93 protein-coding genes and 2 tRNA genes (1 of these 95 running past the window's edge) are annotated in these 115,343 nt (G+C 28.1%); 33 read left to right on the top strand and 62 right to left on the bottom strand.

Features of this window, described 5'->3' with window-relative positions; translation table 4 throughout:
* Positions 1–220: 220 nt before the first annotated feature.
* The 4 genes from CJJ23_RS00010 to CJJ23_RS00025 all read left to right on the top strand — a co-directional run bounded on the left by CJJ23_RS00010 (position 221) and on the right by CJJ23_RS00025 (position 5,872).
* Complete coding sequence (locus CJJ23_RS00010) at positions 221–670, top strand: hypothetical protein (protein WP_095334377.1); 450 nt, start codon at positions 221–223, stop codon at positions 668–670.
* A gap of 265 nt (positions 671–935) precedes the next feature.
* The gene (locus CJJ23_RS00015; protein WP_095334378.1) at positions 936–4,163 is read left to right on the top strand and encodes a proline-rich domain-containing protein; all 3,228 of its coding nucleotides are present in this window, start codon (positions 936–938) and stop codon (positions 4,161–4,163) included.
* A gap of 111 nt (positions 4,164–4,274) precedes the next feature.
* A complete protein-coding gene (locus CJJ23_RS00020) occupies positions 4,275–5,207 on the top strand; it encodes a type I phosphomannose isomerase catalytic subunit (RefSeq protein WP_095334379.1) in 933 nt (310 codons plus the stop codon).
* A gap of 143 nt (positions 5,208–5,350) precedes the next feature.
* Positions 5,351–5,872, top strand: coding sequence for a hypothetical protein (locus CJJ23_RS00025; RefSeq protein WP_095334380.1), 522 nt, complete (start codon positions 5,351–5,353; stop codon positions 5,870–5,872).
* Positions 5,873–6,107: 235 nt separating this feature from the next.
* Here CJJ23_RS00025 and CJJ23_RS00030 read toward each other — a convergent pair whose 3' ends face one another.
* The 9 genes from CJJ23_RS00030 to CJJ23_RS00070 form a co-directional block, all read right to left on the bottom strand.
* Positions 6,108–8,387: a hypothetical protein gene (locus CJJ23_RS00030; RefSeq protein ID WP_095334381.1), complete on the bottom strand. Its 2,280-nt coding sequence runs from the start codon at positions 8,385–8,387 to the stop codon at positions 6,108–6,110.
* 344 nt (positions 8,388–8,731) lie between these two features.
* Complete coding sequence (locus CJJ23_RS00035; RefSeq protein WP_095334382.1) at positions 8,732–10,873, bottom strand: hypothetical protein; 2,142 nt, start codon at positions 10,871–10,873, stop codon at positions 8,732–8,734.
* Between the two features lie 297 nt (positions 10,874–11,170).
* Positions 11,171–12,931 (bottom strand): GIY-YIG nuclease family protein, encoded by a 1,761-nt coding sequence (locus CJJ23_RS00040; protein WP_095334383.1) that lies wholly within the window; start codon positions 12,929–12,931, stop codon positions 11,171–11,173.
* A gap of 103 nt (positions 12,932–13,034) precedes the next feature.
* Positions 13,035–14,039 (bottom strand): 6-phosphofructokinase, encoded by a 1,005-nt coding sequence (pfkA, locus tag CJJ23_RS00045; protein ID WP_180737989.1) that lies wholly within the window; start codon positions 14,037–14,039, stop codon positions 13,035–13,037.
* Position 14,040: 1 nt separating this feature from the next.
* A complete protein-coding gene (ptsP, locus tag CJJ23_RS00050) occupies positions 14,041–15,759 on the bottom strand; it encodes a phosphoenolpyruvate--protein phosphotransferase (RefSeq protein WP_095334384.1) in 1,719 nt (572 codons plus the stop codon).
* Between the two features lie 114 nt (positions 15,760–15,873).
* A complete protein-coding gene (locus CJJ23_RS00055) occupies positions 15,874–16,137 on the bottom strand; it encodes an HPr family phosphocarrier protein (RefSeq protein ID WP_084232142.1) in 264 nt (87 codons plus the stop codon).
* Positions 16,138–16,219: 82 nt separating this feature from the next.
* The gene (locus CJJ23_RS00060) at positions 16,220–16,678 is read right to left on the bottom strand and encodes a hypothetical protein (protein ID WP_095334385.1); all 459 of its coding nucleotides are present in this window, start codon (positions 16,676–16,678) and stop codon (positions 16,220–16,222) included.
* A gap of 101 nt (positions 16,679–16,779) precedes the next feature.
* Complete coding sequence (locus CJJ23_RS00065; protein ID WP_095334386.1) at positions 16,780–17,445, bottom strand: uracil-DNA glycosylase; 666 nt, start codon at positions 17,443–17,445, stop codon at positions 16,780–16,782.
* Positions 17,426–17,779 (bottom strand): hypothetical protein, encoded by a 354-nt coding sequence (locus CJJ23_RS00070; protein WP_084232145.1) that lies wholly within the window; start codon positions 17,777–17,779, stop codon positions 17,426–17,428. The genes CJJ23_RS00065 and CJJ23_RS00070 overlap by 20 nt, the downstream gene beginning before the upstream one ends.
* 103 nt (positions 17,780–17,882) lie before the next feature.
* On the opposite strand from CJJ23_RS00070, the gene CJJ23_RS00075 reads away from it, so the two are divergent.
* Entirely contained in the window at positions 17,883–18,395 is a 513-nt protein-coding gene (locus CJJ23_RS00075; RefSeq protein ID WP_095334387.1) for a hypothetical protein, read from the top strand.
* A gap of 109 nt (positions 18,396–18,504) precedes the next feature.
* Here CJJ23_RS00075 and CJJ23_RS00080 read toward each other — a convergent pair whose 3' ends face one another.
* From CJJ23_RS00080 to CJJ23_RS00100, 5 genes are all read right to left on the bottom strand, one after another.
* Complete coding sequence (locus CJJ23_RS00080) at positions 18,505–18,813, bottom strand: thioredoxin family protein (RefSeq protein WP_095334388.1); 309 nt, start codon at positions 18,811–18,813, stop codon at positions 18,505–18,507.
* Positions 18,814–18,949: 136 nt separating this feature from the next.
* Positions 18,950–19,258, bottom strand: a complete 309-nt coding sequence (locus CJJ23_RS00085) for a thioredoxin family protein (protein ID WP_095334389.1) — start codon at positions 19,256–19,258, stop codon at positions 18,950–18,952.
* A gap of 18 nt (positions 19,259–19,276) precedes the next feature.
* The gene (gene proS / locus CJJ23_RS00090; RefSeq protein ID WP_095334390.1) at positions 19,277–20,746 is read right to left on the bottom strand and encodes a proline--tRNA ligase; all 1,470 of its coding nucleotides are present in this window, start codon (positions 20,744–20,746) and stop codon (positions 19,277–19,279) included.
* Positions 20,747–20,867: 121 nt separating this feature from the next.
* A tRNA-Gln gene (locus CJJ23_RS00095) sits at positions 20,868–20,942 on the bottom strand.
* Between the two features lie 3 nt (positions 20,943–20,945).
* A tRNA-Tyr gene (locus CJJ23_RS00100) sits at positions 20,946–21,029 on the bottom strand.
* 704 nt (positions 21,030–21,733) lie between these two features.
* Between CJJ23_RS00100 and CJJ23_RS00105 the strand changes: the two genes are divergently transcribed.
* From CJJ23_RS00105 to CJJ23_RS00135, 7 genes are all read left to right on the top strand, one after another.
* Entirely contained in the window at positions 21,734–22,714 is a 981-nt protein-coding gene (locus CJJ23_RS00105; RefSeq protein WP_095334391.1) for a hypothetical protein, read from the top strand.
* A 14-nt stretch (positions 22,715–22,728) separates the two neighbouring features.
* Positions 22,729–23,553, top strand: coding sequence for a hypothetical protein (locus CJJ23_RS00110; protein ID WP_143823590.1), 825 nt, complete (start codon positions 22,729–22,731; stop codon positions 23,551–23,553).
* Between the two features lie 71 nt (positions 23,554–23,624).
* Positions 23,625–24,470, top strand: coding sequence for a hypothetical protein (locus CJJ23_RS00115; protein ID WP_095334393.1), 846 nt, complete (start codon positions 23,625–23,627; stop codon positions 24,468–24,470).
* A 49-nt stretch (positions 24,471–24,519) separates the two neighbouring features.
* Positions 24,520–25,329 carry a hypothetical protein gene (locus CJJ23_RS00120; RefSeq protein WP_095334394.1) on the top strand — a complete coding sequence of 270 codons (810 nt, stop codon included), beginning with the start codon at positions 24,520–24,522 and terminating at the stop codon, positions 25,327–25,329.
* 212 nt (positions 25,330–25,541) lie between these two features.
* Positions 25,542–26,963: a hypothetical protein gene (locus CJJ23_RS00125; RefSeq protein ID WP_095334395.1), complete on the top strand. Its 1,422-nt coding sequence runs from the start codon at positions 25,542–25,544 to the stop codon at positions 26,961–26,963.
* Between the two features lie 15 nt (positions 26,964–26,978).
* Positions 26,979–28,208: a hypothetical protein gene (locus tag CJJ23_RS00130; RefSeq protein WP_095334396.1), complete on the top strand. Its 1,230-nt coding sequence runs from the start codon at positions 26,979–26,981 to the stop codon at positions 28,206–28,208.
* 176 nt (positions 28,209–28,384) lie between these two features.
* Complete coding sequence (locus tag CJJ23_RS00135; protein ID WP_095334397.1) at positions 28,385–30,610, top strand: MYPU_1760 family metalloprotease; 2,226 nt, start codon at positions 28,385–28,387, stop codon at positions 30,608–30,610.
* A gap of 40 nt (positions 30,611–30,650) precedes the next feature.
* Here the strand turns inward: CJJ23_RS00135 and CJJ23_RS00140 are convergent, their stop codons facing one another.
* The 4 genes from CJJ23_RS00140 to mnmG all read right to left on the bottom strand — a co-directional run bounded on the left by CJJ23_RS00140 (position 30,651) and on the right by mnmG (position 36,272).
* A complete protein-coding gene (locus CJJ23_RS00140; protein ID WP_095334398.1) occupies positions 30,651–32,894 on the bottom strand; it encodes an MAG1360 family OppF-related protein in 2,244 nt (747 codons plus the stop codon).
* A 9-nt stretch (positions 32,895–32,903) separates the two neighbouring features.
* Positions 32,904–33,908 (bottom strand): ECF transporter S component, encoded by a 1,005-nt coding sequence (locus tag CJJ23_RS00145; RefSeq protein WP_143823591.1) that lies wholly within the window; start codon positions 33,906–33,908, stop codon positions 32,904–32,906.
* Positions 33,909–34,003: 95 nt separating this feature from the next.
* Positions 34,004–34,447 carry a 23S rRNA (pseudouridine(1915)-N(3))-methyltransferase RlmH gene (locus tag CJJ23_RS00150; protein ID WP_095334400.1) on the bottom strand — a complete coding sequence of 148 codons (444 nt, stop codon included), beginning with the start codon at positions 34,445–34,447 and terminating at the stop codon, positions 34,004–34,006.
* Entirely contained in the window at positions 34,437–36,272 is a 1,836-nt protein-coding gene (mnmG, locus tag CJJ23_RS00155) for a tRNA uridine-5-carboxymethylaminomethyl(34) synthesis enzyme MnmG (protein ID WP_095334401.1), read from the bottom strand. Before mnmG ends, CJJ23_RS00150 begins: the two co-directional genes overlap by 11 nt.
* A 61-nt stretch (positions 36,273–36,333) precedes the next feature.
* Between mnmG and rbfA the strand changes: the two genes are divergently transcribed.
* From rbfA to CJJ23_RS00210, 11 genes are all read left to right on the top strand, one after another.
* Positions 36,334–36,666 (top strand): 30S ribosome-binding factor RbfA, encoded by a 333-nt coding sequence (rbfA, locus tag CJJ23_RS00160; protein WP_095334402.1) that lies wholly within the window; start codon positions 36,334–36,336, stop codon positions 36,664–36,666.
* 72 nt (positions 36,667–36,738) lie between these two features.
* Positions 36,739–36,942 (top strand): 50S ribosomal protein L31, encoded by a 204-nt coding sequence (gene rpmE / locus CJJ23_RS00165; RefSeq protein ID WP_084232161.1) that lies wholly within the window; start codon positions 36,739–36,741, stop codon positions 36,940–36,942.
* A 222-nt stretch (positions 36,943–37,164) separates the two neighbouring features.
* Positions 37,165–38,472: a hypothetical protein gene (locus CJJ23_RS00170; protein WP_095334403.1), complete on the top strand. Its 1,308-nt coding sequence runs from the start codon at positions 37,165–37,167 to the stop codon at positions 38,470–38,472.
* A gap of 11 nt (positions 38,473–38,483) precedes the next feature.
* Entirely contained in the window at positions 38,484–39,533 is a 1,050-nt protein-coding gene (hrcA, locus tag CJJ23_RS00175) for a heat-inducible transcriptional repressor HrcA (protein WP_095334404.1), read from the top strand.
* Positions 39,526–40,419, top strand: a complete 894-nt coding sequence (gene grpE, locus CJJ23_RS00180; RefSeq protein ID WP_180737990.1) for a nucleotide exchange factor GrpE — start codon at positions 39,526–39,528, stop codon at positions 40,417–40,419. The genes hrcA and grpE overlap by 8 nt, the downstream gene beginning before the upstream one ends.
* Before the next feature lie 144 nt (positions 40,420–40,563).
* Positions 40,564–42,363, top strand: a complete 1,800-nt coding sequence (gene dnaK, locus CJJ23_RS00185) for a molecular chaperone DnaK (RefSeq protein ID WP_095334406.1) — start codon at positions 40,564–40,566, stop codon at positions 42,361–42,363.
* 180 nt (positions 42,364–42,543) lie between these two features.
* Positions 42,544–43,131 (top strand): guanylate kinase, encoded by a 588-nt coding sequence (gmk, locus tag CJJ23_RS00190; protein ID WP_095334407.1) that lies wholly within the window; start codon positions 42,544–42,546, stop codon positions 43,129–43,131.
* Position 43,132: 1 nt separating this feature from the next.
* On the top strand, positions 43,133–43,864 hold the full coding sequence (locus tag CJJ23_RS00195; protein WP_095334408.1) for a PP2C family protein-serine/threonine phosphatase: 732 nt from the start codon (positions 43,133–43,135) through the stop codon (positions 43,862–43,864).
* Position 43,865: 1 nt separating this feature from the next.
* A complete protein-coding gene (locus tag CJJ23_RS00200) occupies positions 43,866–44,771 on the top strand; it encodes a serine/threonine-protein kinase (RefSeq protein ID WP_095334409.1) in 906 nt (301 codons plus the stop codon).
* Between the two features lie 154 nt (positions 44,772–44,925).
* Complete coding sequence (gene rsgA / locus CJJ23_RS00205) at positions 44,926–45,777, top strand: ribosome small subunit-dependent GTPase A (protein ID WP_095334410.1); 852 nt, start codon at positions 44,926–44,928, stop codon at positions 45,775–45,777.
* Between the two features lie 39 nt (positions 45,778–45,816).
* Positions 45,817–46,386, top strand: coding sequence for a hypothetical protein (locus tag CJJ23_RS00210; RefSeq protein ID WP_095334411.1), 570 nt, complete (start codon positions 45,817–45,819; stop codon positions 46,384–46,386).
* Positions 46,387–46,463: 77 nt separating this feature from the next.
* Here the strand turns inward: CJJ23_RS00210 and CJJ23_RS00215 are convergent, their stop codons facing one another.
* Complete coding sequence (locus CJJ23_RS00215; RefSeq protein WP_095334412.1) at positions 46,464–47,312, bottom strand: hypothetical protein; 849 nt, start codon at positions 47,310–47,312, stop codon at positions 46,464–46,466.
* Positions 47,313–47,488: 176 nt separating this feature from the next.
* Between CJJ23_RS00215 and CJJ23_RS00220 the strand changes: the two genes are divergently transcribed.
* Positions 47,489–48,856: an FAD-dependent oxidoreductase gene (locus CJJ23_RS00220; protein ID WP_095334413.1), complete on the top strand. Its 1,368-nt coding sequence runs from the start codon at positions 47,489–47,491 to the stop codon at positions 48,854–48,856.
* A gap of 113 nt (positions 48,857–48,969) precedes the next feature.
* Here the strand turns inward: CJJ23_RS00220 and rpmF are convergent, their stop codons facing one another.
* The 5 genes from rpmF to CJJ23_RS00245 all read right to left on the bottom strand — a co-directional run bounded on the left by rpmF (position 48,970) and on the right by CJJ23_RS00245 (position 53,107).
* Positions 48,970–49,155, bottom strand: a complete 186-nt coding sequence (rpmF, locus tag CJJ23_RS00225; protein ID WP_095334414.1) for a 50S ribosomal protein L32 — start codon at positions 49,153–49,155, stop codon at positions 48,970–48,972.
* Between the two features lie 407 nt (positions 49,156–49,562).
* A complete protein-coding gene (locus CJJ23_RS00230; RefSeq protein ID WP_095334415.1) occupies positions 49,563–50,429 on the bottom strand; it encodes a hypothetical protein in 867 nt (288 codons plus the stop codon).
* Between the two features lie 100 nt (positions 50,430–50,529).
* Complete coding sequence (locus tag CJJ23_RS00235; protein WP_095334416.1) at positions 50,530–51,321, bottom strand: hypothetical protein; 792 nt, start codon at positions 51,319–51,321, stop codon at positions 50,530–50,532.
* Positions 51,322–52,017: 696 nt separating this feature from the next.
* Positions 52,018–52,386 carry a hypothetical protein gene (locus CJJ23_RS00240; RefSeq protein ID WP_095334417.1) on the bottom strand — a complete coding sequence of 123 codons (369 nt, stop codon included), beginning with the start codon at positions 52,384–52,386 and terminating at the stop codon, positions 52,018–52,020.
* A 439-nt stretch (positions 52,387–52,825) separates the two neighbouring features.
* A complete protein-coding gene (locus CJJ23_RS00245; RefSeq protein WP_095334418.1) occupies positions 52,826–53,107 on the bottom strand; it encodes a hypothetical protein in 282 nt (93 codons plus the stop codon).
* A gap of 150 nt (positions 53,108–53,257) precedes the next feature.
* Here CJJ23_RS00245 and CJJ23_RS05005 point away from each other — a divergent pair, with 150 nt between their 5' ends.
* The gene (locus tag CJJ23_RS05005) at positions 53,258–53,533 is read left to right on the top strand and encodes a hypothetical protein (protein ID WP_095334419.1); all 276 of its coding nucleotides are present in this window, start codon (positions 53,258–53,260) and stop codon (positions 53,531–53,533) included.
* A gap of 257 nt (positions 53,534–53,790) precedes the next feature.
* Here CJJ23_RS05005 and CJJ23_RS00255 read toward each other — a convergent pair whose 3' ends face one another.
* The 5 genes from CJJ23_RS00255 to CJJ23_RS00275 all read right to left on the bottom strand — a co-directional run bounded on the left by CJJ23_RS00255 (position 53,791) and on the right by CJJ23_RS00275 (position 58,843).
* Positions 53,791–55,080, bottom strand: a complete 1,290-nt coding sequence (locus CJJ23_RS00255) for a hypothetical protein (RefSeq protein ID WP_095334420.1) — start codon at positions 55,078–55,080, stop codon at positions 53,791–53,793.
* Complete coding sequence (locus tag CJJ23_RS00260; protein ID WP_095334421.1) at positions 55,067–56,320, bottom strand: S8 family serine peptidase; 1,254 nt, start codon at positions 56,318–56,320, stop codon at positions 55,067–55,069. Before CJJ23_RS00260 ends, CJJ23_RS00255 begins: the two co-directional genes overlap by 14 nt.
* Positions 56,321–56,323: 3 nt before the next feature.
* Complete coding sequence (locus CJJ23_RS00265; RefSeq protein ID WP_143823593.1) at positions 56,324–56,746, bottom strand: hypothetical protein; 423 nt, start codon at positions 56,744–56,746, stop codon at positions 56,324–56,326.
* A complete protein-coding gene (locus CJJ23_RS00270) occupies positions 56,727–57,182 on the bottom strand; it encodes a hypothetical protein (RefSeq protein WP_143823594.1) in 456 nt (151 codons plus the stop codon). Before CJJ23_RS00270 ends, CJJ23_RS00265 begins: the two co-directional genes overlap by 20 nt.
* A 386-nt stretch (positions 57,183–57,568) precedes the next feature.
* A complete protein-coding gene (locus CJJ23_RS00275; RefSeq protein WP_095334424.1) occupies positions 57,569–58,843 on the bottom strand; it encodes a Y-family DNA polymerase in 1,275 nt (424 codons plus the stop codon).
* Positions 58,844–59,011: 168 nt separating this feature from the next.
* Here CJJ23_RS00275 and CJJ23_RS00280 point away from each other — a divergent pair, with 168 nt between their 5' ends.
* On the top strand, positions 59,012–59,443 hold the full coding sequence (locus tag CJJ23_RS00280; RefSeq protein ID WP_095334425.1) for a ferritin-like domain-containing protein: 432 nt from the start codon (positions 59,012–59,014) through the stop codon (positions 59,441–59,443).
* Positions 59,444–59,826: 383 nt separating this feature from the next.
* On the opposite strand, the gene CJJ23_RS00285 is transcribed toward CJJ23_RS00280, so the two are convergent.
* The 5 genes from CJJ23_RS00285 to CJJ23_RS00305 are packed head-to-tail and all read right to left on the bottom strand — an operon-like array spanning position 59,827 to position 64,725.
* Entirely contained in the window at positions 59,827–60,054 is a 228-nt protein-coding gene (locus tag CJJ23_RS00285) for a hypothetical protein (protein WP_084232181.1), read from the bottom strand.
* 1 nt (position 60,055) lies between these two features.
* Positions 60,056–60,883, bottom strand: a complete 828-nt coding sequence (locus CJJ23_RS00290; RefSeq protein ID WP_095334426.1) for a class II fructose-bisphosphate aldolase — start codon at positions 60,881–60,883, stop codon at positions 60,056–60,058.
* A gap of 1 nt (position 60,884) precedes the next feature.
* Positions 60,885–63,191 (bottom strand): glucose PTS transporter subunit IIA, encoded by a 2,307-nt coding sequence (locus tag CJJ23_RS00295; protein ID WP_095334427.1) that lies wholly within the window; start codon positions 63,189–63,191, stop codon positions 60,885–60,887.
* Positions 63,192–63,194: 3 nt separating this feature from the next.
* Positions 63,195–63,986 (bottom strand): glucosamine-6-phosphate deaminase, encoded by a 792-nt coding sequence (locus CJJ23_RS00300; RefSeq protein ID WP_318024398.1) that lies wholly within the window; start codon positions 63,984–63,986, stop codon positions 63,195–63,197.
* A 1-nt stretch (position 63,987) separates the two neighbouring features.
* A complete protein-coding gene (locus CJJ23_RS00305) occupies positions 63,988–64,725 on the bottom strand; it encodes a DeoR/GlpR family DNA-binding transcription regulator (protein ID WP_095334429.1) in 738 nt (245 codons plus the stop codon).
* 367 nt (positions 64,726–65,092) lie between these two features.
* On the opposite strand from CJJ23_RS00305, the gene CJJ23_RS00310 reads away from it, so the two are divergent.
* Positions 65,093–66,547, top strand: a complete 1,455-nt coding sequence (locus CJJ23_RS00310) for a DUF2179 domain-containing protein (protein ID WP_095334430.1) — start codon at positions 65,093–65,095, stop codon at positions 66,545–66,547.
* Positions 66,548–66,636: 89 nt separating this feature from the next.
* Here the strand turns inward: CJJ23_RS00310 and CJJ23_RS00315 are convergent, their stop codons facing one another.
* From CJJ23_RS00315 to CJJ23_RS00365, 11 genes are all read right to left on the bottom strand, one after another.
* On the bottom strand, positions 66,637–68,586 hold the full coding sequence (locus CJJ23_RS00315) for a ribonuclease J (protein ID WP_095334431.1): 1,950 nt from the start codon (positions 68,584–68,586) through the stop codon (positions 66,637–66,639).
* A 277-nt stretch (positions 68,587–68,863) separates the two neighbouring features.
* On the bottom strand, positions 68,864–70,207 hold the full coding sequence (locus CJJ23_RS00320; protein ID WP_095334432.1) for a hypothetical protein: 1,344 nt from the start codon (positions 70,205–70,207) through the stop codon (positions 68,864–68,866).
* Positions 70,194–72,317 (bottom strand): S8 family serine peptidase, encoded by a 2,124-nt coding sequence (locus tag CJJ23_RS00325; protein WP_095334433.1) that lies wholly within the window; start codon positions 72,315–72,317, stop codon positions 70,194–70,196. The genes CJJ23_RS00320 and CJJ23_RS00325 overlap by 14 nt, the downstream gene beginning before the upstream one ends.
* Before the next feature lie 341 nt (positions 72,318–72,658).
* The gene (locus CJJ23_RS00330; RefSeq protein WP_095334434.1) at positions 72,659–73,918 is read right to left on the bottom strand and encodes a hypothetical protein; all 1,260 of its coding nucleotides are present in this window, start codon (positions 73,916–73,918) and stop codon (positions 72,659–72,661) included.
* On the bottom strand, positions 73,905–74,159 hold the full coding sequence (locus CJJ23_RS00335; RefSeq protein ID WP_095334435.1) for a hypothetical protein: 255 nt from the start codon (positions 74,157–74,159) through the stop codon (positions 73,905–73,907). Before CJJ23_RS00335 ends, CJJ23_RS00330 begins: the two co-directional genes overlap by 14 nt.
* A 422-nt stretch (positions 74,160–74,581) precedes the next feature.
* Positions 74,582–75,517 carry an NAD(P)/FAD-dependent oxidoreductase gene (locus CJJ23_RS00340; protein ID WP_095334436.1) on the bottom strand — a complete coding sequence of 312 codons (936 nt, stop codon included), beginning with the start codon at positions 75,515–75,517 and terminating at the stop codon, positions 74,582–74,584.
* Positions 75,518–75,619: 102 nt separating this feature from the next.
* Positions 75,620–76,681, bottom strand: coding sequence for a prolipoprotein diacylglyceryl transferase (gene lgt / locus CJJ23_RS00345; protein ID WP_095334437.1), 1,062 nt, complete (start codon positions 76,679–76,681; stop codon positions 75,620–75,622).
* Positions 76,668–77,591 (bottom strand): HPr(Ser) kinase/phosphatase, encoded by a 924-nt coding sequence (hprK, locus tag CJJ23_RS00350; RefSeq protein WP_095334438.1) that lies wholly within the window; start codon positions 77,589–77,591, stop codon positions 76,668–76,670. The genes lgt and hprK overlap by 14 nt, the downstream gene beginning before the upstream one ends.
* Position 77,592: 1 nt before the next feature.
* Complete coding sequence (gene uvrA, locus CJJ23_RS00355; protein WP_095334439.1) at positions 77,593–80,418, bottom strand: excinuclease ABC subunit UvrA; 2,826 nt, start codon at positions 80,416–80,418, stop codon at positions 77,593–77,595.
* 163 nt (positions 80,419–80,581) lie between these two features.
* Positions 80,582–82,555, bottom strand: coding sequence for a sialidase family protein (locus CJJ23_RS00360; protein WP_095334440.1), 1,974 nt, complete (start codon positions 82,553–82,555; stop codon positions 80,582–80,584).
* Between the two features lie 513 nt (positions 82,556–83,068).
* Positions 83,069–85,327: a sialidase family protein gene (locus CJJ23_RS00365; RefSeq protein ID WP_095334441.1), complete on the bottom strand. Its 2,259-nt coding sequence runs from the start codon at positions 85,325–85,327 to the stop codon at positions 83,069–83,071.
* A 420-nt stretch (positions 85,328–85,747) separates the two neighbouring features.
* Here CJJ23_RS00365 and CJJ23_RS00370 point away from each other — a divergent pair, with 420 nt between their 5' ends.
* From CJJ23_RS00370 to CJJ23_RS00395, 6 genes are all read left to right on the top strand, one after another.
* Positions 85,748–88,690, top strand: a complete 2,943-nt coding sequence (locus CJJ23_RS00370; protein ID WP_095334442.1) for an AAA family ATPase — start codon at positions 85,748–85,750, stop codon at positions 88,688–88,690.
* A 394-nt stretch (positions 88,691–89,084) separates the two neighbouring features.
* Positions 89,085–91,088: a S8 family serine peptidase gene (locus tag CJJ23_RS00375; RefSeq protein WP_095334443.1), complete on the top strand. Its 2,004-nt coding sequence runs from the start codon at positions 89,085–89,087 to the stop codon at positions 91,086–91,088.
* Complete coding sequence (locus CJJ23_RS00380; protein WP_095334444.1) at positions 91,060–92,103, top strand: hypothetical protein; 1,044 nt, start codon at positions 91,060–91,062, stop codon at positions 92,101–92,103. Before CJJ23_RS00375 ends, CJJ23_RS00380 begins: the two co-directional genes overlap by 29 nt.
* Positions 92,104–92,269: 166 nt before the next feature.
* Positions 92,270–93,328: a hypothetical protein gene (locus CJJ23_RS00385; RefSeq protein WP_095334445.1), complete on the top strand. Its 1,059-nt coding sequence runs from the start codon at positions 92,270–92,272 to the stop codon at positions 93,326–93,328.
* A gap of 183 nt (positions 93,329–93,511) precedes the next feature.
* Positions 93,512–94,228 (top strand): cysteine hydrolase, encoded by a 717-nt coding sequence (locus CJJ23_RS00390; RefSeq protein WP_200807533.1) that lies wholly within the window; start codon positions 93,512–93,514, stop codon positions 94,226–94,228.
* A 119-nt stretch (positions 94,229–94,347) separates the two neighbouring features.
* A complete protein-coding gene (locus CJJ23_RS00395) occupies positions 94,348–95,679 on the top strand; it encodes a hypothetical protein (protein ID WP_095334446.1) in 1,332 nt (443 codons plus the stop codon).
* Between the two features lie 76 nt (positions 95,680–95,755).
* Here CJJ23_RS00395 and CJJ23_RS00400 read toward each other — a convergent pair whose 3' ends face one another.
* The 17 genes from CJJ23_RS00400 to CJJ23_RS00475 all read right to left on the bottom strand — a co-directional run.
* Complete coding sequence (locus tag CJJ23_RS00400; RefSeq protein WP_143823595.1) at positions 95,756–96,253, bottom strand: hypothetical protein; 498 nt, start codon at positions 96,251–96,253, stop codon at positions 95,756–95,758.
* Positions 96,254–96,507: 254 nt separating this feature from the next.
* Entirely contained in the window at positions 96,508–98,415 is a 1,908-nt protein-coding gene (locus CJJ23_RS00405; RefSeq protein WP_095334448.1) for a class I tRNA ligase family protein, read from the bottom strand.
* Between the two features lie 14 nt (positions 98,416–98,429).
* Positions 98,430–99,935: an MATE family efflux transporter gene (locus tag CJJ23_RS00410; RefSeq protein WP_095334449.1), complete on the bottom strand. Its 1,506-nt coding sequence runs from the start codon at positions 99,933–99,935 to the stop codon at positions 98,430–98,432.
* Between the two features lie 42 nt (positions 99,936–99,977).
* On the bottom strand, positions 99,978–100,631 hold the full coding sequence (locus tag CJJ23_RS00415; RefSeq protein WP_095334450.1) for a hypothetical protein: 654 nt from the start codon (positions 100,629–100,631) through the stop codon (positions 99,978–99,980).
* A 273-nt stretch (positions 100,632–100,904) separates the two neighbouring features.
* On the bottom strand, positions 100,905–101,525 hold the full coding sequence (locus CJJ23_RS00420) for an MATE family efflux transporter (protein WP_095334451.1): 621 nt from the start codon (positions 101,523–101,525) through the stop codon (positions 100,905–100,907).
* 83 nt (positions 101,526–101,608) lie between these two features.
* A complete protein-coding gene (locus CJJ23_RS00425; RefSeq protein ID WP_095334452.1) occupies positions 101,609–102,472 on the bottom strand; it encodes an HAD family hydrolase in 864 nt (287 codons plus the stop codon).
* Positions 102,472–103,317, bottom strand: coding sequence for an HAD family hydrolase (locus tag CJJ23_RS00430; protein WP_095334453.1), 846 nt, complete (start codon positions 103,315–103,317; stop codon positions 102,472–102,474). The genes CJJ23_RS00425 and CJJ23_RS00430 overlap by 1 nt, the downstream gene beginning before the upstream one ends.
* Before the next feature lie 136 nt (positions 103,318–103,453).
* Positions 103,454–104,191, bottom strand: a complete 738-nt coding sequence (locus tag CJJ23_RS00435; RefSeq protein WP_095334454.1) for a hypothetical protein — start codon at positions 104,189–104,191, stop codon at positions 103,454–103,456.
* A gap of 2 nt (positions 104,192–104,193) precedes the next feature.
* Positions 104,194–105,345, bottom strand: coding sequence for an MPN160 family protein (locus CJJ23_RS00440; protein ID WP_095334455.1), 1,152 nt, complete (start codon positions 105,343–105,345; stop codon positions 104,194–104,196).
* A gap of 10 nt (positions 105,346–105,355) precedes the next feature.
* Entirely contained in the window at positions 105,356–106,342 is a 987-nt protein-coding gene (locus CJJ23_RS00445) for an energy-coupling factor transporter transmembrane component T family protein (protein ID WP_095334456.1), read from the bottom strand.
* Positions 106,342–107,514 carry an ATP-binding cassette domain-containing protein gene (locus CJJ23_RS00450; RefSeq protein ID WP_095334457.1) on the bottom strand — a complete coding sequence of 391 codons (1,173 nt, stop codon included), beginning with the start codon at positions 107,512–107,514 and terminating at the stop codon, positions 106,342–106,344. Before CJJ23_RS00450 ends, CJJ23_RS00445 begins: the two co-directional genes overlap by 1 nt.
* Positions 107,496–108,362 (bottom strand): ATP-binding cassette domain-containing protein, encoded by an 867-nt coding sequence (locus CJJ23_RS00455; RefSeq protein WP_180737991.1) that lies wholly within the window; start codon positions 108,360–108,362, stop codon positions 107,496–107,498. The genes CJJ23_RS00450 and CJJ23_RS00455 overlap by 19 nt, the downstream gene beginning before the upstream one ends.
* 271 nt (positions 108,363–108,633) lie before the next feature.
* Positions 108,634–109,695 (bottom strand): hypothetical protein, encoded by a 1,062-nt coding sequence (locus CJJ23_RS00460; RefSeq protein WP_095334459.1) that lies wholly within the window; start codon positions 109,693–109,695, stop codon positions 108,634–108,636.
* Positions 109,696–109,748: 53 nt separating this feature from the next.
* Entirely contained in the window at positions 109,749–109,925 is a 177-nt protein-coding gene (locus CJJ23_RS05010) for a hypothetical protein (protein ID WP_180737992.1), read from the bottom strand.
* The gene (locus tag CJJ23_RS00465) at positions 109,912–112,062 is read right to left on the bottom strand and encodes a S8 family serine peptidase (protein ID WP_095334460.1); all 2,151 of its coding nucleotides are present in this window, start codon (positions 112,060–112,062) and stop codon (positions 109,912–109,914) included. Before CJJ23_RS00465 ends, CJJ23_RS05010 begins: the two co-directional genes overlap by 14 nt.
* A 249-nt stretch (positions 112,063–112,311) precedes the next feature.
* The gene (locus CJJ23_RS00470; RefSeq protein WP_095334461.1) at positions 112,312–113,649 is read right to left on the bottom strand and encodes a hypothetical protein; all 1,338 of its coding nucleotides are present in this window, start codon (positions 113,647–113,649) and stop codon (positions 112,312–112,314) included.
* Between the two features lie 401 nt (positions 113,650–114,050).
* Positions 114,051–115,343, bottom strand: the 3' portion of a protein-coding gene (locus CJJ23_RS00475) for a hypothetical protein (RefSeq protein WP_095334462.1). 18 nt of this gene lie beyond the right edge of the window; only the last 1,293 of its 1,311 coding nucleotides appear in the window; the start codon falls outside the window, past its right edge; its stop codon occupies positions 114,051–114,053.

A 115,343-nucleotide genomic window follows, 5' to 3' on the forward strand; every position in this document is an offset into this window, starting at 1 on the left:
TTATTAGTTTAGATCTAAATAATAAATATTCTTTCATTGTGCTGCCTTTCGAACTGCACTTTTGCTATTACCCCAGTAAAGTGTTCATAATTCATACTTTTTTCAACAAAAAACGGGTACCAAAACCTGCAAAAAATTGTGCAAAAAATAAATTTGTTAATCAGTTACTGTTTGAATATATAATTAAATAGGAAAATATTTATTAATCAGAAAGGTTTCTATGAAGAAAAACGAAACTTATAAAGACTCAAAATCAGCAAGTAAAGCTATTGATGCAACTTTTGCAAATCACGAAAATATCACAATTGATTGTGAAGATAAAGAAAAAGATTTAAGAGTTTGCATGGTCTATTCAGACCAACCTAAACAAACTACAACTAAAACTCCAATTAAGAAAATGACAATTAATGATTTAGCTCTGCTTGTTATTCAGTTTCAAACAAAACAAGATGAATTTAACAAAAAGGTTGAAGCATTCATGGATAGGCAAGTTGAATTCAACAAAAAACAAGAAGAAGCAAATGCAAAACAAGATGAATTCAACAAAAAACAAGAAGAAGCAAATGCAAAACAAGAGAAATTTAATGAGTGGGTTTATGATGCTGTCACAGGACTTAAAAAAGATGTCAAGAGAATTGATGGTGTTTTAGAAAAAAATAACCTTAAATAATTTTCAAAGTAAATTTTTAATTATTCAGTTCAATTTTTACCTATCACTACTTAAAAAAGTGATAGGTTTTTAATAAAACTTTTTTTATATGTTTTATTTCATTAGCCAAAACTAGTTATGTTTTCTGCCAACCAATATTTTTTTTAAAAATAGCATATTATTTGCAAAATAGTTCAAAAAAGCCACTTTTTTGCCAAAACAAAAAAAAAAAAAAACGGGCGTACAATTTAAATAGAAGAGAAAATCTCTATTTAAGGATTTGTTTATGAAACGAAGAAAATTAATAACTATTATGTCGCTACCTGTAGCAACTTTTGCTACTTTTGCTGCGATTGCTTGCAGTCAACAACCTACTCCAAATAATATCAATGCACAAGCAATTATCGATAGTTTACCTAAAGAAATTAAGTCAAATAGTTCTAATCAAGAACTATCTCAATTAAAAGATAAACTACAAAATTTAACCAAAGATGTACAAGAATCTTTTTTGAATTTATTAGACGAATCTAATAAAACAACTTTTGAAAAAGCGCTAAAAGATGGATATAGAATTTCCAAAGTTACGCTTGTCGCTGCCGATACTTCAAAATCATCCTTATCAGTTTATTTAAGTATTAGTAAAGAACAAGATGTCAAAACTGCGACAATTAAAATTGTCGATTTAAAACAAACGCCACTTGCTAAAAAGGGAACAAACCCTAATCCTAATCCTCCAAAACAAGATAAACCAGGTGATCAAAAACCACCCGAAACTAAAAGAGATGAGCCTCCAAAACAAGATAAACCAGGTGATCAAAAACCACCAGAAACTAAAAGAGATGAGCCTCCAAAACAAGATAAACCAGGTGATCAAAAACCTCCTGAGACTAAAATAGATAATCCTCCAAGTAATTTTCATCCACCCACAACTTCAAAACCAAATAAACCATATGTACAAGTTTATGAAACAGATCTAAAAAAATTTCAAGGCTACCAAATCAAAACCACGCTTCATAAAGATCAGCCAACTTCACATGAATATATTTATAGTATTTCAGGTAGTAGAAAAACTGAGACTAGAAGCAATGAATGAACTGTTCAAAATGATAGTATTAAAGGTCGAATTAATGAAGAAGATGATTTTCAAAAAGCAATTCCTAATTTAGATGCTCCTGAATGAAATCCTAATCAAAATAAATATACTCAAGCTGTTAAACAAAGAGATGAACTAATTAAAAAAGGCTTTGAAATTAATCCCGATTCCCACTTTGAACAAAGTTATAATTTTTGATACAATCAAAAATTAATTACTTGAAGATCATTAAGCGTAATTGCGGCACTTAAACCACCTAAAAACATGAATTTAGATAAAATTGCTAGTGCACCACAATTACTTAAACCAACAGAAGAAGTTAAAAATTCTGCAGTAGAAATGAATAGCAGTGAATTTAAATTAAATTTAAACTCACTAAAATATCTAGTTACTCATAATGAGATGGGGCAAAATCCTAAGATGTTTGCTTGAAAGTTATTAACTTTAAGTGATGACATTAGAATGAATCAAAAATCAGTTTTATCAGATCATATTTATTTAAACAATGTTAGTGAAGTTGAAAAAACTTATAAATTATTTGAAAAGGTAGATTCAGATATTAGTGACATTATGTTCTATGCAGAAAATATCGATAATAAAACAGGTACTATGACTTTGTATGTTACATATAAAAAAGGCAGTGAAAATAAATCCTTCAAAATTGACTTAAATAAATCTAATGTTGATCTTAAAAATGATTATGACTATATTAAACATATTAATGACCGAACTGTTTCACTTAGTTGATCATATGGAGGTTACTTAAGTGAAAATGATGATTGAGAAGATGATAAAAATGATACATGAAAAAACGTTAAAAGTAATTTTGATAGAAATATTGAAAGTTATAAAAGATTTAAAAATAACAGCGCACTACAAAAAAGATATTTTTCTTCATATTTTGGTCAAAACGAAACAAGTGGAATCAAATTTAACCAAACTATTAAAACTGGTGGAACGGCCTGAGTAGTAGATAAAATTGTTGATGATACCTTACCAGAAGGTCAACATGCTTTTATAATCGCAACTAATAAACACGTATTAGATATTGGAATGCTTTCAGGTACAACTACATCAAGATACATTATGGGTTATGTATTTGAAAACGATAAGTTATCAGCAGAAGTCAAGTTATCAACCTGAGTCAGATATTTTAATTGATACGAGGATAAATACTCTAATTTAAATGAGTCAAATTATGAGGAATTACTTAAAGAATTTCCTGACAGATTAAAATTAGCAAAAGAGCGTCTCGAAGAAAACAAAAAAGTGGCTCAAAAAAATAAAAGAATATTTAATAAACAAAATAGTTGACTAAGAAACTCTGGTTTTTCATCATTTACATGAAATCGTTATGAAACTGATGATTATTCAAAAACAGATCCTATTTCTTCAAGAGCACTTTCAAATATAACTGATGAACAGTGAAAACAAAGCCCAACTTATCAAAGACAAAACATGGAGGTAGTTGGCTTTCAAAAACCAATGTTTCTGGATAATAACTATACACAACTTAACGCTACAGATCAAACTCCTTCATGATTAACTGATACTAGAAAAAACTTTATTAATAGCATCATTTATATGCCTCAATACACAGCGGGACATATCTATCGTTCAAGCGATGAACAAGGTTCAGTTCTGTTAGGTGGAGGTATGAAAAGAGAAGAAGTTCAATTCACTTATACTTACCAACTTGCAGGTCCTGATTTAGTTTTACTTAAAATGGTTTTTAAAGATTCTGATCTGAAAGTAGCATGACCTGCGTTATACAATACTTTACAAAAGTCTGAAGAAGAACAAAAAGCCTGATTTAATACTTTAGATTTAGATCCTCGAACTGATGATCGCACTAATTCATATATTGCTGGCTATCCTGGTTTACAAGGAGAAAACGGTAGAATTTTATCATACCGTTCATCAGATGTAACAGCCACATCTTCACTTAGAAAATCATTCGTAGTTTCAGGTGTTTCAAATGTTGTTGCCCAAAGCTTCTTTAGAGATTGAGATCAAGAAACATGAGATAAATATTATGCACCTTATGATGTAGGTGGTAGATATAATGAACTAAATTCAGTTGTCTATCCAACAAGTAAACATATATCTAATCCAGAAAATGGACTATACACAACGACTGCAAAAACTGCAACTGAAAGTTTATATTCAGGTGAAAAAGTTAATGCAGGAAATTCAGGATCAATGGTAGTTGATGCTAATTTTAAAAACTACGCAATTGTCTTTTCTTATCTACCAGAATTACAAGGAGGAGATCGTACATCAGCTCATCATTTTGTTCAGCACGATCCTTATGCACGTTCTAATGTCTTAGAAAATGAAAGACCAAATGTCAGATTAGAATTAATTGAAATGCTTAAAAAGAAAAATATTAAAACTCTTAATTTAAATCCAAAAAATTAAAAATATTTGACTTACTCAACACTAAAAAGTGTTGAGTTTTTATTAAATCAATGCTTAATAATTAATCAAATATTTTTGCTAAATATTTAGGATAAAATTTAAAATCTAAACATGTTTAAATATTTAATTTTAAAGCCTTATCTTGACTATAAAATTTGAGGCGGAAATCATCTAGCAAATTGATTTAATTCGGAAAAGAAAAATATAGGAGAAGCACTCATAATTTCTGCTCTTGAAAATAAAGAAAGTGTGATTATTAATTTAGGACAAGAAGTCTTACTTTCGGAATTTTACAGAGCAAATAAAAAGTTCTTTGGTAACTATTATGGCGACCTGTACCCACTTTTAGGAAAAATAATAGATGCAAATGATGACTTAAGTATTCAGGTGCATCCTGATGATGAATACGCTGAAAAGAATTTTTATAAGTTAGGAAAAACAGAGTGCTGATATGTTTTAGAAGCACCTGAAAATGCACAAATAATTTATGGATCAAAAGTAGAAGATATAGCAATTTTTAAAGAACATGTTTTACAAAATAATTGAGACCAAATTTTAAATTATGAAACAGTAAAAAAGGGAGATCTAATTAATGTTCCTTACGGGACAATTCATGCTATTACCAAGGGCATAACAGTTTTTGAAATACAGCAAAATTCAGACTTAACCTTTAGACTTTATGACTATGATAGATTGGATATAAATAATGAAAAAAGAGAACTTCATTTAGAACATAGTTTTAATGTTTTAAATCTAAAAAATAAAATAGAAATAATTAATAAGAAAGAAGGTATTTTATTTGAAAGTGAATTTTTCAATATTGAAAAATTAATTGTTGATGAAGAAATTTTCATTAAAAAAGAGAATGCTTATTGAACACAAATAACAGTTATAAAAGGTTATTTAAATATTGATTATTATACTCTTACTAAAGGTTACTCATTAATTTTGAAACATAAAATAGGTTTAAAACTAAAAGGACAAGCAGAAATATTATTAACTTATATTAATAAAAATACTTTAAAAAAAATAAACCAATTATAAACATTTGTTTTGCTTAAATCTTAACTTAAAATGTGAAACAAAACCTGCAAAAAAACCAAAGTAGACAATTATTAAATTATCCTTATATAATTTATTATGTAGATTTGTGTTCATTCTACAAAAATACAATCTCAAGGAATTAAATGAAAGCGAACAATATTTACAAAGACTGAAATTCTCTTTCTAAAAAAATATCTCCAATATTAAAAGAATACTCCGATTTAGAATTGGATGTTGTTTCCGATGAAAATGGTGGATTAATATGTACAATTAAAGCATATAAATTAAAAACTAAAGGCGGTGGCACAATGACTGTTGAACAACTAGCAAAAATAGTGTTAGATGGTTTTGCAAGAATAGAATCTGTTATTGGTGTAATGCAGGCAGATATTAATCAACTAAAAAATGATGTTGGAAGAATTGATAAAACCACGCAGGTTCTTCAAAAAGATATGGTTGAAGTTAAATCAGATGTTGCAAGAATTGATGGAAATGTCAACGAACTTCAAAAAGATATGGTTGAAGTTAAATCAGATATTGCAAGAATTGATAAAACCGTCAATGAACTTCAAAAGGATGTAAAGAGAATTGATAAAACCGTCAATGAACTTCAAAATGATGTAAAGAGAATTGATTCTGTTTTAGAAAAAAACAATATCAAATAATTAATCCTTATAATAAAGAATTTTTAAACTAAGTTAATTCAAATAAAAATTAAATAGTATTTTTATAAAATTATTAGAACATGAATGTGTTGTTCTATTCCTAATTTATAAATGCAGCTTATATCGCTGCATTTTTGTTTCACCTAAAATAATTATCATATATTTTATTTAGTTAATGATGTGTGAGGTCAAATAAATAAAAATGAACCCGTTAAGGTTCATTTGTTTTAGTTTGTTAGGATCAATATCTAATATCTGGTCCATCTTCTTGTCATCTATCAACAATGATATATAGATTTTGTCCCATATGAGCATATGCAGAATTTTTACGACCACTCTTATAGGTGAAGTATGGATTTAATCTTAAAATTTCGTGTGATCCTTCAGTTTTGTAATAACGAACATTTTTGATATGCATGTTTTTAATAATTGAAATTGGGTTTCAACTTGTAGGCTCTGGTTTAGGATCAAAGTTTTTTGAAGTAGGTCTAAAGATATCTTCAACTCTTCCTTCATGAGGTGTATTGATTGTAAATAAGAATGAAATATAGTCTCATGGTTTATCACGTTGAAGTTTGCTTCAATCAGCACCTTCATTAGCTGTTCTTCTTTTTAAAACCATACGCTGGTTAACTTTGAAAATAAATTCTTTTAGAATTTCAAAGTCAATATAGTTAAATAAAGGTTCAATATTTCTAGAGTATCAATGTTTTGTTGGAGTAACTTTTACTTTTAAACGAAAGACTTTATTATCACGACCATAGCGCAGAACTATGTCAAAAGTATTAGTTGTATTCCCACCTGATTCTGAAAATTCTAGCGCTGAACCAGTGATTGCAACTGACTGAATTAGTCTGACAACTTTTCATTGTTCATTAGTTAAATTAGCATTTGCAAAGAAATCACCTAACATGTTCATGTTGTTTTGTAAATTACGATCTCTAGAGAACTTAGTCATAAATTCATAAACATTTATCTTATTTGAAGCTGCTCTAGCTGAACGATAGTAATTTCCAGCTGCATCTTGTTCACCTTCAATTCCAGGTTGTCTTACTTCATAACGACTTGATAAATCAAACATTACATCATCTAGATCATCAAGTTTATTATCTTGTGTAATGAATGTAAAGTTGTATTTAACATCTTTATTATTGTAATTTAAGGTAAATGATACTGAAAGGGATTGTGAAACGACTTTTCTGTTTCATTTTCATTCAACATTTTTGACCTTAGTTTTTGCAATCAAGTATCCATAGTGGCTAAATGAAGGAGTTGCTCCTTCTCTTTTATCAAAATCTAGTGAATGCTCATCAAATAAATTAACTAGTGAATCACTTGGATGAAGTTTTGAGAATCATTCAAAATATTGTTTAGCAGTTTTACCTGATTTCAATCTAATAATTTTAGCTTTAGCTAAATTATCTAAATTAACTGAAAGCGCTTGAACTATCTGATGATTACCATTTGGTAAGTAAACAAAATCAAGTGGATGATTTTCATAAATGCTTTTTCTAGTGTTAGGATCAGGTTCTGGTGGTAAAGGAATTGCTCCAGCTGGAGTATTATCAACTGGTTTAATATATGAAATTGAAATTCCCATACTTTTTCCTTCTTCAGGTTTCTTAGAATCTTTTACTACAGGTTTAGGTGTTGTAACTTGAGGTTCAACTTTTGTTTTAGTTGTTTCTTCTTTAGAATTTACCTGTGTTTCAACTTGTGGCTTAGAGATTGTTTCTCTTTTTACCACTTTTTTAGGTTGATCAACATATCCACTAACAACTAGTTCTAGCTTAAATTGTTTAAAATCAACTGCGTATAAAAGTCTTAAAACAATTTCTACTGAACCTTTTTTCTCAATTAAATAGAAATTCTTTGCAATAGGTGAATTTAAAATTTTGGTTTTTAGTAATGTTTTAACTTGTTCTTTTTGAGCAGTTGTTAAAGTTGTGTTAGCTAATAATCATTCAAGTTGGTAACTAAATGATTTAGCTTTGTTTTGCTTAATAAATTCTTGAGTAGTTAGTTTATAGTCTTTTAACTCAATTGTTTTTTCGTTTCCAAAAATATCAAGTAGACCCTTTTCAATCTTTTTTCACTCTTCAGTGGCTTTCTTGGTTTCTTCGGTTCAATCTTCTTCAGAATGATCACCACTTTCTAAATGATGGTGGATTTTTTTGGTTTCTGAAGAATCTTCTGATTCTTGTTTTTGCTCATTAACTGAGACATGAATCGCTTGTGCAATAGGTGTAACATTAGTTTCAACGTTGTTAACTTCTACATGTTCTACAGAAGTTTTTTGAACTTCTGTAGATGCTTTTTCAACTTCATTAACTTTTACTGTTGGTTCTTTTATAACATCAGTAACTACTACAGGGGTTGTAGTGCTACTTAGTTTATTAGCATTTTCAGATTTAGTTTTTTCAACTACACTTGTACTACATGCAACTGCAGTTGCAGTTGCACCTATACCAGTTAGGACTGCAAATGATAAGAATAATTTTTTTGTTTTTTTCATATATATCTCCTAATAAATTTGAAAGTAAGCCTTAAATATAAAACTTACGAATTTTCTGCCCACATTATAAAACTATTGCAAAAAATACTGGATTTTTAATTTGTATTTATTTTATTTGGAAATTCCAATAAAAAAACACTTAAAAAAGTATTTTAAAGCCAATAAGTAGGTTTACTATCTCTTTTGGAACCAAAATCTAACTTTTTGGAAAAGTGATATCTAGTTCTGATTAGTGCTTTCTTCTACCAGTTGCAGAAAAAAATAGTTATTAGAAAATTTTATAGCGTATTGTCTTGATTAGAAAATAAAAATGAACCGTTAAAGGTTCATTTCATTTTGGTTTATTAATATCAGTTTTGAATATCAGGTCCTTCTTCTTGTCACCTATCAACAATGATGTAAAGACTTTGACCCATGTGAGCGTATCTAGAAGTTTTAATTCCATTTTTCTTAGTAAAATAAGGATTCATTCTCAAAATTTGATGTGAACCTTGAGTTTCATAGTAACGCATATTTTTAATATGCATATTCTTAATAATTGAAATTGGGTTTCAACTTGTAGGCACTGGTTTAGGATCAAAATTCTTTGATGTTGGTCTAAAAATATCTTCAATTCTTCCATCGTGTGGAGTATTGATAGTGAACATATGTGACATGTAACTTCAGTCTGTATCTCTTCTGAATTTATCTCAGTCAGTAAGTGTATCAGAGATTTTTCTTTTTAACACCATACGTTCATTTACTTTAGTAATAAATTCTTTTAGAATTTCAAAATCTACATAGTTAAATAAAGGTTCCACATTATGAGAATATCAATGTTTAGCAGCAGCGATTTTAACTTTTAAGCGAAAGACTTTATGATCTTTTCCATAGCGAAGCACAATATCAAAAGTGTCAGTTGTGTTACCATCGTTTTCTGTAAATTCTAGTGCTGAACCTGTAATAGGAACTGATTGAATTAATCTGACAATTTTTCACTGTTCAGCAGTTAAATTAGCATTAGCTAAAAAATCACCTAGCATTGTCATGTTAGTTTGTAAGCCTCTACTTCTAGAGAATTTAGTCATGAATTCATAGACATTTTTTCTGCTTGAAACTGCTCTAGATGAACGATATAAATTGCCTGAACTATCTGTTTCACCATCAATTCCTGGTTGTCTTACTTCGTAAGTTTTTGATAAATCAAACTTGATATTTTGTAAATCATCAAGTTTGTTACTTGCAGTTACAAAGTTAAATTTGAATTTATGATCTGAATCATTATAGAACAATGTAAATTCTACTGAAAGTGGATTTGAAACAGTTTGGTGATTTCAAATTCACTTAATATTTTTTACTTTAGTTTTAGCAATCATGTATCCATAATCACTGAATGAAGGACTACCACCTCTATTAGCAAAATCTTGTGAATGTTCATCAAATAAATTAACTAGTGAATCACTAGGGTTTAGTTTTGAAAATAGTTCATAATATTCTCTAACACTTTTATTGTTTTTTAAGCGAATAGTTGTTGCTTTTGCCAATTTATCTAGTCTAGTTGCTAATGAAGCAACTAGTTTTTGGTTACCATTAGGTAAATAAGCAAATCAAAGTGGATGTTTTACATAAATACTTGAAGGTTTTTTAACTTCTGGCTGTGGTTTATCAGGCAAAGGGATCGCCATAAATGGAGTGTCATCAACTGGTTTACCAATTGAAACAGTAATCATGCGATCATCTTTTTTTGTAGAATTATCTAAAGTTTGTGCTTGTGTGGAAACAACTTTATTTTCTAGTTGAACTTCTACTTTAGGCTCAACCTTTTTGTTTGGGTTTAAAAATCCATTAATTGTAAAATCTAGTTTAAAGCCTTTAACCTCAAAAGAAAATAGCAATCTTAAAGTTGCCTGTGTAGGCTTATTTTCTACTAAATGAAGATTTTTCATAACAGGCATGTTAAAAATTCTTCTGCTTAATAATTCCTGAACCTTATCTTTTTGTTCTTTAGTTAAAGTTGTTCCTTCTAGCAAGCGAGTTAGTTGTACTTTAAAAGTTTGCTTATTAGTTTCTTCAATAAAGTCTTTAGCACTTTGCTTAAAATCTTTTAATTCAATAGTTTTATTGCTACCAAAAACTTCTATTAAACCTTTTTCGATTGCCTGAAATTCAGCTGTTGCTTGGTTAGATTCTTCAGTTCAATCATCTTCAGAATCAGCACCATCAGGATCAGCATGATGCACTACCTTAGTTTTGGTTGTTGTACTTGTTGATTCTTTTTGCTGATTAATTGAAACTTGATCAACCACTTCAACTGGTTTAGTTGTTTTAACTTCAACAGGTGTTTGAACAACATCACCTGTTATAACTGGTGTATTGTTTAAATTGTTATTAAGTTCTGTTTTCACTTCTTTATTAATAATACTTGTGCTGCAAGCAACAGCAGCTACAGTTGCACTTAAACCTGCTAAAACTGCAAATGATATTAATAATTTTTTTGTTTTTTTCATATATCTCCTATTAGATGAAAATAAGTTTAAATAAACTTACAAATTTTCTGCCCATATTATAAAACTATTGTAAAAAATACTGTATTTCTAAATAATTTAAAAGTTTGTAAATCTAATTTTTTTTGATTATAAAAATTGTTAGCAAATACCTTTTTGCTAACAAATATTAATAATTTTATCTTAAAGTTAATCTGAAATTTAAGTGATTAAAAATTGTTTTCTAAATCTTATAAAGTAATTTAAATGCTAAAATTAAACGACATAAATCTTGTAACTGATTTTAGAAATTGGGATTGATTAATTTTTATCTATTTGTGATTCTTCCTTTAATTTTTCAAGTTCTTTTTGCCCTAACTTATTTTTAATTTCTTGTGCTATTTTTAAAGGAACAAATTTACTCAATTCCTCCAAAGATGCATTGAAAATATTGTTGTAATTTGAAAAATGTTCAAGCAATAAAAGTTCTCTTTTTTCTCCTACACCAGGAATTTTTTTAAGGTCTCCTTCAAGTGAAAAATTACCCTTTCTTTTACGGTAAGATTCTTTTGCAAAGCGATCGACTTCTTCTTGCATTTCTGATAAAAAATTAAATAAATTTCTGTCTTCTATTTTTATTTTACTTTCATTTAAATCGATTAAATATTTTGTCTTATGTCTTTCATCTTTTGTAAGTGCAATGACATTAATATTTATTTCTAATTCATTTAACGTATTTTTAACTTCGTGCAGTTGTGGATATGAACCATCAACAATTATTAAATCAGGTCACATCTTTATTCTTTTTTCTAGATTAGAAAAATATTTTGTAATAGCTTGTTTCATGTAATCAACATCAGCTAATCTTTCATCATTTGCTGCTAAATTTATTTTACGATATTCATCTTTTTTCTTTTCACCATTAACATAAGAGATAATTGCAGATACAGGATTAATATTTGAAATATGAGAATTATCTATTAAAATAATTCTTTTAATTTCATCTAAATTTATTAACTTTTCAAGAGCAGATAAATTACGTTGATTTTTTTCTAATCTCAATTTAAATTCATTTGCTTTTTCTTTAATTGCTTGATTTGTATTCTCTATTGCATGATTCAAAATTAACCGATAAAGCCCTTTTTCTGGGAAGAATAGTTTGATTTTTTCATCAAAACTAAATTCATAATTTTTAAATTGTGGTTCTAAAATAATATTTGCAACTATTGCTTTTTTAGCATAAAACTGATTAACAAATTCAACTAATGAATTTTCAAAATCAGTTTTAATTTCGAATACTTCTAAACTTTTACTGATCAAAATTCCATAGCGATAAAATAAAAATGTTACATAAATTAAACCATTATCTTCTTTAGCACTTATGACATCTATATCAGCAATATTTTCTAATTGAACAACTTGTTTTTCATGCAATTTTTTTAAAAAAATTAAAGTGTCTCTTAGTTCTTTTGCAATTTCAAAATTTTGAATTTCAGCAGCTTGATGCATTTGATTTTCAATATTTTTAAGTAATTTTTTATCACCTAATTTTAATAAATTTTTAACTTGTAAAAATTTATCTTTTCAATATTCACTATTTGTATTAACAATAGGTAAACCATTTTCAAAAAATAATTCTCTCTCGATCATGCGTTTAATTATATTAGCTCCTGATCCAGTTGGAAACGGACCATAAAACAAACTATTATGTGATTTTTTGCTAACAATTCTTTCGTATCTTACTTCAATTTTATCCTTCTTTAAAATAATTTTTATGTAAGGATAGCGCTTGTCATCTATCAATAAAATATTGTAATAAGGCTTGTGCTGATTAATTAAATTTCGTTCTAAAAGTAAAGCCTCTTTTTCATTTTCAACTACAAAAACTTCAAAGTCTTCCACCTTTTCCATTAAGGCATTTGTCTTATAAGAATTGATTGAACCTTTGAGATATTGAACCATTCTATTTCTTAAATTTTTAGCTTTACCAACATATAAAACATGGTCATATTTATTCTTTCATAAATAGACTCCTGGTTTAGTTGTAACTGATTTAATTCTTTCTTCAAGTTGCAAATTCATTATCTTAATTTTACATTCAAAAATTTAAAAAATGAAAGTCTGTTTCATTTTTTAATGCTTTATATTTTCAAGAAAATAAAAAAATGGGATTGCCCATTTTCTCTTAATCTATAACTTGTGAATTTAATTCACTGTATTTAATTGTCCGTCTAGAAATTTCATCTTTACGTGTTCCTGGTTGTGCCAGTGCTTCTAAAATTGGAGTGTGAGTTGTAAATCCTTTAACAATTCCAACAGCAATTCCGCTATGACCATTATTTAGAAAATCAACTGCATTTGTTCCCATTCTTGTTGCATCAATTCTTTCACGTGCAGAAGGATGTCCACCTCTTTGCATGTGCGCAAGCACAACTGCTCTTGAAGAAATTTTTGTTTTTTCTTCAATTTTTTTAGCAATTGCATGAATGTCTTCAAAAATAAATTCACTAACCATCACAATAACAGCACGTTTTCTTTTACTTGTAAATAATTTTTCAACACGCTCAATAATTTGATCTTCAGTTAGTTTGAAATCATTTGTAACAATGATTTCAGCGCCTGTAGCAATTCCTGAATATAGAGCTAAATCACTAGCACCATGTCCCATGGTTTCAACTAGAATACAACGGCGATGTGAGCGAGCTGTATCACGAATTTTGTCCACTGCTTCAGTAATTGTATTTAAGGCTGTATCATAACCAATTGTGAAATCACTTGAAGCAATATCGTTATCAATTGTTCCTGGAAGTGCAACAGTTTTTACACCCATTTCATGTAAACGTTGAGCCCCTTTATATGAACCATCTCCACCAATAACTAGTAAAGCATCGATCCCTAATTTATCTAAATTATCCTTAGCAATTTTTCTGACATTTTCATCAGCAAATTCAGGATAACGTGCTGAAAAAATAAAAGTACCACCAACATTGATGTAGTCATTTAAATTAATTCCTAGTTCTTTTAAACTTTTAATATTGTTTTCAACTAGACCTTTATAACCGTAAAAAACTAGGTAGGGCTCAATTCCTAAAGCAAGTGCACGTAGTGCAGCTGCACGAACTGCGTTGTTCATCCCTGGAGCATCACCACCTGAAGTTAGGATGGCAATTTTTTTAATATTTTTATTCATTTTATCTTAATTCCTCTTCTAATAACTGTTTGACTTGTTCTTCATTTTCAAGTTCTAAAGCCTGAGTAGCAATTTTTTCTCACTTAGTTTTTTCTAATGTGCTTAGCAATTTACGTGCAGGTAAAATGCTACTTGCTGACATTGAAAATTCATCAAGTCCTAGTCCAAGTAGTAAAGGAATGGCATTTTGATCACCCGCCATTTCACCACACATTCCGACTCATTTACCATGTTTATGACCACCATCAATTGTCATTTTAATAAACTTTAAAATTGAAGGGTTTAAAGGTTGATATAAGTATGAAACGTGTTCGTTCATGCGGTCAGCAGCCATTGAATATTGAATTAAATCATTAGTTCCAATACTTAAAAAGTCTGCATATTTAGCAAACTTATCAGCTAAAATCGCTGCAGCAGGAGTTTCAATCATTAAACCAATTTCAATATCTTCTTTTTTACCAATAGTTACTTTTTCTTTAACTAATTCTTCATAAGTTTCCTCATAAAACTTCTTAGCTTCGATAAATTCAGGTAAGTTTGTGATCATCGGGAACATAATTCCCAGTTTTCCAAACTGTGCTGCTCTGATTAAGGCACGTAGTTGATCTTTAAAAACTTCTTTTTTCTCTAAAGTTAAGCGAATTGCTCTGTAACCTAAAAAGGGGTTTAATTCTTCAGGAAACTTAAAGTAATTTAAGGTCTTATCGCCACCGATATCTAAGGTACGAATAATCATCTTACGTTTTGGATCATTAAACTTTTTAATTGCTTCAGCATATTTTTGAAACTGAAAATCTTCAGTAGGTCAATTATTAGCGTCCATATATAAGAATTCACTTCTAAATAAACCAACTGCTTCAGCATCATTATTGATAACGCCTTCCATATCTTTTGGACTACCAATATTAGCTGCTAGTTCAACCACAAAATTATCTTTTGTGGTTGATGCTTTACCTTTATATTCTAAAATAGTATTTAAATATTCTAAATAAACTGCACGATCTTTAGCAAAGCGCTCTAGTTCTTCTTTATTAGGATTAACTATCACTTCACCACTTTGGCCGTTCAGTGCTAAAGTATCGCCATCTTTAGTATTTTCTAAAATATCTTTTAAACCAACAACTGCAGGGATATTTAAACTACGAGCCATGATGGCACTATGGCTCGTGCGCCCTCCGATATTAGTTGCAAAACCTAAAGTATGCTTTAGGTTTAAGCTCGCTGTTTGACTTGGTGTCAAGTCAAAAGCAACTAAAATACTATCTTCAGAAATTTGCGATAAATCGAAAATTTTGACATTTGCTAGTGAAGCTAGCAATTTATAACGTAGATCTTTTAAATCAGCAGCACGCTCGCGCATGTAAGCATCATCCATTGATTCAAACATGGTAATGTAATTATTGTAAGTTTTATCTAAAGCTTGCATTGCATTAAGTTGATTAGCTTTAATCTCATTTTCAATTAAAGCTTTAGTATCAGGATCTTTTAGGATCTCTAAATGTGCTAGAAAAATTTCTGCTTCTTCTAGGTTTTCAGCTGCTTTTAACTTAGTAATTAAATTTTCTAGATCATCTGCTACGAAAGTAAATGCACGATCTAGTTCTTGAAGTTCTGCTTCAGCAGATTTAAAATCATCTCTAATAGTGATTTTAACTTCTTCAAGGCGAAAAATTTTGGCTACAACAACACCTGCTGAAGCACCAATTCCTTGATATTTCATCTTGTCCTCCACATTAATTTGTGTTATGCTTTTATAATATAACAAAAACCACTATAAAATAAATAAAAACAAAGCACATTCCTGCTTTGTTTTTTTATCTTCATAATCCTGAAACTAAATCATTTTTTCAGAAAGCATTAAGTTTTTAATTCCGGCAATCGCTGCTTTAGCATCTTCACCTTCAGCAGTAATTTCAAATGAATCATTTTGCTTAATTCCTAATGACATTAAATTCATAATTGATTTTAAGTTTGATTCACGACCGTTTGCTTTAATCTTAATTTCTGATTTATATTTAGCAGCTTCTTTAGTTACTAAAGAAGCAGGTCTAGCATGTAGACCAATAGGATCGATAACGGTTGCGTTAAATTTTTCCATAACTACCATTATAATACAAAACTAGCCTTTAAAGAAATAAAAAGTCTTGCCATGTGAAAAAAATGGCAAAACTTTTCACATTCTAGCGAATTTTGGGCTTTTTGTCTTTAAAGCCTTTGAAATCTTTTTGCAGTTTTTTAAAGAAGTCATCTTTTTCAGGTCCTTGAGGAAGATTTGATAACTGATTAACTGAGTTCTTAAATTTATCCATGTAGCTTTGGTATTCATCATCTTTGATGTGCTTTTTATTTTGAGCTAGAAAATCTTCAAAATCAGTAAGCTGTTTTTCTAGTTTATTTTTAGCTTCTTGAATTTGCTCAGGTGTTAAATCACTACCTTTTGCTTCAAGTTCATTGATAGAATTATTTAATAAATCTTCTAAATCACTTGCGTAAACATTGTAGCGAGTGTTGACTTTATCTGCCAAAATAACTTGTTCAGAACTGCGCACATCTTGGCTACAAGCAACAAAAGTAATAACTGCTGCTGAGACTGTCGCAACTAGTGTTGTTGCAAAAATAAATTTTTTCTTCAATTTCATAACTACTTCCTTTTTCACTAGGCTAAATTTTAAAGTAATTGCATAAAAAGTTAACGTTTTAAATTATTTTTTCAAAATTTGCAAAAAATTATGAAAAAAGACTATTTTATCGACCAGTCAATTGGGGTTTTATTGAGTTTTTCTAGTTGCTGATTAATTAATAAGAACCACTCATAGTCAAAAAAACCACGCCTTGCACTAAGGGGCGAAGGATGAAAACCACTTAAAATATAGTGCTTATTTTGATCAAAATGCTGCTCATATTTTTTGGAATAATTGCCCCATAAAACGACAATTAAGTTGTCATAATTATCGTTTAAATATCTTAAAACTTTATCAGTTCAGCGTTCTCACCCGATATTAAAATGTGAACTACTTTTAGCTTCTTCGATTGTTAAAATTGTATTTAGAAGCAAAACTCCTTGCTTTGCTCAGGCACTTAAATTATGATGATTTAGCTCAATTTCTGGATAAGAAGTCTTGATTGACTTATAAATATTTCTCAAACTTGAAGGTATTTTTTCACTATTTGAACTAAAAGCAAGTCCATGAGCATCACGTTTTTTAGGGTAAGGTTCTTGCCCTAAAATGATCACTTTTAAGTTATCGCTGTCACAAAGTTCAAATGCAGAAAAAAGATCTTTTTCTGCGGGAACTAAAGATGATTGCTGATAAAGATTGTGGATTTTTTCATAAAAAAATAAAATCTCTTGATCTGTTTTTAAAAACTTATCAAGAGATTTTCAACTATTTGCTAGATTGTACATCTTTCTCTAGTTGTTTTTTGTAATAGCTGACAACACCTTTAACATCATCAGAATTAGTTCGATAAAACTGATCAATTTCTTCTTTTGAAACTGGAATGTTAAGTAAGTATTTTAAATTATTTGAAAGATTTTCGCTATTGATAGCTAGTTGTAAATCATCAAATCCTTTTAAAGTAGCATATTTAATTAATTCTAAAACAAAGGTTTTAGTAATTTTTTTCTTTGCTCACTCTCTTGAAACTGACTCATACATTGTTTTTAATAGTTTGATATCTTTTTCATTAACTAAAGCGATTGAGCCTTTTGAATAAAATTCATGTTCGACAAAATTCATATTACTCCTAAAATATTTAAATTATAATTATTTTTGCACAAAAACATTATAATTTAAAAAACTTCAATGTTGATATAAACAATTTATTTTTAAAAAGGAACTTATGAAAAAGAAAACAATCACTCTCTTTTTATTTGCAGGAGCAGCTGTTTTTACAGCAGGAGCAATAGCAGCAGGTGTTGCTATTTCCTCAAAAGAAAGAAATACTTTAGAGCATTTAGCAGAGGTACAATCAGAACAAGCAGTTTATTTGAATGAATATAATAACCCGATATTCACTCCTGCTTTTGTCGTAACTTTCACGCCATTTGTTAATGATAATAGTGCAAACTTTAATGCTGAACAATTAAAAACTGCTTCTAACTATAAAATCACACCTTTTCCTGATTCAACTTGAGCAAAATTAGTTGCTTTAAATGATGGTTACACAGCAGAAATTTCAAGCATAAAAGTTAATACAAATAACACAGTACAAGTTGTTGTAAGCCTTAAAAAAGATGGTGAAAAACGAGATGTACAAACCTTTGTAAAACAAGGTCTTCCTACTGTAGCTAATAAATCAGAAGGTGCTGGAGCAATCTGAAGAACCGACTTTAATAAAGCAGCAACTAGTTAGAATAAATTTCAAAAAATATAATTACGAGTTCATTCGAACTCGTTTTTTTATTCTTTAAAAGACATAAAAAAAGTTGCCAAAAGGCAACTATTTATATAGGTTCAGTTTATTAAAGATTTTGATCTAGAATTGATTTAAAAGTATCTTTACCAGTGTAACCTACGATGGTTTTAATAATTATACCATCTTTGTAAATAAATGAAGTTGGTGTTCCTTGAATACCCATTTCGATTGCATATTCACGGTCTTGATCAACATCAACGTGGTAAACAGTAACTTTGTCACCGTATTCTTCACCTAAAGCTCTTAGAACAGGTTTAAGCATTTTACATGGTCCACATCAAGTTGCGTGGAAGTTGACTACTTTAAGTCCTTTATCTAAGTCTTTAATATCTTTTTTAGTAACGTCAAATACCATAATTGACTCCTTTAATAAATTTGTTTATATTTTAATATTAGCACTTTTAAAAAGTTGTGATGCTTTTTCCTTAAAAATTACTAAAAAGTCTGCAAATTGAATGTTTTTTTGCAGTTTTTTCACTTTTTGCAAATTTCTAGATAAATTTATTTACTAAATCGAAGAACTCTCCGCGTCTTGTGTAACCGATAATTTTGTTTAAAATTTGTCCATCTTTTACTAAAAAAGTTAATGGCACATGGTCAATGCGTAAATCCTTACTTCAAGCAGTTTCTTTGTTGCTATCAATTTTATAAATACGTACATTACTTAAAACTGCAATTTCTTCCATGATTTTTTGTGTAAAAATACATGGTCCACAGTTATCTGAATAAAAGTATAAAAGTGAAACGCCTTCTTGAACTTGGCGTTCTACTTCTTCACGAGATAAGTTTTCATATATCATAATTAGTCTCTTTTCTTTTTAATAAGCTTTTGCAAAAACGACATGTCTTCGTGTTAAATTACCACACATTGAGCAAGGTTTTTTAATTTGATCTGCATCAAACATGTCTTCTTTATCATCAGAAACTAGAATTAATCTAGCTGTTGCTCCTGATGTTTCTTGAATTAATTCTTCTTTTTCATTACCACAGCAAAAAGGTGCAACTGCTCATTTATAAGCATTTGTTGCTGCAATAATTTCATCAAAATTAGTGCATTTTATGAGGTTATCATTTAGTCTTTTTCTGGCACTTTCATACAAGTTGTCATGAATATCTTTGATCAGATCTTTTAAAATATTTTTCAGTTCTGATTGCTTCACAACTTTCTTTTCTAGAGTATCTCTTCTGACTAAAGTAACTGAATTTTGTTCAAAATCACGAGGTCCAACTTCAATTCTAATAGGGATACCTTGGATTTCGCTTTCAGAAGCTTTATAACCTATAGAAGAATCTGAATAGTTAGTTCTTACTCTGTAAATATTGGTAATGCTTTTTTCAATATTTCGAATATAGTTATCTAAATTAATATCTAATTTAGGATTAAAACTGAGTAAATCAATTTGTGTAGGGGCAATGTAAGGTGGAATAATTAGTCCCCGATCATCTCCATGTGTCATGATTAAAGCACCAATAATTCTTGTTGACATTCCCCAAGAAGTTTGATAAGCGTATTCAATTTCATTAACTTCATTTTTGAATTTGATGTCAAAAGGTTTTGAAAAATTTTGTGCTAGGTAGTGGCTGGTTGCACTTTGTAAAGCTTTTCCATCTTTCATCATTGCTTCACAAGTGTAGGTTGAACAAGCACCTGCAAATTTTTCTCTAGGTGTTTTCTTGCCAATCATTACAGGAATTGCAAAATATTTTTTAAAGATTTTTTCTTGCAACTTATGCATCTTAGTAGTCATGCGGCGAGCATCAAGTGCTTGGCTATGAATTGTGTGACCTTCTTGCCATAAAAATTCAGTAGTTCTTAAAAAAGGATTAGTTGTTTTTTCTCAGCGAATAACATTTGCTCACTGATTAGCCATGATTGGATAGTCTTTATAAGAATGTGAATTATTGGCAAAATATTTACAAAATAAAACTTCACTAGTTGGTCTTGCATAAATATGCTCTGTTAATTTCTTATCACCAACTTGCGTAACTGTTGCTAATTCAGGAGCAAAGCCTAGGATATGATCACTTTCTAAATCCATCAATGATTTAGGAATGAACATTGGAAAATACATGTTAGGAATATTGAGTTTTTTTAGTTCTTTGTTAAAAATTTCTTGGAAGCGTTCTCAAATACCATAGGCATTAGGTTTAATGATAACAGTGCCACGAACTGGTCCATATTCAATTAATTTACCATTAACAACAACATCAGTATACCACCTTGCAAAATCTTCACTTTGTGGAGTGATCTTGTTTAAAACTCTTTTTGAATTTGTTTGTTGACTCATATTTCCCTTTTACTTGATTTTTTTAATAATTATACTAATAAAGTGGTTTTTTGATTGATAAAAAGGCCCCTAACTTAGTAAGAGCCTTAAACTATCATTTTTCAGTCGCTTTTTAGCGATTTGGCTGCCCCAGTTAGATTCGAACTAACGAATGCTGGTACCAAAAACCAGTGCCTTTCCACTTGGCGATGGGGCAAAATGGTGGAGGGGGAGGGATTCGAACCCCCGAACTCGAAAGAAATGGGTTACAGCCACCTGCATTTGGCCACTTTGCTACCCCTCCAGATTTTGCGACATTTTCACTTACTAATAAGTGCAAATGCTTATTAATTATATGCTATCAATTTGAAAATTTACGAATTTTTTGAAAAAATATTTTGCTGTTTTTTAGTTGTATTTTTGCTTAGTTGTTATTTAAGAATGACAGTGTTTTATCGGTTAAAACTGAAAAATTTTTGCAGACCTAAAAAATTTTTATATTTTTTTTACAAAATCATTATGATATAAGTGTAAAAGTGAAAATATAATAACTTTTGCAATTCAATTATGAAAGGATTTAATATGTATAAAAACAGTTTATTAGTATTAAAACCTTTAGTGAGTTTAAGACCCATTTCAGGTTTAAATACAAAAACAACAATCATTACTTATAAATTTTCAAATATTAATATTTTGATTCTGCGAATTAATAAGTAAGTATTTTTGTTCTTTTTTTAGAAACGGAAATGTAAAGAAATAATAATATTTTTTACTGTTTAGGCTAAATTAATAATCAATAAATACTTTTAAAGCAAAAGCTCTAAGGGTAATTTTATTCTATTCTTTAAAACTAGTTGATATGACAACACAATTTAAATAATACAAAAATTAACTAGATTCCTATCGATAAGAAGGACAAATTCAACACAGGTTTAAATGTGAAATTTGAAAAACCTGTAATTTAAATATTGCAAAATTTAGCAATAAATTTCGAATATAGGAGAAAACATGAAAAAATCTAAATTTAAAAAATTATTTACAGGATTGACCTTAGCATCCTCTTTTGTTGCTTTGGTTAGTACTGTGAGCACTGTCTCTATGTCAGTGTTTCAAAGAATACCCGAGGTTGAAAAACAACTTACTCTTTTAGAAAAAGATGACTCTCGTTTAGTTAGTCTTTATCAAGATATTGAAAAGGAAGGAGGTTTTGAAAAAAGTAGTTTTTCAAGAGAATTATTCAAAGATACAGACCTGACATCAAATCAAAAATCAAAAGCAAAAAACATTTTATCGCAGGTTTACAAGCTTACACAAACAGAAAACTGAAATTGAGAAGATGTATCTAACTTGTTGAAGGATAACGGGATTTCTTACCAAGATAATCAAAAAAAAGGACATTTAACATTAAATCATCCTGAAAAAGCTTCAATCCCTAGCAGACCTCCGAGTATATCACACTATCCAATTAGAGATAGATATGTATACCAGTCAGTTTGAAACATAGATTGAAAAAAATGATCAATTATGAAAAAAGTAATAGTCGATTTTGCAGAAAGCCTAAAATTCTTTATTGCTACCTCAGCTGTTAAGTCAGCTTTATCAGTAATTACAGCGGTTTTGGGATCACCATTTTTTGGGTTTGTATCATTCGCAACTGGCATAGCAAGTGTAACAACAGGGATAATTTTGCATAATAAAATAAATGACCTCCTAATAAAAATGGCAAGAATAGAGAATGGATCAAGAGAGCCAAAAAAATTAGCACGTCATTACTGAGAATATCGAAGCATCTTAAACGATGTATATCAAGAAACAGAATCTAATATGTATGCTGCGATTTCAGCTATGCCTTTTTCAATTTTTCACGCTAGTTCTATGGCAGGTTTTCAAACAAGAATTCAACTTCACTTAGGAGAAATACATAAATGGTTTGATTACGAAGCAGTTTTAGATTTTTCAAGCATTAGTGCTAGAGAAAACAAATGATAATCAATAGTGAGCTTTTGAGTATTCAATTACAAGCATCACAAAAGTTTTACATAATCTTTGTACCTATTTTAACTGGAGCAAGTTTTTTACTTTACATTTGATTCTGAACATTTTTTGTAAGAAGAAATCGAAAACTATTTTTAAAAAAAACTAATTTATCAATAGATTTCATTAACTATGCAAAGGATTCAACATATAGAAGACATGTTGCTCATTTTTCTTTGATGTTATTTGCTATAAATTTGCTTGAACTTGTTATTGCTTACGCTGTAACTTATTATGATCCTGATATCTTTAGTAATTCAACTATCTATGAAATTAGAAATTATTTAACCACTTTAGTAGTTCTCTTAGGATTAATTGCACTAGCAAATATGTTGCTTTTTACTTTAATCTCTGGAATTACAAGTTTTATACTTTATAAAAAAGAACCTATTTCTGGTCGTGAAATAACCTTTGATATTGAAAAGTTAAAGCAATTTTCACAATATAATGAAAACCCTATAAAAAATGCAGATGCAGCTTCTTCTTCAAATAGCATTTTCGGTTCTTGATTATTCTTTAGTTTCATAATTGAACTATTTTTCTGATGACCTGTAATTTATGTTGGTTTCAAAACCAAGAATTTCCATGAAAGAATTGGCGAAATACCAAAATGAAATGTCAGTGAAGAAAAAAAATTTGAATTAATTATTTACAACTTATCATTAATGGCAAATTACCTTTGGTATAGCCATATCTTTTTTACAAGCAAACATAAACTTGCACAAGTAAGAGGCTGATTAAATATTTATATTAGAGAAGCTGAGCGAAATGGTTTTATTTTTCCAACTAAATAATAAAAAAAACTGCTTATAAATTAAAATATAACTATTTAAAAATAATTATCTAATCTGATTAAAGGAAAATTATGCAAACAACTGAAGCATTGCAATTAGCGGTAAATCAAAGATTTTATTTACTATTTATACCTGTTTATATAGGTGTAAATATTTTGCTTTACTTATGATATTGAATCTTTTTTATTAAGCGAAATGAAAAGCTAATTCCTAATAAGACTGGTTTAACTATTAATTTTTTAAACTATGCAAAAGATGCAACTTATAAGCGACACCTATTATATTTTAGTTTAATGTCCATTGCTCTTAACATATATTTAGTTATTATTTCTATACTTGTTGTTTATAACGAGATAAGTTTTTTTACTGATGCTGTGGAAGCTCAAGTAGTAACAATTAAATATGATCTTTATATTAATGCTGCAATTCTTATTCCTATTTTGTTAACAGTCTCAATAATATCTATTGGAATAGCAGCACTTATAAACCACTTACTTTATAAAAAACAAAAGAAATCTGATGCAGTTACAAATTATGATTTTGAATCCTTAAAAAAGTTTTGCGATTACCATAAAGAAGGCTTGAATAGATGAGATAGTTTTGAAAACTTAAAAAATCCTTTTGATGCTTTTTATCTTGTATGTCTATTTATATGAATTTTTTGACTGCCTTCAATTTATGCACCAAGTAAAATAAAAAGAATTTTGGAGAAAATTAAAGATATTAAAAGTCAGCAAATTAGTGATGAAGAAAAGCGTAAATTAATTGCTTATAATTTGTCACTAGCAACAAATTATCTTTGATATGGATATATTTTTTATTTAAAAAGTTTCAAGATTAGTAAATTGAAAATATACTTAAGTATTCTTATTAGAGAAGCTGAACAAGAAGAGTTTATTTTAGAATCTATAAATTAAGAAAAAATACTTTTTACTTTTAAAAGTAAAAAGAGAAAGAGATTAACTTATGAATCAAAATCAATTATGAATAAATCAAATCCAAAGTTATTTTTATATTATTGCAATTGTTACCTTGGCAGGCTTGCAGTTTTTACTATATTTATGATTCTGATTTTTGTTTGTAAGAACAAATGAAAAAATCATTTTAACTAAAACAAATCTACCTCAATCATTCATAAATTTTTCTTATAAAAGAGTTTATGCACGCCATAATAATCATGTTTTACTTTGAACAATCGCGCTATTTATTTTAACAATTGTAATTGCTTTATTTTATGCACTAGCTGTCAGAGCATCTGATAATAGTGATGTTTTAAATATTTATTTTCAACACTTTGGTTTATTTTTACCTATGGGTATAGGAGTTACAATAGTATCAATTATTGTCTCTCTAGTTACAAGTAAAATTTTATTAATGCGCAAAAAAGCACCTGATGAAAATGCAACAATTGATCTGAATTTAATAACTAAATTTGCAGATATTAATCCTGATGAATATGAACCTTTTTCTAATAATCTCTACTTTGGAGCTAGAGTTTTTATCTTTCTTTGATGATTGCCTTCTTTTTATGCTTCAACCAAAATAAAAGATAGTATTAGTCTAGCTAAAATTATCAGTAATAAAGGTTATGACAATCAAACTAGAGATCAAAAGCTAATTCAGGAAATGTCTTATATAACTAATTACCTTTGATACAACTTTGTTTTCTTCACTAAAAATTTCAAAATTGAAGTTATTAAACAAACATTAGCAACAATTCTTGTTGAAGTCAATAAAGATAAAGTTTTAACTATAGAAGGTAAACCTAAAGAGTAAATAATTGATACAATAAATAAGCAACAATCACATACACCTTATCCGTTTTTGGATAAGGTGTATGTTTTTTTATTATTATTTTTTTAGATAATTACTATTTAACTAGATTAAAACTACTAAAAAGTCGTTTTTAACCGCTTTTTAGTAACTAAAGGTCACTCTTTTAAGTTATGATGATTAAAATCAATTATGTAAAAAAGAATATATAAATTATGAAATTAAAAACTAAACTAGGTCTATTTTCACTTGTTACAGTTGCTTCGGCAGCAACTGTAACATTAATAGCATGTTCACCAAGTACAGTTGTTACTAACCCACCAGTTGAACCAATTTTAACTCCACCTATGGGGGGGGGTTCAGATTTAGATCCTTCTAAAACTGACACACCTAAAGATAGCAAACAATCTGACACTAATACAGATAACTCTAACAACAATAACCAAACTGAGCAAGGTAATTCTGAAACAGAAACACCTTCTCAGGTACATAATGATAACTCTCAGAATCAAGATTCTGATTCTTCAACTAAAAATAGTGAAGAATCAGGTAATAATGATTCTCAAACAGATTCTAAACAATCCGATAGTTCACAAGAGCAAGAATCTTCTCAAAATAATAATGATAGTTCTCAAAATCATGAAACAGATACTTCAAATAAAGATAGCGAAGAATCAAATATAGATTCTAAACCATCTGATAGTTTGCAAGGTCAAGAAGCTATTCAGAATAATAATGACAATCAGCAAAATGGAGAGCAATCTACTTCAAAAAAAGATACTTCTTCTGAAAAGGAAATAAATGGTTCTCAGGAAGAAAAAACATCTCAAGAAAATGATAATCAAGAAACTAAAAATTCTGGTTCATCTGGCCCACAAGTAGAAAATGATGATCCAAATAAAAACCATCAACTAGATAATTCTAATGAAGATACTCCAACTCAAAAGGATGGTGGTGATTTTGATAATAACTCAAATAATGATCAAGATATTTCAAGTTCTGATACAGGTGAAACTGATGGTAATTCATCAGAAAATGAAAAAAGTGATTTAAGCGATCAAGAAGGTAATTCTGAAACAAATGATTCAAAGGGTGATCTTGCAGAAAATAGTGATGAATCAAATAAAGATAGCATAGATAATAAAAATGATGATAAAGGTGCAGAAGTAATTACACCTTCAGAATCTAAAGAGCCTGAAACGCTTCCTTTTAGAAGATTAAATAATGAATTTAGAGATGGTTTTTCCCTTAAGCATGTTGGATGAAAAGACAATAGAGTCAACGATTGGAATGATGGTGTTAGCATTACTTATAAAAATTGAAACTCAGGTATTCAGTACGCTGTTTGACCAAACAGTGGGCGAACAACTTCAATTAGTCCATATGATGGAGCAGATGACACAGGTTGAGCTCGATGGAGCAATAACAAGAGTGATTATTATTACCATTTCTTCAATAACAAAACAATTAAAGAGTTAAATGAATATTTATTTGAACACCTTAACTTTGCAGTTGAAATAATGGATCTTAAACAAATAATTTTTAATCATACTGACAAGCGAGAAACAACCTTTGACCGTAAAAAAGGAGTTCTTTATATAAACAATACAAACAATTTAGAAACCAATCTAAAGTAAGCAACCGAGAAAAGATTGCAAGAAACACTATCAATAATACAAGAAGTATTAATTGATGATATGCTGAATCTTTTTTCTATTAAACTAGGTAATTCTTCACATCCTTGAAAAGGAGAAAAGATCGATAATAAGGAAAGTATTTATATAGCCTATAATAATTACTCACACTATGATGAAGATAGTATCTCTAAACCGTTATCTTACGACAAGTTTGATAAAAAATTTGTTGACTCATTTTTAGAAATATTAAATCTTCAATTTAATGAGTTAAATAATTCATATAAAGGTGGAGACCCAAATTTACATGGTAGTTTGAGTTTCATAGGTAAAGATTTTAGTGCCAGCGAGTTATTTTTAATAGCTAACGGTGATCCTAGAAGCAAAGAAGTAAAAGATCTAGTAAAAGAATTTGGTTATAAAGAATATTTTATTGAAAGAGATGATGAAGTCTACAGATACGATATTAGAGATGTACGATGACATTTTTCACTTAAAAAACTATTAACTAAGTATTTTGCAAAAGTCTTTAGTACTCAAAATAAAAGTGAACCAAGTGAAAACATTAAAAAATTAATTATGGCTAATAGCCTTTATGGAGGAACCTTAGAAACTACTAATGGTGATGTTACTTTAGAAAATAAAGTAAAAGATTTATATAAACTATTTCTAGAAAAACTGAAACTTGACAATGAAATTAGTTACATGACTATTAAAAACAATGTTATAGAAAATTCAGAAAAATATGAATCAACTAAAACTATTAGTTATGATTTAGATTATGTAGGTTTTGGTGGTTACTTAAGTGTAGAAAAGGCTAAAACTTACAAAGGGTTAGTAATTAAAAAAGATGATAAATATGAACTAGCTAAGTTAAAATTAATCAATTTTAAAGATGATTACTCTGAAAACGATTTTCCTTTTAAAGCTAAACAGTCATTAGAAACTCAAGATTATTGAAATCCAAGTAATGCAATCAATAGTGAATTACTAGTTGCTTGGTTTGCTGAAGCATATGTCCATTTAGCAAACAGTAATGATGTAACTCTATATTTTTGAGATGATGCAAATATGGATCAATTGCTTCAGGATGATGAGTTAATCAATATAGTTAATAAATCAGATAAATTAATAGCAACCGATAAACGTTATTCACCAGATATTAGTAAATACAAAAATTATTCTATAGAAACTGTGGATTCAAAATTAAAAGTTGTTTTAAATAAAACTGATGTAGAGTTCAAGTAAAAATTAAAAAACATGCATTTTGCCCCTTTTTTGGCTACTTTTCATGTTTTTTACTTTCCTAAAACCACTAACTAAAATGCTACTGATTCAAAAAAGTACAAATTTTTTTATTTTTAACTGCTTTTTTATAATCAGTTTAAAATGCTTAGGACTTTAAAAAGGAACAATTAGTAGTTATGAAGATTAAAACTAAGATCAAATTATTTTCACTAGCTGGACTAGCAACTGTTGCTGGTGCAGCAACTTTAATAGCATGTTCAAATGGAGAATATACTCTAACTAAAGCAGATCCTGCTGTACCAGTTAAACCTTCAGATACTTCTACTCAGAACTCTCCTAATAATCCAGGAACTAATAATGGTTCAAATACTTCGGGAAATCCAACAAGTTCAGATACTAACGGTTCTGATACATCAGTTGGATCAGGTGCATCAAATAATAAATCAGGAACTGCTAGTGGTTCAAGTACAACTAAAGATACAGAAGGTTCTAAAAACCCTGCTACAGGCGAATCAGGTGACAATAAAACTAAAACAGAAGACACTAACAAGGATACAAAAGATAATCCTAATAATAATGTTAAAGAAAATCCTGGTTTAAGTAAAGTTATTCATGAACAAGGAACTGTTTCACCTTTAAAAACTTTAACTACGGAAAAGTTAAAAGGTGAAACATATGGTTATGCTCCGCATTATGAAGAATATCAACTATCTACTTCTAGTGAAAAACTAAAAAAATTAGTTTTTCAAGAAAGTAAATACGGAATCAAATATGTAGTCTTTCCAGTTAATGGTAAATACTATTTTGATGAGAAAACTATTTTAGACTTTAATGATTACTTGTTAAAACATTTAAATTACACTTCAGAAATTTTATATATCAGTGAATTAGTTTTTAATACACCTTTTACTAAGATGGAAGAAGCAAAAGGTTATTATACAACACCTGATAACCGTATTTATTTTGAAACTAATGATGAATTGTCTAGCGATAATAAATCATTAACAACAATTCAAAGAATTGAAAATATCTTTGGCACCTTGCAACATGAATATATCCATCATGTTGATAATGTTTATTTACGTTCCATTAAAGATGAAAAATCAGATCAAGTTTATAAGATTTATCAAAATCAAAGAAACTACGAAAATGATTTAGTAACGGCTAAAAGAACTGATTATCAACTTTATAATAAAGACTTTGTTAATGCATTTATTAAAAGCTTAAATTATGAATTTAATGAATTGAACAATTCATATAAAAACGAAAACTATAATAACCCTGAATTTAATTTTATTGGTAAATATTTCAGTGCAAGTGAATTATTTTTAATAGCTAATGGTAATCCTGAATCACCAGAAGTTGAAGCTCTAGTTAAAAAGTTCGGAAACAATAAATACGTTTTTAAAACTGAAAAAAGTAATTTAAATAGTGTTAAAGGTGCAAACAGAAATTCCAGTCAAGAATTTACTCTAACTGATATTCGCTACTACTATTCTTTATCTGAATTAATAGCTAGAGAATTTACTAAGATAGGAACAGCTTCAATTTTTACTCATGAAGTTGGAGATCAAAGTTTAAATATTTGAGGCAGACAATCATTTCAAGAAGAAAATCTTTACTACCCAAGCGTGTTTATGAGTGATTGAAGTAGAGCAGTTAAACTATTTTCAAACATTAATAAAAAATTAATCAGAAACGGTCGCCAAACAGTAACCAATCTTTCTGAAGGTTATGAATTTTTAGATCAATTTTCTTCATCCTTAATTATGGCTAATAGTGTTTATGGTGGTTCGCTAAAAACAACTAAAGGCGAAGCAATTTTAGAAAATAAAGTTAATGATTTATATAACGCTTATTTAAACGCTTTAGGTATTAATAATGAAATTAGCTTAATGTATATTAAAAATAATGCTACAGAATATGCTTCAGGAAAAAAAGAAAGATTTGAATCTGATACAGTTCGTTTTAGTGGTTTTTTAAGTTTAGAAAAAGCTAAAGCATATAAAGGTTTAGTAATTCAAAATGGAAGCAAATATGAAATTACTGACATTAAATTAATTAACTATAAAGATGATTATTCAGCAAGTGATTTTCCTTTTAAAGTTAAATCATCATTTACAAGTGATAATGATTTAAATCCAAATCAGACACTTAAAACTGAAACTTTAGTTTCATGATTTAGTGATGCATTTGTAAATTTAGCAAACAAGAATAATTCTAGTTTATACTTTTGAAATGATTTAAATAATGATGATTTATTACAAGAAAATGAATTAGTGAATGTAGTGAATAAATCAAATAAATTAGTTACATCACAAACTCCTTATTTAACTGCAGGAAGATGATATAACCTAGAAATACAAAATGGTGTTGTTAAAATTGTAACTAAATATAACTAGAATAAGACATATAAAAAAACTGCCTTTAAAAGCAGTTTTTTTATATGTCTACTAAAACAGTTTCTTCAATTATATCGGCGTTTTTTAAATCAACCATTTGAGTTTTTTCACCGTTACCATAGGTTAAATGAATAATTTCTTTAGGCACATAATTTATAACTTTTGTTGCATCAATTTTTGATCAGGTTATAAATTCATCTAGAGTTGAAAAAACTTTATGATTATCTTTAAAACTATGAAACGAAGGAATCTCTCCTGAATTAATAACTGTTTCACCAGTTTTAATTGAATCTTTTTTAACTGTTAAATTAGCAATTAAATATTTACTATAAGGGTGAATTGTATTTTTGATCACCTCTCGATAATCTCCAAATTCAATTGTTTTATTTTCATAATTAATAAATATATTATTAGCATGTTTTTTTAATAGTTCGCTAGTTTTATCTACTAGTATGAAACCAAAATTATTTTTTTGAATAAATTTTTTAATAAAATCAAAAATATGTTTTTGCTCTTCATGATTAAATTTTTGCGAATAATTTCTGGAAACAAATAAAAATGGTCTTGCATTTAATGATGTTTCTACAAAGGCAATTTTTTCTCTTTTTAAAGGTGATAGAGATTTAATTGTACTTAATAAATCTGAAATAGGAATTGCAAATTGTCCTGTTGCAGTAAGTACATTTTCAAGCAGCGCAAGTTGCTTAAAGTGCCGTAAATTCAGGGCTTTTGATTGAATTCTAAATAATTTTTTTCCGCTTGAAGCAATAGCAAAAAATTCATTAATTAGTAGTTCTAATTTTTTAACTTTGATTGCTTTTTCATTTGTTGTAAATCAATTATTTAATTCAGAATTTTTATATAAACAACTTTGAATATTTCTATTTGTTTTTGAAATTTCAGACTTATATTTTTTAACTAGAGTTAAGTATTTTTTACTTACATGATTTACATCTTCATAAACAAATTCTTTTTCTTTTAGGAATTCTTTTTTTCATTCAAAATCAATCATTTCACTAGTTAATTGATATTCAATTGTATTTAGATCTTTACCTATATAATTCTTTTCATATTTTTTAACTTTATGACTTTTGACTTCTTTTAATTTTCGCTTGAATTCTTTTTTTTCAAAATTCATGTTTCTGATATTTGACTTAGCAATTGAAACATATGATTTAATAATTTGAAAATCAAATTCTTCTTTAATTATTTTTTTAATTTTTTCAACTGTTACATCTTCTGGTTTTAAATTGAATAAATTATTATTTATAAATTCATAAATATATTCATAAACATTGACTTTTAAATCATTAAATTCATTTCCAGGAAGATGCATTAAATCACTCATTTCTGATTTTAAAAATAAGTAAAAATGCTTATGAATTAGCGCCAGTTTTAAATAAGTTATTTTTGATTCAGTTTGTCAAATTTTTCAATAAACTTTATAATTATTTTTAATCGTTTTTAAATATTTAATAAACTGTGTTTCAGAAATTTTTAGATTAAATAAAAAGTTTTTCTTTTCAAGTTGAAAGTTAGTTTTTAATCTGTTGATCTCTTCTAATTTTGCTATATATGAACGGTTGATTTTAGAAATCTTTTTTAACTCTTCTAACTTCTCTTTATAATTTTCGATTTTTTGTCCATCGACAACTAATAAGTCCTTATTAGAAATTGATTTTATTCTTGAATAAAATTGTCAATAGTTATTAATTGAATTTAAAATGTTTAGTAATAATTCAATTCTAATGTCATAAACTTTTTCAACAAACCCTTTAAAAAGTGCAGGATCAATTTTACGAGTAAAATCATGCTTAGAATTAAATTCAACTGATAAAGCAATTGCATCTGAAATATTTTTATTTAGATCATTAAAAACCATAATATATTTTTTTGCAAATAACTTGCGGTGATTTTTAGCTAGCTTTGTTAATGTTAAAAATCTAGATCAGCTTCATTTTGTTTTGCGTGCATTACTTAAAAAGTGATTAATGATTAATTCATCATCAGCTAGTTTATAAATTTCGCTATCTTCTAAAAAAGCAATTTCAGTTTTAGGTTTTTTAAGTAAATTGACAAAATTAAAATTTTCGTCAATAAAAAAACTACTCCCTTTAAATTTATTTAAAAGGTTTTTGTTTTTTAAAATTTCAAGATCTTCATCACCAACTAAAACATTAAACTCGCCACTTTTAGTTTCTAACCTAGAAATTTTTTTAATAGGTTTTTTATTATGACCAGAATCAAAATAAGTTAGATTTTCGATATAAATTTTTTTATTCATATTTCATAATTATAAATTAATTGATTTATTACGGTTAAGTAAATAGTTAATTACTTTTCAAGAGAAGTAGATAACAACCATATTAAATCATACCTTAATAGGAGCTGTAAAAATATGTTGTATCAGAGCCGGAACAAATTCAAGCCTTAAAACGTTAGAATCAGTATATGCTAGTAAATAAACCTGCACAGACTCTAAAATAACAGAAAATGAGATTATTGCACCTATGATTGAAAATTTCTCAAATTTCATTTTAAAGCGAGCGAATAAAATGAAAATGAAAATTGATACAAATCCTACACTTGTTAGAATAATTACATTAATTTGACTCTTTAAAAGTGACTTTTCAAATGTTGAAGGGTCGATCACTTCTAGAATAACCGTAATATTAATTGTTGCAGCTAGTCCGATAAAGAACCAAGTTGTGAATAAGTATATTCAACCTAGCATTTTTTCTGAATTAATTTTAGAATGAGCAACTTGCTTATCTAGCTTTTCAATTTGTGCTTTTCGCCATTTAATATTTCTATCAAGTTTAGTAATACGGTTAAGGTCGATCTCAATCGTTTTATTAAACTGCAATTCCTTTAATTCTTCTTTAATTGATTTAAGTCTACTTCGTTTATCAATTCAGTTTGTCAAGAATTTAAACAAAATTACTGAAACTAAACCTGGAACAAGTCCGTTGATTCCACTAACAAGTATGTAGCCTCAGTGGATATAAGATGGGATAAAGAGAATTGAGAGAATGTCAGCAATAATACCTATAAAAAATCCAATAATAGGTCCAAAGATAAAACCTGAGATTTTAATTGGCAAACCTGTAAAAGACAATTTATAGGAAGGGATTGAAGCGATCGGAATAATTGTGACCCCAATAATTGCTGCTGTAACTGATATAGATATCAAAATAGCCACAAAAGTAATTTTGCGGATTGATCAATATTTTTTGCTTGCTCTAAGATGAGCCTTCAAAAACTGCACGAATGGCATATGTAATATTTTTTCAAGCATTGTATAAATGATATATTTTTTCTAAGAAATAAAAAAGAAAAAAATTGTAAGTTATTTTGTTCCACATTTTTTTGCACAAAGCAACTTTTTCAAATTTACTTATGATATTTTGAATTATTTAGAATTGAAACCGCTCTATAAATTTGCTCAATTAAAACAATTCTAAATAACTGATGAGCGATTGTCATTTTGCTAAATGAGATAAAATTAATTCCGTTTTCTTTTAAAAGATTTTCATCCAAACCATTTGATGGACCAATGATAAAGGTGACATCTGCATAATTAATTTTTTTAGCAAATTGCTCACTTGTGAATTGTTCTCCACGAAATGTTAAATAAAAATTTCTGCTAGACTTATTTAATTTTGAAAGCAAAAAATTTGTATGTTTTTGCTTTTCAAAATCAATGTTTTCGTGGGGGGTTTCTTTTAGTTCAATTAAGTTAAAAGATACCTTCTTTTTTAATGAATTTTCAAAGTCGTTATAAAGCGTTTTTGAAGCAGAATTTAATGTTCCAAAAACAATTAAATTAACCTTCATGTTTTTGATTTACAACTGCATTTAAATAGAATAAAAGCATTTGAATATCAGCAGGATTTATGCCACTAATTCTTGAAGCTTGTCCAATATTTTCGGGCATGATTTTAATTAATTTTTGGCGTGCTTCTGTTGCTAAATTTGGAACGATTTGATAGTCAATATTTTTAGGAATTTTTAAGTTCTCTAAACGCTTCATTTTATCAGCAGCCAAGTTTTGTTTGTCGATGTAACCCTTTAATCTAATATTAATAATTAATTCATTTAAAAATTCAAAATCTGAAAAATCTTTACCATCAACATCTGGTCGAGAAAGTACTTGATAAAGGCTAACTCCATTTTCAATTTTGTATTTAATTGCACCTTCACTTTTTGATGAAATATAAACATTTTTAATGCGTTCAATTTCATTATTTATGGCTTCATATTTTGCTTCTACTTTTGCAATTTCTGCTTGACTTAAAAGCCCGGCTTTTTTTGCATATTTTAATAGTCTAATATCAACATTGTCATTTCTAAGAAGTAATCGATATTCGGCTCTGCTAGTTAACATTCGATAAGGCTCACTAGTTCCTTTTGTAATCAAATCATCGATTAAAACGCCGATATAACCATCGTTTCGGGAAATTACGATAGGTTCTTCATCTTTTAATTTTAAGGCTGCGTTAATGCCTGCAATCAATCCTTGAGCAGCTGCTTCTTCATAGCCACTTGTTCCATTTATTTGACCAGCAAAATATAAATTTTCTACTAATTTTGACTCTAAAGAATATTTAAGTTGTTGCACATCAATTGCATCATATTCAATCGCATAACCATAGACTTTTACGTTAGCATTTTTAAGCCCTGGAATTGTTCTAATTATTTTATCTTGAACCTCAATTGAAAAAGAAGTTGAAAGTCCATTTATGTACATAACATCTTGCTTAATTGTTTCAGGTTCAAAGAAAATTTGATGTCTTGATTTATCTTCAAATTTCATAATTTTATCTTCAATTGAAGGACAATATCTAGGACCAATTCCTTTAATTGTATCTGAATACATCGCACTCTCATGGATGTTCTCTTTGATGATTTTATGAGTCTCTTCATTGGTGTAAGTTAAGTAGCAAGAAATCTGTTCATTTAAGACATTTTTTGTTCTTGATGAAAAGCGTATATCTTGTAAATTTAAGACCTCTTTATCAACTTCATCAAAGTTAATACTATCGGTATAAATTCTTGCTGGTGTACCTGTTTTTAGGCGAATTAATTTAAAGCCTAATTGCTTTAAAGAATTTGATAAAGATGAAGATGTTCTTTCTTGATTTGGACCACTAGTTGTAATCTGTTTTCCACGGAAAATTTTACTATCTAAATATGTTCCGGTTGTTTGAATTACAACCTTAGTTTCAACATATCCATGTTTTTCAGATTCAACTCCTTTAATCTGATTATTTTCTACTTTATAAGATAAAACAAGATCTTCAATTACTGTAACATTTTCATGTTTTTCTAAATCAGCAGCAATTTCACTTGCATATGCTTCTTTATCAATTTGTGCACGAAGAGCTCTCACTGCAGGACCTTTTGATTCATTCAACATTTTTACCTGAATAGTATTGCGATCTGCATAATAACCTTGCACACCACCTAGAGCATCAATTTCTCTAGTTATAATTCCTTTAGCAGGTCCACCGATTGAAGGGTTACATGGCATGGCTGCTAATTTATTTTTATTTAAAGTAAATAATGCTACTTTAAAGCCGTTATTAGCTAGTGCTAGTGTTGCTTCAACACCAGCATGACCTCCACCAATTACGATTGCATCAAACATCTTTTTATTCATAGTTTATATTTTTACATGAAAAGCAAAATTTTTACTTAAAATTAAAGTAGATAGGAATAATATGAACAACATTAAAATTGCTAAAAAACAACAAGACTTACTTTTAAATATTTCAAGAATCATTAACGATGAAGTTTATAAACTAAAAGATTCATTTACAACAGTTAATGACGTGCGCTTAACACCTGACTTAATGCACGCTACTATTTACGTATCTTTTCTAGATTTTGAAAGCACAAATCTAGAAAGATTAAATAGTGCCAAAGGCTTTATCAGAAGTGAACTCGCAAAGATTTTACCTTGAAGAAAAATCCCTGCTTTACACTTTAAACTTGATGAAGTTGCTAAGAGTGCTGAACGCATTGATGAAATTTTAAATAATCTTAAAAAATAAAACTTATTTTGCTAAAATGTATAAACATTACTAGCAAAATATAAATTTCAAATTTATGTGAAAGGATTAAGTATGAAAAAAGATTTACACCCTACAGTTAATAAAGTAGAAACTACATGTTCAACATGTAACACAAAATATAACTTTTCATCATCTGCAAAAAACATTAAAGTAGATATTTGTGCATCTTGCCACCCTTTTTACACAGGTGACAAAAGCGTTGCAAAATCAACTGGACAAGTGGATAAATTTAATAAAAAATACGGTATTAAATAAACCGATTTTTTATTAAAAAGAGTTAGAAATCAAACTTGTAAAAAGGCTGGTCTTATTAAGTCCAGTTTTTTTATACTCAAAAGTTCAAATTTTGTATAGAATTTTTATGGATTTATAAGATTTTTTGATTTTCAAGACAGTATTTTTTTTTAGCATTGATAGCATTAAAGTGCTATTTTTATAATATAATTTAATAAAATATTTTAGAGAAAAGGATTTAAGATGAACAAAAAGAAAAAAGACATAATCAAAAGTTCACGTTACATTCAACACGATGATATAGAAGATTTCAAAAACTTCGATCGCTACACTCAAGAAAAATTCAATGAAAACGATTATGAAGATGCAGGTTATGGTAACACTGAAGAAGAGGATGTAGAAGAATTCTACTCTTCAAGTGAGCAATACCCTGCCTTTGATACAAATGAGTTTTACCCAATTGAGCAATATCGTCGTCCTACAGACTTTGATATTACACCTGAAAATGATTTTGAAGAAGATGAATATCAATCTAAAAATAAATTTGATATTTTAAGTTCAGATTTTAATAGTTTTGAACAATATAAGCAATACCCTGTGATTCCTGAAGATGAATTTGAAGCAGATAATAGTAATTACGATCTTCAATATCAAGATGAAGAGCTTAATAGTAACGAGCAATACAACTATTATTCTCAACCTCAAAATCCAGGGAATAATTTACTAAGTCTTTCAACTCAAAATTATTTACCAACAACTGAATTTATTTCAAATGCTCCTGAAATTATGCCACTTTATGGTCCGCAAACATTTAATGATCATTTACCTCAATATCAAAATTACAATGTACCTGAAATTTATGAAACTAGAATTTATGACTATGCTAATCAGTTGCATACAGGTTATGATTCATTCAACAGAGCACAACAACAGTTAGCGCAAAATAATTATCTAATGTTGCCTGAACCTCAAACAAATTATCCACAAAATAATTTACCTGCTTTACCTTCTCAAATTACACAACAAACACAAACTGGATTAGTTCCTGTTTATTCAAATCCTTATTATTACACTCAAGAACAAAATAATCCATATGCAACAAATAATTACACATTACCTGTTACTTATGATGTAAATCAATATCAAGGATATCAAAATACACAGTCACATAATTTAAGACAAATTAGTCCTGTTTTAGAAAATCAAATTGACCATACACATTTAGTTGATGTAACCAATTTACATAACTTCAATCCTATGACTCAAAGTTTTGTTTCACCATATCGCCAAGCTTATGATGCAAACGTAACAAATGATTTTCGTTTAAATGTTAATGAAGAATCATTAACATACAAAAGTAAAGAACGTATTAAAAATTTAAATTATTTACTTGAAAATAATTTAATTACTCAAGGTGAATACTTTAAAGCAAAAAATAAAGTTATTCAAAATGATCAAAATGAACAATTCAAAACAGGTGAATTAAATATTGATTTCTCAAGAGTTAAAAAAGGCTTTAATCATTCTAAAAATAATCGAAAACATAAATAGTTAGTTCTATTATGACAAGAGAATATTTAACTGATAAACAAACTAATATTTTAAAACTAGTCGTTGATTATTATGTAGAAACTGGAAATGCACTAGGTTCAAAAGCAATGATTGAAAAGTTTGATTTAAAAGTTTCTTCAGCAACAATTAGAAATATTATGTCTGAACTTGAAGAATTAAAAATGCTTGAAAAATCTCATATTTCAAGCGGCAGAATTCCTTCAAGATTAGGGCTAGAATATTACACAAAATATTTAGCAGTTTATGATAATCATGATTTAAAAATGCAACTTGAAAAATTGTTTTTACAACGTGATTTATCGATTGATCAGATCTTTGAATTAGCTGCGCAAACTATTAGCGATACAATTGGAGTAACGCTAATGACAAGTGAAATTAAGAGTCAAGAATTATTAAAATCATTACAATTAATTCCTCTTAGTTCACATGAAGCAACTGTTATTTTAGTAACCTCTTCAGGAAATGTTGCAAGCAAAAAAATTATTTTAGATGAAAAAGATCTGCTTATAAATTTAGATGATCTTAGAATAGCAGTTAAAATTTTTAACGACAGATTAGTCAATATTGAAATTCATAAATTGAAAGTAACTGCATACACATTAATGCCTATTTTGGCTAATAGTATTCATAATTATGAGCAAATTATGCAAGTCTTTATTAGAAAAGTTTTTGAAATTGATAGTGGTTTCAAAAACCAAATTTATGGTAAAAATAATTTATTGTTATCATCATCAATTAAAAGAGAAGACCTTGTTTCATTATTAGATTTAATTGAAAAGCAATCTATTTGAAATCATCTAGAAGGTCTTAATGAAGATGAAAATATTAAAATTGAAATCAGACCTGACCATACTTCTTTTATTTCAAAAAGAATTGAATTTGAAAAAGATAAACATAAAGAAGTAACTTTTGTTGGTGATGATAAAATGGATTTTGCAAAAACAAAATCAGCATTATTATTAATTGAAGAAATGATTAGATCATTGCATAATAGAAATATTCTTGAAAATAAAATTGAAAAGGAAAATGAAGATGAATAAAGAAAATAAAGATGAAAACATTTATCAAATTGGTGATGAATTAACACTTGATATTATGGCCTTTAATGGCAAGGAAAAAATTAAAAAGTGAGAACGTAAAAACATTAAAATTAAATTAGGTAATGACAATTACATCAAAGGTTTTGATGAACTATTAATTGGTCAAGAAATTAAAGATTATTATTCTTTAGATTTTAAATATGAAAATACAAGACTAAATGAAATGGAAGATATTCACTTTGAAGTTCATAATAAAATTGATCTTTTAAAAGATTTAAATGGTGATGATAAATCTTCTAAAAAAGATCTTAAGAAACTAAAAGAAAAAATTAAAGAAAAAGAAAAAGAAATTGAAGCACTTGAAAAATTAGTTGCTTCATATAAATCTGAAGAAGAAAAACATAAGTTTTTACTAACTACAAAAGAACTTGAATTTAAAGATAAAATTCATGAAGTAGAAAAAAAGATGACTTCAATTATTGACACAAAAGTTAGTGAACAAAAAAACTTTTATGAGCAAAAAGCAAGCGAAGAAAAAAAGTATGCAGCTCAAAAATTACTTGAAAGTATCCTTCCAATTATTAATAATATTGAATTAGCTTCACAGTGAGGTTTAAAGTCAGAAAACCAAGAAGTTAAAAATTATGTAAGTGGTTTTACAAGGCTTCTAGAGCAACTATATAATGCGTTACAAGATTCAAATATTTTCAAAATTGATCCAAATATTGGAGATACTTATAACCCTGAAAATCACGAGATTTTAGAGACAACTCAATCAAGTGAATTTAGTGATGAACAAATATTAGCAGTCAAGGCTCCCGGCTTTATGTTGCACGATCGTGTGATTATTCCGGCAAAAATAGTTATTGTAAAAAATAATCAATAGTCCCTAAATTTAGGGATTTTTTATTACTTTTAGAGACTAATACACATCCAAAAATATTTTAAAATTTTTTAGCACTCTCCTGCATTAAGTGCTAAAATAGAATTATTAAGATAATCAAAAACTATTATTTAACAAGGAGTTTATATGGCAAAAGAAATAATTTTAGGAATCGATTTAGGAACAACAAACAGTGTTGTTTCAATTATTGAAAACAAAGAATTTAAGGTTCTTGAAAACTTAAATGGAAAAAGAACAACACCATCAGTTGTTGCTTTTAAAAACGGTGAAATCATCGTTGGTGAAGTTGCTAAAAGACAATTAGAAACTAACCCTGAAGCTATTTCATCAATTAAAAGATTAATGGGTAGTTCAAAAACTGTTAAGGCAAACGGTAAAGACTATAAACCTGAAGAAATTTCAGCACTAATTTTAGGATACTTAAAAGAATATGCTGAAAAGAAAATTGGTCACAAAGTTAAAAAAGCTGTTATTACAGTACCTGCATATTTTGATAATGCACAACGTGAAGCAACTAAAATCGCAGGACAAATTGCTGGTTTAGAAGTTGCTCGTATTATTAATGAGCCTACTGCTGCTGCTTTAGCATTTGGAATTGATAAAACTGATAAAGAACAAAAAGTTCTAGTTTATGACTTAGGTGGAGGAACTTTTGACGTTTCAATTCTTGATTTAGAAAACGGTACTTTTGAAGTGCTTTCTACAGCAGGAGATAATCACCTAGGTGGAGATGATTGAGACTTAGTTGTTGTTGATTGATTAATCAAAAGAATTAAAGAAGAATACCAATTTGACGTAAATAACGATAAAATGGTGCTTGCTCGTTTAAAAGAAGCTGCTGAAAAAACAAAAATTGATTTATCAAGTCAAAATGTTGCTCAAATCAACTTACCTTTCTTAGCAATTGGACCAAATGGACCTATTAACGTTGATTTAGAACTAAAACGTAGTGAATTTGAAAAAATGACACAACATTTAGTAGATAGAACTAGAAAACCTATTGAAGATGCTTTAACTGAAGCAAAATTAAAACCATCAGATTTAGATGAAGTTTTACTAGTTGGTGGTTCAACACGTATCCCTGCAGTACAAACTATGGTAGAACATGTCTTAGGTAAAAAACCTAACCGCTCAATTAACCCTGATGAAGTTGTTGCTATTGGTGCAGCTATTCAAGGTGGAGTTCTTGCAGGTGAAATTGATGATGTTTTACTATTAGATGTTACACCTTTAACACTAGGAATTGAAACAATGGGTGGTGTGGCTACTCCTTTAATTCCTCGTAATACAACTATTCCAGTTACAAAGTCTCAAATCTTTTCAACTGCAGCAGATAATCAAACTGAAGTAACGATTAACATTGTTCAGGGTGAAAGATCAATGGCTTCTGATAATAAATCACTTGGGCAATTTAACTTATCAGGAATTGAACCAGCACCTCGTGGTTTACCTCAAATTGAAGTTTCTTTCTCAATTGATGTTAACGGAATTACAACTGTTAAAGCTAAAGACAAAAAGACAAATAAAGAAACTGAAATTGTTATTACAAATTCAACAAAACTAAGTGAAGAAGAAATTCAACGCATGGTTAAAGAAGCTGAAGAAAACCGTGAAGCTGATAAAAAACGTAAAGAACAAGTTGACATTACAGTTCGTAGCGAAAGTTTGATTGATCAACTAGAAAAATCAATTAAAGAACAAGGCGAAAATGTTGATCCAAAACTTAAAGAAGAAACAGAAAAACAAGTTCAAGAAATTCGTGACTTATTAAAAGAAGAAAAATATGAAGAACTTAAAACTAAGTTAGAACAAATTGAAAAAGCAGCTCATGAGTTCGCTCAGCAAACTGCACAAAACAATGCTAAAAAGCAATCGTCAGAATCTTCAAAAGATGACGATGCTGTTGAAGCAGAAGTTGTTTCTTAATCTATTTTAAAGACTGCTACAAAAACGCCCTTCGATAGGGTGTTTTGTTTATTTTTGAATAATTTTATGGAAAATTTCTGAAAAAATTTGCACAGAAAAACAATGAAATTTTCCTTTTTTAATTGTTTTTTATTGTCATTCAGAAATTTTTAAATTTGTTATAATATTAATTAAATATTTATGATAAAGAAAAAAATTGTAATCTTCGTTGGTCCAAGTGGCACTGGAAAGGGTACTGTCGAAGAGATTTTGTTTAGAGATAAGTCACTTAATTTAGAGTTTTCAATTTCTGCAACAACAAGGCAAAAACGTGTTGGCGAAATTGAAGGCAAACACTATTTCTTTATCGATAAAAAACAATTTGAAGAAGGTATTAAAAATCATCAGTTTCTAGAATATGATCACCATTTAGGTAATTATTATGGAACCTTATGAAGCGAGATCGATCGCATTCACCAAGCCAATAAAATACCTTTTTTAGAAATTGAAACTGAAGGTGTAAAATTTATAATGAATATGAGAGAAAAAAATCCTAAATGAGATTTTGACTATCTAAGTATATTCTTAAAACCACCTTCAATTGAAGAATTAAGACAACGGATTTTAAACCGTAAATCAGAAGATGAAGAAAGCATCAAAGTTAGATTAAAAAAAGCTGAAGACGAACTTACAGAAATTGATAAGTATCGTTTTACAGTTGTTAATGATGATGCCGAAAGAGCAGCGAAAGAGATTGCCGAAATAATTAAAAAAGAAGCGGAGAAGTAAGATGAATTTTTACAAACACACTGACGTTGGAGTTGTACGTGCAGAAAACCAGGATCGTGCAGACTATTTTGAAAAAGGTAATGTAGCACTTGCCATTTTATGTGATGGAATGGGTGGACATTACGGTGGATCAATTGCTAGTTCAATCACAATTGATGTTTTCAAAAATCACTTTGAAAACCAACCACCTAAAGAAAGCGAAAACCTTTACAACTGGTTTGAAAGAGGACTAAGAGCAGCTCGTGAAAGAATGATTATTGAAGCTGGAAATTCAGTTGAAAAAATCGACATGGGAACAACTGTAGTAGCTGCCTTATTTTTTATCAACAGTCGAAAAATCTTTATTTTTAATGTTGGAGATTCACGTGCTTATGTTTATAACGGACTATTGCACCAAGTTTCAATTGACCATAACTTAATGAATTACTACATTAGAAATGAAAAAATGAAACCTGAAGAAGCTGCTAAAATTTTATCAGCAACAGCTTTAACTTCAGCACTAGGTCCACAGAAAAAAACAAATTTAGAAGTTTTTGAAATTAATGAAGATAGCAAGGTCAAAGCCTTGATTTTAACAAGCGATGGTGTTCACGACTACATTCAAAAACCAATGTTTGAACAAGTTATTGCAAGCAATAGTTCACTTGAAGTTAAATCAAAAGAATTAATCAAAAAAGCAATTTTAGGAAAAAGTACAGACAACTTAACTGTCTTAATAGTAGAGGTAAAATAATATGAGCACAACAATGAAACAATTTAGTAAGTATAAGACAATTAAGAAAATTGGTGAAGGTGGAATGGCGACCGTTTATTTAGTTCAAGATCCTACTGATAATAAATACTATGCAATTAAAGAATTAAAAATGGAAAATTCTGAACCTGCTAGAAAAAATCGCTTTATTCAAGAAATGAAAATTTATTCAAGAGTTAGTTCACCATATGTAGCTCGTTTTGTTGGTGGTGTACAAAGCGGAGCACCTGTTCCTTGAATGATGATGGAGTATGTTGATGGTGTACCATTAAGAGACTTCATTACAAAACAAGGTGGATATCTTCATTATAATTTAGCTGCTAAAATGATTTCTGATTTAGCTAGAGGTTTTCATGAAATTCATGGAAACGGAATTATTCATAGAGATATTAAAAGCACAAACATCATGGTTCAAAACGGAACCAATAATGTTAAAATTGTCGACTTTGGAATTGCTCTAACTGAAGAAGCAGAACGTTTTACTAGTGAAGGAAAAATCATTGCTTCAGTTCACTATATTGCACCTGAATTATTATCAAAGCAACCACCTTCAGTTTCAAGTGATATTTACGCTTTAGGAATTTTATTCTACGAAATGCTAATTGGAAAAACTCCTTATACAGGAAGTGATATGCTGAAAATTGCTCAAGCACATCGTGATCAACCTCTACCTGATGTTAGAAAAATTCATCCAGAAATTCCTGATGCAATCAAAAATATTTTAGCAAGAGCAACAGCTAAAAAACCTGACCAACGCTATACTTCAATGAAAGATTTTATTACTAGTGTTGATAGTTTTATCAACTCACAAAATCCCGATGGACATCATAGTTCAGATGATAATAGAAATAAAAACTTTTTTGGAAGATTATTTAAATCCAAAAAATAGAGAATTTGAAAACCTAAAACAGGTTTTCTTTTTTTTAAATTTAAAATTCATTTTAATAATTTTGCAGTTAAAATATAAAGCAATAATATGATTAAAAACTGGTTAAAAAATAAATTCAAAAAAGTATCTAGAAACGCCTATTTTAGGGGTTTTTGTGCAAGGTAAGGTATACCAGATTTTAGCTGGTTATTATGACATAAAAAGTGGAGATAAAATTTATCGAGTGCGTGGTGCTGGTAAATTAAGACACAATAATTTAACTCCCTTAGTTGGTGATGAAGTAATTTTTGAAAATGAGTTTTTAATAAAAATACTTGAACGTAAAAATGAAATGATTAGACCTAAGGTCGCAAATATTGATCAAGTTATAATTGTTATGTCTCTAAAAGAACCAGATTTTTCATCTTTTTTATTGGACAAATTTTTGGCTAAAGTTTATCATCTAGATTCACAGATTACAATTTTATTAACTAAAAAAGATTTATATGATGGAAATAATTTTAAGGTTGATTTTTATTTAAAAAATCAAGATACATATTTGATAAGTATGCAAAATTTAGAAGAGTATAAAGGTATCTCAAATCTTTTTGATAATAAAGTAAATGTCTTAATGGGACAAACAGGTGTAGGTAAAACTACCTTCTTAAATTTAATTTCAGACAACGATTTTTTGACTCAAAAAATCTCCAAATCATTAGGTCGTGGAATTCATTCAACTCGTGTTGTTCGCATGATTGATTTTTTAAATGGACAACTAGTTGATGCTCCAGGTTTTAGTAGTTTTGAAATAGATTTTGATCCACTTGAACTAGCAAGAACTTTTAAATTTTATAAAAACTTTGAATATAAATGTAAATTCAGAACTTGTCAACATTATGAAGAAGATGAAAAAATTTGCTCGGTTAAACAAGAAATTAGTAAGCAAAATATTCCCTTATGAAGATATGAAAACTATGTAAAAATTCTTTTAGAAGTACGTGAAAGTAAAAATAAAAGAAATTTTTAGATTAAGCATTTTTTAATAATAATGGTTTAAAATATTTGCATGAAATTAAAGAAACTATTTTATTCACTTTTACCACTTAGTTTTGCTGCAGCTACATTTGCAGCTGTTTCTTGTTCTCAAGATGATCCTAGAACAGGCCTTCCCGAAGCACCAGTTAATGGTAAACCAAAAGATGATAAAGATGATTTCGATTCATATCATGGTGGTCATGTTCATAACTATAACCCTTCATATGAACTTGTTTCAAGTTCAAGAGTTTTATCTGACATTGAATTTATAAATAATTTAAGTGGTGATTCTTTAATTATTAAAAGTAGTCATAAAAACATTCAAGAACTTTATGATGAATTAACTTCTTATAAAGATAATACAATTGCAATTTTTGAATACTTGACTTTTTCAGATGTTAATTTTAAATCTAGTGTTTCTGTTACTTCAGTTGAATTAGTTAAAAATAAAATCAGCATTGAGTTTTCATTCAAAGATAAAACTTCTGATCACTATCCAGTTGAGAAAGTAACAAATAATTTTGAATTTGTTCATGTAGAAAAAGCACCAAGAGGAATTAATGAAAATCCTGATTTTATAAATGATTTAATTAAAAAATAAATTAATTAAAAAGAGACTTCAAGCAATTTTGAAAAGTCTCTTTTTTAATTATATTTTTGATTGATTAAACAATTGATTTATTTCTTGCTATATGGTTTGATTGTCATATTTTCTATTTTTGAATTTTCGTCAAAATTAAAAAATAAATATGGTGAAACCAGTTTATTAATCTTTAAATTATTTCTGAATTCTTTAGAATCTCCATTAATGACACCGACAGAATTTAAAAATGATGTTTCTGATTTTAATGATTCTAGGTCTTGATATTTATCGTATGAATTGACTATTCTAGTTTCAATATGTAGGTGTTGCCTTCAACCACCATTTTCTTTTTCTTTACCTAATTTAGCAATAACTGTACCTGCATTTATTTTCTTTTCTTTAAAGTTTTTAGGCAATCAAAATAGTTTATCTTCAATTTGTATTTCTTCATATTGATAACCGTTTATATTAAAAATTATTGATGGATCCAGATGAATTAAATGCATGATTAAAAACTCATCATCCTTCATAATTTTATTGACATAATCTTTTTTATAAAATTTAAATAGTTCTTCTTTTTCAATTTTCAAAGTAATAATTCCACCTGAACCCTGATTAGGTTTATAAGGAACAATCATCGATCAGTATAAGGAAATTATTTCACAATCAAAAGGTGCATAAATATCCAAGTCAGGATCAAAAAATAGGTCAACTCCTGCATGTGTAAAGACTGTATTTTGCACTTCTCCAAAGTAGAATTTTCGCTCTTCAGAATAACCTCCATGAGCAAAATCAATACCTCAAGTTTCAACAATTTTTTCAGGATATTTAGCTAAATCTTCTCTCTTAATTTGAGGCATTAAAAATTTAACTTTTTTACCATCTTGTTTTTCAGGGTCAATTAAATAAGGAGTTTCCTTTAAGTTATTTAGTAAATCAAACATAGCAAAATTATATAACTTATTTAAGAATAGTCTGATCCTAAATATGAAAAAAATTTTCAGTTTTTTTTCATATTTCACTTTATTAAAATAGCCTGCTTTGTTATTGTGGTAAAATATAGGTAACTATTAAAAATTATAAAATAATAGTTAAAAGTAAATATTACAATAGGAGTATTATGAAAATAGTTTTAGTCGGTGCAAACCACGCAGGAACTTCTTTTGCTAGAACCCTGAGACAGCTAGATCAAAAGGCTGAATTAAAAATTTTTGATAGAAACAATAACACAAGCTTTTTAGGTTGTGGAATTGCTTTATGAGTAGGTGGAGAGTTTAAAGAACCAGATGGTTTATTTTACTCATCACCTGACAAATTACAAGGTATTGGATGTGATGTTAACATCCTACATGATGTAATCAAAATTGATCACTCTAAAAAAGAAGTGACAGTTAAAAATCTAGAAACAGGTGAAGAATCTGTTGAAAAATACGACAAAATCGTTTTTGCAGCAGGAACTTGACCAATTCTTCCAAAATTTGAAGGAATTGATTTAGAAAATATCATCATCTCAAAAACCTTCCAACACGCTCAAGAAATTAAAAAACAAGCGGAAAACTCAACAGTTAAATCAGTAGCAGTTATTGGAGCTGGTTACATAGGGGTTGAACTTGCTGAAGCGTTTAACAAATATGGTAAAGAAGTACACTTAATTGACTTAGGTACACGTGTTATTAACCGTTACTTTGACAAAGAGTTTACAGACTTAATGGAAAAAGGTATGGCTGACCACGGTGTTAAATTACACCTAGGTGAAAAATTAGTTAAATTCACTTCAAAAGATGGTAAAAAAGTTTCAGCAGTTGTAACTGACAAAGGTAGTTACGATGTTGACTTAGTAATTATGTCAGTTGGATTTAAACCAAATACAGACATGTTAGACTTTGATAAAGTTCCTAATGGTGCTTTAAAAGTTGATGAGTTTCAACATGTTATGAAAAATGGAAAACCAGTTGAAGATTTCTACGCAATTGGTGATTCAGCAGCAACTTACCATACAGTTTTAAAAGACCACATGCACGTTGCTTTAGCAACTAACGCTGTTAAAACAGGTGTAGTAGCAGCGATGTCAGTTGCAGGTAGTCCACTTAAATTCCCTGGTGTAGCAGGTACAAATGCAATTTCAGTTTTTGGTTGCCACTATGCTTCAACAGGATTCACCTTAGAAAGTGCTAAATCTTTAGGGTTAAAAGCTAAAGAAACACCTTTCTTTGTTGATAATGACAGACCTGAATTTATGCAAGATTATGACAAAGTTGGAATTAAAGTTGTTTATGAAGAAGGAACATTAAGAGTTTTAGGTGCTCAAGTAGGTTCATGAGGTAAACATGTGCATACAGAGGTTGCTTACTTATTTGCTCTAGCAGCACAAAAAGAAATGACCTTATTAGACCTTGCTCTAATGGATTACTACTTCTTACCACACTTAAATAAACCATTTAATTTTGTGATTTCACCAATTCTAAGTGCTTTAGGACTTAATTACTAATTTTAATTAGTAAAACTAAACTTAAAAATGAGATTCTAAAATCTCATTTTTTCTTTGCTTTTTTTATAAAAGCAATAAAAAATTGCAACTTAAGGTTGCAATTTGATTATTAATTAGTTGTTTTTAACGTCAACTACTTGTCGACCTTTATATCAACCACATGATGTACATGCATGATGAGGAATGGTTTGTTTTGAACAATGTGAACAAGTTGTTGTAGTAACTGCAGTTAAACTGTCATGAGTTCTACGTTTGTTACGTCTTTGTTTTGACGTTTTACGCTTTGGTACTATAGCCATTATTGCCTCCTAGTATTAATTTTTTGTTTAAGCATTTTATAGACGATTGTTTTAAAATTGTACATTATTTTTTTAAAAATAATCTAAATATTTTTACTCCAACTAGAGTGAAAATAAGACAAGTTTTTGCAACAAAAAAGAGCCCCAAAAGGCTCTTTTTCTCTGCCGCTTTGATGACAGCCCAATCCAACACTTGAGAACATACTAGTTAGCCAGTCTTATAAAACTCTATCTCATATCTTATGTCTTTAGCAACTTCTATCACCACAATGGGGCGTACTGAGTGATAGCTTTAACACTAATGTGGTGGTTCAAAATTTGCATATAGTTAAGGATAAGTTTTTATATAAACTATGGGTTATAATTATACAGATTTTTTTAAAAATTTACTTTATTCATAAATTCAATTACAAGTTTGGAATTTGTAATTGTTCTTCTTTATTCAAAATTGAAGGGCATGAATGTTGAATTTCTCTAAATACATAACCTAAATAATCCTGAATTTTTTGCTTCTTATATGACTTTCTAAAAAAGACAAATTGATGTCAAATATAGTTCACTATATAAGATAACTCTGCATAAATTTTTTCTTTTTTAATTTCGTGATCATCATCTTGTATACAAATATCTTTAATAGTTCTATGAACTTTTTTCATTTTTCATTCTGCAAAAACTGCAGGAAACCATCAAAAAATTCAAAACGAATAATATAATGAATAAGCTATATAAGTAAACTTACCAGATGTAAAAAGATTTTCATAATGATAATCAAAATTTGCTAATTTTATAATTGAAGAAAAATCAATCTTTGCTTCAATTAATTTCTTATTTTTAGATCTTAAAAATAAGAAACTTGTAATTCATGATAATGAAATAAAAAAGAGTGTGACTGCAATTGCCATTGGAAAAAATAATCAAAGTGTTTGCCATAACATATTTTTTAGTTGAAAATCCATGTTTCTATTTTCTAAATTTAAAAACGATCCATGCTGACTAGTATCGATATAAATTATTCAAGCAAGTATTAAATAAAATGCAATTGCACTTGATTTTAATATGACATGTATCACATGTCTTTTGTAAACTGGTTTTAAATTGTAATTAATAAAAATACTTTCTAATTTTGTATATTTAATAATTTGTTTTTGATTTCTTAAATAAAAAACAAACCAAAATCATAAGTAAAGCAAAATATTTAAACCTACTAAAACTGAAAAAGAAATGATGTAAAAATCATTTCTTAATTCAGTTTCTAACATTTGTAGTGAATTCATCAACAATCCTAAATAAAAATTTTAGCTTACTACATTACTATTTGACAACAGTGAATTTTTTAATGAATAAATGTTTGTATATTATCCTTTAAAAATTAAATTAATTTCAGTGTGCAAGGTACATATCATAAATACCTCATTTTGAAATAGTATCAATGTATTTATCTAAAAAAGGTATGAACTTTTGATTCCTATCCATCACATCCCTCACTGCAAAATTAGCAGTTAATACTGAAAGGAGAGTTGTAGATTTAAAGCCTTCCAGCGTTTTTCTTATACCCTTAAGTGTATTGCGATACATGACAAAATATCGACGCATTTCACCAGTATTTCAGCGATTTTCTTCAATTTTACGAATTAATCACTTAAGAGTATCATGATCCCTGTTTAACCAAGGTACTGTAGCAAAAAAACTGGTCGATGATATCGATGTTGCTGTTAATGCACCTGCTAGGAAAAAATTTGCAACAGTTGACACCACTGCTGTTGCCGCTACCTGCCCTGCTTTGTTTGATAGAAAAGCCATATAGTCTCTTATAGCAAGATTTGCATCATTGAAACGTCTTCAGTCAAATTCATGGCCGCCACTGTTTGTGTTGTAATAGTCAAAAGGTTTATCAAATGATTCTTCATAAATTGAAGTTTGCATTAAACCTCTTTTAGATCTTTTTATAGGTATGTCATTATTGTTTGCTACAATAATTTTTTTTGATTTCAATAAATCAATAATCTGTTGAATATCTCACCCTTCTTTTTCAATAATCTTATCAACTTCGAATAACAAATCCAGCGTAAATTGTTCTTGTTCTTTTGTAAAAGAAAAATTGGGTTTGAATTCTTTTAAAAAATTATTTATTAATATTTTTTTAGAAATTATATTACTATCGGACAATGTTCGAACTGAAGCAACCTCCTCTTTTTTTGTATTTTTTTATCAGCTTCATTTGGTTGATAGTTTGATGCTGATATACTTAGTATTGCTGGAACTGTCATAAAAGAAGAAACGGCTACGACAGAAACAGAAAAAAGTATTTTGTTTTTTAATTTCATATTTCTACATAAATTTTGATATTGTTAATTGTTTTTGTAATAGTGAAAATTTATATTTAATCTATTCGAAAATTACGCAAACTGACAGCATTTTGAAATTAGTCTTTAACCAAAATTAATTTCTTCCAATATGAACTTTTTCCAAATTTCAAAAATTCAAATAATTTGTAAGATTTCTTTAAATATAGATTATGAATTCATTAATATAAACTAAAATACATAAAATGAATATTTCAAAAAGTGATAAATATCTAACTATAAAATTATTTAAAAATAGATTTAATAACTTTAAAAATAAAATATTTTGTTGCATAATTATAAGTAAACTATATTCTGCAACTTAATTATACTACTTTATTATTTTTTCCATTATTTATTTAAAAAAGAAATGATGTAAAAATCATTTCTTAATTCAGTTTCTAACATTTGTAAGGTTTTAATATTTTTTTAGATTTCCTACTTTAAGACTGAAACATTTATAAAAATTAAGTATAGTGAGATTAATTAAAAATGTGTGATGTATAAATTTATTTAGTAATTAAATTGAATAAAAAGAATTTGTCTCGATTTCAATAATTACTTTTAATTTTTTCTTTAGTAATATTAAATTTTTAGGTAGTTTAAAAAATAAAGTATGTTGTCTCCAACCATCAGCTATGTGCATTAGTTGTCCTTCATCTTTACTTTTATTTTCAAAAACAACATGATCTTGTGGAGTTACTGCATCATTAATTGGATGAGAAGCCTTTTTAAAGATAGTGAAAACAAGTTCGTTATCTTTTAATTTTAAATCATAAGAATTTTCAATGAAATTATTAAAAAGGTCGTTATTAGATTCATAACCATATGCAGACAAAAGAACTAATTTGTTATCTTTAAAATATTCATCATCATATGTTTCTAACATATTTTGCATTTCTGATTTTGGAAACTCTTTTTTATATCTTCTTCTATAAAACCTTGCAAATTCTTTTACAAAAGTATTGAATTCTCTTTTAGAGTGTAAAACAATTGATGCAAAGTTTTCTCATAACCTATTTCTAATTCAATTATTGTAATCATTTTCAACAGGGTATCTTGAAATATCCTGAGTAATATATGAAGCAACTTCTAATGCACGTTTACTAATGGATGTTTGTCGCTTTTTATCAAAGCTTCTTTTGATAACAGTGTAATTTTCATTTCTTAAATTAAATTGTTCTTTATTAAGTGAATAAAAAACTGAATATAGTTCTGAATTATCATCTACTTTCTTATCACTTACATCATAGGTAATAATAATTTTATTATTTGAAGGATGAATGTCAACTAGATTTTTAATAATAACTTTAGTATCAAAAAAGTATTTACTTTTTTTGACCTACTGCTGAATATTTATTTCCAAAATCAATTACTATTAAATTTTTATCAAAGTATTCACTATTAAATTGTTTGGTGATTTGTTTCATGAAATCATCAAACATTTTAGTTAATTTATTTTTTGAAAGACCAAGATCTGTTTGTGTTTTTTCATCAGTATCAAATTTATTTAGTAAACTATTTTTTCAATTATTTAAAAATTTGATTAAGTGTTTTTTAGATCTTAAAACAAGTGGTTTTAAATTTTTAACCTCTTGATCAACTAGCATTTTAGTGACTTGTTTATTAAAAGTTAAGTAACACAAGTTTTTTGAATTTAAATATACATTTGATAATTTGCTATCTAAATTTATTTTAATTTCCTGAATTGGTTTATCTTTTTATAATCCGTTTTTCAGAGTCTTCTTTTTTAATAATAGATGCTTGAATTGGAACATGCTTTTCAATCTTTTCAGGTTTTTTTTGTTTTAGTTTCTTGAACAATTGATGAGCAGCTAATTGCTACAGTTATTGATGCGACTGTTGTTAAAGACACAGTTGAAACAAGTAATCTTTTTTTATTAAATGACATATTTTATTACCACCTTAATATTTTAAAAATCCACATTCATGCTTTTCTTAAATTAGAAAGTGAATGAAAAAAGTTTTTCAGCAACCCAGATTTTATTTGACAAATAAAGGTTGTTAAATATTAATGAATAAACTAGCAAAATAATGTTCTTAGAATTATGTTTTGAAGTTTAAAAAATTGTTTACAGTAATTTTTACATCTAGTAATATTTTAAAAGTTTGTTATCATTCCCCGTGAACAACAAAATCTTATACCTATTGCAAAAAAAGCGAATAAATAAAAATTAAATATATAAAATTTAATGTAAATAAAAAAATTTATTTACATTATCATACACGCATTAACTAAAAAATAGATGGTTTTTATCGGTGGAAAAAACGATTAATTTAGTCAAGGTTCTTTATATTTGTCAACGACAAGTTGGACTTTTAAATCATCTTCGTTGAAATATAAACTTTTTTCAACTTTAAAAAATAAAGTGTGCTCTTGCCCCTTAGATTGATAAATTCTATTTGGCTCATCTTTATTTTTATTTTCAAAAATAGCAATATCTTCATTTCTAATATAGTCATATGAAATGCCTTCATTTCGGTGAACTGTAAATATAAATTTATTATCTTGCTTTTTTATGTCAAAAGAATCTTCAATATAATCACTAAATAATTTGGTTTCTTCTCCTCAATCAAATGCTGTAAATAAAATTAAATAATTTTTTTTAAAATATTCACTGTTGTATGTACTCAGCATATTTTCTTTTGTTTCTGAGGGAAAAATAATTTTGCTTTTTTTATTATAAAACTTTACAAAACTATCTAACAAATCACTAAGTTCTTTTTCTGATCTTAAAATTTTTAAAGAATAATTACTAAAATTTGAATCTCTAGTCCATGCATCCAAATTATTTTTTTGATGTTGCGATAGATCTTGAGTAAAATATGATGAAATTGGTAAAGCTCTTTCAGAAATTGTTGATTTTTTGTCAAGATCAAAACCTTGTTTTTTAACTTCGTATTTAATATCTTTTAAGTTTAAATCTTTTTTTCTAACAGAATAAATAACAGGTGTTTTATAATAATCTTGACTATTATATTTATTTGATGATGTATCATAAACTATATATATTTTGTCTTCCAAATTGTAAATATCTAAAATATTACTTACACCGTTTTCGTGTTTAAGCAAAGCATTTTTATTTTTAGCTATCGGAGTTATCTTATTACCAAAATCAATAATTATCAGATTATTAGCAAAATAACCATCATTAAATTTTTTGTTAATCTGTATAATATTTGAGTCAACAGTTTTTATTAATTTTGATTTTGAAGAGTTAAAATATTTTTTCGATTTATCATCTGTATCAAAAAATTTGAAAACAGATGTTTTTCAATTGATCAATAATTTATTTAACTCGCTTGCAGTATTTATAATAAGAGGTTCTAAATTATCAAAAGATTCATCATAAATTAACTCAATTATCGATTTATCAAAAATAGAATAATTAATATATTTATTTGATAAGTGTATCTCTTCCATTTCAGTTTCAAAATTAATTTGACTGACATCAAATTGTGATTTTTCTACAACCATCGATGAACAACTAACTGTAATACCTATTGATAATATTGCGAAACCAGAAGTGAATAAAATAATCTTTTTTTTACTGAATAACATATGTCACAGCTCCTTTAGTATTTTGTTTGCTTTTGTTATCTTTAAATTGGCTAACATGAATTCTATATTGCCCATCTTCTTTAATTTCTCTTCTAATAAACTCAATATTACTTGTAAATGTGACTGATGAGACTATTTCAACTCAAGAATTACTTTCTGTGTCAAGTTTTTCAATTCTAAGATCTATATCGGTTGGAATATACCAGTCGCTACCATATTTTTTCTTTAAATACTCAATAGAGTTTCACTCATTTTTGTATTTGTTACTATTAAGTGAAGAATGATCATTTTGATACTCGTTATATTTAGCAAGCCCATCGCTATACTCTTTTTGCTTTTTATTTCAAATAGAAATGGCTTTGTAATATTTTTGTTTTTCCTCTTCTGCTTTAGTAAACATATATCCACCAGTTCATGATATTGAAATACCAGACATATTAACTCACCGTTCATCTAATGTTGGTTTTGGCTCTGGCGCTTGAGGAATAGACGGTGCATATTCAGAATTCTTTAAATATCCTGCATCAAATAATCAAGCAGTAGAAACAGAAAGTTTTTGACCTGCTCTTAAGTAAGGTAAATGAATATATTGATTTTTTGAATAATCTGAAACAGTTAAAGTTTGAACATTGTTTGCTGCTTCTTGCATTAATTCATAATTTACTAATCCTGCCCCAACCTTTTCATTAAGACCATTTGATTGCTTTTCACTATAACCATCAATTTCCTTGGAACCAACAGTTAATATTGCCAAAACTGCTTCAGGGCGACCTATTAGATGATTATTATTTCTAAATAATGTAGATATAAGCCCTGTAACAAGCGGAGCAGAAAAACTTGTACCTCTTTCTTTATAGTTCAATTTCTTCTTAATATCTGAAGAAGAAAAAAATTCGTATTCTTCTCCAGGAGCAACAACAAGAGGTTTAGTAATTATATTTGATGTAGGTGATCTATATTCTGAAAATTTGCTAAGTTCCTTACCCGAAAGAGTGGTTGATCCTACAACTACTACATTTTGTGCTAATTTTGCAGAATTTAATGAAGAAATGTTTGTGTCTCGTGTATTCCCTGCACTTCATACACTTACTATTCCATATTTTCTTGCTAAAAAATCCAAATAATAAGATGCTTCATTATAACCATATATATTTATCTGTCCATTAATAGTTTCCATATATTGTTTATTACCTCAACTATTATTTATTATATTTACACCCGATCTGACTAATCAATCCATTCTTTACATTCATCATGTAAATGTCGGAAGGTTTAGTGAAGTAATATCTCCATTGCTATTTTTAGGAAGACTCACTGAGTAAATATCATCTACAAATCTATCAACTCCGTTTTCTCCTGCAACAACAGCAGCCACCATGTCAGCATGACTGTCTTCTATTTCATAGGTTTCATTATAGTTGTAGTAGTGGACATTTTTATTTTTAAATGCCTGATTATTTCTGCTTATAGTATATGCATCAAATATTCCGACTTTTATTTTCCTTGTCCCGTGTTTAAATAAGTTCGGTTGCAATTCTCTCGCCACTGTTTCTTTTTTTCTCTGCTCATCAAATCCTACAGTTTCAAACTGTTTTTCAATTAAAGAGTTGTTATACGGAACAGTGTATGTTAAATTAATAAATTCTTTACCCCCCACTTTCTTCAAGTGCTTCATCAATATTTTCATTAGAATTAACAACAATAGTTTTTTCAGAACTAGCTAGTTTTAGCAAATTATGTTCTAAATTTTTTCTGTTTTTAAGAATGAATGTTATGTAAGGCGATGTGTGACTATATCTTGCAACCTGCAGGTCAAGCAATTCGCTCTTAAGTGAATTTACAAAATCACCGTTTTGTTGGTCGTATTGCGTAATGATGTTCGTAATTTCTTTCGTCTTGTCATATTCGGAAAAATCAACATTATCGACAATTCTCACTAAAACTTCAACTGGCTTATTTACTCTCTCAGTTTCAAATTTTTCATCATAACCATTTCTAAAAATTTTAAATAAGATATCAAAATCATTGTTTTGATTATTCGGTTCATTTTTTTGTGATTGAACTGGTGAGATCGTTTGAACAGGTGCTATAGAAGCGTTCATTAGATTCAAAAATTTAAATAAGGCTTTTGCCACGAAAATTCCATTTCAATCATATGTTTAGTTTGATTAGTTTAATTTAGTTAATCAAATAGATCTGTGCATTAAACAGTCAAAGTAAACAATGATTATTAGTTTTGTATAAATTTGTGCTAAACTTATATTTAGCACGCATAAATATTAAACCTTATCCAAAAAAAACTTGAAATTTTAATTCTAATGTGAGAATTCCCATTTATTAAACTTAATAAATACTTTTAATAAATTTAATAACCTGAAAAAATAATATTTTGTGTAATTTTTTTTAATAAATAATGGTACCTACAAATGTCTATAGAATATTTTTTGCAACAACTTTAAGAATATATTTAAAAATATTTCTATATAAACTACTTTATAGATTCATTTTTATAAGAGAAGTCATCTTTTAAAAAACGTTGTCGCTTTTTATTTAATGTTTGATTTTCCATATATTCTTGTCCTGAAAAAACAGCTTTATTTTTAAAATTTTTATTAACAGATTGGACAATTTTTCTAACCTTATTTTCGACCCTAGTTTCTTCGTTATATTCTTCAAATAAAACGTTATTTTCACGTTGTTCAAACTTATTTACTAATTTTGAAAAGCTAACTCCTATACCTCTTTGTGTTTCTTCTTTTCATAATTTTTCAAATAGTTTTATTGCTTCTTTTAGTGCTAATTCTTTAGTAGTAATTGCATCTTTAAAAATATGTTGTTTTGAAGTTCATTTTTTTTCTTGCGAACGAAGAGAAACAGAAATTGAATAAGGGTAAAGTGCTCTAGCTTTTAAACGTTTTCAAGATCTATCGACCATCTTTGATAACTCCTGAACTAAATCTTCATAGCTGCTTAAGTCATAATCAAAAGTTTCGCTATTACCAATACCTTTTAAAAGATTTGCATCTTCATCAACAAAATTACTACTTAGTCCTTGACAGTTTTTAATTAAACCTTGAAAACGACCTTTAAAAATTGCTTCTAAAATATTATAATGAATTTTGAATGTACAAAAATCACCAATAGTTTTAACACCTAATTTTTTAAGTTTTTCACTGCTTGATTTTCCTATTCCAAAAAAATCATCGATTGGTAAAGGGTATAAAATATCTTTCATTTTACTTGGTTTAGTTACACTAATACCAAGTGGCTTATTTAATGGAGAAGACATTTTTGCATTTCACAAATTATGTGAAATACCAATTGAAACTGGAATATCAAATTCACTAAGAATTTGATTTTGAATTTGTAATGCAAGTTTTTTAGGAGTCATATCTTTTGAGATTAAACTAGTTACATTCATATAACATTCATCAATTGAATATATCTGAATTGGCACTGAGTATGTGAATGCTAAATACTCAAATATACCTGTGGAAAGTTTATTAAATAAAGCAAAATCTGGTGGCACTATAATGACATCAGGACACACATGTTTTGCTTGATAAACAGGCTTAGCAATTTTTACTCCACATGCCTTTGCTTCATAACTAGCAGCAGCAACAATTGCTCTTAAATTATTTGTTGCAACAGCAATTTTTTTACCTTTTAATTCAGGCCTTACAGTTGCAATTGCTGAAGCAAAAAAACTATCCATATCGATATGAAATATATATTGACTTAGATCCATCTTTTTGCTATTCATCTTTTAAAATTTTAGCAAATAAAAGATTGTTAAAATTTTAATTTGTAATTTTTATATTTTATGCAAGTATGAAATATAAAAATTTTGAGACAAAATAAAATGAATTATTTAGCTAAATTAATGAACACAAAAACCATTAATTAAATACCTGTGTGCTATAATCAAAACATGAGAAAAAATACAAATGAATTAATCAAACTTTATTACACATTAACTGTTTGATACCAAAAAATTAAAAACTTTCACTGACAAGTTAAAGATAGATTCTTTTTTGAAATACATGAAGAACTAGATAAAACAGCCGAACAAGTTTTAGAATTTGTTGATGAATTTGCAGAAAAAATTGTAATGCAAAACGCAGTTTTAAATGCAACTTTAAGCGAAGCAGTTAATCACTCATTAATTAAAGAAATGCCTACATCTAATAAGCAAATTAATTATGATCAAGAAACAATTATTGATCATATTGTTGCTGATTCAAAAATAATTTTAGAATATGCAATAAGTTATGAATGAGGTCCAACTGAACAACCTTTATTGGATGAATTATTAATGTTTTTAGATAAAGCAATTTGAATGTATTCAAAAAGCAAAAACTAAAATGTAATCAAATATATTTGATTATTAATAAATTATTAACTGTAAAATCTCCTAAAATTTTGGTAGATTTTATTTTTATTTTTTTAAAAAAGATGATTAATTTTTAAACTATTTAATTAAGTTATGAATTAATTAAATAAATCTAAATATAAAATAATTATGACTTTATGATTTATAAAATATTTTTTCCTTTTAGTTTTCTTCTTTTTAAATTTATAAAATCCTATTTTTTAATTTTGGTCAATATATTTTAAAAAATATATAATTCCTATTTTTAAATTTAAGTCATAAAAAATTAATTAAAAAATCCTACATGAAGTAATGTAGGATTTCAAATTTTTAGTTAAAAATTAGTTATTTAAAATTTTACTTTTTTAAAGATTTTAGGTAATGAAATTATTGCCGAAAACAGTCGCAAAACCCGCTATTACAAACACGATTGCGAATATTAAACATGCTCAAAAAGAATAAACTAAGAATGTTTTTTTTCATGACTTTTCGTTCTCACTATAACGTTGTTTTAGTGTCTTATTTATAAAGAATAAACTAACTGCTAAAATTGCTGCTAGAACAAAAAAGATCACCGACATAATTACTTTTGCATTTTCCATATTACTTAAATCACATTAAATATTTTGTAACTTCTTCTTTCACTAAATCAATTGCATATTGATTAATTTTTCTAATATCATATTCATTTGGATAATTCCTGAAATACTCTTTAATAGCCTTATTATAAACTATTAATAAATCAGTTCCAACATTTACTTTGCTAATACCACTAGCAATACTTTTTTTAATTAATTGTTCACTTAAACCACTAGATCCATGAAGCACTAAAAACGTATCTAATTTTTGATTTAAATTTTTAATTAAATCAAAATTAATTTTCACTTCATTTTTATAAACACCGTGTGCAGTTCCAAAAGCAGCTGCTAAAGCATCTGGTTTTGTGAGTTCGTAAAACTTAATTATTTGCTCTTCATTTGCTAAATCTTCCTGCGATATTTTTGAATCTTCTTTACCACCTATGACACCTATTTCTAGTTCTAAAAAGATGTTTTTAGAAGTGGTTAAATTTCTTGCAATTAATGAGTTATTGACATTCTCATCAAAGGCTAATTTTGATCCATCATACATTCCAGAAGTAAAACCTTGAATGACATTTTTTTGAAAATGTTCAATGTCATAAACGTGATCATAATGAATAGCGATTTTGATTTTAGATTTTTTTGCGACTTCAATTAATCCTGGTAAAAAGTAATCTAAACCAATTCATGATAAAGCACTATCAGTGATTTGTAACATCACATCTTGATTTAAATTTTCTGCAGCTTCAATAACTGCTTTTGCTAGTTCAATATTTAAAACATTAAATGAACCTACGCCATAATTATTGTCCTTTGCATCTTTTAAAATAACATAGGGATTCACTAACATCTTATCTTACCTTTAAAATGGTTTCACCCATTTTTGCGTTTTGAACATTTGTTTGTTCAAGATCTTTATGTTGTGATTCTTCTAAAACAACCACAATAATATCATCAGGTAAATTATTTTCTCTAATTAGATCTAAATCAATTTCAACTAGTAATTGTCCTAGTTTAATTTCTTGATCTTGAACTAGTTTTGTTACAAAACCTTTACCTTGTAATTTGACTGTATCTAATCCGATATGAACTAGAACTTTTACTCCATTTTCATTAGTAATTCCATAGGCATGTTTAGCATCAAAAAGAGCAGTTAATTTCCCTGAAATAGGCGCAGCAATTTTTAATTTACCTTTATGATCTTTGGTTGAAATTACAAAACCATCACCTAGCATTTTTTCTGAGAAAACACCATCTGCTAATGATTTTAATGTTTTAATTTCTCCTGAAATTGGAGCTTTGATAATTACTGGATTAGTTAATTTATCTGCTTTAGCAGTTGCTAAAGTTTCAACTTGTTGTGGTTTATCTTTTGAAACAAAACCTGCGTTATTAGTTTCAATTCTAGTTCTGAAATAATCAGCAACGTGTTCCACATCTGTTCCAATAATTGCTTGGAAACCTTCGTTCCCTAATTTAACAATTCCTTTAACACCTAGTTGTTTAATTTTAGTTTCATCAATTTTAGTATTATCTTTAACTGTTAAACGTAATCTAGTTGCACAGTTTTCAGCAACTATAACATTATCAACACCAACGATATCTAAGATATTAGCTGCAAGAGCATCGTATTTATCTTTGTAAGGCTGGTTTGAAGGTTTTTCTTTTTTCTTATCTTTAGTAGGTTCATCTTTATCAAACACATCTGCACTGTATTCAATTTCTGCTAAACCTAGTTGTTTTTCTCTACCTGGAATTGGTACTTTTGTTTTCTTAATAATTCATCAGAAAACAAAGAACTGCACAACACCCATGATTGGTGAAATTAATAAAATTCATAATGGGTTAGCTGCTACATGATTAGCAGTGTTATGAACTGAAGTAGAAATACCTCAAGACACTGGGAAAGAAACTATGTAGTCAATTAGTCCTGCTGAAAAACCAATTCCAATTGACATACTTGTTGAAGCAACAATTGCTGAAAAAATTCCTGTTAAAAGAGCATTAATTCCATAAAGAAGTGGACTTACAAAGATGAAACTGAAAATTAGTGGTTCATCAATTCCTGTTAAGAATGACACCAGAGCAGTTCCTCCAAAGAAGAAGAACATGCGTTTTCTTTTATCTTTGTCACTAGTTAAGACCATTGCTAGTGCAGCACCTAGTAATCCACCTAAGAATAACGGGAAGAATCCTGTTGTAAATAGTCCTGAATTAACAATTCCTCTATTAAAGGCAGTAATATCACCGTTGACATAAATTAATTCACCAGTAGCAAAGTTTAAACCACTAATTGGCAATTGGAATCAAACAAAGGTGTTAATAATATGGTGGAGTCCAAAAGGTTGTAAGAGCCTATTTAAAATAGCATAAGCCCCTGAAGCCGCACCTCTGGCTGCGCCTTGTGCACTTGATAAGGCGTTACCAATTTTAATTAATGCGTATTGAATTCATGGTCAAGTGATAGAAATTGCTAGTGCTAAAGGAATAATTGAAACTATTCCTAGCATTGGAATAAATCTTCTACCACCAAAAAATGATAGGGCTTGATGAAGTTTTACGTGTCTAAATCTATTGTATAGTTTAGCCACAATTGCTCCTGAGATAATTCCCCCAAAAACACCTGCATCAAGTTGATAAACTGCTACTCCTTTTTTACCAAAAAATAGTAGTTGCGATAGATTTGCGGTTGTTGCAGGATTATTATTCTCTGCGAGCTTTGTTACCATTTCTGTCTGCAAGACATTTCTATAAATTTGAAACGGCAACATATTTTCTTTTAATAAAGCATTCATCCCTAATCAAAGCAAGGCTCCAACTAATGCTGCTTCACCACGGTTATCATTCGCCAGACCAAAGGCGATCCCGATGGCGAAGATTAAGGGTAAATTACCAAAAACTATATCTCCAGGTGTTTTTATTAGAATACCGATAAATTTTTGTGCTTCACTAATATCAATCGAACCATTTGACATCGGATCTTCTATTAATGCTCCAATTCTTAATAAAAGAGCTGCAATTGGTAAAACGGCGATTGGATACATCAATGATTTACCAACACGTTGTAGAACTGCTAGTGTTTTATTCCATCAACTTTTAACACTAAAGTTCTTTTTGGGTGACTTATTAACTTTTTTATTAGTTAATGCTTGCACCATAAATTACCTTCTTTCTGCTAATTTTAAGGTTTTTTCACTTAATAAACTAGCTGCTTCATTATCCAGTATGAATACACAGTCTTTATGTAGTTGTAAATAAGAAGCAGTTACTTTTGAGTTAGGTTTATCTTCTAACATTGCTCTTGTTACTTCTGCTTTACTTAAACCAAAAGAAACCATCATGGCTTTTTTAGTGTAATTTAATAAAGTCTGAATCCCTACCGTGATTGCCTGAGTAGGTGAATCAAAAAATGTAGCAAATTTACCCTTGTTTACCATGTCAATAATGGTATCTTGTGTTAAATTTGCTACATGTGTGTTTGAATTAAAATCAGTGCCAGGCTCATTATAAGCCATGTGCCCATTTACACCTAGAGAAATATATTGTAAATCAACACCACCGATGGTACGGATTTTATTCTCATAATCTCTAGCTTCTTGCTCTGGATTAGGTGCAAGAGAACTAGGAATGTTGATGTTTTTAGGATTGATATTAAGGTGTTTGAATAAATTATTGCTCATTTGAGCAATAAAAGCTTCACGATGATTAGGATCAATACCTACAAATTCATCTAAATTAAATGTTGTGATTTGACTTCAATCACGATTGTTTTTTTGATAATCATCAACTAAAAGTTTGTAAGTATCAAGTGGTGAAACACCTGTTGCAAAACCTAAGACAGAGTCTTTTTTTAGTTTTATTTGATTAACAAATTTATCTGCAACATATTGATGCAGATCAGAAAGTTTTTCAAAGATAATTACTTTGATGATTAAATCCTTTCTGGGATTTAATTTAAAGGATGGTTAGATTATCAATTCTTTTTAAGTTTAAATGGTTTTTGTTATTGGTGATAAAGTAATCAGATTGTGCTAATGTATGGAAAATAAAGTGTCCTTGTTTCTGCATTTTGCTATCATCAGCCACAATTACCATTTTATCAGCAACTAAAGCAACAGTTTTTTCAATCATTGCTTCTTCCATGTGATTATTATATAGATCACCATTACGTGCGATTCCAACTACACCATAAACGGCGTAATCAAAACGCATCAGTTGAATTGTTTTGATAGTTGTTTCCCCAACAAAAACGTTGTTTCTACTGTAATCAAAACCACCAATTAAAACTGCTTGTTCAATCTTCTTGTTGCTATCTGCAGCCTTGAAAACTGAGTAATCATTTGTATAAACTCTAACTCTTTTTGTAAGTTGTCCTACGACTACTAGGTTGGTTGTACCTGGTGAAAAGTAAATAACGTCCCCGTCTTTAATCAGTTCATCAAGTTTGTTACCGATTTTTCTTTTCTTATCAGAGTTGATGATTTCTTGCTCAGCACTTTCAGTAAGATTGTACACTTGATATCCTAATGAAACTTTTTGAAGTTCATTAAGTCTAATCATGTTATTTAAATCCCTTCTTATTGTCATGGCAGAATATTCTCCAAATTCCTTGTAGATTTCTTCAAAAGTTAGACGTCTTTTTTCTCTAAATAATGCCCGAATGGCATCGATACGGTCAATTTTTGCTACCACAGTTATATTATAAAATAATTTTTATTATTTTATAAACCCCCTCTTTCATATTTTAATAAATTTAACCGAAAAAATCAGTAAATAAATTTTTTTAACAGTTATCAAATGAGAAGAAAAATTTATTCTCATTAAAACACCGAATAAAAAAATTAAAAAATTTTTCGGATTTCTTTTTTTGGTTGTGAAATTTTTCACAATTAATGTAAAGAAATAATAACATTAATTAATTTTGATTTTCAAAAATAATTTTTTTCTGCAAATTTTTTGAAAATATTTGATTTTGTGGATACTCTTTAAACATCCTATTAAATTTTATCTTTTTTATTGTAAAATAAAAAGTAATATTTAATTTTAGGAGGACCAAAATTTGGCAGATCAAAAAGCGCCTGGGAGCGAAAAAAACAAGAACAATATAATTAAAGAAGTCATTAATAAGGCTTTAGAAATTGAACCAAAAACAGAAGACTTAGTTATAACTGATGATGAAACTCATCGTGCTTTAGGACCTGATGAAGTTGAAGTTAATAACGCAACTTATGAATCACAATTGATTAATCTCAATAAAAAAACTAAGACTCATACTATCAATAAGTTAAATAATGTGACTGTCAAAGGAAACTTTGTCAGAACTAGACTTAGTGGATCAATTTTAAAGTTTGGTTATCTTTATTCAGCTCATAACAAAACTGCTCAGATTTCCATAACAATTGTCTTAGCAATTATTTTCGGTATCTTAGGTGTAATCCTTTTACAAAATACTGGTTTATATGATTATGGTTTAGCTTCGATTCCGATGGCTCTTGGTCGCCTTAGTTATTTTCTAATTCTGAAAGAAACAGCTAATCAGCAGCAAGCTTATGTAGTCTTTAATATTCTCTTTTGACTTCTATATTTTGTCGCTAATATCCCTTTAATTATCTTTGGATACTTTAAAGTAGGTAAACGTTTTACAGAATTATCTACCTACTTTTTGTTAGTCTCTACACTAACATCAATTGGTTTTGGTTTCATCCCTCAAATTGAAAATTTCTTCTTATTTTCAAACCTTTCAGTTAATGCTCATCAAGCTTTGGCTCAATATAATATTCCTGTAGTTTTATGAAACTATGGTGCTGATTCAGCAAGTATTATTGGTGTCTTTGTTTATTCAATTGCTTATTCAGTTGTCTTATCTTGAGTATATGCTTCTTTATTAATCATTAATTCTTCAACTGGTGGTTTCGACTTTTTTGGAATGTGATATGCCCTGAAAAAGTATAAAGATGTAGGTAAGATCCTAGGTTATATTAACTTAATGTGTTTCTTAATAGCAATTATTATCGGTTCTTATGTGCCTGCTTCAATTGCTTTAGAAGACTATTTAAATAGTGTTAGTTCAACTAGTCCAGAGTTTATCGACCCTAAAGTTTCACCATGAAGTGTAAGTTTATTATTAAACCCTAACTTTGTTTTCTCAGTCATTGCTAACTTGATATTTACATTTTTATTAGGTGTTTATTTTCCTAAATATAAGATTTCAAAAGTTGAAATCTATTCAGCTAAAGTTAATGAAATTGTTAGCAAAATTAAAGAAAGTGAAAAGCCTTTTACAGTAAGCATTATTAACCTTACAGGAGGTTATTCAGGTAAATCACAAACAATGCTTGTAACAACCTGTATGTTCATTGATTCACCTTATTTATTAAAACTAATTCGTTCTGTCGATAAAGACTGTTTAGTGACTGTAAACTTTATTAATAATGTCGATGGTTATGTTTACCTAGCAGATAATAGTGAAAAGAAAAAAGACAAAAAAAGACTGATTTGAAAGTCTAAAAAGTAAATTTACAAGTATATTGAATACTTGTTTTTTTATGCTTTATTTAAGAATAGTATAAAAAAATAGCAGAATTAATCTGCTATCTCTTTATTTTACTGATCTTCCCTGTCTAAATCATCATCATCATCAAGCATTTCTTTTCTAAGTTGTGGCATTAATTTACGAATGTTTTCTACAGAACTTACTCTAGAAACTTCTGTTAATGTAGCACCGTTTTGTACTTTAGTTTTAGCTTTACGTTTACGTTTTTTAGGTTTAGCTGATTCAATTTTTTCTTCATCAACTTCATCAGGAATTTCCCCTGCTTGGGCTAACTTATTCTTAATTCCAGGTTTCATACCTCTTTTATATTCAGATAAAACACGCTCATCTTGCATGTTTGTAAACAGGATAGAAGCAAGAATTACAGGACGTCTTCTTTTCTTTTTATAAAAGAAAACTTCTAGTCTTTCTTTTAATAATTCTTTGAGTTTTTCTAATGTTCACTCAGGATCATTTTTAATCATATACAGTGTTGAGGCATGTACAAGTTTATTACACTCTTCAATAAAGTCTTTATTACTACTTACAAATAAAGAACCTTTAGAAATAATTCTAGGTCTACCTGAAATAGAATTTCTTTTCTTATCAATAACAACAACAGCCTTGACAAAACCACTTTCACCTAGTAAATAACGTTCAGTTACAACCTTAGAATTTTCTTCAAGTACAACACCACCATCTATATAAGTAGGTTTAACATCAATAAATTCATCACTAACTCTAACTGTTTCATTTTCCATGTAGCACACCTGCCCTAGACTAGGGTATAAAACATTTTCTTTTAAAACACCTTGTTCAATTGCTGTATTACCGTGACTAATTTCCATTCTATAATCACCATGATAGGGAATGAAATATTTAGGTCTAGTTAGTTGAAAAGTTTTGATGTGCTCATGAATATAAGCATGCCCTGAAGTATGTAAATAACCATCTACACCATTTTCTTTAATGGTTGCACCTAACTTATAAAGGCGATTGATTAATAGTTCAATTTTCATTCTGTTTCCAGGAATTGGTGAAGAACTGAAAATAATGACATCACCGTTTTTTACCTTAATTTGAGGATGTTTTGCAAATGACATTCTTGATAGAGCGGCTAGTTCTTCACCTTGGCTACCTGTAGTTAAAACCATGATTTCTTTTTCTTCATATTTATCAATTTCTTTTTTATTGATAAAAACATTGTCATCAACTTTTAAGTATTTTAACTTTCTCCCGATCTCAATAGCATTAACCATTGAGCGCCCAAAAATAGCGATTTTACGCCCATGTTTTACTCCTAGGAGTAAAATTTCTTTCATCCTTGTTAAATTAGAAGCAAAACCTGTAACTATCACTTTACGTGGTGATTCAATGATGATATTTTCAATATCAGTTAAAATATCTTTCTCACTAGGTGAATGCCCTGGTCTCATTGCATTTGTTGAATCACTGAATAAAACAGTTAGATTTTCATCACCTATTTGTTTTAACTTATCAAAATCGGTTAAATTACCGATGGGTGTCATATCAAAACGATAATCACCTGTCATTAAGAATTTACCATGTTTTGTAGTTACTCTAATTCCAAATGCTTCAGGAATTGAATGCTGTGCAGTTCAAAAATCGACCACCATATCATCGATTTGGTGCTCTTGATCTGCTTTGATTTCAATAAAGTTAATATCTCTACCAACGCCATGCTCTTTGAATTTTAATCCTAAAAATTCAATAGCAATTTTAGGTGCATAAATAGTTTTTAAGTTAACTTGTTGAATTAAGAATAGTACTCCACCGATATGATCTTCGTGTCCATGAGTAATAAATAAGGCTCTTAATTTATGATTATTATCAATTAAATATTGATAGTTCGGGATCATCCCGTTTAGTCCTGTAGTGGCTGAATCAGCAAATTTTATACCACTATCGATCAAGATGATTGCTTCTTGACTTTCGATTAATAAAGTTGATTTTCCGATTTCTTTAAAACCACCAAGACCAAAAAATTTTATGTTGGTCATTGTGCTCCATTAATATATAAAAATTATTAATTTGTAATTTGAAAATTCAAGTAATTGAATTGCTTTTATTGTAATGATTTTTATAAAAAAATGATTAAAATATTTTATCTTTTAAATTATTTGATTTAGCTAGGAATTAAGATTTTAATTAAAGGTTTTGTTTAATGAAATAAGGAAAAAACTTAATAAAAAATATTAACCAAAGCAATTGCGCTAAAGTTAATATTTAAATATTAATTCAGATAACTTTGTTATCTGAACCTTCTTTACAAAGAATTTAGTTATATTTGGTTCTTATATAATCAACCGACACTTTTAATTTTTCTTCATTTGCAATTAGATTTTTTGGAATTTTAAAAAATAAAGTGTGCTGTTGATTTCCAGGTCCATATTTCATTTTGTTGGGATCTTTACTTTCATTCATAAACTCTACATAATCTTGATCAGTCTCATCCCCAGTAACAACATGAAGTGATTTAAAAATTGTAAAAATTATTTCGCTATTATCTATTTTAACATCAAATGATTTTTCAATATTATCACTAAATAGTTTAACTGTAGCAGGATAATGAAATGCAGATATGAGAACCAAATAATTTTGTTCAAAATAACTGTCATTATATGTTGATAAGATTGCTTCTTTTTTACTTACAGGAAACTCTTTAGAATATTTTGTTTGGTAGTACAATGAGAATTTATTTAGTAAGTCACTAAGTTGTTGCTTAGTTTTCAACAAAATTGATGAAAATTTATCAAAAGATTTATTCGTAGTTCATTCATTATTTTCTGAAGTTTGATATTTGGATAGGTCTTGGGTTATAAATGAACTTATTGCTAGCATTCTATTAGAAATAGGCGTTGCTTTATTTCTGTCATAACCTCTTTTTTCTATTTTATAATCACTGTCTTTTAAATCAAATGAGATTCTATCTAATGAATAGAACGTTCCATATTTAATATCATTATTTGCATAAGTAGTAGTGTCGTAACTAACAACAATTTTATTATCCTTAACAAAAACATCTGTTAGATTATTTATCACTGATTGATTGTTTATATAATATTGAGTGTTTTCTCCTATTGGTGAAATTTCTCCCCCAAAATCAATGAAAATAAAGTTTTTTTGAAAGTAATCATTATCAAATTTCTTATTTAATTCATTGATATGTAATACTAGAATCTCATCAAATTCTGCTTTTGAAATACTGAATTTTTCTTCAGTTTTTTCATCAACATAAAATTTCTTTATCAAGTATTTTTTTCAATTATTAAAAAGTTCAGTCAATTCACTTTTTGATTTAAGAATAATTATATCTTTACCGCCAAAAGATTCGCTAGATAACATTTTTGCTATTGTTTCATTAAAAGAAAAATATTCAATTTTTTTAGAATCTAATTCTAATTTTGAAAGCTGATTTTTTAAATTCATTTTAGCATCTTGCACTGGCGTTTCCTTTGTAACGGGTTTTTGCAATAAACCAGGATCTGGTTTTATCTGTACAATATCGATAGGTTCATCTTTGGGTTTTTGAGTTATTGAAGAACAGCTAACTGCAAAAGTTAAAAGTACAGCTGTAAAAGGTAAAACTAAAGTTAGTAAAATTTTCTTATTGAATAACATATGTTATTGCACCTTTAACAGGCTGAGTACTTTTATTTTGACCTATTTGTTTTACAATAGCACGATATGTCCCTTCTTCCAAAACCTTGTGCCTAATAAATTCAATATTACTTGTTAGAGAAGTTGATGATGAAACTGAAACTCATTTTTCGTTAGTTTCATCATATTTTTCAATTATTAAATCAATGTTTGTTGGTATGTATCAAGACTCTCCATATTTTGCTTTTAAATATTCTGTTGTTTTTCACTCATTTTTATACTTGCCATCAAGAATAGATGGATTGTAATTATTGTACTCATTCAGTGCTTTTTCATAATCTGTTTTTCTTGGATCTGTTTCTCATGAAAGAAGCCATTTTTCATGCGCAACCTTGTTAATTTTATCTCAAGTAGCACTAGGAAATCCGGGTAGAACACCATCTCCAAAATTATATTTATTCATTTCTTGCATAGAATAAAAATAATAATCATCCATAGGTATCTCTGGTTTCTGTAATGGTTTATTTAGATAACCTGCATCAAATAATCAAGAAGTTGATATAGTGAGATTCTGTCCCTTTAGAATCTTACCAATGTCTATAATTTCTTCTTTCGATTTATCTGAAACTGATATAGTTTTTACATTATTTGCAGCTTTTTGCATTAATTCATAGTTTACTAAACCTGCACCAACTTTTTCATTAAGACCATTTGACTGTTTTTCACTATAACCCTCAATCTCTTTAGAACCTACAGTTAGTATTGTTAAAATTGCTTCAAGCTTACCTACTAAATCGTAGTTATTTCTTAATAAAGTTGTTATCAACCCAGTAACTAAGGGTGCAGAATAGCTTGTTCCCTTTTTTTCCTTACCATACAGCAGTTTAGGATTTGAAGTTAAATAAAACTCATATTCTTCGCCAGGTGCAACAACTAGAGGCTTTGTTAAAATATTGCTGTCTGCTAATCTATATTCTGAAAAATAACTTAGTTTTGTTCCAGAAAGATTTGTTGACCCAACAACAACAGAATTATGAGATAGTGTGTCGCTATTTATTACGTAATCTCCTTTATCTAGACTATTACCCGAACTTCAAACAGAGATTATTCCATATTTACGAGCAATAAAATCAAGATAATATGCTTCCTCACTGTATCCATAATAAAATTTATATTTATTTACTTTAGATTTTTCGTGTTTGTATGATCAACTGTTATTTATTACCATAACTCCTGATGATATTAATCAGTCCATTTTAGAAAGTCAACTAGAGAATTCAGGCAAAAGATGAGAATGATGATCTGAATTTTCATAAACAGTATATATGTCTTGAACTTGTGTATCTGCACCATATTCTCCAAAAGCAATAGCTGCAACACGGTCAGCATGACTAGTTTCCTCTTCATTTTTATTATCTTTATAAAAATGAAGGTTCTTATCTTTAAATGATGGATTTGTTTTGCTTATTGTGTTTTCTGCTTCAAAAATTTCGACCTTAACATTTCTAATTGTTTTTAAAAAAACTGATTGAAAATCAAATACAGAATTTTCTTTTTTTCTTTGCTCTGCAAAACCAACAGTTTCGAAATGTTTTTCATTTAAAGATTTATTGTATGGAATAGTATAAGTCAAATTTAAAAAGTCTTCTTCTGCACTTGCTTCAAGTGCAACATCAGTCATTTCATTAGTGGTTACTACAATTGAATCATTAAGCATTGCTAAAAGCATCAAATTCAATTCTAATTTTTCTCTATTTCTAAAAATAAATGTAACATATGGAGAAGTGTGACTATACCTTGATACTTGTAAATCTTTTAATTCTTCTTTTACTGATAAAATAAATTTTTCATTTTGTTTATCGTATTGTTCAATCATTTTAGTAATATCTCTATTTTTTTCATATTCTGAGAAGTCAACTGTGTCATTGATTCTTACTAAAACCTCAACTGGTTTATTGATGTTTTTGTTTTTTTCTTCATCAGAATAACCGTTTCTATTAATTTTTAATAAAAAATTTGGATCAAATTTGTTGTTAATATCAACACTTTGATTCTGAGTCGCTGCAACTGCATGAAGTGGTGCAAGAGTAGCGCTTGTCAAGTTAAACAAATTAAAAATTGCTTTTGCCATTATATTCCAATCTGTCAATATCTCATAAATAACAAAATTTTACAAAAAAATTGACTATAAAATTTTGAGTATTGGGTTTCTTATATCAATACACAATAATCTTACTGTTTTTGTAAAAAAGTCAAGGGATTAATTTTTTTATTTTATTTTTTAGGAATTTTTCCAAATTTAATTTTTTCTTGAAATAATTTCTTTTTGAAACTAGATATAAAATTAACAAAAAATTGTTGTTGCAGTATAATTTAATAAAATAAAAAAATATTAACCACAGCCATTAAACTGCAGTTAATATTTGATATTATTGTAACTCAATTTTTGAGTTAAATTTTCTTTATAAAGATTTAGGTATATTTAGATTGTTCTGAATCAACTCTTACTTTTAGATTTTCCTCATTTGTAACTAAATTTTTGGGAAGCTTAAAAAATAAGGTATGTTGCTGATCTCCAAAATAATAATTTCCTTTACCTGTATCTTTACTTTCATTTTTATACTCTACATAATCAGGTTCAACAACAATGTCTTGGACATTATATTTAGATATAAACATAGTAAAAATTAATTCTTTATTATCTAACTTAACATCAAATGATTCCTCAATATTGTCGCTAAATAAACTAACTAAGGCAGGGTAATGAAATGCGGATAAAAGAACTAAATAGTTCTGTGCAAAATAATCATCATTATATGTTGATAAGATTGCTTCTTTTTCACTTACAGGAAACTCTTTAAAATATTTTGTTTTGTAATACAATGCAAACTTACTTAATAAATCACTAAGTTGTTGTTTATTTTTCAAAATGATTGATGAAAAATTATTATAAGCAGTATTTGTTGTTCACTCAGAGTTTTCTTCTGTTTGATATTTGGACAAATCTTGAGTGATAAATGAATTTATTGACAACATTCTATTTGAAATAGGTGTTTTTTTGTTTCTGTCATAAACTTCTTTGACAATTTCATAATTTTTGTTTTTTAAATCAAAGGTTTTTTTGTTTAATGAATAAAAAACCGAATATTGAACATTGCTTTTAGCATCCGAGTTAGCATCATAAGTGATAGTGATTTTATCGTTATCTACTGAAATGTCAAGCAAATTTGTTATCTTGGCATGATTATTAAGATAGTGATTGATTTTCTCGCCTTTAGCAGAAATTTTACCACCAAAATCTACAACCATTAAGTTGCTATTAAAATACTCATCATTGAAGGTCTTAGACATTTCTTTTGTATATGAATCTAAATTTTTCTCAAGATTTGTTTTTGAAATGTTAAGTTCGTCACGAACCTTTTTGTCAGATTCATATAATCCTAAAAAAGATGATTTTCATTTAGCTAAAAATTCATCTAATTCAGTCGTTGTTTTCAACAAAACAGGAAATAATTTGTCAGATGTCTTTCCGTAAATTTTTTCAGTAACTGAATTATTGATTGTTGAGTAAAGAACTTCCTTACCGAATACACTTGCTTTTTGCATTTGAGAATTTAAATTAATTCCTTCCGTAGGATCTGATTTTGCAGTTGTGCAACCTATTGCTAATGAAGCAGAACCTAAGGTAACTAATGCTGATATAGAAAGCATTAATTTTTTATTGAACAACATAAGCTAATGCACCTTTTACATTCTGTGCACCTTTATTACCACTATATTGTTTAACTACTGCTCTGTAACTAGTACTTTCAGTTATATTATGTCTAATAAATTCAACATTGCTTGTTCCTGAAGTAGAAGAGGCAACAGTTTCTCAAGAACTAGTTCTTGGATTATACTTTTCAATTCGAAGATCAACATCTGTTGGTGTATATCTTGTTACATTCAATAAATTAAAAATTGCCTTTGGCATTTTTTTCCAATCTGTCAAATATTTAATAAATAACAAAATATTGCAGTAAAACTTTGTCATTTTGGATTAAATTTTGACTTTTAAAAATTTTACTGCGCTAGAGAATTTTCTAACGCATAATTATTTTACAATTTTTCCAAAAAAGTTAGAAAAAAAATAATTTTTTAATTGTGTTTTTTTGTTCTTATTGACATTAATTTCATCTGAGCTTTTCTAGAAAAAGAAAACATATATTATATTTTTAAAAAAAGTAGGTTGTTTAATTAATAATATTATTTATAAAATTCATATATTTATGTTTTTTTACATTTTGAATTTCAAAAGCTAGAATTTTCATAAATAAAATATGAAATGATAAATAACATAATTTATAAAAAAACCAAAGCACATCGCTATGCTTTGGTTCTTAATAGTATCAAATTCTATTTGATTAATTGTCCAGCTGTTTTTCCAGCAATTGCACCATCACCTGCTGCAGTTACTATCTGGCGAATATCTTTAACTCTGATATCACCTGCTGCAAAAATACCTTTGATTTTTGTTTGCATTAAGTCATCAGTTTTAATAAAGCCATTTGGCTCAAGAATTCCTAATTCTTTGGCAAAACCTGCTGCTGGTAAAAAACCAATATAAGGGAAAATTGATGCTGCATCAATAGTTTTCACATCTTTACCACCATTATATTCAATTGTTACTTTTTCTAGTTTATCTTTACCACTAACTTCAATAATTCTAGCTTCCATGTAAAATTTAACATTATTTAATTTCTTCATTTCATCAACTAGATGTTTTTCAGCAATAAAGTTTTTATCACGGACAACAACATGTACTTCTGAAGCAATCCCTGCTAAGAAAGTACCTTCTTCAATTGCTGAATTACCTCCACCAATTACGACTGAAGGGTTTTTACCATATAAAGGTCCATCACAAATTACACAGTAAGATACACCTTTATGATAATAATCACGGATGTTTGGAATATCAAGTGGTTCACGGTTTACCATTCCTGTGGCAATGATAATACCTTTAGCACTTAAAGTTTTTTCTCCATCATAAGTTGTATAAATAACTTCATGATCAAAATCACCGTGTGATTTTAAATTAACTACTTCACCATAAATGTGATCAGCACCAAATTTGGTAGCGTGTTCAAACATTTTCATTGCTAAAGTTGGTCCTTCAATTAATGTATCACCCATTCAATTTTCAATTTTGAAGGTATTGACCATCTTACCACCAGGTGCACCTTTTTCAATGAAGGCTGTTTTAAGACCTGCTCTTGTAGCATAAACAGCTGCAGATAAAGCAGCTGGTCCTGCTCCTAAAATAATTACGTCATAATCATATTTTTTTGACATTTTAACTCCTAAAGATTGTTTAATTTAATTATATGCTTCTTAAACAAAAAAACACCAAAACAGTAAAAAATTTACTGAGAAGGGTGTTTTTTCATATTTTTTCTATCTTTCAGGACGGCGTTTTCTTAAACGGTCTCTGCTGATTTGAGGTTCATCAGTAGTTGTGGCAACTTCTGAACCTTTTGCTCCCTCTAAAGTATTTTCTAGAGTGATTAATGGAATTTTTGTTTTTGGTAATAAAGGTCCCATTCATGATAAAGATGAACGGTAAACTAAAGCATAGTCAAAACGATATTTCAAGCGAACACGCACATATCTGTGGGTTGAGAAAATTTCAAAATATCAAACCATCAATGCTCCAAAGAAGACAAAAATGTAAGCAATAATTGTATAGTAATCGTAAGATTCTTCACGCAGTGGCTCCATTATAAACCGTACGACTCCATAGTAGAATAGATACATTCCACCAACTGTTCCAGGTCTAAATAGACCAAAGAAATTAAAGATTCAAACAAGAACTACATAGCCCGCTAGTGAGAAAATAGCTTCGTATAAGAATAGTGGAATTCTTAATGCTGCCGAGGAAATTGGGTCAGTTGCATTGTAAATATACATCTGCCGTGCAAAGGTTTCACCTCAAATCAAGGTGTGTGAACCATCATAATCAATTCTTCCATAAACTTCGTGGTTAGCGAAGTTTCCAAACCTACCAATTGCTTGACCAATTAAAACAGCTGGTAAAATAAAGCTAATTGCTAAACGATAATCAATCTTATTACGTTTAAAGAAGATATAAATCAAGTTAGCAATTGTTGGTAAAATAACTCCACCTTGAATACTTAATCCCCCTTCTCAAACGGCATATCAGGCCGAATTAGGAAACGGATTAGCACTGTTATAGATTAATCTTTCAAAGATATATCATAGTCTTGCTCCAATGATTGACATTGGAATAGTTATTAAAACTAAAACTGCTAATTCTTCCATCGCATAGCGTTGGCGATATCAAAAAAAAGCAATTGTCACAATTGCCGTTAAAATTCCAACTAACATTGTGAAGGTATAAATTGGAAAATCTCAACTACCAATTGAGAATAAGTAAGTTGCTGTCCCTTCTCTAAAGGGATATCAAGTGCTAAAATCTATGCCACTAATTTGGTTCACTTACAGTCCTTTCTCTAATAACATCAAGAGGGTCTACCCCTTGATTTCTTAAAATTTGCACATTTGCTGCCGCTTCTACTAGTGAAGCAAATGAACGACCTGCCTTTACAGGAATTTCTATCAGGGGTATTTTAGCATTATATATTTGATAATGAAGATTTTTATTGCCTAGTCTATCAAAATCATTATTTTCTTTAAAATCTGTTAGTTTAACAACTAAATCAATGTCATGATAATCAACAATTGCACGGTAACCATAGACACTTTGAATGTCAATAAAGCCTAAGCCACGTGCTTCTAAAAAGTTTTTAGTAATCCTTGGAGCACGACCGACAATTTTTTCACCAATTTGTGAAACAATCACTGCATCATCAGTTACTAGTTGGTGACCTTTTTGAATTAATTCTAAAGCTGCTTCACTTTTACCTATGCCTGAATCACCCATGATCATCACACCTAAACCCATGATCACAACTAATGTGCCATGAATTTGATAACTAGGAGCAAATTCTTCTAGTAAGTATGAGCCAATTGAGCCGTGCAGTGAAGCCATGTTCATTCAGGTTCTGCAATAAGGAATGTTATGCAGATTGGCTAATTTCTTAATAACTTCAGCATGTTTATCTGACATCCCTGATGCCATGATTACTAAAGCAGGTTCATTTTTGAAAATTAACTCAATTTCACCTCTAATATTATCAAAACCGACTGTGTCGAAGAATTTTTTTTCTTGTGTAGATCAAACAATCACTGATCCTTTAATATCGTGAGTGTTTAAAAAACCTCCCAGAGCAAGACCTGCTCTAGTCAATGTTGGCTTAATAATTTGGCGCTCTCCTATGATTGATTGGTTAACTTCTAGATTAAATTTTTTAACTAGATCCTTAACTAGAATTGTTTTTGTTGACATTTTATAATAGCTCCTTGATGAATTGACCTGTAAATGAATCAGGGTTTTGAGCAACTTCTTCAGGTGTACCTTGAGCAACTATTTTGCCTCCATGTACTCCACCACCAGGGCCTAGATCAATAATATGATCAGCTGATTTAATGACATCTAAGTTATGTTCAATTACGATTACAGTGTCTCCATTATCAACTATTCGATTTAAAATATTTAATAATTTTTGCACATCATATGAATGTAATCCTGTGGTCGGCTCATCTAAAACATAAACAGTTTTACCTGTTGCCTTTTTAATTAAGTGAGTCGCAAGCTTAATACGCTGTGCTTCTCCACCTGATAAAGTTGTTGATGATTGTCCTAATTTAATATAATTTAGGCCAACATCATGAAGTGTATGAAGCTTTTCATGCACTTTCGGGCGATTTTCAAAAAACTCTAAAGCTTCTGAAACTGTCATATTTAAAACATCAGAAATATTTTTATTACGGTATTTAATTTCTAAAGTTTCTGGGTTATAACGAGCCCCATCACAGTGATCACAGACTACATAAACATCGGGTAAAAAGTGCATTTCAATTTTGATTTCACCATCACCATAACATTTATCACAGCGACCTCCATCAACGTTAAATGAAAAGCGACCTTTTGAATAACCCCTTGCTCTTGCTTCTTCAGTTGCAGAAAATAGATCACGAATATCATCAAAAACACCTGTATAAGTTGCAGGGTTAGAACGTGGCGTTCTACCGATAGGACTCTGTGAAACTTCAACAATTTTATCGATAAATAAAAGCCCTGTAATTGAAGCGTGTTTACCAGGTTTTACCTGTGTTCTGGATAAAATTTCTTGAACACCTTTAACAAAAATTTCGTTAATCAAAGTTGATTTTCCTGAACCAGAAACACCTGTTACAGCAACAAATTTATTTAAGGGAATTAAAACATTTAAATTCTTTAAATTGTTTTCACGTGCACCTTTGATATTAATATTTTGCCCATTTCCCGAACGCCTTTTACTTGGTGTTTTGATTTCTAATTTTTTAGAAAGATATTGTCCTGTAATACTATTTTCATTTTCACAAATTTCTTCAAAAGTACCTGCAGCAACAACTTGTCCACCATCTTTACCAGCCTTAGGTCCAATGTCGACAATATAGTCAGCAACTTTCATTGTATCTTCATCATGTTCAACCACAATTAAGGTATTTCCTAAATCAACCATACTTTTTAAAGTCTTAATTAATTTTAAATTATCCTTTTGATGAAGTCCAATTGAGGGCTCATCAAGTACATATAAAACACCTGTTAGATGTGATCCAATTTGCGTTGCTAATCTGATTCTTTGAGCTTCTCCACCTGATAAAGTTTCGGCTTTTCTAATCAGTGATAAATAGTCTAAACCAACATCAACTAAAAAGCCTAAACGTGTAATTAATTCCTGCAAAATTAAATTAGCAATTTCTTTATTATTACCATCTAAATTTAAATTAATAATTAAATTTAGAGCATCTTCAATTGACATTAAAGAATAATCATGAATGTTGTAACCACCAACTTTTACAGCTAAAGCATGAGGGTTTAATCTTGCTCCATTACATGTTTTACAATCAGCTTCTGACATGTATTTTGAATAGTATTTTCTAACTGCTTCGCTAGTAGTATCTAGTCATCTTCTTGTAACTTTAGGAATAATTCCTTCTATTTGTTTATGACGGCGATAAACTTGACCACTATCACTTTTTAAAGTGAAACTAATATCTTCTTCTGAACCATATTTAATGATTCTTAATTCCCTTGTATTGTAGTCTGCAATTGGGATGTTAGTTGGGATATTATAGTGTTTTAAAAGTGCTAAAAATTCTTGTCATTCTAAGTTACTTGAATTAACTGTATTTTCAAAAATTTTAATTCCACCTGCATTAATAGATAACTTTTTATCAGGTGCAAGTAGATCAAAATCTGCGCGCATTTCTGCACCTAAACCTTTACATGTTTCACACATTCCATAAGGTGCATTGAAACTAAATAATTTAGTTTCAATTTTTGGCATTTCAAAATCCCCAAAAGGACATGAGTGTAATTTAGAAAAAAGTTTAATTTCTTTAGTGTCAAAATTTTCAATTTTAACAACACCTTTTCCATACTCTAAAGCAAGGTCAATTGCATCTGCTAGATGCTGTCTTACTTCATCATTTAAGGCGATCCGATCGATCACTAAATCAATTGTATGTTTTTTATTTTTATCTAAATTAATAGGTTCATCTAGAGTTAAAATTTCATCATCAATTTTAACCCTAACAAAGGTTTCTCTTTTTAATTTTTCAAGTAAATTTTGATGTGTTCCTTTTGCATTATCTACTAGTGGTGCTAGTACTAAAATACGGGATTTATCGGCAAAATTAAACACTTCTTCAATTATTTCTTTATTCTTTTTTCCTTTAATTTCAATTTCATGATTAGGACAAAAAGGTGTTCCAATTCTAGCGAATAAAAGTCTTAAATAATCATGAATTTCAGTTACTGTTCCAACTGTTGAACGTGGATTATTATGAGTAGTTTTTTGCTCAATTGAAATTGCTGGCGAAAGCCCTTCAATTGAATCTACATCAGGCTTTTTAGTACCACCTAAAAATTGTCTAGCATATGAAGATAATGAATCCACATATCTTCTTCTACCTTCTTCATAAATTGTATTAAATGCTAATGAAGATTTACCTGAACCTGATAAACCTGTAAATACAACTAATTTATTTTTAGGAATTGTTAATTCTATATTCTTTAAATTGTTTTCTCGTGCACCCTTAATGTGCAAAAAGTCTCTATTTTTCATATTTTAAAATTATAATGATTAACGCCCAAAAATAGAATTATTTAATCAGGTTTTTTCTTAAAATAAAATACTAAGCCTAGCCGAAAAACTAGACCTAGTATTGCAGAAAAACAAACTTTAATTTATTGAATAAAAATTTGTTTTCTGATAAACCAAAATTGACTTAATCAATTTTAAGTTTTAAAATTTCTAGCGCCATTTCAATGTTTTCGGTGCCTTCATTTTCAGGTGTTCGTGCTTCATAAAATGTTGCAAGTTGAATACCATCTTCTTCAACATCAATTAGTTTTAAAGTTGAATATTCAAATTTATTATTAGCACCATTAAATTCATAAATCTTTTTGCCGTTTTCAAAATCATTGTTTTTGATTAATCAAAGTTGACCATGAGTTCTTCCACCTTCTTTAGTAGGTGCGCTTATTAATAAATAATCATCACCTTTATATCTAAAGTATTCAATTCCTTGAAGCACGCTTGCTAATATATTCATATTATCATAGTGGTCAAGTTTACCTTCTTCTTTAGCTTTATTTGTGAAGGTTCTACCTCCATCATATGAATAACCAATTGCTAGTTTTCCTAAACCATTTCGAAGAACAAAAACTAATGTTCCATCACTTTGTTCAACTACAGATGTTTCAGAATATTGATTAGTAGCAACAAACTTGCTTGATCTTCAGTCTCCATCTTTATCTCTAGTCATAAAGTAAACACCTACATGTCTACCTTGTGGTGTCATGCGATAATTAGTAAAAACTAATTTTCCATTATCAGCTTCATTAAGTTGATTTCTTAAAATAATTCCATTACCCGGTCCAACTAAATCAATAGATGTAGGTTGGTCTTTATTAAGTTTATCATTTAAGAAACCTTCAAAAGTAACTTTATCTGTTTTTAGATCAATTGTAAAATATGACAAGAAAACCTGAGTAATCAACTTATATTTTGATGCTGATAAATCTCCTTTATCATAATCTTTAAAGATTTCCATAGCTGATTGAATATAGGTTAAATTATCTTTATCAGATAATTCTTTTGTTGCATCCTTCATTTCATAAACATCAAATATGAACTGATTTTCTACTTGCTCAAGATGAAGAGCAACAGCAACTTTTTCATTTGTTTTGGGGTCATAAGCTTGATATCATTTTTTACTTAAATCTTGAATATTAAACTCAATAAAAGCATCTTTAACTCTATCAAGTAATTTTAGATTTCCAGAATTATAAATCCCCGAAAGTGTGATGTTATTAATAAAGGCATTTTTACCTCTACCTGATACACCAGAATCCCTAGGCATAGCATCAACAATTAAATGTGCAATATGTTTTTGATCATCGATTGTGAAACTACTATCAATTAATGCAATTTTTTCTTTAGAATTTGCTTTTACAGTAATTAAATCTTTCATTTCAGACATAGTTTTAGTTTTTAGATCATATGTTCTGATAGATTGATTAATACGGTTATATGGTGCATCAGATTGATTGTCGATTCTTCCATCTATTTGTAAATACAATTTACCATTGTATTTACCGATTGAAGGAATTCGGTAACTGTGTTTATGGTTTAAATTATGGGTGAAACCAAATTTTTTATAAACCTGTTCAACAGTAATAGTTTGATCTTTTAAAGCAGTATTTCTAACTTTAAGTCCAGATACTATAGTTTTGAAGGTATTGGCATCATCTAGTTTAGCAACACTTTTACCGTTATCACCATAGAATTTACCATCTTTTTCAAGTGCAACCTTTACAACTAGAGTTCCTTCATGATTTTTAGCTGTATTTTTAATAAGTTCAAGGTTTACATTAAAACCTTCAAGACCTTTTAATGGTTCTTTTAAATCACTATTTTTTAGTGATGTAATTTCAGTTGGTAGTTTTTCTTTTAACAAATCACTAACTGAGATTTTGTCATTTTGATGAACATCATATCAGCCAATGATTTTATAATACTGTTCTTTATCAACGCCTTTTGGTGGATCAGGCACTGGTTTAGGAGCAGGTTTACTAGGGGGAGTTGGTGGATCCTCTTTAGGGGGTGTACTTGGAGTACATGCAATAGCTGTAGCAGTAAGCGTCAAAGAACCAAGACTTAAACTGCTGATTGCAATAAATTTTTTACTTAATTTCATAATAACTCTTTCTCATTTGTTAATTTATTATAAATATCTAAATTTGTGTACCTCCTCGGAGAAATGCTATTGTGTTATCAAAAAATGTTTAATATTTAATTGATTACTTGAACGATTTTCAAGTTCTCATAGGTAATTGACTTTAAAATGTATAATTTTTACAAAAAAGTAGTTTTTCTCTATTTTAAAGGCTGTTTTTATTGCTTTTTTGGAAAAAAACTTAAGTTATTAATTTTTTGTTTGGTTTGAAATTAGTATAACTTTGACAAAAAAATGTTAATTATTATTTTCAATAAATTGAAATAATTTCACTTTTTATACCATAGAGTAAAAGTTAATCAATATACTTTAAACACTTTAATTGTGTGTTTTTATCTAAATATATTGTTTAATAGTTTCTATTTATTTTACTTTAAGTAAATAAATTTGAAATTTTTTCACATATGACAGATTTTCTATACTTTAGCTAATAAAAAAGATGTTGTTAAAAAACAACACCTCTTGTATTTTTTATTAGTAGATTTTAACTTTAAGAATTTCTAAAACAATCTCTACTACATCTTTATTTCTGTTTTCATCAGTTTGGGTTTCATACAAAGCAGCAATTTTGACTCCTTCATTATCAATATCAATTAATTCCAAACTAGAGTATTCAAACTTATCATTTTTACGATTAAATCTATAGATTTCCTTAGCATCCTTGAAGTCATTATTTTTAACCAAAAATAGTTTTCCTTCTCTTCTTCCACCTTGTTTTGAAGGGCCACTTAGTAGTAAATAATCATCTCCTTTATATTTAAAATATTCAATACCGTGGAGCACAGCTGACAATAAGTCCACATTGTTGTAAAGATCCATTTTATCTTTATTACCAGCTTTATTTGTGAATGTTCTACCACCATCATATGAATAACCTATTGCTAATTTATTCATAGTATTTCTAGCAATAAAAACTAATGTTCCATCTTGTTGTTCAACTATGGTTGTCTCAGTAAAATTAGATTCTCCACCTGCAATAAAATTACTATGTGTTCAATCACCGTGGCGAACTTTCATCATGAAATATGCACCAAGACTTCTTCTTAAAACATTAATTCTATAATTTGCAAAAACTAATTTTCCATTATCTTCAGGATTTTTTTGATGTCTTAAAATTATTCCATTTCCTGGTCCAACAAGATCGATCGATGTTTGTTTTTCTTTGATCAAATCATCATTTAAAAACCGTTTGAAAGTAATTTCATTTGTCTTTAAATCAATCGTAAAATAAGATAAAAATGTTTGTGGAATGACTTTATATTTTGAACGTTCATATTTTCCGTTTTCATAATTTTTAAATAATTCAAATGCTGATTGAATTAGTTTCATTTCACTTACATTATTTAAATTTGAATTTGCGCTTTTCATTTCATAAACATCAAAAATAAATTTATTATTTTCGGCTTCTAAATTAATGGCAACATTTGTTTTCTCTTTAGTTTTATAGTTATAGCCTTGGTATCAATTACTATTTCTTTCACTGATCTTAAATTCAATAAATTCATCTTTAACACGATCTAATAATTTCAAATTTCCTGAGTTATAAATTCCTGAAAGATTCATATCTTGATTAAATGTACTTTTGCTCATTCCTATATAGCCTGCATCCGAAGGAAAGGCATCAACAATTAAATGTGCAATATCATTTTCTTCATCAATTGTTAAATTACTATCAATTAAAGTAATACGTTCTTTAGTATCAGTTCTTATTGACAAAATATCTTTTACATTGGAAAACTGTTGAGTTTTTAAATCAAAAGTTTTCAATGATTGCACGATTCGATTTAAAGGAGTATCTTCTTTATTATCGATTCTGCCATCAACTTGTAAATATAATTTATCTTGGTATTTTCCAATGGAAGGAATTCGATAAGTATGCTTTTGATTTTCTTTATGTTGAAAAGCAAACTGTTTAAAAAGTTGCTGAACATAGACATTTTCTTGTTCTAATTTATCATCTTCTTTTTTAAATCCAGTTACTATAATAGAGCCTATTTTTACATCCTTGAGTCTGCTATAAATTTCGTATGTATCATCGAAATAAGTGTCTCTACTTTTTAAAATTAATTGAGCCTCTAAGCTTCCTTGAATTTTTATTTTAGAGTCTTTAATCACTTGAATAATTAGTTCAAAACTTTCAGGTATTTCAAAAGGTTCTAGTAAATCGTTATTAGATATTTCGATAACATCATTAACCGAGATATTTTCGAAGCTTTTTTGAACCTGTATTACTTTTTTATGGTTTTTTAAATACCATTGATAAGCAACTTCATTTAATAAAATATGTGGACTTATTACTTCAGGAATCTCTTTTAAAATTACTTTTAAGTCCTTAAATTCAACTCTTTTAATCTTAGATGTTTCTCCATTTGAAAAAGTTAAAGACACAGTTATAGTTTTATTTTTAGGATTATTTTCAAGATAAGCAAAATCTGAAATGAAAAAATCTTCGTGCAAATTATTTTCAATTTCTAATTTACTTTTTGAATCAAGTAAATTTAAAAATTGATTAGGCTTATCAGTGGTTACACTTTCTAATTTTTCTTTTAATTTACTTAATTCTTTATATTCATCTTTTGCAATTATTTCACTAGGTATTTTACTTAAATCAAATCTTTTAATTTCATCAGGTGGTGTGTTATCTTTTATTATCGTTGAACATGTAACAGTAATAGCAGATGATGAAATTATTAGAGGTATAAATGAAGTCAAAATTAGTTTTTTCTTGTTCATAATTTATTCCTTATATTTCTCAATATAAATTTTATGCTTTTAATTTTTTAAATCATTAAATTGAAATAAATTAAAAAATTTATAAAGTATTATTCAATTTTGTGATTAGTATAATTGTTTTTTAAATATTAAAAGAAGTTTTTGATGAATCGATCAAAATTTAATTTTTTAAAATTCAAATTTTAAAAAATACATCACAAATATGATTCACAAAAATGAGATTTGATTTTAATTTTGCTGATCTATTTTTTGAAAATGCATTTTTCAAAAGTGCAAGACTAAGTTGCTTTAGCCCTTAAAAATCAGACTCAAATCAGCAATTTTTTAGATTAAAAAAATTAAATAATTTTGTTTATTAAATAATTTTTTTTGAAGTTAATTCTTTATAATTAAATTAATTATATTTTATAAAGGAAGAAGATGAAACTAATCAAATTTTATGCTCATGGTTTTAAATCATTTGCCGATCCTATTCAATTAAGTTTTGATGGTGGTGTTGTTGGAATTATTGGACCAAATGGTTCAGGTAAAAGTAATATCAACGATGCTATCAAATGAGTGCTTGGAGAGCAATCTTCAAAAATGCTACGTGGTGAATCTATGGAAGATGTTATCTTTGCAGGTTCACAAAAAGTAAGACCTCTTGATCGTGCAATTGTGACATTAACATTCGATAACAGAGCACGCAGTGTAAGTCTGCCACATGATGAAATTCGCATAACTCGTGAATTAGAAAGAGGAGATGGAAAAAACAAATACTATATTAATGATGAACTAGTTCGCTATAAAGATATTAAAGATATTGTTTTAGAATCAGGTATTTCTAAATCATCATTAGCGATCATTTCTCAAGGGACAGTTAGTGATATTGCTGAAGCAACTCCAGAAAGTCGCCGTTTAATTTTTGAAGAAGCAGCTGGAGTAAGTAAGTATCGTGCCCGTAAAGTTGAATCATTAAGAAAACTTGAAAAAACTGCAGAATCACTAGCACAAATTCAAACAGTTATTAATGAACTTGATAAACAACTTAAACCCCTTAGAACACAAGCTGAAAAAGCTAAAATCTATTTAGAAAAATCTCGAGAGTTAAAAGCAGTTGAAGTTGCTGTTTTAGTTCACAACTTAACTTACTTTAAAGAGAAACTAGCTGAATATGAAAAACAACTTGAAGGTGTTAAAGAAACACGTGAAAACCTTGAAAGTCAAATTTCTCGTTCAGAACAATCTTTAAAACAAAATTCTTCAGATCGCTTAGCTCATGAAAATGACCTACAAAAAATTAATAAAGAACTAGATGACATTAATGCAGGTCTAAAAGATCTTGAAGTTATCTTTGCTACAGAAAGTCAAAGAAGACAATTAATCATTTCAGGACAACTACAAGCAACAACTGAAGAAAAGAAAAACGCAATTAGAGAACAAATTAGCGCTAAACAAGCATCATTTAATTTCTATGCAGAACAACGTGCAGAATTTGCTAGAAGAATTGATGAAAAAAGAATTGAATCATCAGAAAAAGATCGTTTAATTAACGATCTAAGAATTCTTCAAGCTAAAGAAATTAAGAAATTAAATGAAGCACGCACTAAGATTTCTATCCTAGAAGAACACAGAAAAAATAAAACTAATTTATTCCGTGGTGTTAAAACAGTGATGGAACATAAAAATATTTTTAAGGGTTACCATGGACTTGTTAGTGACTTATTAGATGTACCTGAAGAATATCATTTAGCAATTGAAGCAGCTCTAGGTAATGCTTTGCAACATATTGTTGTTAATGATTCAGATACAGCTGTTCAAGCTATTAATTTCTTAAAACAAAATGATGCAGGTCGTGCGACTTTTATTCCTTTAAAGTCAATCTCTGCAAAATCAGTACGCCGTGAACACGAAATGGCAATTTCTAATATTGATGGTTTTGTAGGTGTTGCTTCAAAACTATTTAAAATTGATCCTAAATTAAATGTTCTTTTAGAATTCTTATTAGGAAATATCATCTTTACAGACGATATTAAGTCAGCTAAAAATATTGATGAAATGCTAGAACACCGTTACATGATTGTTACTCTATATGGAGATATCATTCGTGCAGGTGGAGTTATGACAGGGGGTACACCTCAAGCAAGTACTTCTTTAATCGGTATTGATGAACAGATTGAAAAACTACAAGCAGCAATTCCTTTAATTGAACAGGAAGAAAACAGTTTAATCAATCAAATCAGTATTGCTGATAGTCAACGCCAAAATATTGTTACTTTAATCAGTCAATTAACTATTGAACAAACAAAAATTAATATTGCTTATGAAAATGATGAACACGATCTTAATAAGTTGCGCGCTGAATATGAAACTATTTCAAGTGAAAAATTAGAAGTAGAAGCTTCTACAGAAGTAACTGATAGAATTCACTCATTGCAAGCTCGTAAAACTAATCTAGAAATTGATAAGCGTACTAAACAGGAACGTGTTCTTAGTTTAAATACAGAACACTATCGCTTAACTAATGAAAAACTAGAATGAGAAAAATCACTGAGAACTCTGAATAATGCTTTCTCAAAAGTTATTACTGAAAAAGATCGTGCAGAATTCATTCTCTCTTCAAATCATAAACGTTTAAGTGAATACTACAACATGACATTAGAAGTGGCTCAAAGCAACTACAAACTAGAGATGGATCTAGAAGAAGCAGAAGCAATTATTTCTAAACTGCAAGCTTCTATCCGTGATCTAGGTCATGTCAATGTCGAAGCTATTCAGCAATTTGAACAAATTTCAGAACGTTTTGATGAACTTAAAGTCGCAGAAAACGAAATCATTGAAACTAAAGTTAGAATTGAAGAAGCTATTAAAGAAATGGACAAGATCATTATTGAAAGAATGAGATTGACTCTTGATGAAATTGGTGGTGAATTCAATAATGTCTTTAGAGAAATGTTTGGTGGTGGTCAAGCTAGTGTACATTATGTTGATGAATCAAATCCACTAGAAAGTGGAATTGATATCAAGGCTCAACCTCCTGGAAAAAGTATTAAAAACCTGCGTTTATTTTCAGGTGGAGAAAAATCACTAATTGCTATTTCACTACTATTTGCAATTCTAAAATCTAGACCACTTGCTCTATGTATTTTAGATGAAGTTGAAGCAGCACTTGATGAAGCAAATGTTGTGCGCTACGCTGACTATTTACAAGAATTAAAGCCTAAAACCCAATTCTTAGTTATTACTCACCGTCACGGAACCATGAGCCGTGTTGATCATCTATTTGGTGCAACAATGCAAACTCGTGGAGTAACTTCATTCTTTACTGTTAAGATTGAAGATGCTAAAAAAATGGTTGAAGATACTCAAGTTATTGAAAACTAATAATCTACTATTTAATAATTAATGCTCCTTTTGAAGGAGTATTTTTTTGTAACTTTTGAATCAATAACACTTATAAAGGATTTAGCAACCAAATTTTTTATTCGTGGTTTTTAACAAATTTAATAAAAAAATATTAATGTATTATTTTCTGTAATTTAATCAAAAAATTAATATAAAAATTAAAAACTGCAAAAAATATGAAAAAAATAATTTTTCAAAATTTTTTTATTTTTTTATAAAATTATTATGGTTAGTTATTATAAATAATTAACCAATAAATCAATTATAAAGTCGTTTATCTCTAAATATCACAAAGGTTATTTTAGAAATTTACTTAATAAAATGTTTTTGTGACATTTATATAAACAAAATCAACATTAGTTAAGGAAATCAAATGAAAAAAAGTTTAAATAAAAAATTTTTTAAATGAATGTTTTCAGCTGTTCCTTTAACCGTTGCTGCAGTGCTTCCACTAGGCATGACAACTGCAACTCATAGTAACGATTTTGGTCAAACTGAAGATAATTCAAAATTATATATTGAAAAAAATACAGCAATGAGTGAATATATTGCTCTTGTTGAAAATAGCAACTCTATAGCTGAACTTGTGAATCAAACAACTTTTAACTATAGAAAACCTCAGTTTATAGAATCTGTTTCAACACTTAGCGAATTTCAAGAAGTTTTGGAACAAGGCGCAAATCGGGTTGACATTGTATTTAAGTATGATGTTAATAAAGAAAAAGTTCAAAATTATGTTAGTGAAATTGAAAATGCATTAAAAGATGATTTTGCTACCATATACGCTAAATATACTCTTACCTTTTCTATAGCTTTTAAGGATCTAGAGGATTTTAAAAAATTAGTTCTTAAAATGATGGACTTAAAAATTGATTATAATGACCTTTTACAAGTAAATGTTCATGAAACAGGTCGTAGTGCTGAGGAATTTTCACCTTCATATTTTAACGATATAAATAATGAGCCAATTGGTGGTGGATATAGTGATCCAAATGATTACCCTTTTTGAAAAAATTATTACAGTATCAACAAAAGAAGGTATGAACTAGTAGGACTTGATGGTAATACTATTCAAAATCAGAGAATTTTGTCAACTTCTTATAATAAAAAGCATATAAAACTAGGTATTCTTGAGGCGCAACCAAAGGATACAACTCAGTCACCAATTGTTAATCCTAATTCTAGGGTTTTTACTAGCGAAAATAAAATTATTACTCGTCAAAATGCAGGGCAGTTAACCAATGAATTAACACATGCAAACGTAGTCGCAGAAATTATGGTAGGAAAGCAAGGTCTAAACCCTTATTCTATTTTATACTCAGATAAAACTGGAGACTGAAATGGGTGACTAAATTCGTCACTTAACTGATACTTATATAATGGGGTTTACATTTTGAATAATAGTTGAAAAGCTAAAGAAAGTTTTGAAGAAAGTTACAATATTCAGGCTGAATGGCTAGACAATTTCTTAAATGCAAATGAAGACTTCATTTATATTGCGGCTGCAGGTAATGATTACCAAAACTTTAAAGATGGCAAAAGCCTTAAATATATGGATGGTTATAACATAGCACAAAACATAATAAATGTTGGAGCGTTAGAGTTATATGACTGAGTAATACCTGCTTTTTTAACAGAGGAATCAAAAGATGTTGGTTATGTAACAACAGCAGTCCCTGATGTGTTCAGATCAACAGTATATCCAGAAGTCTTTGATCTTCCAAGAGGTACTAGTACGGCAGCACCTACTGTTACTGGTATGGCATCATTCTTAAAAGCAAATTACGATATTGTTTTTGAAAAAGGGTCAGACTACTTAATTTTAAAGAGTGCATTAATATCTGGTTCTAGAAATAACAATGTTTGAAAACGTTTTGATCCTATAACTGGAGAAGGATTACATAATGTTTATGATGGAAGAGTTGGTTTTGGAAGGGCAGATTTCAATAAAGTTTTTGTTTCATTAGCTAGTCTAAGTTATTTAAAAATTTTTGCTAATGGTTCGCAAAAATCTAGATCACAAACTGATATTCATTTAAGAAGTGGTCAAAAATACAGAGCCAACATTACTTGAAAAGGTCAAGATATGTATAAAACAAAATGAGTTAATGACTTTTTATTTTTTGGACACACAGAATATGAATTTGTTGGACCAATTAATTTAAATCTTCAAATTACTACACCTGATGGTAAAAAAATCCGTGCACGAAGAATTGAGCAGAAAACTACTGACAAAGAGCATCTAATGAATACTGAAACAATTGAGTTTGAGGCAAAAACAAGTGGTGTTTATAAAGTGGAAGTGCTTTACGATTCTTCAGAAAAGAGCGACAGAAGAAAGGATTTAGATGTTGCGTTTACATATTCAGAACTTTAAGAAGGCAAAATTCAAAAAGTTTTTATTTATTTTAGGAATATCATCGATGTTTGCAGGTTCACTTTCTGCTATCGCATGTTCAGCGAAAATTGATAATAATCAAGTAGAAATTACACCCGAAGACATCCGACTGAAATTAACAGGTCAAGGAACAGATATAAGCAAAAAAGTTCTAGAAAATAAAAAGACAATTGTTCAATTAAAAACAGCTGGTTATGAACAATTTACTTTTTCTGACTACTGATGATCAATGGATGATAGTCGGCGAATAAATGTTGCATCAAATCTATATGGAGTCGATATTGAAAAATCCTTAAAACATAACGGCAATAAATTAACAATTGATCAAATTGATGCATTGCCAAATAAAGAGGTTTTTTTCGAATTAAATAGTCTAAAAAAACTTAAAGAAGACATTTCTAATTCATCAATGTTAAAGGTTTCAAAAACATCAGAAGATCAAAATAATAGTAACAAACAGTTTAAATCCATTAGTTTAATTACTGATGAAAAAACCCTTAAAACTCAGCTAAGAGTGAGTGATTCAGAAAAAGAAAAATTTTCAAAGTTTGTTAAAGAAAAGGTTAATGAAAATTTAACTGAAGAAGATGTTGAAAAACTTCAACCTTGAAATTCTTACTTTAGTTATGATTTGATTAAAGAAAAGTTAGATCTAGAAAATCATAATTATTTATTTATCAAAGACTATACAAGTTTTATTATTGACGCAGACTTTGTTGATTCTGAAAAATATGAGTCATATACAAAAGTTAATAAAGGTATTCAACTTGCTGATTATGAAATTAATAATGCAACAAAAAGCATTACTCTTAAATTTACATCTATTCATATTCCTTATGATTTAGAGTTACAAAAAACATTAATTGCTCAGCCATATGTTTACACAGGACCAAGAAGATCTACATCTTGATTAGTATCTGTCGACAAAACTGTATTAAGTGATTTTGACTTTAACGAGTGAAAATTTAAAATGGTTTCGGTAGATGATTTATAATAAATCATTCTAAAATTAAAACTGAAGAGTTGTTTTTCAATAATTAAAAATAACTAAAAAATTAAACATTTAAAAATATTGCATTTAAGACTTTCGCTACTTTTCAAAATGTAGTGAAGATATTGGTAATGCAAAAAATATTATGTAAATGAATAAAAGGAGTTATATGATAAATTTAAGCGCAATTAAATCAAAGTTCAAAAAAATCTTATTTTTTTCTGGAATAACTATTTTATCATTAGCTACCTTTTCAGCAATTGCTTGTAAATCTATTAATGAAGATAACGTAAAACTTACACCTGAAGATCGGCGTTTAAAAGCAGAAGGCCAAGGTACCGACATCAGAGAGAAAACATTAGAAAATGAAAAAACAGTTGTTCAATTAAAAATGGCTGGTTATAATCAATTTACTTTTTCTGACTATTGATGATTAGAAAGCGATAATCAACAAATAAATGTTATTTCAGAAGTTTATGGAATTGATGCAGAAAAATCTCTTATGTCTAAACGCTCTGAAAGAATTATTAAACAATTAGAAAGTGGAAAAATACAAGAACTGCCATCTGTAATCAGTCGTGAAGTTTTCTTTAAGGTTGATAACTTAAAAGCAATTGAAGAAGAAATTGGTAAGACTTCAATGCTGGAAACTTCAAAATCACTAGATGATCAAACAAATAGCGATAAGCAGTTTAAAACTATTAGTCTTGTTAGTGATGAAGAATCTTTAAAAACACAATTGAGAGTTAGTGAACAAGAAAAAGAAAAATTTTCTCAATTCATTAAAGAAAAAGTTGATTCAAATCTGACTGAAGAGCAAATTGAAAAGCTGAAACCGTGAAATTCATATGTTACTTTTGATTTGATTAAAGATAAACTTAACTTAGAAAATAATAATTATTTATTTATCAAGGATCTGACAAGATTTATTGAAAATGCTGACTCTTATTATGCAGAAAAATATAAAGCGTATGTCAAGGTTGATACAGGTGTACAACTCAGTGACTATAAAATCAATAAAGAAACAAAAACAATTACCTTAAAATTTTCATATGTTACTGTTCCTGATTCTTTTTTCGTAACTAAAACACTAGACATTAAACCTTATGTTTACACTGGTCCTAGAAAATCTACATCTTGACTAGTGCCTGTCGATAAAAACGAATTAAGTGATTTCGATCTTAATGAGTGAACCATTAAAATCGCTTCTAGAACTTCTCGAGATTAATCATTTCTACAATTTAAACTAAATGGGCTGCCATCTTGGTAGTATCCATTTAGTTTTTATTTTTTTAAAAATATGCCCTTATTTATGAAAATATGTTTAAAAAGTTGCTTTTTTGGCTTTTTTTAGTCAAAAAACTAATTTTTTAGTAATAATATTATTACTAAAATGAAAAAGGAGTCTATTATGAATATAGATAAATACTTAGAACCAGTCTACGGTTTAAAGCACGATAAAGTTAAATTTAATAAAAAATCAACTGCCTTTGTGATCATTGATCCACAAATTGATTTCTTATCTGAAAAAGGTGTTATGTGACCTGTGATTGGAGAAAACCTAAAAACTGTTGGTACAGTAAGAAATTTAGATAGGTTGTTCCAAGCAGCTGAGAAGTACAATCTAAACGTAATTATTAGTCCTCACTATTATTATGATCATGATTATAAATGAGCATATGGTGGACCAGGAGAACATTTTATGCATGATACAAAAATGTTTTATAAAAAAGCAGGTGCGCATAGCGAAATCATTCATGAATCAGGTGCTGACTGATTGCCACAATATAAAAAATATATTAACTCACGTGAATTAACTACTGTTGCTAGTCCACACAAAATCTTTGGTCCTCAAACTAATGATGTAGTTTTACAACTTCGTAAGCGAAAGATTAATACAATTATATTAGCAGGTATGGCAGCAAATCTTTGTGTTGAATCACATCTAAGAGATTTAGTGGAGCAAGGTTTTGAAGTTGTTGTGGTTAAAGATGCAACAGCAGGACCACAAGCACCCGAAGGTGATGGCTACCACGCAGCTTTAATCAATTATCGTTACATTGCTAATGAAATCATTACAACTGATGACTTATTAAGACGTTTAGAAAAGCACTTAAAAAATATTTAAACTGAACCCTGAAACCCTTTTCTCTTAAATCAGAAAAGGGCTTTATTTTTAATGCATTTATCCTATAAAATAAAAAGTTATTAAGTATCATATAGAAAGATATTTAAATTAGGAGTACTATGGAAAACATTCACAACTTACACAACCCACTTTATAAAATTGAAGAAAAAGATGGTTTTTGAGAGGTTAATTTTAATACGCCAAGACCTTTATATGAATCAGTAATGGCAATTATTAAAAAGCAAAAACAAGAAGAAGAAAAATATAAAGAGCTTGATGAAGAAAGAGAATTTATCGATCGCATTGTTGGTTCAGTTTGAGAGGGAATTTTAAAAAGAGCTAGAGAAAAGAAAATTGCGATTGTCAGAAATGACCTAATGAAATTTGAACTTAAAAATGATGGCTATTTTTTTACTCTAAATATTTACTACTTACAAGGTCCAAATTTAGAACGCATTAGAAACTATCCTAATAAATTTAACTTTAAATTTATTCAGGATTTAAAAGTGGATAAGAACTTAAAAATTAGAAATACACTGTTAGTTGGTCAAGATCTAAAACCGTTTGAAACAGGTGAAACTACTAAAGTTGATAAGATTGGTAGAGTCTTAGAAATTAAATTAACTTTTAGTTCTAAGACTAAAAAAGAACTTGAAAATGTTCAGACTATCGATACTTTTGTAGTTGGTTTAGGTGTCATTAATAATGATGAATTTAAAAAACTCAAAGGTAAAAAAGTTGGTGACAAAATAGAATTTTCAGCTAGAAAAATTTTATATGGATGAGATCAAAGTGACAACTTTTTAAATCACGATGTTATTGTAACTGTTGAAATTACTAAGATAAAAAATATTTTATGAAGATCATCAATTGAACAATTATGAGATGAAAAAGAAATTAAAGATCAATACAAAACAATTGAAAATTTAGAAAGATTTATTGAAGATTTATCTAAATTTGAATTAAAGATTTTTGATAATTTTCATTGGTCATACAACTTCGTTGAATGATTAGTTAAAAGCCCTGTTTTTTCTTTATCAGATGTTGCTAAAAAACAAATGGAAATTAAATACGAAGAAGTTTTTAAAAAAGCAAATGAGAATGGAGAAGTTAGAAATAAATTAAAACCTGAATTAAAAGAAATAAAAGATCTTGATCAGTTTATTAAAAAGGCAACTGAGGTTGAAGTTAATCCATTTAAGATTTCTGCACTAGTTGATGATGCAATTACAGTTGATGAAGAACATAAAAAATTGTCTGATTTCATTCAACATAACTTAGTTATTTATTTTAAATATCATCGTGAAATTTTTGCAAAGCAGGACTTAGCAATTACAACTTTAATGAATTATTTAACAATCATAAAAGTTGCAAAAGTGCAAAACATAAATCAAACTTATGAATTTATAAAAGAAGAAATTAATAACTTTAAACTAAAAGATATTTATTAAAACTATGAATTAAAAAAGCAGGACAAAATCCTGCTTTTTGTTTACTTTTTTTAATTGCAAATTTGTTTTAAAAAAATTAATTGAAATTAGACTCTTTAATTAAAGCAATCAGAAATTTTCTTTCCGTTTCTATATCCATTTTTTTGTTATGTTTTTTAGTAAACTTGAAGTATACATTTAATAATCTATCATATTTTTCTTGATTAGTTTTGGCTTCTTTACAAAAATTAATATATTCAATATATGTAATTTCATCAGCTTTAATTGTTTTATCTGCAAGTGCAAGTGACTTCAAATGATTTGCTAATTTTCTAATTACATCTTTAACAACTTCATCTGAATAGTCAATTGAATTTTCAAAAAACTTTCTTAAATTTATAAAAGAAATTAAAGAATAAAATAATGCCGAAAAACCGTAGATACCAATTGCAATATATCCAACAGTTGAATAATGTCCTGTTAATGAAATATAAACATTAGCATTAAATGAAGCCACCAATGGCATAATTCAGGTTACAAATAATGAGATTGATGATAAAGAAATAAAAACACATAATTTGATTAAAACGTCCATTTTTAGGGACTTATAGTGCGATTTTTTAAAACTCAAAAACTCTGATTTTTTTAAAATTTTGTTGTTTCTTTCACTTAAAAAAATAGTTATAAAATAAAATAAAATTGGTCAAAATAAAATAGCCACTAAACCCAGAATACTAATAGAAAATAAACCCCAACTTAATGAATAATTAAATTGCTGATTTATTTGATCATTTATTACATCTGTTCTAGTTGCTATCATAGTAATTTATATTTTACAAATTATTTTACTTAAACAAGAAAATTAACTGTTTTGCCTTCGACAAAAATTTCTTTCTTAATTTTTTTATTTGCAATTGCTAACTTAATTTCAGGTTGCTCAAGTGCTGTTTGAATTACATGGTCTTTAGTTGAATTATTATCCACTTCAATAACAACTTTTAATTTGTTATTTATATGAACTGGATATTTAATTTTTTGACCTAAAATTTTGTTTTCATCATATTCAGGTCAAACTTGAAATTCAACAGTTTTTTCACCTAATAATTCTAATAATTCTTCACCTAAATGTGGAGCAAAAGTAGATAGTATAATTGCAAAATCTTTTAAGATATTTCTATCGTAAATTTTGTCTAGTTTATATAGTTCATTTACAAAAACCATCATCTTACTAATTGCTAAATTAAATTTAATTTGTTCAATATCTGATGTCACATCTTTGATAAATAAATTGTATTTATTTTCTAAATCCTGACTGTAAGAATCTTTTGAAATTTTACTTGGATCAGAAAGGAAGTTTTTAAACAAACGGTATACTCTTGCTAATCATTTATAAACACCTTTAGTCGTTTCATGTGATCATGATTTGTCTTCACTAAGAGGACCCATAAACATTTCTGTTACTCTCAAAGTATCTGCTCCAAATTCATTTACAATTTCATCTGGACTAATTACATTACCTAATGACTTAGACATTTTAGTTCCATCAGGACCTAAAATCATTCCTTGATTTATTAATCTTGAATAAGGTTCTGGAGTATCAACTAAGCCAATATCATATAAAACAAAATGTCAAAATCTTGAATAAATTAAGTGTAAAACTGCGTGCTCTTGGCCACCAATATAAACATCAACTGGCAACCATTTTTTAAATCTTTTTTTAGCTTCTTCACTATTAATTGGTTCATAAGTTCCATCATCATTTTTTAAAATGTAAGCTAAATAATATCAACATGATCCAGCTCATTGTGGCATAACTGATGAATCTCTTCTTCATCTTTTACCATCTTTTTCAAAACTAATTCACTCTTTATTATTAGCAAGTGGACCTTCACCTGTTCCTGATGGTTTGATGTTTTCCATGTAAGGTAATTCAACAAGTTCATCAACAAGATGAACGTTGTTATCTTCATCAAAAAGCACTGGGAAAGGCTCTCCTCAATAGCGCTGGCGAGCAAAAATTCAATCTCTTAATTTAAAAGTTTTATTACCATCTTCATCAACTTCACGACCAATTCAGTTTCTTTGAAGTCTCTTAATTGAATCTTCTCATTGGAGTAAATCTAATTGATCTAGCAAGCGATCTGCATATTCAGTAATTTTTAAAACTCATTGTTTCATTATCTTATTAGTAACTGGGAATGAACCTCTTTCGGAAACTCTTTCACCATTTTCTAAAACAATAATTTCTTCATTAGCTAAAACAGTACCTAGACCTTCACATCAATTTACTTCAGTATCTCTTAGTTCTGCTAAACCTTTTTTATACAGTTCTGTAAAAATAAACTGAGTTCAGCGATAGTATGCAGGATCACTAGTTTTGACTTCACGATCTCAATCATAAGAAAAACCCAATGCTTTAAGTTGTCTTCTAATATTGTCGATATTTTTATCAGTAAAGGTAGAAGGGTGATTACCTGTATTTAAAGCATATTGCTCAGCAGGCAATCCAAAAGAGTCTGCACCCATAGGGTGTAGAACATCATAACCTTGCAATCTTTTTGTTCTTGCAATAATGTCACCTGCAGTATAACCTTCAGGGTGACCTAAGTGAATTCCTGCACCAGAAGGGTAATAAAACATTTCTAAAACATAGATTTTTTTATTACCATTATCAACTGCTTTTCAAGGCTTAGCCTTTTCTCAGTAAGCCTGTCATTTCTTTTCAATTTTTGAAAAATTATAATTATCACTATTCATAGTTAAATCCTTTTTTAAATTTCATTTTTAAGTTTTTCAACTTTTGTTTTTTTATCATCTAAAGTAATATTGGTTGCTCAGTTTCATTTATAGTAAGCGTATTCATAAGGGAAAATTTTTGGAATATCGCTTAGATAAAAAACTAAAACTGCTAATCATAGTTTATCAGGGAAAAATCTAGCAAGCACAACATTTACAATTACTAATCATATAAATTGTAAAATATTTGCTGTGAAATCCACATAAGAAAGTAGCGTGTTCTTTTTCCCGCTTTGAATTGCGTTTGATGATGATATGAATCACAATCAAGTCGGCATTAAAAATACAATTGGTAGTAAAGTGTATTGCATTTCACTTAGCATCTGTGTCTGAATTAAGTTTGCTGCTACATCGCCATTAATTGTTCTTTGGTTTTCTACTTGACCCCTTACTAAAAATCCTAAATAAGGCAGAATTATCACTATTAAACCTAATAAGGATGCAGAAACTAATCCTAAAACAAAATTATAACCTTTTAATTGTCTACTGTTAACCTTAGCAACATCAATATTATTTCTACCTAGTTCTTGTGAAACAAGCACTGAAGTTGTAGCATTAATTGAGTTGATGGCACTTAGAAAAACTGCTGTAATAGAACCAGTTATACCAATAATTGAAGCTGCAGATAAATTAAATTGTGCACTTCCTACAGAACCTGCAGGGTAGCCATAATTCCAAAGCATAGTTCTTAAGTTAATTGTCATCTGACTAATTGCTATTAAAAAACCACCCAAAACACGAAATTTCATAATGTGTCAAATGTGCCTATCAATTACAAAAAGCCTAATCGGATTAAAGATTACGTGTTTGTTTTTTCAAAACATGACACCTCAATTAGTTAAAACAGCAACCACCCTAGCAATTGCACTAGCTGCTGCTGCACCGACTACACCCATATTAAGGGCAAAAATGAAGATTGAGTTAAAAATAATATTAGTTGCCAAAATGATAATTGAATTATACATTTGTAACTTTCCATAACCCATTTCTCTTAAAGCAGAACCATAAGTAAAACTAGCAGACAGTAAAACTCAGGCAATTGTAATATATCTAATATATTCAATTGCCAAAACAACAACTTCTTCTCGTTCGCCCGGGCTTACTAGTTGTACTAGTTGTCTAGGAAAAATTAAAGCAATCACTGTTCAAATAACTGCAAAAATAAAAGCACTCATAAAGCGAAACTTCATTGTGTCTCTAGCTTTTTTATAGTCCTTTTTACCATAGAACTGAGCAAAAGCAGATACTGATATAAAAGAAATCGCTACATAAACTGAAGTAAGTAGTGCAGTGTAAACGTTAGCAATACTTAAAGCAGCAACACCACCATCGATTGTTGTAACCATAAAGTTATCGATAAAATTATTGAGAGCAAATAAGATTGCTGCGATGATGACTGGAACTGCAATTTTTGTATAAAGTTTAGTTGTACTTCATGAGTCAGGAAAATGCTCCCTCAAAAACTTTTTGGTGTTTTTCATAATTAGGATTTATTATAACTTATTATTTATATAACAATCAATTTATTTTGATTTTACAACCTCTAAATTGTCAGCATCTCTTGGGTCTTTTTTATGAATGTTAACAATGTTTTGTGATCAGCTGATTTTGTAATAAAGGATTTCATAGATACATGATAAAGAAATTTCAACAAGTGTAAAAATTCAAAATGCTTGTCAAACTTCAAAGCGATAAACATTAGCATTAATTGCTCATAAAATTAATTGTACACCTAACATAAATATATTAATGGCAGCATCAATAATTCCTACAATTGTTGATCTTTTACCTTGTGAAAGAGCAACAATGCTTGTATAAATTCATAATCATAAAGGAGTTAAAAGAACATAAGGAACAATATTTAATTGAACATTTTTTAAAATATATGCTTGTGCATTTGTTGCATTAATTAAAGCTTGTGTTTCGCTAATTGTTACTCCATTAAATTCTCTGATATTACTTACTCTAATATATTCACCTGAAGTTAAAAAAGTTAAATAAGGTGCAGCAACTACAAAAGCAATAATAAAAGGAATGATTCCTACTCCAACAAAACAGTTAAATAATTTAATTTGATGAGCATGTTTTTTAGCGTCTTCAATTTTATTTTTTCCAAGATTTCATCCAACAAAAATTCCAACTGTTGCAGTTACAGATTCTAATGAAGATAAAAACATAGAAGTAATTGCTAAAGAAATTCCAAAAATAGATGCAGCACTAAGTTCATAAATAGGTTCCCCTACTTGTCCAACTTCATAATTAAAATTTCAAAAAACGGATCTAAAATAAATTGAAAAAACAGCTAAGAAAGAAAAGACACCACCAGGTAATCTTTTGAAGAAAATTGTTCAAGCAATTTTTCTTATTTTAAAAATTCTTCAAATTTTAATATTAAGATTTTTATTCTTTTTATAACTAACTGTAAATAAAAAAGTTAATGCAATTAAAGATTAAACGCTAGTTCCAATTGCTGCACCTTGAACGCCAAAACCTACTCCAAAAATTAAAATAGCATTGATTGAAATATTACTAATAATTTGAACTGTAACAATTATTAATTGTCATTTACCATTTTCTGTCTCACGCAATACTTGAGAATATAAAGTTGTACCCGCAAGTAAAACTCATGAGACCGCTATTAATCTAAGATACTGTGTTCCACCTTCTAAAACTTCAGGACTACTTTCTGCAGATGGTAAAAATAAGAGAATCATTTGTGAAGGAAATATTCATGCTGCAGTTGCTAAAATTAAAGCTAAAGAAGTCATAATTATGATCCTGATTTTGATAACATTTCTAGCATTAGAAAAATCGCTTTTTCCATAAAACTGAGCAAATGCGCTAGCTAGTGCATAAGACACACCATAAAAAAGAGAAATCAAAATACCTGTTCATGTATTAGCAATTGCTAATGAAGAAACACCACCAGGAATTGTTCCAACCATGAAATTATCAACAAAATTATTTAATGAAAAAATAAACCCAGCAATAATAATTGGCAAAGCGATCTTGAAATATTTCTTATATGTGGTTCACTCACTTGGAGTGTGTTTATATCAAAATCTTTTCATTTATATTTCATTATAACAAATTAATTTAATTTTGAAAAAATAAGCAAAAGCCCCTAAAACAGGGGTTTTTCGTACTTTTTTAATTAAATTTCAAAATGTTCTTCAATGTATTTTGCAACGCCATCTTCATCGTTTGAAAATTGACTAATATCGTTTGCAATTGCTTTTAATTTTGGATTTCCATTTTTCATAGCAACAAAAAATTTGACATTTTTAGCCATTTCAATATCGTTTGTTTCATCACCAAAAGCAATTGTCTTAGATTTGTCAAAATTATAAATTTGACAAATTTTTTCTAACCCTGTTGCCTTAGAAAAATTTTGTAATTGAATTTCATAATATGAAGCTGAACTAAAAAAATGTAAAAGATCTGTTGCATTCATATCAATAAATCTTTGTAATTTTTCTAAAATAGATGAACTTACAAATGAAGTAGGAATTTCAAATTTCAAAATATTTTCGTTGCTAATTTCAGAGTATGATTTTTTAATTTCAAAAATTGCCTTTGCATGTTTATGTCTTATGAAATCATTCTTTTTTCTTTCAGCATGTAAGTGTGTTTGATCATAATATTTATTATTAATTGGGTTAACTAAATAAACTGCATCAGTTGTATAAACAAAAGAATAAATTTTATTTTCTTCAAAAAATTTAGTTAATAGATCACAAGTAAAAGGATTAAATTTAGAAGCATGCAAAACATCTATTTTATTTTCTTTTAATAATAGTTGACCATTGATTGTAATTAATGGAGTACTTATTTTTAATGGTTCTAATAAGTTATAAATAAAATGTCCACTTCTTCCAGTTGCAATAATTACGTTCTTATTTAGTTTTTTTAATTTTTGAATTACCTTAATTGTGTGTTCACTTAATTCACTTTTTTTGTTTAAAAGAGTTCCATCTAGATCAAAAACAAAATTATCAAAATCATTTATTTTTAGCATTATGACTCCATTTCTTTTTTTATGAAATAGGCTATTCCTGCTTCATCATTTGTTTTCTTAGTTACTATTTCAGTATGCTTTAAAAGTTCAGGATTTGAGTTTGCCATAGCAACAAAAACTGCACCTGATTGAGTTGATGAAATATCATTTGTTTCATCTCCAAAAACAATTGTTGTTGCTAAATCAATAATTCCTAAATCATGCAAGATCTGAATTCCTTTACCTTTTGAAGATGAATTTTTCATAACTTCATAGTTTCATAATGAACTAAAAAAATGATTTAAATCATCACTCATATTTTCTAATTCTTGTCTAAAAAGATAAAAAGTTTTAGCACTTATTTGTTCAACAAATAAGTTAAATTTAATAATATCGTGTTGATCTAGTTGATCAAAATCATCAACAACATATTCAATTGTTGCATCTTTTGTTAAGTCAATATACTCAAGTTCTCTGATAAAAATAGGGTTACTTGTTTCTCTAGGATTTTTATTAAAAATTGCACCTTTACTGGTGTAAACACAAATGTAAATTCCTAACTCATGAGCTAATTTGTAAATTGCTTTAGCAGTTTTTTTATCAATATAATCTTCATAAATTATTTCACCAGTACTTGGCGATTTAATTAAAGCACCATTAACTGAAATAATTGGCATGTTAGTTTTAGTTGCTTCAATATAAGAATTAATTAAGTTAACACTTCTTCCTGTTGCTAAAATAATGTGCTTTTTTTGCTCCATTAACTCTTCAATAATCTCTAAGTTTTTTTCTGGAATTTCACCCTTTTTATTTAAAAGGGTTCCATCTAAATCAAAAATAAAAGTTGTAAAATCGTCTATATGCATTATTAAAATTATATATTAGATAAGCCCATATTACTAGCAAAATCTTGGAGTGTTTTTACTAGTGAAAACTAGTAAAAATAAAAAAATTTAGCACTTTTGAAAATGCTAAATTAAAGTCGATTTTGTTTTTATAAAATTACTGCACTCCAGTAATTTTATAAGTTACTGGCTTACCATATTTTTTAACTAGTTCATCTCACTGAGTACCTTTTTCACCCGATTGTCTAAAGTGAGCTGCATTTGTAAAAGTCTGTGCCGGCACTTCACTAGGAAACTTAATTACTGCTAAGTTAACTGAATAGTTTTCAACTTTATTTCGTTCATATTTATAGTCTAATCGTAAAAATAGACCGCCTTGATATGAGATATATAAAGCAACTGTTTTATCGCTAACACTATTAGTATCATCGTCATCATGATCATGAGTTGAATCTGTGCTTTCTGCAGGAGAATTAACAATGTCATAGAAATTAGCAATACTGTAGTCTGCTCCAACTTCATGCTGAGTAACGATATGTCTATCTAAGATGTTATTGTTTTTTACTAATGTGTTTGTTGCAACTGTTTTACCTTCAAGATCTTGAAAAGTCAAAAGCGAAGGGTTTTTAACGATTCAAAGTACATAATTAACAATGAAGTCATTTAAGTTTGCAGATGATGCTTTTTTAGCATCTGCCTGTGGTTTTGCTGAGTTTTCAACTGCAGATGTTTTAAATTTTTCATCACTTGCTTTTGAAATCATTTCTGTGATTTGAGCAAGTGTAGAATCTGTAATGTTAGGTGGGTTAACATTACCTGAACAAGAAATTGCAACAGTTGCAATTCCTAAAATAGATGAACCAATTAAGGTATTTAATATTAATTTTTTTTTCATTTTTAAACCAATCCAAATTGTTTATTTATAAACATTATTTTCTTTTCAATCAAAACAAATATTGCTGCTTCAACAGCATATTTGACAACAAAAATAGCTGTGACTGTTAAGATAAAATAAAGTGCGTTTAAGGAATTAACTAAATCTCTTCCCGAAACATTATCATAATATAATTTATGAGCAAGTGATGTAAAATCACCTGTAATTATAAAATATGATCCATAAAAGCCTAGGGCTTCTAGTAGTGCTGCAATAATTGCAAAACTTAATAAGGCAAAAAGTTTTTTAATTTTTGTCTTCTTGTCATTAATTAAATGTAAGTTTTGACTCTCACTATTATCGACAGCAAACTTTGCTTGTGCTTTAAAAATTACGTAGTAAATAAAGTAAAAAAGAAATACTATTAAGATGTTATTAATCATGTAAAAAACAACATCTATAGGTGAGTGTAAAGCGTGTGTTGCAAAGTGTAATCATGGGCTTGCAATTGCAATAATTAAGGTATAAAAATTACCTATCATTTTAATTGCAATTAAGAGAACCATAGTTTCAAATAATCTAATCATTAAAGCACTACCTCAAGGTAGAATAATTCCCGGTATTTCAATAATAGATAAGACTATTGATAAGCCTAATAAAATAGCAGTTAAAGCAATTTTATATGTTTCACTTTTAGTATTAAATTTATCAATTGCGAAAAAATCTCTTTTAATTTTTTCTTTAAAAGTTAGCTTGTCAACTTTTAAATATATAAAATCAAAATGTTTATTTTTAAACGTTTTTGATTTATCTAAAATAAATTTTTCTTTGCTTTTATTTTGATTAATATTTTTATATCAAAAGCGATTAACTAAATAATTTACTCATCAAATTTGATGATGATAAATTATTAATCATGAAGCAATGTGCAAGATCAAAAAGATGAACGAAAGTATTGCTCCAATACTAATTAAGATTTGCGATGTTTCACTTCAAACAAATGCATAACGGATGTCAATATGATCGCCATGATTTACTTCTCCATCTGTCATAAAATAAAATAATCCATAAATCAAAATTCCTAATGAAATAAAAAATAAGAATAAGAATAAAATTAAAAAAGCAGATACTTTAGTTTGCTTTAAACGATATTTTAAGGATATGAATAATGTCATAACTGCCTTTCTATTTTGTAACTAAAAAATCTACAAATCAAATGAATCTTAAAAATGATTGGTCATTTGTAATTTTATTTAAAATTAAATAATTAGGATTATTTAAGTAATTTGTAAGTGATGTGGAAACATCTACAAATTGTTGATTTCATCAATTTAAGGTAATCAAAATTAAAATTGTGAAGATTATAAAAAAGATAATTATGTCTTTTAAATGTAGATGAAATCGATGATATGTACTACGTTTTGCTCTAATATCAAAACCTTTTGCATCCATTGCTAATGATAAATCTTCCGACCTTTTTAATGCATTAACAAACATTGGAATTATCACTGATGAGTAGGCTTTTATTTTTTTTATGATGTTATGACTTTTAACATCAATCCCTCTAGAAGCTTGTGCTTTTATTACTTTATGAAATTCCTGAGATAGTAATGGAATGCTTTGTAAACCTAAAGAAATGATTAAACTAATTGTCTTAACAGGAATTTTTAAATAACCTAATGGTCTTAATAAACTTTGTAAAGCAAGTGTTAATGTTAATGATTTAGTTGTTGATGTAAGTATTAAAATTATGGATAAAACATAACCGATTCTTAAAGCAATATAAAGTGCTCTTAAAATACTTTTTGTATTAATTGAATATCATTCAACTCCACCATATTGACCACCACCTGAATAAATTGTGGCACCTAAATTTTGATGATTTAATGTATCCGATAAAGTCAAATCAGGCTTGATAAAAAAACCATTAATTAGTAATACAAAAATTAAAAAAAATAAAACAAATTTAAAAACAGTTGAAAATAATTTTAAAGGTATTTTAGCTATTAAAAAGATAGTTAAAACTAATCCTAATAAAAGTAATAAACCTCATAAACCTGTCGGTAAAAATACAAATACAATCATCATAATTGCTAGCAAAATTTTTACTCTTCCATCTAAATGATGAACCGATGTTTCAACATTTAAATATGATCCATGTGATGTATGCATTATGATTTCTCTCTACTAAAATTAGCAATTGTTTTTGCTAGATCTTTTACATTTCGATCTTCATTATTTATGATATCAATTCCTTGTTTTTTTAGTCTTTCTTGAAACTTAATTACATTAGGTTTTGATAGTTCAAACTTACTCAAAAGTTGATCATTTCTAAACAAGGAAAAAGGGTCTCCATCATAAGCAATTTTACATTCATGTACAACCTTAATTTGATCAGCAATTTCAAGTGCAAAATCAATATCATGAGTGATTGTTATTATTCGTTTTTTTTGTATTTCTTTCATCTCTTTAATTAGATCTTTTAATCAATCTATACCTGCAGGATCAAGACCTACATTAGGTTCATCTAAAATTAATGTTTCAACTTGATTAGCTAAAATACTAGCAATAGCAAGTCTCCTTTTTTGCCCTGATGAAAGTTGAAATGGAGAACGGTTTAAAAACGTAAGAGGCAATTTAACCATTGATAAATATTTGTGAGCGTAATCATGATTATTTTTTGCAGATAATTTTAAAGCAATTGGACCTGCTAAAATTTCTTCTTCAATTGTATTAGCAAAAAGTTGATAATCAGGAAACTGAAAAACTAAACCAAATTTTGCTTTTAAATCAGCACTATTAAAATTTTTATAATTAGAAAATAAATAAAAATTACCGTTTCTAATGTAACCAGTCGTTGCATAGTTTAAACCATTTAAAAGTTGTATCAAAGTGCTTTTTCCACTGCCTGTTTTTCCTAAAATAACTGTTGTTTTATTTTTTAAAAAAGTTGTTTCAATTTCTTTTAAAACATGATTTGGTCTTTTAGGTTGATCAAAATAAAAAAAGTTTGTCCTATGTAAATGTAGATCGCTTTCAACTCAGTTATCTTTAAGTTGATTAAAATTTTTATTACGTAGTACCTGATTATTAAATTCTAAAAAATTTAGAATTTTATTTGCCTTAATTTCATATTTATAAATTAAATATGTAATTTTACTTTTAAGTTTATCTTCCAATAAAGGATACTTATGGTTCCTTTTATTAACTTCAATTTTATTTAGATAAAAATTATATTTATCTAAATAACTCTTATTTAATGAATTTAATTTTTTTTCTAGTGCAGGAATTACTTCAAATAATTTTGAATCATATCTATCTTTAACTATTTGATAATTGAACATAATTCCTCTGATAAAGATTGATCATTATGATCACAAGTTTTTAGTTTAACACCTAGTTTTTGTAGTTCAAAAGATAACTGACAAGAAAAGGGCAGTTTCAAGTTATTGCTTAATAAGATTTCAGGGTTTTCAATTAATTCATCATAGGTTGCAATTTTGACTAATCTTGAATTATTGAAAACAAAAATTTTATCTGCTTTGCGTAAGTCTTCCATGTCGTGAGAAATTGTAATAATTGTTCGATGTTTTTCGTTTCTAAGTTCTTCAACAAAAATCTGAATCTGTTTTCTACTTACTTCATCAAGCATAGACATTGCTTCATCAAAAATAATTATTTCAGGGTCATTTGCTAGTATTGTAGCAAGTGCTGCTTTTTGCTTTTGTCCGCCACTTAATTTTGAAGTTTCAAAATTTGCATAGTCTTCTAAGTCAACTTTTTTAAGCGCTTTTGCTGAAATATCATCCATTAAATTTGGTTCAATATTATAGTTTTCTAATCCAAAAATAATGTCATCTTTAACAGTTGCCCCAATTAGTTGATAATCAGGGTTATCAAAAATAATCCCAACTATTTTCTGAAAAATACGTTTATTATCTTTGTTAACTTCGTTGCCAAAGATTTCAATTATTCCATCTTGTTGTTTCAAAACTCCTGCAAGTAATTTAGCAACAGTTGATTTTCCACTTCCGTTATTACCTACAAAAACAACAAATTCGCCTGCTTTAATTTCAAAATTAATGTCATTCAAAACAAGGTCATCTGAATGACCGTATTTAAAGTTGAGATTACTTACCTTGATGGCTATATCTTTATTGATTTTTTCAAAATTGCTAACATTGTTATTCAAAATGATTCAACAATCTTTCTACAGCTAATGCTTTTTTTAAATTATACAAAAATATTGCTTAAATAGAAAAACCTGTAAAAAATAGTTTTTAACTAGTTTTAAGTATCTAGCAAATCAAAATTTTAAAAAGTATAAAATATAATGTTTATTGCTTAATTATGAACTAAAAATTCTGAGCATTTATTTCACTGCTCAGAATTTATTTTTGCTAGTTTAATAAATATCTTTCGTTTTAAATATATATAAAAATTTATGAACAAAAAGTAGATTTTTAGGCTCGTTCCTTAAGTTCAAGCGTTGCTTTTATTTTATCTAAATCCTTAATTAATCTTTTGGGAAGTTTTAAAAATTGTGTGTGTGATTCATTAGTCCTGTTTGCAACACCATTCAAATTTTTATTAGATTTATAACCATAATAAGCTTCACTCTCATCTGCTTTGTCTGGAGGCAATGTCATAGGAATATTGAAAAAGAAAACAGTAAACTTCAAATTGTTTTCAACTATACTAACATCATAAGACAATTCAATAGTATTAGAAAACAAGGAAACATTACCCGGCCAACGAAAACCAGAAAGCAAGACTAAAACATTATCTTCGAAATAATTATCTGAAAAATCTTTAATTATTTTACCTGAGATTTTCACAAGAAAATTTTTAGAAAATTTCTTTTCAAATGACTGACTATATTTTTCTAAAAGATTTTTGAGCTCTGATTTAGACTTTATAATAATTGTTGCAAATTTTGCAGGCCCTTCGAGAGTTTTTTTATCCCAAAGTGTGTTTTCTATATCTTCAAACCTTGAAAGATCTTGCGTGATGTATGAAAAATAATCTAAAAATCTTGATGAAGTTTGAGTTTCCGTTTTTGGTTTTTTCAGTTGTTTTTTAATTACATAATTATCTGAATTTAAACCAAACATTGTTCTATCCAATGAATAAATAGCAGAATATGGTTGAGCATATTCTTCACTTTTAAGAAAAAAATCTTTTTCACTAAAATACTCTAAAGTAATTTGATTGCCTTCAACTTTTATTTTATGTAAATTATTAATTGTGAAAGTTGAATTTGAGTCCATTTTTTTATCTTTTCCTAGTGGTCGAATTTGTCCACCATAATCAATTATAATTATGTTTTTTTTAAAAAAATCTGTGTCGTAATTTTTATTGAATGAATTGATTGCTTTTTCCAATTTATTTTCTATTTTATTTCTTACTGTCAAAGGTGAACTAAAAAATTTTTGTTTTTTATCAAAATTTTTTAAAATTAATTGTTTTCATTTTTCAACAAATTCTTTTAGTTGATCGTTTGTCTCTAGTAATACTGGTTCCAATTTATTAATATCTTCATCATATATTTCAGAAATTATTTCAGAATCAAAAACCCCTACATCAATTTTTTTCTACCATAGTCAATTGATTGAGGAATCATTATTGTATTAAAAAAGTTTGCTTCAAAAAAATCATTTTCATCCAAATTTGAACAACTAATGGCTAGTAATGCAGATAAAAGTAATGAACTTGCAGAAACAATGAATAATAACTTTTTACTAGTCAATGACATAAGTCATTACACCTTTTGTACTAGTTTCACCCCTTGTTGGTCCATATTGTCTAATAACTGCTCTATATTTTCCGGTTTCTTTAATTTTTATCCTTATAAACTCAACATTGCTTGTATAAGAAGCTGAATTACCTACAATTTCTCATTCCCCTTTTGATTCGTTTAGTTTCTCAACCTTAAGATCTATATCAGTTGGTATATACCAATTTTTCCCATACTTTTCTTTAAGATACTCAATTGACTTTCATTCACTTTCATATCTTCCGTTAGCATATCTGGAATGATTTTTATCGAAAATTTTTTGAGCATCCAGTGCTGGTTTATACACGCTTCATTTCTTATTTCATTCCTTCATTTTTTGAGCATGAAGTCCATCATATATGTTATACATGTGCTGAGTGTATGATGAATATGTTGAGGTACTAACCATGCTATCCCATCTTTTGTCTCATTTTGGTTTTTCACCAAGTGATTCTGGTAATATTGGTCTATATTCACGGTTTTCTGAATATCCTGCATCAAACAATCACGCAGTAGAAATGGATAGTGTTTGTCCTCCTTCTAAATTTGGCAAAGCAATTTCTTGCTTTCTATTACTTTCACTAACATTTATATTTTGAATATTATTAGCTGCTTTTTGCATTAGTTCATAATTCACTAACCCAGCACCCACTTGATTATTTAAACTATTAGGGTTATTTGGTCCATAACCTTCAATTTTTCGTGAACCAGCAGTTAAAATTGTTAAAATGGCTTCGGGTCTGCCTACAAGATTGTTGTTATTTCTAAGTAGCATAGTTATTAACCCGCTAACAAGGGCAGCAGAATAATGAGCACCCCCTGTTAAACCCGAACTTATAGTTCCGTTCTCACTTTTAAAAGATTCCAAATAATAGTCTTCGCCTGGGGCAACAATTAAAGGTTTAGTTATCATATTTTTGTCCAAAGTTCTATATTCTGAGAAATCACTAATTTTGTCACCTTTTAAATTAGAAGAACCTACAATAACACTATTATGTGAAAGTTTACCTAGTGTTATCACATAGTCACCTTTGTTACGTGAGGTTCCAGAATGAAAAACATTTATTATTCCATATTTTCTAGCTATAAAATCATAATAATAAGCATTCTCATCATATCCATAATTATTTTTCTCTGCACTATTTCTCGTGATATTTTGTTCTCAACTGTTATTTATAACTTTAACACCTGATGATATTAATCAATCAAACTTTGCTATTTGTTGAGACATGACAGCGTTTCTATCTACAATATTTTGTCATTCTGCATCATCTTTGTAGATATAAACGCTATATATATCGCTTACAAATGTATCTACACCATTTTTTACAGATAAAACATTATCTGCATTATTTCCTTGAATAATGTTATATTGATCTCTTGATCCTTCTCTGTAGTAATGAATATTTTGTTCATTAAATAAAGTATTGTTTTTTGATACACTACCACTTGCTTCATAAATACCAAATTTAATTTTTTTAATTTCAGTATTGATTAATTTTTCTTTTAATAATTTTTTAAATAAAGCATCCTTTTTTCGTTGCTCCAAGGCACCGACTACTTCAAATTGTTTCTCAAATGTAGAAACATCATAGTTATATTGAAAATCTAATTTTGAAGATTCTGCTTGAATCATTTTGGCTTGTTGTTTTATATCTGTATCTTCATATGAATTAATTGATATAGAATTTTCTTTGTTTGCAAGTAATAGTAAATTATTTTCTAAATTTTCTCTGTTTTTAAAAACAAAGTTAATGTAAGGGGTTGTCTTACTGATTGTATAAAAGGAAAGATCCAATAGTGATCCCTCTAACAAATTTACAAAATTTTGATTTTGTAAAATATATTGTTTAGTGATAGGAGAAATATCTTGGGTTTTCTCATATTCACTAAAATCAACATGATCTTTAATTCTAACAAGAACTTCGACTGACTTATTTAATTTTGAAAGTCTTAAATTCTCATCGTAACCATTTCTAGTAATTTTTAATAAATTTTCAAAATTATAGTTTTGTAAATGGTTATTGGCTTTTTCTGTTTGCACAGTTGAAACAGTTTGAATTGGTAATACAGATGTACTAACTATATTAGCAATACTTAAAATAGCTTTTGCCATTATTGATTCTTTCCAATTATTATTGAAATATTAATTTTTTATAGTTTTGTAGTGACAGTTGGCAACTACACCCATATCATATTCTTTTGTCAAAAAAAGCAAATTTAATTAAAAATAAATTATTTTTTTGAACACTAAAAAATTGATGAGCAACTGACTAATTCAATTTCAAAATATTAATAGATCTTATTTTTAAAAAAACAAACTTGCTGATTTATCAACTAGTTCAACAACATTTTTATAATCAGATTACTCAGTGTAATTTTTATATTGTTTAAGCAAAATATTTGCTTTTAATGAGTCAATGTTTTTAACCTTATTTCTATCAATTGCAAAAAATACTCAAGCATTTGATCCATCATTATTTTTATTTAAATCAATTGCATTATAAAATTTCTCTTCTCTGACAAATTCAGGTTTATTTGAAAAACCAAATACATTTTGGTTTTTGTTAGCTTCATCTTTTTCAGGCTCATAAAAGGTAATCTCTAAAATATTACCCTTTAAATTAGCGTGATAGTCTTTTGCATAATCACTATCACTTTTAATTCTTTTTCTAACTCACTCTGATAAGGAAACAACTAGTAAAACATTATTCTTAAAAAAGAAACGATCGAATAGTTGTTTCATATTATTAACTACAGTATTAGATAACCCCCTTTTTTGATTTAATGATTTTTCTTTAGCTTCATAATGATCATGATAAGTACTGATTAAAAGATCAAAATCTTTTTTAGTAGTAACTATTTTTGATGCATCATAAGGTAATTCAGTTATTCTTTTAACTTCGTTATAATGTTTGAATTCTCTTTTAATCTTATTTCAATCATTATATTCATTTTTTAAATATGAACTAGCTAAACCTAAATTAAGATAAGCAAAAGCATTAACTTCTCTATCTTCTAGTTTTATTTCTTCAACATTTGTATCTCATTTTTTAGTTACATGATAAGTTAGATTTGGTTTTAGATCAAAATCTTTATTTTTCATTTCTATTAGAATTGGAAAATAACGATCGCTTTCGTATTTAATTGCAGGCTCTTTATAAACTAAATCAATTTGCTGATCTTTAACAACTATTTTGTCAACTGAAAATGCCTTTTTATTTTCAATTAAAAGTGTGTCACCATGATTAGTGGTTTCTGTTCCTATAAGTCCACCATAATCTATTAAAAGCGTGTTTTCTGAAAATCACTCTTTTGTATAATGAGCAAAAATAGCCTGAAGTCCTTCTTCAAAACCTTGAGTAACAAATAAGGCTTTAGGGTTTTTATAGTTAGTTATGTTCTTAGTAAAATTAACTCTTCATCAACCTAAAACACTGTAAAGCTTAGCAACAGAATTAATAACATCAGATTTAGTTTTTAAATAATCTTTACTACTTCATTCGTTTTTAGTTGAGATGTATTTAGGTAATAAATTATTAAATGCAGCATATTGGATTCTTTTGCCATCAACTATAAATGTATTTTTAATTAATAGATCACCATCAGTTGTTGACTTACATGATACATGTGAAATAGGTAATACTAAAAGTGTTGTACTAGCCATTGCTAGTAGCAATAATTTCTTTTTAGTTATTTTCATAATTGAATACTATGCTTTTATCCTTTCTCTTCTTTAGTTGAATTTTTAAAATAAAAATTCACTTTCTCACTTTTAATATTTACTACATTACGGTTAATTGTAATCTTATAATTACTTGTTTTAAAGTTGTAAATAGTAAAAGTTTAATAGTTTTGCGACTTAGTTTAATGTCGCAACCATATTATAGTATTTTGGAAAAAAATACTTATTTTTTAAAATTAGTATTAAATAATTAAAAAATAACATTTTAATAAAATAAATTAAAGAAAACCATCTTTTTTGTGTTTCTCTTATTTAGATTAAAATTGAACAACCATTAAAAACTCTTATATCTACTTTTAATAGAAATAAGAGTTTTATTTTGGGGCTTAGTTTGTTTACACAAATATATTCATTAACTACTATTTTCGATACTCATATATCTGAATTCTTGCCTTTTCGGTATCGGATAATTTACTTTTACTAATTGGTATAAAAAGTGTTGCATCTTCACTAGGAAAAGATAATTTTATAGGAATATTCTCGAACTTATTTAAACTGGAACTAAATACTAATTCTGGCTTTTTACTTGTTGCAATATCTGTTCTAACAAAGTTAGTAAATAAAATTATAGCAACTTCATTATTTTTAACCAATACATTATAATCATCTATGTAGGGTGAATTCTCTTCATGAATTAAAGATGTTCATAAAGAAACTGATGCAATTGCTAAGAAATTGTCCTTGAAAAATTTATCATCATAGTAAGAGATAACTTTATCGAATTCTCCAATGTTTTTTTGTTGATCTGGATTCATTTTTAAAAATGGAGATTTTGATTTTAATATTAAATTATCAAACTCAAGTTTTGATTTTAACAATTTACTTTTACCATAAAAACTAACATTGTCGTCTGTAATTTCCTTTTGTCAATCTTCATTATAGTAATGAAGATCTGTATTTAAATATGAATTAGCGTTAAACTCTCTTTTCCGTTTTAACACTTTAGTGTCTGTGTTTCATAACTTAAAAACACTATAATTTTCTTTGCTAGACAAACCGAATGTTTTATTTTCTAACTCATAGATGATAGGTGATTCATATCTAGAATTGTCCTGTTCCTCATCTTTCTTATAAATAATTTCAATATCTTTTAGGTTGTCTGTGTGCTTTACTAAAGAAATATCCATTAGATTCTCTATTTCTGTTTTTTCCATGAAAAAATCGTTGCTGTCGCTTTTTAACTTAGCTTTCTTGTGTCCACCATAATCAATTACTAGCGAATTTTTTTCAAATCATTTTGAAGTATAAACTTCTTCTAATTTTTTTATATGATATTTAAGACCGTCCATATTCACGGAATTGTCACTACGAAAGTGCTGCTTAGAAGTTAAATAGTCTGAATAATTTTTTTGTCAAGAGTTAGTTATTGATTTAAGTTTATCTACATTATTTACTAATTCAGTTTCTGTTGCTAGTTTTTTATCATTCTTATAATCAGCCTTAAGAAAATCATTATCATTTTTATTAAAATAACTAAAAAAGGAACTATTTAGTGCTGTATATTTAACAATTTTTTTGTTGGGTAAAATAACCTCATCCTTGCCAATATAAGGCGAAAAATCATACTTGCTCAAAATTGAACACGAAACAAAAATAGTAGAAAATGATGCTACAGATGTTAGAGTTATAACTATGAAAAATCTTTTTTTGTT

It is taken from the genome of Mycoplasmopsis agassizii, assembly GCF_002276225.1.
Lineage (GTDB): Bacteria > Bacillota_I > Bacilli_A > Mycoplasmatales > Metamycoplasmataceae > Mycoplasmopsis_B > Mycoplasmopsis_B agassizii_A.